Origin of the sequence: Paenibacillus sp. GYB003, assembly GCF_036577625.1 — a bacterium.
Taxonomy (GTDB): Bacteria; Bacillota; Bacilli; order Paenibacillales; family NBRC-103111; genus Paenibacillus_AB.
Map to the genome: position 1 here is coordinate 57672 of NZ_JARBDC010000044.1, position 115343 is coordinate 173014.

Below are 115343 nucleotides of genomic sequence, written 5' to 3' on the forward strand. Positions count from 1 at the left end.
CGGCTGGACGGCGCTGTTCTTTTTCTGGATGGTGCAGGGGATTCAAAACTATTCGGTCGGAGAAGCCGCCCTGAACATCGCCTTCTCGCTGCTCGCGTTCGCCGCGCTCGGCATACTGCTGTTCACGTTCGTCAGCCTGAGCGGCGAGCTGGCCGGCTTCGTCTATTCGCTGTACCAGGAGGTGGTGATCCGGTGACGAAACCGAAAGGGCCGCGGGCGCCGAAGCTGCGCAAGCCGACCGATTTCCGCCCGCCGCTCGCCTTGCTCGGCGCGGCCGCCGCGCTTGCCGCCGCCGTCTGGCTCGGCGCGCAAATATGGAGCTGGCAGCAGCCGCCCGCGCCGAAGAAGGAGGCGGGGCAGGCGGCGACGTTCGCCGCCCCGGCCGGCGCCGCGCTGCCGCCGGAGCTTCCGGCGGAGGAGCGGTTCGCGCCGGTCGCCGAAACGGCGTCGCTCCGTCTGCTCGCCGACAGCAAGACCGGGCATTTCCAGCTCGTCGACAAGACGACCGGGCACGTGACGCGATCGTATCCGGACCCGCGCTATTGGGCCGGCGAGACGCTCCCGGCCGGCTGGAAAAACAATTTGCTGTCCCCCGTCGTGATCGAGTACGCCAACATCGCCAATTACAAATCGGCGTCGAAAACGGTCGGCCTGATCGGCGAGGACGGCTACGTGGAATCGTTCCAACCGACGTCCGCCGGGTTCCGGGCGACGTTCGTATTCGGCAAAGGGCAGTTCAAAATACCGGTCGAGGTCGCGATCAAGGAACGTTACGTGGAAACGACGATCATGGACGACGGCATCGTCGAAGGCGGCGGCTTCAGCCTGCTGAACGCCAAGCTGTATCCGTTGTTCGGCAGCCAGCCGTCGTACGGCCAGGACGGCTACTTGCTCGTGCCGGACGGTCCCGGGGCGCTCATCCGCTTCCGCAGCGACCGGATGATGCCGCAGCTCGTCTACAACGAGAGCATCTACGGAAGCGACGCCTCCTTCTACAGCGAAAACGCGGCGCGCCAGCCGGCGTCGCTGCCGGTGTTCGGCCTGAAGTCCGGCGATCGAAGCTTTCTCGCCGTCGTGACCGAGGGGGCCGAAACGGCGAACGTGTACGCCGCGCCTTCGGGAGCGGTCGGCATCTCCAATTGGGTGACGGCCGAATGGCAGTACCGGAAACGGTATTTCCAAAGCGTCAGCAAAAGCACGAACGAAGGCTTTTTCACGTACGGCAAAGACATGCTCGCCGCGCCCCGCCGCACGATACGGTACTACATGCTCGACCCGGGGGCGGGCGATTACGTCGGAATGGCCGCCGCGTACCGGTCGCATTTGACCGGGGAGATGAAGCTGCGGCCGCTGAAGCCGTCCGAGAACGGCATTCCGCTCTACGTCGACATCGTCGGCGGCGATATCGAGAAAGGGCTGCTGCTGGATCGATACCGGGCGGCGACGCCGACGTCGGAAGCGATCCGGCTCGTCCGCGACCTGCGCGACGCCGGCGTCCGCAACATGACGGTCCATTATGCGGGCTGGCAGTCGGACGGCTACAGCGCGCACGGCCGTTACTTTCCGGTCGAGCCGAAGCTCGGCGGCGACGAAGGGATGAAAGCGTTCATCGACTTCGCCCATTCGCTGAACGTGCCGGTGTTTTTGACGGCGAACTACACGGTCCGTAACGACTCACGGGGCTTTTGGCGGCGTCGCGACGGCTTGCGGGACTTGGCCGGCAACGTGCTGGAGACGAGGCGCGGCGGCGGGCGGGAGCCGGATACGCTCGTCAGCGCGGGATTTTACCGCAAGGCGGTCGCGGCCGATTTGCCGAAATACCGCAGCCTCGGTGCCGACGGGATCTATTTCGAGGACGGCATCGGCCGGCAAGCCGCCACCGACTTCAACGGGCGCTATCCGGCAAGCCGCGGCGACGCGATCGCCATCCAGCGCCAGGTGCTGCTCGAAACGAAGGAAGCGCTCGGCGCGGTGACGGCGAACGGCGCGAGCGCGTTCGCGTTCGACCGGGTGAGCCATATTCCGCGGCTGGCCGACGACTATTCGCACGACATTTTTATCGACGAGGCGGTGCCCTTCGTCCAAATCGCCCTGCACGGGCTGATCGCGTATTCCGGGGAGCGGTCCAATTTGCGCGGAGACTCGCGCGCCGAATTTTTGCGCAGCATCGAGTACGGGGCGTATCCGGCGTACGTGTTCACGAGCGCGCCGTCCGATCTGCTGAAGCGCTCGTATTCCGTCTGGTATTACAGCCTGAACTACGCCGATTGGCTCGCCTCCTTGACGGAGGAATACCGGAGAAGCAACGAGGCGCTGGCGGCCGTGCAGGACAAGGCGATCACGGGCCATCGAAGCTTGGCGCCGAACGTGAAGGAAACGACGTACGAGGGCGGCTACCGGATCGTCGTCAACTACAACGAAACGGACTATGCCGCCGGCGGCCTCCGGGTGCCGGGCCAAAATTTCGCCATCGTCAAGGGAGAAGCCGCGCCATGAAACTTGCCGACAAAATAAGCACGTCGACGCTTCGCAAGCTGGAAGGCTCGATGTTCATCGCCCCGTGGATATTCGGCTTTTTCGCCTTCGTCGCCTATCCGCTCGGCTACTCGCTCTACATGAGCTTTTATCAGGTGCGAATTACGGTCAATTCGGTCGTGTACACGTACGTGGGGCTCCGAAACTACAAAGAAATCGTCGTCTCGAACGGCAGCCTGCTGTACAACGACCTGCTTCCGTTTTTGCGCGAAGCGGCGATGATGATTCCGATCATCCTCGTATTTTCGCTGCTCGTCGCGATTTTGCTGAACGTCCGGTTCCGCGGGCGGACGCTGTTCCGCATCCTGTTCTTTTTGCCGGTCATTTTCTCGTCCGGCCAAATCGTTCAGGAGTTCATCAATCAGGGCGAAGGATCGCTCATGGTCATGAAGGCGCTGAAAATCGACGACTATTTGCGCGACTACGTTCCCGGCGCGTGGGCGAAGCCGATTCAGACGGTGCTCGGCTCGTTCGTGCTCGTGCTCTGGTATTCGGGCGTGCAAATCCTGATCTTCCTAGCGGGCCGGCAAACGCTGCCGGCGGCGACGTACGAGGCGGCGCGCATCGACGGCTCGACGCCGTGGAACACGTTCTGGAAAATTACGCTGCCGGGTCTCGTGCCGTATATGTTTTTGAACTTGATGTACACCGTCGTCGATCTGTTTACGTTTCCGTCCAATCCGATCGTCAGCAAAGTGAACACGACGAATTACGGCAGCTCGAGCGCGCTCGCCTGGATTTATTTTACGATCGTCCTGCTGTTCGTCGGTCTGGCGATGCTGCTGTACGACCGGGTCGACAAGGCGCTGGCCGGAAGCCGGACGTAGGAAGGGAGGACGCAAGCGATGCAGCTGCAAAAGAGCGGCCGCGCGCGCCGGTTTGCCGGGGAAACGGCGCGGAGCCGGATCGAATGGATGAAATACCGGGTCGTCGGCGCGGAATTGGACAATGGCATTCTGTTCAAGGCGCTGCTGTACGTCATCTTGATCAATGTGGCGTTTATTTACGTCAAGCCGATTTTGTACATGGCGACGACGATGGTCAAAGACGCGAAAAACATTCTCGATCCGACCGTCATCTGGGTGCCGAAATCGCTTTACTTCGGCCATCTGGCGGAGGCGACGCGGCTGCTGAATTACGCGAAAAGCTTTGTCATCAGCGTTTCGCTGTCGGCGTCGGTCTCGGTGCTGCAGCTGTTCTCGTGCGCCGTCGCCGGATACGCGTTCGCCCGTCTCGACTTTCCGCTCAAGCCGCTGTGGACCGCGCTGCTGCTGTTCACGTTCATCATGCCGCCGCAGGTCGTCATTTTGCCGTCGATCATGCTGTTCAAAGGGTTCGGCTGGATGGACACGTTTTTGCCGATGGTCGTCCCGGCGCTGTTCGGGCACGGGCTGAAAGGGGCGATGTTCGTCATCATTTACCGCTCGTTTTACGCGAGCCTGCCGAAGGAGCTGGACGAGGCGGCGCGCATGGACGGCGCGAACGGCGTCAAGCTGTTTTTCCGCGTCATGTTTCCGCTGTCCAAGTCGGCGATCGTCGTCGTCGTGCTGTTCTCGTTCGTCTGGAACTGGAACGATTTTTATTTGCCGTCGATTTTCATGTTCACGGCCGAACACGTGCCGCTGTCGATCACGCTGGCGAGGCTGGCGGCGGAGCTGAAGCAGGCGGCCGGCGCGGGGGAAATGACCGTGTTCGCGGAGTCGATCAAGATGGCGGCGGCGTTTCTCATTATCGTCCCGCTGCTGCTCGTTTACTTTTTCGCCCAGCGCTGGTTCATCGAAGGGGTCGAGCGCACGGGGCTCGTGGAGTAACCATTTTCAACTATCCGGTACAGGAGTGTCGAACCAATGAAAAGAGCAACTCAAGCATGGAGCCTCGTGCTGCTGGCCGGCCTGCTCGCCTCGTGCGGCAAGGAGGCCGGCACGGCGGCGGTGGCGGAGGAAAGTCCGGCCGGGACGTCCGGCGACGCGAAAAGTTTCAAAAAGCTCGGCGACGAGCCGTTGAAGCTGACGTTTTACAGCACGAGCGGCACGTTTCCGGACGTCGAGTTCAACACGCTGATCGCGGCCCCGATTCGCGGCAAATATCCGAACGTGACGATCGAGCGGATTACGCCCGCCGCGCAGACGACGAACGAGGAGGTGCTGTCGACGTATACGCCGGACATCATCTACTCGTCGTCCTCGTCGCACCAGCGGATCGTCCGGACAGGCGCCTACGAAGATTTGCGGCCTTACATCAAGCGGTTCGGGTTCGACGAATCGCGTCTCAAGCCGATTTTGTACGACTATATCAAGGAAATGACGAAAGGGAAGGGCGACGCGATTTTGGCGATCCCGTTCAACGCGAACCAGCACGTGCTGTATTACAACAAAGACATTTTCGACAAGTTCGGCGTGGCGTATCCGACGGATAAACAACAGACGTGGGACGAGGTGCTGGATATGGCCCGCAAGCTGACGCGAACGGAAGGCGGCAAACGATACGTCGGGCTTTCCGTCGACAATTTGACCGGACTCGCGAAGGGGCTCGGCCTGACGTACGTCGACCGGACGACGGGCAAGGCGGCGCTCGACACGCCGGAGTGGCGGCGAATATTCGATCTGAACAAAAACATATTCGAAATTCCCGGCTATATCGGGCCGGACAAAAAATGGAACTACACGCGCGAGGACTTTTACAAAGAACAGACGGTCGGCATCCGGGTGACGTGGCTGGCGAACCATATCGGCCCGATGGAGGAGCTGCGCCGGCAGGGCGTCGAGTTCAACTGGGACATCGCGCCGGCTCCGAACTTCGCCGACCGGCTCGGCCAAACGCGGGAAGCGCAAATCCATTCGCTGTCCGTCAACAGCAAAAGCAAGCATAAGGAGGAGGCGTTCCAGGTGATCGCCGAAATTTTGTCGGACGACGGCCAGCGCATCCTGGCGCGGAACGGCCGCGTGCCGGCGATTATCAATCCGGAGCTTAGGCAGCAATTCGGACTCGACATTCCGGTGCTGAAAGGGAAAAAGGTGCAAAACGTATTCGTCGGCGAGCCGCTTCAGGAACATTTCGTCCATCCGTTCGAGCTGGAAATCGCGGCGCGGCTGACCGACGCGGCGGCCGATCTCGCCGTGGGCGGCCTCGACGTCAACTCGGCGATCCGCAAGGCGACGGAAGCGATCAACAAAGACGTCGAAACGCTGAAAACGACGATCGGCAATCCATAACGGGCGGGGCTGACCCGCCCGACCGAAAGGCGGTGCACGACGATGATCAAACGAATGGCGGCGGCCTGCGCGCTGCTGACGGCGCTGCTGCCGGCAGCCTGCTCTCCCCCCGATTCCTCCGGAAACGGAACGTCCGCGCGGGACAAGGAACCGGCCTCGGCCTTCTCCGGCAAAAAGCTCGGCGAGACGCCGCTCAAGCTGACGCTGTACAGCACGGGCGCCACGTTTACCGATACCGAATTCGCCACGCTGATCGCCGGTCCGATCCGTAAGAAATATCCGAACGTGACGATCGAGCGCATACAGCCGTCGACGACGGCCACTCCGGAGGAGGTGCTGTCGACGTATACGCCGGACCTCCTATTCGGCGTGCTGCAGCAGCGCGTCCTGCGCACCGGCGCTTACGAGGATTTGCGGGAGCTGATCAAGCTTCACCGGTTTGACGAAAACCGGTTGAAGCCGGTCGGCTACGAGTACGTGAAGGACATTACGAAGGATAAGGGCGGCGCGATTCTCGCCATTCCGTTCAACATCAACCAGCACGTCATGTATTACAACAAGGACATTTTCGACAAGTTCGGCGTTCCGTACCCGACCGACAAGCAGATGACGTGGGATGAGGCGGTCGAGCTCGGCGCGAAGCTGACGCGAACGGCAGGCGGCGTCCATTACGTCGGCCTCGTCCCCGACAATTTGGCCGGTATCGCCAAATCGTTCGAAAATCCGGTGCTCGACCGGAAAACGGGCAAGGCGGCCATCGACACGCCGGACTGGCGGCGCGTATTCGAGCTGCAAAAAAAGATTTTCGAGACGCCGGGCTACATTACCGCCGACAAAACGTGGAACTGGACGCGCGACCATTTCATGAAAGACCAGACGATCGGCATGCGCGTCGCGTGGCTGGCCAATATGGTCGGTCCGCTGGAGGAGCTGCGGCAGCAGGGCGTCGAGTTCAACTGGGACATCGCGCCGGCGCCGAACTTCGCCGACCGGCTCGGCACGACGCGCGGCGCGCAGGTGCACGCGCTGTCCGTCAACAGCCGGAGCAAGCATAAGGACGAGGCGTTCCAGGTGATCGCCGAAATATTGTCGGACGACGGACAGCGCGTCATCGCCCGCAACGGGCGGGTGCCGGCCGTCGTCAACCCGGAGCTGCAGAAGGAGTACGGGCTCGACATCCCGGTGCTGAAAGGGAAAAGCGTGCAAAACGTGTTTATCGGCAAGCCGCTGCAGGAGCATTATATTCATCCGTACGAATCGAACATTACGGTGCGGCTGACCGAGGCGACGGAAGATTTGGCGATCAAAGGGCTCGACGTCAATGCGGCGATCCGCAAAGCGACGGAGGCGATCAACAAGGACGTCGAGACGCTGCGGACGACGCTGGGCGAATTTTGAGCCGCACCCGATCGGAAAAGGAGCGAAGACGATGAGCAAAGCGGAACGCAAGCTGCATTTCAACGTGTTTTTGAGAGGAACCGGACATCATGCCGGCGCCTGGCGCCATCCCGACGCGCATCCCGAGTTGGAGCTCGATATCGATTACTTGGCCGGGCTCGCGCGGATCGGCGAACGCGGACTGCTCGACGCCGTCTTTCTCGCCGACGGTTATACGGGGGCGACGAACAAGCTGGAGCCGTTCACGCAGCTCGCCGCGCTGGCGGCCGTCACGGAGCGGATCGGGCTGATCGCCACCGTCGGCACCGTATACAACGAGCCGTTCCACGTCGCCCGGCAGTTCGCCTCGCTCGACCATATCAGCGGCGGGCGCGCCGGCTGGAACATCGTCACCGGGGCCGGCTCGGCCGCCCACAATTTCGGCAGGGAGGAGCATCCGCCGCTGGCGGAGCGGTACGAAAGCGGAGAGGAGTTCGTCGAAGTCGCGAAGCAGCTGTGGGACAGCTGGGAGGACGACGCGCTCGTGTTCGACAAGCAGGCCGGGGTGCAAGTTGCGCCGGGCAAAGTGCACGAGATCCGGTTCCGGGGGAAATCGTACTCCGTCCGCGGGCCGCTCAATATTCCGCGGCCGCCGCAAGGGTATCCGGTGCTCGTACAGGCCGGGTCGTCGGAGGCGGGCAAGGAGCTGGCGGCGAAAACGGCGGAGGTCGTTTTTACGGCGCAGCAGACGTTCGGAGCGGCGCGCGAGTTTTACGCCGACGTCAAGTCGCGGCTCGGCAAATACGGCCGTACCCGGGACGACCTGATTATCATGCCCGGCTTCGCGCCGATCATCGCCGATACGGAAGCGGAAGCGAAGGAGCTGGAGGAGGAATTGTTCGGGCTGCTCGACAAGGAGGCGGCGCTGCGGCATTTGTCCCACTACTTTACGGTCGACTTGTCCGGCTATCCGCTGGACGGTCCGGTGCCGCTCGACAAGGCGAAGCCGTACGGCTCGATCGCGACCGGCATTACGAGCCGGCATGAGGTCGTCGTCGACGCGGCGCGCCGGGACGGGATGACGCTGCGCCAGTTCGTCAACCGCAGCGCGGGCGGGCACGGCCATATTACGTTTACCGGCTCGGTGCTGCAGGCGGCCGATTTCATCGAACGATGGTTCCGCGGCGACGCGGCGGACGGCTTCAACCTGCTGCCGCAGCTGTTTCCGTCGGGGCTTGCGATTATCGCCGACAAGCTCATCCCGGAGCTGCAAAACCGCGGCTTGTTCCGTACCGCCTACGAGGGGCGCACGCTTCGCGAAAATCTCGGCCTCGCCCGGCCGGCCAATACGCGCCATCCCGCCGCGAGCGGGTGAAGGGACGCGGGAAAGCCTCCGGCCCGCCCGCGCCGCGCCGTCTGAAACGGCGAACGAGTAAGGATGTCAATTTCCGGATATATTACCAGTAGCCTTTATCCGCGCCAAAACGAAATCAGAGATGAGCTTCGGGCTCTGAAGGAGATACGATGGGCACGTTCCGGAAAACGATCCTACTTGCCGCCTGCTTGACAGCGACGGCGTTCGCCAGGGCCGATGCCGCCCCGGAAAAAAAAGGCCGCGACTATTACGAAACGCGCGGCGAAATCGTATGGGAGGTGCCGACCGAGCAGAAGGTGATCGCGCTGACGTTCGACGACGGCCCGGATCCGGTCGATACGCCGGCCATATTGGAGCTGCTGAGGCAGTACGGGGCGAAGGCGACGTTTTTCGTCGTCGGCCAGCGCGTCGACAAGTTTCCCGACATCGTCCGCAGGGAGATGGAGGAAGGGCACGAAATCGCCAACCATACGTTCACCCACAATTATATGAACGGGCGGAAGCATTCGGCCGACCGGATTGCGGACGAAATCATGAAAACCGAACAAAGCATCGTCCGCGTGACCGGCAAAAAGCCGCACTTGTTTCGTCCGCCGGGTGGATATTACAACGATCAGGTCGTCGGCGCGTCCAAAACGACCGGGTACAAGGTCGTCATGTGGTCGTGGCATCAGGATACGGAAGATTGGAGCACGCCGGGCGTCGGCAAAATCGTGAACAAAGTGCTGAAAAACGCCCGCAACGGCGATATCGTGCTGTTTCACGATTATGTGGAAGGGAAGACGCAGACGGTCGAGGCGCTGAGGCAAATTTTGCCGCAATTGAAGGAGCGCGGCTTCCGGTTCATCACGGTTTCCGAGCTGCTCACGCACCGGAAGGCGGCCGCGGTCGAAAATTAGACGACGGCTCGGGCGAAAATGCCGCAATCGCCCGGAATATATTCGCGTTTCCCGAATATACTGGATTTTGTGTTGAAAATATGGTTTGGAGCGAGGAGAAGTCCATGCAAATCGCAGTGAAAAGCAAGCCGATGCACGTAACGGAAAAGCAGCAGCGGATGATCCAGTTCGTCAAGCAAAACTACAAAGGACTTTATTCGATGAGCCAATGGGTCGCGAATAAAAACAGCAGTCGGACGGATCGGCCCCAAGCGGCCGCTCCTTTCTTTGCTGCGGCAGGGGGCTTGAAAGCGCAATGCGCATTCGATCTTTGGAACTCTCGCATACGGTAACGAACCTAGAAATCGTCATCGGGGCCAAATGCGATGATTTTGATTTGCAACGAACCTCTGTAACGGTATTTCCGGCAAATCGGCTCGTTTTCTTCCGCTTTCGGTCCGATAGCGATATCCGGATTCGTTAGCTTGGAAAAACGATCGTTTTTCCGCCCGTAAGCACTTTACGATTCGTCAGCGATCGTCCCGGATCCGCAAGGGGGAGGAACGGTCGCTCCAACCTCGTTTTTCTTTCTTCGAGTCATGCCGATCGATTGACGGACGGCGAAAAAGATGGTACATTTAATTCATAGTAATTGCATAGGTTAAATAAGTATTTTCTTCCGGAAAACCGGTGACTGACGTCCGCGTGAGTCGCCGGTTTTTTTCGTTTCCGGGAAAGGTACGCAGATCAATCACGAACGGGAGAGATGGTAATGGGACTGAACGGACGAGAGCGCAAGCTGCATCTGAACGCTTTTTTGGCCGCTTCCGGGCATCATGAAGCGGCATGGCGTCACCCGGACGCCCGCCCCGAACGGGGGCTCGACATCCATCATTACGCGCGGCTTGCCCGGACGGCGGAACGGGGGCTGCTCGACTCGCTGTTTCTCGCCGACGGCTACGCCGGACCGGGCGGCAAGCTGGAGCCGTTCACCCTGCTCGCCGCGCTGGCGACCGCGACCGAGCGCATCGGCCTGATCGCCACGGTCGGCACGACGTACAACGAGCCTTTCCACGTGGCGCGCAAGTTCGCTTCGCTGGACCATATCAGCCGCGGCCGGGCGGGCTGGAATATCGTCACCGGCGCGGGCTCCGCCGCGCATAACTTCGGGATGAAGGAGCATCCCGAGCACGCCGAGCGCTACGAAACCGCGGAGGAATTCGTCGAAGTCGTCAAGCGCTTGTGGGACAGCTGGGAGGACGATGCGCTCGTTCACGATAAAGCGGCCGGCATCGCGATCGATGCGGGCAAGGTGCACGAGATTCATTTTAAAGGAAGCCGCTATTCGGTCAAAGGTCCGCTCAACATTCCGCGTCCGCCGCAAGGATACCCGGTGCTCGTGCAAGCCGGCTCCTCGGAGCCCGGACGGGAGTTCGCCGCCAAGACGGCGGAAGTCGTCTTCACCGCCCAGCAGTCGCTCGGCGAGGCGCGGGCGTTTTACTCCGACGTCAAATCGCGGCTGGCGAAATACGGACGCCGTCCCGACCAGCTGAGCATCCTGCCCGGACTCAGCCCGATCGTGGCCGACACCGAAGCGGAAGCGCGCGACATCGAGCGGGAGCTGAACGCGCTGATCAACGTCGAGTCCGCGGTCAAAAGCTTATCCGCCCGGCTGAACCTGGATTTGAGCGAATATCCGCTCGACGGTCCGCTGCCGTTCGACAAGCTTCCCGGCGTGGAAACGATCAACGGCCATAAGGGACGGTACGAGCTGATCGTGGAAACGGCCCGACGCGAAAAGCTGACGATTCGCCGGCTGACCGAGCGGTTGGCCGGGGCGAGGGGACATCTCACGTTCGCCGGGACGGCGGTTCAGCTGGCCGATTTGATCGAGGACTGGTTTGCGGGAGGAGGCTCGGACGGCTTTAACGTCATGCCCCAGCTGTATCCGAACGGGATGGAGCAATTCGTCGACAAAGTCGTTCCGGAGCTGCAAAACCGCGGCTTGTTCCGGACGTCGTACGAGGGCGACACGCTGCGGGAGCAGCTCGGCCTGGAGCGTCCCGCGAACGCCCGCGTCTTTTCCGCCGCGGGACATGGAAACGGATGAAAGCTTACGGATCGGAGGAATACGTCCGCATGAACGAAATGATCGAACAGCTCAAACGGCACCGCTCGATCCGCAAATATAAGCCGGACCCGCTTGCCGAGGAGCAGCTGCGGTCGATCGTCGAATCGGCGCAGGCGGCATCGACGTCGAGCAATTTGCAGGCGTACAGCGTCGTCGCCGTGACCGACCGGGGGACGAAGGCGGCGCTTTCGCGTTTGGCGGCCGATCAGGCGTATATCGCGGAATGTCCGGTTTTTCTCGTATGGTGCGCCGATTTGAACCGGCTGCTTATCGCCGCTTCGGCGGCGTCCGAAGGCGAGGCGCGCATCCCGGCCACGACGGAAATGTTCATTCTCGCCACGGTCGACGCCGCCCTGGCCGCGCAAAACGCGGCGATCGCGGCCGAATCGCTCGGTCTCGGCATCGTTTTCATCGGCGGCATCCGCGACGACCCGGACGGCGTGTCGCGCCTGCTCGGCCTTCCGAAGTACGTGTATCCCGTCTTCGGCATGTGCGTCGGATACCCGGACCAGGAGCCGGACTTACGGCCGCGGCTGCCTCTGGAAACGGTGCTTCACAGGGAGCGGTATTCGTCCGATTCGTTCGCCGCCGGCATCGAGCGGTACGACGGGGAGCTGCGCCGGTTTATGCTGACGCGGGCGGGCGGCAAGCGGGACACGACTTGGTCGAAAGAAATGGCGCAGCGGCTCGCGATACGCAAAAGGGACCATATGCGAACCTTTTTGCGCGAGAAAGGCTTCGATCTGGAGTAGAGGGAGACAAGGCGACCGGTTCCCGAAGCTGGACGGCCATTTCGAAAGCAGCGAGCCGGGCTTGTTTTTCGCCGGCCCCTCGCTTCGTTCAGCCACGGCCCCGGCTTCCGGTTCATCGCCGGCCTGCACAAAGCGTGCGCGTCGATCCTCTCCCGCATCGGCGAGCGTTCGTCCGCCGCGAAACGGTAAACGCGCGGTCGTGCCGCGCCGCCCGCGAAATCGCCGCCGAGATTGCCGCCGGGACTTTGGAAGGCGAACGCATTATGCTACAATGGCTATAAAACGTCAGTTGGGAGCATAGACAGCCGATGAGCGAACCGTTGAACGAGCGGGAACTGGTGCAGTACATCGCGGACCGTACGAAAATCGCGTCCGAGTCGATCGCGACCGTGCTTCGGCACGAGCAGGCTTTTATGGATCAAGCGCACAAAGGAGCCGGGCGCGACGTGGAAATCGACAGCGACGAGCTGGTCGATTATATTATGAGCCGGCCCGACGTGAAGCTGACGGAGCCGGACGTCGATACGATTTTGGAGCTGGAAATGAGCTATTTGCTCGAGCGCGGCTTGGCCGGCTACGACGATTGAAGAAAGCGGGGACGATTCGGGATGGCAGACCGTTGGTACAATCCGTTTGAAGACAAGACGCTGCACGCTTCCGACGTTCGGGAGCGGACGGCGCTCGCCGAAGACCGCACGCCGTTCAACGATGCGCTCCGGCACGGCGATGCGGTGCAAGGGTACTCGTCGCCGAAGCGGCTCGACCAATTTCCGAAACGGTACCGAAACCCGCAGCGCGTCTATGCGACGATTTCGGTGCTCGTGTTCGCCGCTTTTATGGCGTATCAGGTCGTGCGCCTGGTGCTCGATACTTTGGCGGCGCGATGACCGCCTCATGGGCGTCGAACCGCGCATATGGCGATCCGGCTCGCGCCGGATGAAGCAAGCTTTCGGCTCCCGCGCCGGAAGCTTTTTTCCATAGGAAAGAATCGGTTCCTTTTTAGTAGCGAGCATGGAGCGGCAGCGGGACTGGCTCCGAAATTCCAAGTGTCTAACGGACATGTCGGCCGCTATCGAGCCTCATTTCGGCCGATTGGAAAACGGCCGATTTTCGCGAAATAAGCGCCGTGGCGTCCGTTACGTTTCTGTTGCCGACTGTTTTTCGCTCATCCCCGAAATACGTCGATGGACGGTTTTCTTATTCGCGGCCTCAAAGCCATCGAGTTTTATCGTTTCACGTCTCCTCCCGGAACTTGCTCGGCGACATGCCGAAGCGGTTGCGGAACGCTCTCGTAAACGAATACAGATCCGGATAGCCGACCGTCAGCGCGATTTCGGTAACGGATAGCGAGGTGCCGCGAAGCAGATCGGAGCCGCGGTCCATGCGCAGCTTTTGCAAATAAGCCATCGGCGGCATGCCGATCGCGCGGGTGAACGTTCTCGTAAAATGCGACCGGTCGATCCCGACATGCTTCGCCGCATCCCCGACCGTTATTTGCTCGGCATAATGGGCTCTCATGAACGATACGCTCTGCCGAACCCACCCCTCCGTCTCGTTCCGCACGGTCCGGGGTTCCGTTTCCGGGACGAGTCCGGCGAACAGCCGGTACATGTGCCCGTACAAAGCCAGCACGTATTTCGTTCCGCGTACGGATAAAATGTGCAGCATGTGCTCCAGCGTAATGTCCAAATCTTTGTTCACCGCTCCGCGCAAATACGGCTTCTGCTCGCTAAGCCCGGCCCAGCCGAGCATCGGCTCCGCCTGTTCGCCGTCGAAGGCGAGCCACATTAGCTCCAAAGCTTTGGACGACGGCACGACCCGATAGGCGTACGTGACGCCCGGAAACAGGCAGAACAGATCGCCCCTGCCCAAAATGACTTCCTGCTTGCCGAAGACGAACGCCGCGCGTCCTTCCCTCACAAAATGCAAACTGTAATAGCCGATTTGCCTGGGGCCCGACTGGTAGTTCGGCTTCGCCACGTTCCGGCCGACCCGCAGCGGCCATATCCCGCCCGCTTTGTCGAAAGCGTCCGGCGAATGGTACCACGTTTCCATAAATTCGCTGGCATATTCCCGCATGTCCCCGATTCCTCCTGTCGCCTTTCGTTTCCGCCGTTCAAGTCTACGTTACAACTTTCGCAACAAAATGACAATGAAAAGGAACCGAATGATATTTTGCCGGCGAACGATCCTTAGTAAGATGAATGTAACCGAGGAGGGGGATCGATTTGGCCGGACCTAACATACTGCTCATCACCAGCGACCAGCAGCATTGGAACACGATCGGGGCGTTCAACCCCGAAATCCGCACGCCGAATTTGGACAGGCTCGTCCGCGAAGGGACGACGTTCAGCCGGGCTTATTGCCCGAACCCGACGTGCACGCCGACCCGGGCGTCGATCGTCACCGGGATGTATCCGAGCCAGCACGGCGCATGGACGCTCGGCACGAAGCTGGCGGAAGACCGGATCACGGTCGGGGACCTGCTTCGGAAGGAGGGCTACCGGACGGCGCTGATCGGCAAGGCGCATTTTCAACCCGTCTTCTCGACCGCGGAATACCCGTCCCTCGAAGGGAAAGAGAAGCTGCACGATTTCGAGTTTTGGAAAACGTTCAGCGGTCCGTACTACGGGTTCGAGCGGGCCGAAATGGCGCGCAACCATACGAACGAATGGCTCGTCGGACAGCATTACGCGCTGTGGATGGAGAAGCGGGGCTGCGCCAACTGGCGGGACTATTTCATGCCGCCGATCGGCACGATGGACCCGAAGAGCAAGTACCGCTGGGCGATTCCGGAAAACTACCACTACAATACGTGGATCGCGGAAAGAAGCGGCGAGCTGCTGGACGATTACAAAGAAAGCGGAGAAAGCTTCTTTCTATGGGCCAGCTTCCCGGATCCGCACCCGCCGTATCTCGTCCCCGAGCCGTGGGATACGATGTACGACCCGGAATCGATAACCGTGCCGACCGTTACGCCGGGCGAGCATGACGCCAATCCGCCGCATTTCCGGATGACGCAGGAGCGCAATCCCGATTTTTCGTCCTATAGAGAAACCGGTTTCGGCATTCACGGCTATCATTCCCACGTCAACTTGACGGAGGAGGACCGGAAAAAGCAGGTTGCGGTATATTACGGCATGATCAGCTTTATGGATCGATGCATCGGGCGGATATTGGACAAGCTCGATGCGCTGGGGCTCGCCGACCATACGGTCGTCGTTTTTACGACCGATCACGGCCATTTTTTCGGGCAGCACGGGCTTCAGGCGAAAGGCGGCTTCCATTACGAAGACTTGATTCGCGTTCCGTTCGTCGTCAAATATCCGGGCCGCGTGCCGGCCGGCAAAAAGTCGGCTTCGCTGCAGTCGCTCGTCGATCTGGCCCCGACGTTCCTGTCGCTTGCGGGGGCGCGCATTCCAGGGGCAATGACGGGGATCGACCAATCGGCCGTCTGGTTCGACCCGGAATCGAAGGCGCGAGATCACGCCATCTGCGAATTTCGCCATGAACCGACCACGATCCATCAGAAGACGTATGTGGACGAACGGTACAAAATGACGGTGTACTACAACCGGACGTACGGCGAGCTGTTCGACTTGGCCGAAGACCCGGGGGAATTGCGGAATTTGTGGGACGACGAGCGATTCCGCGGCTTGAAGTCGGAGCTGCTCCTGAAATATATATGGGCGGAGCTGGGCAAGGAGCCGATGCCGATGCCGCGCATTTCCGGCGCTTGACGCGGGTCGGCGAACCCGCGTGCGAGGCGGCGGCGAGGACGGGACGACAACGATGATGCGGGCAGAAAAGATATCGCGGACATCTTCGATGGGAGTGATGCGAATTGAAAACATGGACTGCATTACGTCTGGCAGCCAGTCTCGGCGTCGCCGCGCTTCTAATCGCGGCATGCGGTTCCCGGGGGAAAGACGGAACCGAGCCGCTAGCCGAAGGAAAGCTTCCGGAAGCGTCCAAACAACCGGTTTCGATCAAATTTTTCATCGACCCGGCCTACTTGAACGACGATGAGGTGAGGATGGCTCTGACGGAGCCGCTTCGAACGAAATACCCGCACATCCGTCTGGACGTCGTACGACCTTCCAAAGATACGACGCTGGAGACGTTGATTGCGGCAAACGACATTCCCGATTTGCATATCAGCTGGAACGGGGCGCTGAACTATTTGACGGACTTGGGCATCGTGGACGACCTGGAGCCGATGATCCGGAACGAGCGGTTCGATTTGTCCCGATTCGAGCCCGCCGCGATCGCCGCCATGAAAAACGAAGCCGGCGACGGGCATTTATACGGCATTCCTTACGTCATGAACTTCCAGCTGATGTATTATAACAAAGACTTGTTCGACCAGGCGGGGGCGCCGTATCCGACCGACGGCATGACGTGGGAGGAGGTCATCGGGCTCGGCAAACAAGTAAGCGGCAAGCTCGGCGCTCCCTACAAAGGGCTGCTCGCCGGCTTCAACGAAATGAGGTTCCAGCTTTCGCTGCCTCTCGTCGATCCCGCAACCAAACAAGCGGCCGTTGCGAGCGAGCCGTGGAAAAAAGTGTTCGAAACCGCGTACAGAGCTTTGAAAGCGTCTCCAGAATCGGATCGGCCGGCTTCTTTCGGAACGGATCGCAATGTGGCGATGTGGGCGGCCAAAAACCGGAACAACACGCTAAAGGAGCCGTCCGAGGCCGGATTGCAATGGGACGTCGTCCAGTTTCCCGGCTTTGCCGAGAAGCCCGGAATCGGCTCGCAGGTCGATGCCCACGTCGTCTACATGAGCCCGACCTCGAAGCATAAGGAGGAGGCGTTTCGTGTGATCGAGACGCTTACGTCCGACGAGGCTCAGCGGAAATTGTCGCGGATCGGGAAATTGCCGGCCTTGAACGACAACCGAATCGTCGGTCAATTCGCCGAGGATGTTTCGTATTTGCGGGGTAAAAACTGGAAAGGCGTTTTTCAGGGCAAATTCGGTTTGCCTCCGAAGCGCGTGATGGACGAATCGCTGGTACTGAAGTTCGCGCTTCAGGCGTTCGATCAGTATGCGAGCGGGCAGGCGGACTTGAATACGGCGTTGCGAACGGCGGCGGAGCAAATCGATCAAGTGGCCGAACAAAAAATCGCGAACCGGCAAAGGAGGCTTGTCCCGTGAAAAAACCGAACGTACTGCTGATCATGACCGACCAGCAGCGCTGGGATACGATCGGCTGCTGCGGCAACAAGGCGATCGAAACGCCGAACCTGGATTGGCTCGCCTCCATGGGAACCGTCTTCACTTCGGCCTATACGCCGAGTCCGTCCTGCATACCGGCAAGAGCGTCGCTGCTTACCGGCATGGACCCGTGGAATACGGGCATTTTGGGCATGGGCAGAGGGCAAGGACAGATGGGAGTCGGGTTCCGGCACACGCTTCCCGGCGAGCTCGCGCAAGCGGGCTACCATACGCAGGGCGTCGGAAAAATGCATTTTTATCCGCAGCGGGCTTTAAACGGGTTTCATCGTACGGTGCTGGACGAGTCGGGCCGCGTACACGATCCGGGATTCGTTTCGGATTACAAGCAATGGTTCGACCGGAACAAGTCGGGGGATTACGGCATCGTCGACCACGGCATCGACTGGAACTCGTGGATGGCCCGGCCTTATCACGCTCCCGAGTTTTTGCACCCGACCGTCTGGACGGTGAACGAGTCGATCAAATGTTTGAAGGAACGGGACCCGACCAAGCCGTTTTTTCTGAAAACGTCGTTCGCCCGCCCGCATTCGCCGTACGATCCGCCCGCCTACTATTTCGATATGTACAGAAACAAAGCGCTGCCGGAGGCGAGCGTGGGCGATTGGGCGTCGGTCCACGACGTTCCCGAGGACGGGGCTTCGCCGACCGCATGGAGAGGCGTTCGCAGCCGCGAAGAAATAAGGCGCGCGCGAGCCGGCTATTACGGATCGATTACGTTTATCGACCATCAGATCGGCAGGCTGCTCATCCATTTGCAGCAGACCGGGCTGCTGCACGATACGGTCGTCATTTTTACGTCCGACCACGGCGACATGCTCGGGGACCATCATTTGTGGCGCAAAACGTACGCTTATGAAGGCTCCGCCCACGTTCCGATGATCGTGCGTCTGCCCGGGTCGTTCGGCAAGCAGGTTCGATACGCGGACCGGCCCGTGACGCTGCAGGATGTGATGCCGACGATTTTGGAAGCCGCCGGGGTGCCGATACCCGAAACGGTAGACGGCCGGAGCATGCTGCCGCTCACTCGCGGCGACGCCGGGGGCTGGCGCGAATACGTGCACGGGGAGCATTCGACCTGCTACTCGGAAGCGCAGGAGATGCAGTATTTGACCGACGGCAAGCATAAATACGTTTGGCTGCCGCGGATCGACGAGGAGCAATTGTTCGATTTGGCGGCGGATCCGTACGAATGCGCGAATTTGGCGGGCGTGCCGGAGCATCGGGAACGGCTGCTGCAATGGAGGTCCCGCATGGTCGCCGCGCTCGGGCCGCGCAATGCCGGACTGACCGAGGGCGATCGTTTGATCGGCCAGGCAGGCAAGCCGTTTCTGGTGTCGCCCAACTATAAAGAGCGAATGGACAAGGGGCAATAACCGAAATTTCAAGGGGGATTCGCATGTTGAAAAAGAAGGCGGCACTTTTATCGGCATTGACGGCGGTATTAGGGTTGACTCCGGGATGCGGCGGCCAGGAACGACCGGGGGACGCACCGACGGATCAAGATCCGATTACGCTGCACGTCTTTCAAGCGGGCGCGGGCATTACCGATACGGAATTCAAAGAACTGATCGCGGATCCGGTCAAGAAAAAATATCCCCATCTGACATTGGAGCTGCTTCGGGAAACGAAAGAGACGAACCGAAACGATCTCGTTGCGAGCGGCCGTTTTCCGGATTTGATCTTTACATCGTCGCTGGGCGTGCCGGGATTTCTGGATATCGGCCTGGCATCGGACTTAAACGAACTTATCGATAAGAGCAAAACGGACCTGAATGCATTCGAGAAAAGGGCGATCGACGAAATCAAAGCGTTCGGCAAAGACGGACAAGTGTATGCGCTTCCTTTTTCATTAAACGGCGGGGTGATGTTCTATAACAAAACGATATTCGACAGAGCCGGGCTTCCGTATCCGAAGGACGGAATGACGTGGGAGGAAACGATCGAATTGGCCAAGAAGCTGGCGCTCAAAGTGCCGGACGTCAGGGCGCTTTCGAATGAAGGAGGAATTCGCGTCGCCGAAGACATGCGGCTGCCTTATGCCGATCCCGATACGCAGAAAGCGGCAGTGAACAGCGACAAATGGAAATATTTGTTCCGGATCTTGAAGGACATCAACGACATTCCGGACAACAAAAACGCGAAGGGCGCGTTGGCGGGTTTTCAGAAAGACCAGACCGTGGCCATGTACACCAATTACTTGGGGCGCCTCGGCGAATTTGAAGAAATGAAAAAACAAGGAATCGCGATCGATTGGGACATGGTGTCCATGCCCGTTTTAAAGGACGATCCCCAAGGGATGCAGACCGAGGCGCACGTCTTGATGATCTCTTCGATGTCCAAGCAACGGGAAACGGCTTTTCAAGTCGTCCGATTTCTGTCCTCCGACGAAGAAGTTCAGACGCGGGTAGCGAAGAAAGCCAGAATTTCCTCCCTAAAGGACGACAAGTTCAAGCAAATGTTCGGCAGCGAATTGACGGCGCTGCAAGGAAAAAACGTGCAAAGCGTTTTCAAAACCAAATACGGGCCGAACGCCTATCCGTCCAACTACAATACTGCGATTCGAACGATCGGCGGCAAAAAGCTGGCCGAATATTACGAAGGCAAAGACGCCAACAGCGCTTTGCGGGAATGGGAGGAGGAAGCGAACAAGGCGATAGCGGAAGCGAAAGCGGCAGGGAAGTAGAGCGAAGCGGCCGCGCAGCGACTGACGCAGCATCGTCCGATGGCGAATCGGCCCAGTGCGCTTCAGTTACGATCCGATTTCCCCGTCGCATATAACGGGCCGTCGTTATCGGGATACGAAACAGATCGCGAATAAGGCCCCATCGATTCAGCTGTCGATCCGGGCCTTTTCCTTTTATACGCATCGTAATCTCCCGTTTTGGTAGCGCCGTATTCGGCACTCCCGCTTCGGCTGGTACCGGTATATGATTTTTGTTTTCTTTTGATTTTCATATATTCAAAAACAAACAAACATGATATAGTGAAAACAAACAAACATAAACAAAACATAACCGGAGGAGAGCACATGGTACGAAGCTTATGGGAGGAGACGAAAGCGGCCGGGTTGAAAGGAGGGCTCGACGAGCTCGTATACCGATCCAACCTGATCGGGGCGGACCGGACGGTTTGCAACTGGGGCGGCGGCAACACGTCGTGCAAGACGACGGTCCGGGATTTTCGCGGACGCGACGTCGAAGTGATGTACGTGAAGGGCAGCGGGTCGGACCTGGCCACGATGAAGGCGGGCAATTTCACCGGCCTGCGAATGGACGACATCCGTCCGCTGTTCGAGCGGGACGCGATGAGCGACGAGGAAATGGTCGCCTACCTCGCGCACTGCATGATCGACGCGAAGCATCCGCGCGCTTCGATCGAGACGCTGCTGCACGCGTTTTTGCCGTTCAAGCACGTCGACCATACGCATCCCGACGCGATTATCAGCCTATGCTGCGCGGATAACGGCAAAGAGGTCGCGCGCGACATTTTCGGCGACCGGTTCGTCTGGGTGCCTTACGTCCGCCCGGGCTTTACGCTGTCGAAAATGATCGCCGAAGGCGTGTTGGCGAATCCGCAAGCCGAGCTCGTGCTGATGGAAAAGCACGGACTCGTCACGTGGGGCGAAACGTCCGAAGCGTGCTACGCGAAAACGATCGCCATCATCGCCGAGGCGGAGCGCTACATCGAAGCGCGCATCGACGCGTCGAAGACGTTCGGCGGCGCGAAGTGCGAAGCGCTGCCGGCGGAAACGCGGCGCGACATTGCGGCGCGGATTATGCCGACCGTGCGCGGGGCGGTCAGCGACGGCAAGAAGATGATGCTGACGTTCGACGACGGCGACGACGTGCTGCAGTTCGTCTGCGGACGCGATTCCGCGAAGCTGTCCCAGGTCGGCGCCGCCTGTCCGGACCATCTCGTTCATACGAAGGTCGTCCCGCTGTTCGTCGATTGGACGCCGGACGCGGGCGACGTCGAAGGCTTGCTGGCGAAGCTGAAGGAAGGCGCGGCGGCTTACAAGGAGCAGTACAAGGCGTACTTCGAGCGGAACCGCGGCGAAGGGGACGTCATGTTCGAGGCGGCTCCCCGCGTCATCCTCATCCCGGGCGTCGGCATGATCAATACCGGCAAAAGCCGGGCGATGGCCGAAGTGAGCGGCGCGCTGTACCATCGGGCGATCGCGGTCATGCGCGGAGCGACGGCGCTCGGCCGGTTCGTGTCGCTGACGGAGAACGAGTCGTTCAACGTCGAGTATTGGCCGCTGGAGCTGTACAAACTGACGCTTGCGCCGCCGGAAGCGGAATTTTCCCGCCACATCGCCTTCATTACGGGCGGCGCCGGGGGCATCGGCAGCGAAACGGCCCGCAGGCTCGCCTCCGAAGGCGCGCATGTCGTGCTGGCCGACCTCAACCTGGAAGGCGCGCAAAAGGTCGCCGCGGACATCGACGCGAAATATGGCGCCGGGCGGGCGCTGGCGATTAAAATGGACGTAACGAAGGAAGAGGATATCGCCGCGGCGTATGCCGAAACGGCGCTCGCTTACGGCGGCGTCGACATCGTCGTGAACAACGCCGGCCTCGCCACGTCCAGCCCGTTCGACGAGACGTCGCTGAAGGAATGGAACTTGAACATCGGCGTGCTCGGCACCGGCTACTTCCTCGTCGCCCGCGAAGCGTTCAAGCTGATGAAGGCGCAGGGAATCGGCGGCTCGATGGTGTTCATCGGCTCCAAAAATTCGATCTACGCCGGCAAAAACGCGTCGGCCTACAGCGCCGTCAAAGCGCTCGAAGCGCACCTGGCCCGCTGCATCGCGACCGAAGGCGGCGAATACGGCATTCGCGTCAATACGATTTTGCCGGACGCGATCCTGCAGGGCTCCGCGATCTGGAACTCGAGCTGGCGCAACGAACGGGCCGCCGCATACGGGATCGAGCCCGACCAGCTGGAGGACTATTACCGGAAACGGACGACGCTGCTCGTCAACATTTATCCGAAGGACATCGCCGAAGGCATCGCTTTCTTCGCATCTTCCAAATCGGCCAAAACGACCGGCTGCATGCTGACGATCGACGGCGGCGTGCCGGCGGCGTTCACGAGATAAACGGGGAGGTTACGATCATTATGCATAAAGGCGCAGGCGCAACGCACTGGTTCATCCCGGACGGCTACATTCCGGAAAAAAGCTCGGGGAGCTTGACGAGCCACGAATCGGTATGCGTGCTCAACAGCTCGTCCGAAGACGCGCAGCTCGTCTTCACGATTTTCTTCGAAGACCGGGAGCCGATGGAGGACATTTTCGTCGTCGTGCCGGGCAGACGGACGAAGCATATCCGCACGAGCACGCTGACGAAGGACGGGGAGCCGATTCCGGTCGGCGTCCCTTACGCGATCGAGGTGCGCAGCGACGTGCCGGTCATCGTGCAGTACAGCCGGCTCGATGCGACGCAGGCGGAAAACGCGCTTATGTCGGTCGTCGGCTACGCGGTCCAATAAGGAGGAATCGGGGCATGCAACCGGATATCGAAAAAAGCTACGAAGCGGCCAAACGGCTGTACGCGGCGCACGGCATCGACGTCGACCGGGCGCTCGAGAAGCTCGCGCAAATCAAAATATCGATGCACTGCTGGCAAGGCGACGACGTTCGCGGCTTTTTGAACCGCGATCAAGATTTGACCGGGGGCATTTCGGTCACGGGCCATTACCCGGGCGCTGCCCGCACGCCCGCCGAGCTGCGCGCCGATCTCGAGAAAGCGTTTTCGCTCATCCCCGGCAAGCATAAAGTGAACCTGCACGCCATTTATGCGGACACGGAAGAGAAGGTCGAGCTGGACCGGATCGAGCCGAAGCATTACGAGCGCTGGGTCGAATGGGCGAAGGAGCACGGCCTCGGCCTCGATTTCAACCCGACCTGCTTCTCGCACGAAAAGTCGGCCGACGGCTTCACGCTCAGCCATCCGGACCCGGCGATCCGGCAATTTTGGATCGATCACTGCAAGGCGGCACGGAAAGTGGGCGCCTACTTCGGCGAGCGGCTCGGCCAAACGTGCGTGACGAACGTCTGGATTCCCGACGGCTTCAAGGATGCGCCCAGCGACCGGCTGACGCCGCGGAAGCGGCTGAAGGAAGCGCTCGACGAAGTGTTCGCGGAGCAGCTGGATCCGCGGCACCATCTGGACGCCGTCGAGAGCAAGCTGTTCGGCCTCGGCTCGGAGGCGTACGTCGTCGGCTCGCACGAGTTTTATATGGGCTACGGGCTGCAAAAAGGGAAGCTGATCTGTCTGGACGCCGGCCATTTCCATCCGACGGAAGTGATCTCGAACAAGCTTTCCGCGCTGTCGCTGTTCGCCGACGGCATCCTGCTGCACGTGAGCCGTCCGATGCGCTGGGACAGCGACCACGTCGTGACGCTCGACGACGAGCTGCTCGACATCGGCAAAGAGCTCGTGCACGGCGACCTGCTCGGCAAAACGCATATCGGGCTCGACTTTTTCGACGGCAGCATCAATCGCGTCGCGGCGTGGGTCGTCGGCACCCGCAATACGATCAAGGCGCTGCTCCGGGCGATGCTGATGCCGATCGAAGCGCTGCGCCAGGCGGAGCTGGAAGGCGACTACACGACGCGTCTCGCCTTGACGGAGGAGTTCAAAACGTACCCGTTCGGCGCCGTCTGGGACTATTATTGCGCCAAGTCGGGCGTACCGGTGCGGGAGGAATGGCTCGCGGAAGTGAAGGCGTACGAGCGGGACGTTTTGCTGAAGCGGGACGTCTAGCCGTCCGGAAGGATCCGAAGAAAAACGGTCTTCGATTCGGCTCGGCCGGACCTACTTCCAAATCCATATCGGGACAAGGTGATGCCAGTGGCGACAATACTCGCCTACGATCTCGGCGCGGGCAGCGGCAGGGCGCTGCTCGGCCGGTTGACGGACCGCGGAATGGAAACGGAGGAGCTGCACCGTTTCCCGAACGACCCGGTGCAGGTCGGCAGCCGGCTCCATTGGGACATTCTCCGTCTGCTGCACGAGATGAAGCAGGCGCTGCTCAAAGCGAAGCATCGCGGAGAATCGCCGGCAAGCGTCGCGATCGACTCGTGGGCGGTCGATTTCGGCTTGCTAGGGGCCAACGGCGAGCTGCTCGGCAATCCGTACCATTATCGCGACTCGCATACGGACGGCGTGATGGAACGGCTGCTTGCCGACACGCCGCGAAGCTACATTTTCGAGCGGACCGGCATTCAGTTTTTGCCGTTCAATACGATTTACCAGCTGGCCGCGATGCGGCAGGCGAACAGTCCGCTGCTGCGCGAGGCGAAGCGGTTTCTGATGATTCCGGACCTGCTCCGTTATTTCTTGACGGGCGAGACGGTCAACGAGTTTTCCAACGCGACGACGACGCAGCTGTACAACCCGCTCGCGGACGATTGGGACGCGGAGCTGCTGAACCGCATCGGGGTGTCGGCTTCGCTGTTCGGCCCCGTCGTCCGGCCGGGCGCGAGCGCCGGGCAGCTGCTGCCGTCCGTCGCCGCGGAGCTGGGCATCGGCGCGATCCCCGTCATCGCCGCGGCCGAGCACGATACGGGCTCGGCGGTCGCGGCCGTTCCGGCAACCGAGCGGCCGTTCGCCTATTTGAGCTGCGGCACGTGGTCGCTCATGGGCACGGAGGTCGAACGCCCGGTCATGAACGAACAGGCGCTCGCGCTCAACTTTACGAACGAAGGCGGCGTGGACGGAACGTTCCGGCTGCTGAAAAACATTATGGGCTTGTGGATTTTGCAGGAGACGAAACGGGAGTGGGAGCGGGCCGGCCGATCGTATTCGTATCCCGAGCTGATCACGCTGGCCGAGCAAGCGCCCGCCTTCGCGGCGTGGATCGATCCCGACGACGCCCGCTTTCTCGCCCCGGGAGGCATGACGGAGCGCATCGCGGCATATTGCCGGGAAACCGGCCAGCGTGCGCCGGAAGGGGCGGGCGCCGTCGTCCGTTGTATTTTGGAAAGCTTGGCGTTAAAATACCGCTATGTGCTCGATATGACCGAACGGCTGTCGGGCGGGCGGTTCGCCGGCCTTCATATGGTCGGCGGCGGCATCCAAAACGAGCTGCTGTGCCGCTGGACGGCCGGAGCGATCGGCAAGCCGGTATGGGCCGGGCCGGCGGAAGGCAGCGCGATCGGCAACTTGGCCGTGCAATGGATCGCCCGCGGCGATTTGAAGCATATTTGGGAGGCGCGGGCCGTCATCCGGGAATCGTTCCCGGTAACGGTTTACGAGCCCGGGGAGCGGGAAGCCTGGGAAGAGGCGTACGGTCGGTTTCGGGAAATGGCGGGACTGAAGTAGAAGCTACGGGCAGGACATGATAGGACCGGACCGGACCGAAGCGGGCTGCAGCGGAACGGCTTCGGGCCCCGGACGTGCGGCTGCGCCGCCGCAAGAAACGAACGACTATTTCGGAAAGAGGGAACGTCATGCTGGTCGCGGAACGGTACGAAAAAATAGTGCAGCTGGTCAACGAGCGGGGGAGCATCCGGGTAACCGAGCTGGCCGAACTGTGCGACGTGACCGAGGAAACGATCCGCCGCGACCTGGACCGGCTCGAGCAGGCCGGGCGGCTTCGCCGCTCCCACGGCGGGGCGGTCAGCGTGAAGGACCAGCAGCCGGAAATTCCGTATGCCGAGCGGGAGGTCACCCATGCGGAGGAGAAGCGGCGCATCGCCGAACAAGCGATCAAGCTCATATCGCCGAACGAGCGGATCATTCTCGACGCCAGCTCGACCGCCTGGTACATGGCCGCGAATTTGCCCGACATTCCGCTCACCGTGCTGACCAACTCGATCAAGGTGGCGACCGAGCTCGCGGCCAAAGAAAAGATCGAGGTCATCTCGACCGGCGGCATTCTCGCCTCCCGGTCGCTGTCCTACGTCGGCCCGCTCGCCGAACGGTCGCTCGAGGCGTATTACGTCGACAAAGCGTTTATATCGTGCAAAGGCGTCCATCTGGAGCGGGGAATCAGCGAATCGAACGAGCTGCAGGCGCGCGTGAAGCAGCAAATGATCGGCATCGCCGACCGCGTCGTGCTGCTGGCCGATTCGAGCAAGTTCGGGGTGCAGGCGTTCACCCACGTCGCCGCCTTGAGCGACGTTGCGGACATCGTCACCGACCGGCGGCTGGACGGCGATACGAAGCGGCAGCTCGAGGAGCGCGGCATCTCCGTCATCACGGCCTGAATCGATAGGGAAGTCTCCGGCACCGCCGACGCGGATGCGGCCGGGGACTTTTTTGATTAGTTAAGCATTTGGATCTTTTCGGGTTCCTTTTCAATGATCTCGTCGTTCGGGCGACCGAAAATGTACGCCAAAGGATGCAGCAAGGAGCGCCTTATGTTTCCGCGTCCGACGGATCCGAATCCTGCCGGGCCGTTGGAATGGAACGAACGGGAAAACCTCCGGTTAACCCGCTCTCGTATAGGCAACGTTTCGAAATACCGGGAGAAGCTCCCGATAAAATGGCGTCGAATCGGCGAAAAGCGCGGTATGGAGGAGTTTAACGGGATGTTTTCCCGTCGTTTTGCCCGGAAACGGGAAACTTCCGATAAATAGCGGGAGCATTTCCATCTCGTTCCCCTCTCCGCTGCCGGTTCGGCACAACCAATAAGGTTCGGTTTGCGCAGAAAAGACCGTCGGTCCCATTAAGCGCCGAAGCCGGAGCGGGTTTCCCGCTGCCGGCGGCGGGAAACGGCGATAGCGGCTCGGTTGACCTGCACCGGCGTCGTCGGGAGTTGGAGCGGGGGGCGAGCATGGGGCGGAGGCGAGTCTGGCCTCAAGTTCCAAGAGTCTAACGGACATGGCGGCCGCTAATGAGCCTCATTTCGGCTTATTTTTTTTTCTAACGGACACAGGCGCAGTTATTGGGCGAAAAAAACCTTTTGGACGGCGATTCGGAGCAAATAAGTGCAATGGTGTCCGTTACGATTGGAAAACGGCCGATTTTCGCGAAATAAGCGCCGTGGCGTCCGTTACGTTTCGGAAGGCTTCTGTTTGCGCTCAACCTCAAAAATACGTCGCTAGACGGTTTTTGGGCGTTCGGCCGTAGCCGGACAGGCAGGCGAAACGGGAGGTTTCGGGGATGGGCGCCCCGTCGGGCTTCCTTCCGACTGTAGCTTCGTCCGGGCGGCATGGTATAATGCAAAAGAGTGCGAAAGGCTAATCCAAGTTATGAAGAAGGGGAGTCCGAACAAAGTGCCGCGTATCGTCAAACCGTTGATCCTCGTTGTCCTGATCGCCGCCGTCCTCGTCATCGCGTTCCGGACGCACTGGGCGCTCGGCCTGGGAGCCGTCGTCGTCTTGGCGGCCGGTCTGGCGCTGGCGAACCGGCCGGCGATTTATGCGCAGCGGGGGAACGCCGCTTATGCGAAGGGAGACACGACCGAGGCGCTGGCCTGGCTGGAGAAAGCGTACCGGACAAAGCGCATGCATCCGCTGCAGCAGGTCGGCTACGGCTATTTGCTGCTGAAAACGGGCGAGCCGGAACGCGCCGAGGCGGTGCTGCAGCAGGTCGCTTCGACCGCGAAAAACCGCGAGGCGATAATGCAGGCCCGCATCAATCTGTCGACCGCGCTGTGGCTGCGGGGCAGGCGGGAGGAAGCGCTGGGGCTGCTGGAGGACGTGTTCGGGGAATTCAAGAACACGACCGTGTACGGGAATTTGGGGTATTTCAAACTGCTCGGTGGCGATCTGGAGGAGGCGCTTGCCTTCAACCTGGAGGCGTATGCTTACAATGACGACGATATGACGATCGCGGACAACCTGGCGCAGACGTATTACATGCTCGACCGGCTGGAGGAAGCGGAGGACATTTACGCGAAAGTGATCGTCAAGTCTCCGAAGCACGCCGATTCGTATTACTACTACGCCAGGACGCTGCAGCGGCTCGGCCGTACCGGGGAAGCGCGGGAGCAGGCGGAGCGGGCGCGGGACAAGGAATTGGCCCTTGTCACGACCTTGACGCGGGACGATGTCGAGCGGCTGGCCCGGGAGCTGGGGGCGTCGGAAGAAACGGCGACAAGCAAAGAGGCGTAGCGTGGCGGCAAACGGAGGCGGAAGAAAGACTGGTCAGGCGGAGGCGCGATCCATTGCACGATTCGCCTTTCGCTTTTTGAACAAAACAGCATGGAAACGACAGGAGGAGTATGAACGATGTCAACGGGGAGCATCCTGTTTTTCGATATAGACGGCACGCTGCTGGATCATGACAAGCGGCTTCCGCCCCGCACGAAGGAAGCGATCTTCGCCCTGAAGGAGCGCGGCCACGAGGTGGCGATCGCCACGGGCCGGGCTCCGTTCATGTTCGAAAAGCTGCGCGAGGAGCTGCGGATCGATACGTATGTGAGCTACAACGGCCAATATGTCGTGCTGCGGGGGGATGTGCTGTACACGAATCCGCTCAACCCGAACGCATTACAGGCTTTGACGGATACGGCGATCGGACGGGGCGATCCGATCGTTTACATGGACCACGAAGATATGCAATCGAACGTCCCGGAGCACGCCTACGTCGTAGAGAGCATCGAGTCGCTGAAAATTGACCGGTTCCCGTCGCTCGGCCCGGATTATTACAAGTCCCGGGACATTTATCAATGCTTGCTGTTTTGCGAGCGGGAAGAGAAGTACGAAGCGGAATTCCCGGCGTTCGACTTCATTCGTTGGCATCCTGTGTCGGTGGACGTCCTTCCCGCCGGAGGCTCGAAGGCGAAAGGGATCGAGCAGATCGTCCGCAATCTCGGCATTCCGAAGGATCGCCAGTACGCGTTCGGCGACGGGCTCAACGATATCGAGATGCTGAAGACGGTCGCGAACAGCGTGGCGATGGGCAACGCGCACCCCGAGGCGCTCAAGGCGGCGCGGTACCGGACGACCGCGGTGGACGAGGACGGCATTTGGCACGGTCTGAAGCAGCTGGGGCTGTTGGAATGAAGCTTTCGTAAACGTTGCTCCGGATGTAGTACAATGGATCGCGAACGTATCCCTATACAAGGCTCAACAACGGAGACAGGAGACCGATATGAACAACATTTGCGTATTTGCCGGTTCGAACCCGGGCGTCGCCCCCGACTATATGCAGGCGGCGGAAACGCTCGCGAAGCGGTTGGCGGGTCGCGGCGTCGGCCTCGTTTACGGCGGTTCGCGGTTCGGATTGATGGGGAAGCTGGCGGATACGATGCTTGCGGCGAACGGGGAAGTCGTAGGCGTCATGCCGAAAGGGCTCTTCCGGGGGGAAATGATCCATACCGGGCTGACGAAGTTTTGCGAAGTGAACAATATGCACGAGCGGAAAGCGAAAATGTACGAGCTGTCCGACGCGTTCATCGCGCTGCCGGGCGGATACGGCACGTTCGAGGAGCTGTTCGAGGTGCTCAGCTGGTCGCAGCTCGGCATACATCGGAAGCCGATCGGACTGCTGAATGTGAACGGATTTTATACGCCTCTCGTAGCGATGATCCGGCAAGCGATCGACAGCGGATTTGTTCGCGAGTCGCAAATCGGCCTGTTCGTCGTGGACGAGAACCCCGAGGCGCTGCTCGATAAGCTGGATCGTTTTGAACGACCGCCTTTTGAAAGCAAGTGGAACGAGCTGGATTGACGCGCGACTGCCGCCGCGCGACGGATGCCGCGGCCGGCTTGCGGCTTCGAGTCCGGAGCCGATTAACGCCGGCGTCGGCGCCTTGGGCGGCGATCGGGAACAGAAGGAGGGGGCGCAAGTGACGCTTGGTTTGTTCCGTGCACGAACGACGAGCATTACGCGCAGGCGAGCATGTTTTTCATCCGAAACCGGCACGATTTGCATCCGGACTTTTCGATTATCGATGCGGTAAGAGCAGGCTGAGCCCGCTCGTATCCTGCGAAACAAACGGGAAAACATCCAGTTCGCTCGCCCTCCTATAGGCATCGTTTCGAAATACCGGGAAAAGCTCGGCTAAAATGACGCCGAATCGGCGAAAAGCACGGCATGGGCGAATGTATCGGGACCGTTTCCCGTTGGTTTGCCCGGAAACGGGAAATGACCGCAAATAGCGGGAACATTTCCGGCCCGTTTCCCGTGCTGCCGCCGTTTCGGCGTGCAAAAAGGATCGGTTTGCCAAGAAGGACTTATGTGGTTCCGGCTGTCTTTTCTGAGGGATTGCTCGGCAACCGGGATCCGTGTCGGCCGATGGAACGAATCGTAGTATGCTTATCGGCGGAAAAACGATCGTTCTTCAAGGCTTACGAATCCGTATATCGTTATCGAGCCGAAATGGGAAGAAAATGATCCGATTCGCCGGTAATAACGTTATTAGAGTTCGTTACAATTTCAAACCCCGTATTTAGCCCCGATAACGATCGCTCGATTCGTTGGCCGTATGTCCGAAAACCGGAAGAAGCGAAGGGAAGTCGAAAGCGGCTCGCGGAAGCTTTGAGGGAATGGGGATTAAGGCGTAACGTGTGCGGGCCGCCTTTTGAAGTCGTACTGCGACCCGAATATCGAATAAGACAACGCGATTTCACCGGCGGCTGAGTCGATTCCCGTCTCTTCCCCATGATCAAGCGTATCGATTTGCACGACAAAGTGCCGTCCGGACGTTTTTCCCGGACAGTTTTTTTGCGTCTTCGCCAACTATTAACTATACATTTTTGTTTACGAAGTATATAATGTTGGAAAAGAACGTACAGACATTACAGACGAAAGAAGGGATTCGGATGGAGCATACGCCCGACACTCGCGAGCGGCAGGCGAACAGACTGCTGCGCGTCCTCGTATTCACCTTGATCATTTCCGTCATGAACGCCTCGATGTTCAATGTGGCGCTGCCGGTCATCCGGGAGGAATTCGGCCTCACCCCTTCGCAGGTCGGCTGGATGCTGACCGGTTATATGATCGTATATGCGATCGGCTCGGTCACGTTCGGAAAGCTGGCGGACAAATACCGGCTCAAAGATTTGCTGACGTACGGACTGATCGCCTTCGCGCTCGGCTCGATCATCGGGCTGTCCGCCTCGGAATATTGGATGGTCATCGCCGGACGGCTGTTCCAGGCGGCGGGAGCGTCGGTCATACCGGCCACGGCGATGATCGTGCCCGTCCGGTACTTTTCGCCGGAAAAGCGCGGGAGAGCTCTCGGGACGACTGCGGTCGGCCTGTCGCTCGGCGCGGCGCTCGGACCGATCGTATCCGGCGTCGTTTCGGGACTCGTCAGCTGGAGGTATTTGTTCGCGCTGTCGATCTTGGCCGTTCTCGTTCTGCCGTTTTTCCGCAAATATTTGGACGACGAGACGGGAACCGCCCGGACAATCGACTACGTCGGCGGCCTCACGCTGGCCGGGACGGTCGCTTCCCTGCTGCTGGCGATTACGCAGGGCAGCTGGCTGCTTTGCGGCGTCGGCGTATTGCTGCTCTCGCTCTTTTTGCTGCGCGTCCGGACGGCCGCCGAGCCGTTCGTGCAGCCCGCGATATTCCGCAACAAATCGTATACGCTCGGGCTCGTCGTCGCTTTCGTGCTGACCGGACTCAACTTCGGCCTGCCGTTCATGGCGCCGCAATTTTTGGCCGCGCTCAACCATTTGTCGCCGCTCGCCGTCGGCTTCGTCTTGTTCCCTTCGGCGATTTGCGCCGCCTTGCTCGGGCGCCGGGGCGGCAAGCTGGCCGACGACAAAGGGAACCGGTTTTTGTTCGCGATCGCGGCAAGCCTTATTTTGCTCAGCTTCGTCATGCTGTCGTCCGTCGTCGGCCTGTCGCCGGCATGGATCGGCTTCTTCATGATTTTCGGCACCGTCGGACAGTCGTTCATCCAAATCGCGATGTCGAACACGATATCGCGGACGCTCGCGAAGGAGCAAACCGGCGTCGGCATGGGGCTGTTCGCGATGCTGAACTTTATCGCCGGGGCGACGGCGACGACGCTGATCGGCAAGGCGCTGGACGCCGGCACGTCGACGCTCCGCCTCAATCCGTTTCCGCCGGGGGAAGCGCTGCTGTACAGCAACATTTTCGTCGTCCTCGGCGCGCTCATTATCGTCGTGTCGATCGTTTATTTCGCGCAGTTCCGTACCGCCGCCTCCGCATCCGTCACCGTTTCCCCCGGAACGGGGACGGGGGCGGGAGCGGGAGCCGCCGGCGGCAATCCGACCCGCTGACGCCTCCGCTTCCGGCCCCGGCCTGCCGGCCGACAAAGCCCGCCTGTAGCTTCCTTGAAGCTTCGGCGGGCTTTTTTTCGTTTGTGGGAGAAGGCCGCCGATTTATCCCCGATCGTCATCTGCGAGTCGAGCAGCAAGTTGCGGGCGGCGTTAATGCGGATTTGTTGAATGTATAAAAAATGGTCGAACCCTGTTGATCTATCGATCGATAGATGGTATTATCCTACTTAACTAGTCGGAAAACTTATAGATTCATAAACCCATCCTCGACCGGACAGCCGGAGAGACGCTTGCTTGCTTGCGAGCGCCTTTCCGACTGTCCGATTTTTTATTTGCAAGGGAGAGAGCGACCATGCTGTACCGGAAATTGGGTAGAACCGGGTTGAAGGTATCCGAAGTCAGCCTGGGCACGATGGCGTTCGGACGCTGGATCGACGAGAAAGCTTCCGAAGCGGTACTGAACGCCGCGCTGGAGGCGGGGATCAACCTCGTGGATACGGCGGATGTCTACGGCAAAGGGATGGATGCCGACGATCCGAATCAAAGCGGGGAATCGGAAGCGATCCTCGGCAAGCTGTTGAAGGGCAGGCGGGATCGGGTCGTGCTGGCGACCAAGGTCCACGGCCGCGTCGGCACCGGCGTCAACGATGCGGGCCAAAGCCGCTACCATATTTACCGCGCGTTGGAGAATAGCTTGAGAAGGCTGCAAACGGATTATATAGACTTGTACCAGATGCATCGCTTCGATCCGGAAACGCCGTTGGAAGAGACGCTGGGCGCGCTGGACGATCTTGTGAAGCAGGGGAAAATCCGATACATCGGCTGTTCCAATTACGCGGCATGGCAAATAGCCAAAGCTCACGGCATCAGCGCCGTCCGCGGCTGGAACCGGTTCGAGAGCGTTCAACCCGAATATAGCCTCATTACGAGAACTATCGAGCGGGAGCTCGTTCCGTTTGCGCAGTCCGAGCAGGTGGGCATTATTTCGTACAGTCCGCTCGGAAGAGGGATTCTCGCCGGCAAATACCGCCAGGGCGAAGCGCCTCCCGCCGATTCCCGGCTCGCCGCGGGCGAGAAGCGGCTTGAGCTGCTTCTGCAGGGCAATAACGCCCATGCTTTGGTAGACGGGATCCGGACGCTGGCGGAACGGCGCGGCTGGTCGCTTGCGCAATTTTCGCTGGTTTGGGTGTTGAGCCGCTCCTATGTATCTTCGGCTATTCTGGGCGCATCCAAACCGGAGCATATCCACGACTCGATCCGATATGCCGATCGGCGATTGACACCGGAAGAGCTGAGCGAAATCGACGATCTGTCGCGCAAGCTCGGCATTCTATTTTAAACAATGGGACTACCGACGAATGGAGGAACCGACAACATGAGCCAACGTCAATTGCACCTCGGTCTGTTTTTGTTCGCCACCGGCTACCATCCGGCGGGATGGCGGCTGCCCGAAGCGGTCGCCGACGGCGCCTTCGATCCCGAATTTTTGAGACGGGTGGCGCTGAAGCTGGAGCAGGCGAAATTCGATTTCTTCTTCCTGGGCGACCGGCTGGCGTCCGCCGCGGAAGAGCAATTTACGTTTCCTTCCCAAATGGTCCGGCTGGAGCCGTTCACGATGCTATCCTATCTCGCGGCGGCGACGGAGAAGATCGGGCTGATCGTAACGGTTAACACGACGTACGCGGAGCCGTACCACGTGGCGCGGATGACCGCATCGCTCGATTACTTGAGCCGCGGACGGCTCGCCTGGAACGTCGTGACGGGAGCGGATCCCCGCGCGGCGCTGAACTTCAGCCGCGAGAAGCATTGGGACAACGCCAAGCGCTACGACTACGCCGACGAGTTCGTGGACGTCGTCAAGCGGCTGTGGGACTCGTGGGAGGACGACGCGTTCATTCGCGACAAGTCGACCGGCGTGTTCGTGGACGAGAGCAAGGTGCACGCGATTCACCATCGCGGCAGCCACTTCTCGGTGCTCGGGCCGCTCAACGTCGCCCGGCCGCCGCAAGGGCAAATTCCGCTGCTGTCGGCCGGCACCTCGGAGCGGAGCCAGGAATTGGGGGCGCGGTTCTCCAGCGCGATCTTTACCGGGGAAATTCTGCTCGAGGAGGCGCGCCGCTTTTACGCGAGCATCAAGGGCAAGCTGGCCCGGTACGGCCGGACGCCGGACGAGCTGTTCATCATGCCGGGACTCGTTCCGCTCGTCGGCCGGACGCAGGAGGAGGCTCATGCCAAGTACCGGGAGCTGAGCTCCCTGCTCGTTACCGACTTCAATCTGGGACCGCTGTCGAACCGTCTGGGCATCGATCTGTCCGGATACCCGCTGGACGGACCGCTGCCGGATCTGTCGCTGTCGAATCATCCGGGCGACAAGGCGCGCAGGCTGGTCGAACTGGCGCGGCGGGCGACCGGCCATGAGGACATCACCATCCGCGAGCTGTTCCACTATTTCGCCGCGACGGCCCGGGGCCATCTGCTGATCGTGGGCGATCCCGAGCGGATCGCGGACCAGATGGAGGAATGGTTCGTCAACGAAGCGGCCGACGGCTTTAACATCTGCCCGCCGTACATGCCGGGCGGGCTCGACCTGTTCGTCGATCTGGTCGTCCCGGTGCTGCAGCGCCGCGGCTTGTTTCGGACGGAATACGAGGCGAGCACGTTCCGCGGACATTTCGGTCTGTCCCGACCCGAGAACCGGTACGCGAAGCGGACGGCGCTGCAGGGAGCGGCCGAATAACGAACGGCATAGGAAACGAGGGAATACGCATGGGCAACGGAAAAAATCCCCGGTACGGCGGCGGCATCCTGATCGGCCAGATCGCGCTGCTGCTGCTCGTGCTCGGATTCATAGAATATGCGGTACGGACGGGCATCGTCGGCAGCTTGTATTTGTCGGAGCCGACCAAGGTTGCAAAGGAAATCGTCAATCTGTTCGTCGACGGCGAAGTATATCGCCATCTGCTCGTGACGCTGCAGGAGTTTGCGGCCGGCTATGTGCTCTCGGCCGTTGCGGGGATCGGAACCGGCATGCTTCTCGTGCTCGTGCCGCGGGCGGAGCCGTTTTTCAAGCCGTTCCTCTCCGCCCTGCTCGCGGTGCCGAAGGTGACCATCATCCCGCTGCTCATGCTGTGGCTCGGCATCGGGCTATCCAACAAGATCGCGATCGTTTTCCTATTCTGCTTCTTCACGATCGCGTTCAACACGATTGCCGGCATCAAGCAGACGGCGGACAACCATCTGAAGGTGGCCCGCGTGTTCGAGGCGACGAGGCTTCAGACGATCGTCAAGGTGATTTTGCCGTCCGCAGCTCCCACCATCTTCGTATCGCTGCGACTGTCGGCAGCCACGGGGCTGGTCGGAGCGTTGTTCGGGGAGATGGTCGCTTCGAAGGAAGGGCTCGGCAACCTGCTCGTGCAGGCGACTTCGCTGTACGACACGGCCAAAGCGTTCGCGGTCATTACGATCGTAACGGTCGTCTCCGTCGGCATTATCGCCGCGATCGATCTGCTGGAGAAGAAAGTCGTTCTGAAATGGAAGTCGGCTTGAAGCCGCAAGACAAAGCCTCGAGCTTATCCGCAATAGCAAACAAAAGGGGAAGATCGCTATGATAAAAACGAAGAGCCGGCTCGGCGCAACGATCGCAAGCCTGATTGCCGTATTGCTCGTAGCGGGCTGCGCCGGCGGTCCAGGCGGCGCGGGCAAGGAAGCGGGCGCTTCCTCGCAGCCGTCCTCCCGGTCCGACGGGAGCGGACAGCCGCAGCTGCAGAAGATCCGGTATTCTCCGCTAAGCGGCGTCAGCGGCCTGGCGGTCCGCTTCGGCGCGGAGAAAGGGTTTTTCAAGGAAGAAGGCCTCGACGTCGAGTTCATCACGACGAAAAACGCGGTCGAAGGATTGGCGAGCAAGGACGTCGACGTGGCCGACGTCGCGACGACGACCGCGATCATCGCGGCGGGCAAGGGCGCCCCGATCAAGATCGTCTCCTCGATGTTTCGGGTCAAGGGGCCGTTTTATCTGATCGCGGCTCCGGGAATCAACAAGGTCGAGGACCTGAAAGGGAAAAAGGTCGGAGCGGCCGTTTTCGGCAGCGGGCTCGATGTGTACACCCAGGTCATCTTGAACAAGCACGGGCTGAAGAAGGACGACGTCACCTATCTGGCCAACGGCGCGCAAGAAGCGGCTTATGCCAGCCTGACCTCGGGCCAAGTGGACGCAACGATCATCCACGAACCGTTCGCCTCGCTGGCGGAAGTTTCCGGCACGGGCAAGCTGCTGGCCAAAGGGTGGGACTACCTGCCGAATTTCCATACGGGCGTGATCGCCGCACGCAACGATTTCATCGAGAAAAATCCGCAGCTGCTCGAAAAGCTGCTTCGCGCCTATTTCAAATCGCAGGAATACGCCAAAAGCCACCTCGACGAGTACAAAACGTACTTCAAGGCGAACGTCAAAGTCGACGAAAAGGCGATCGACCGCGCGTTCGAGCGCGAGGACGTGCTGTGGGAGAACAACCCGAACGTCGATCTGAAGGCTTTGCAGGAGACGCAGCAGCTTCAAGTCGACTTGGGCTTCCAGGACCGCGTGTACGACGTCGACAAAATCCTCGATCTCCGCTTCATTCCGAAGAAGTAACACTATCAAAGCGAGGTATGCCCTATGGCCGGATTCACAATCAACGGCGTGTCGAAGGTGTACGGAGGGGCGAATCCGACCGAGACGCTGTCGAATATCGATCTGAAGATCGAAGACGGGGAGTTTCTCAGCATCCTGGGCCCGAGCGGCTGCGGCAAGAGCACCTTGCTGGAACTATTGGCAGGCTTGCAGCTGCCGTCGTCGGGCGAGGTGTTGTTCGACGGCAAGCCGCTCCGGGGGCCGGGCATCGAGCGCGGCGTCGTCTTCCAGGATCCGTCGCTGTATCCTTGGCGCACCGTGTTCCGCAACGTCGAGCTCGGGCTGGAGCTGCGCCGCGCGACGAAGGCGGAGAGGCAGGAGCGGGTTCAGAAATATTTGGACATGGTCGGGCTGACCGGGTTCGAACACAAGTATCCCCACCATCTGTCCGGCGGCATGAAACAGCGGGCGGGCTTGGCGCGGGCGCTGGCCAACGGCCCGGAGGTGCTGCTGATGGACGAGCCGTTCGGGGCGGTCGACCACCTGACCCGTCTGCAGCTGCAGGACGATCTGCTGAACATCTGGGAGGCGGAGAGGAAGACGGTCGTCTTCGTCACGCACGACGTGTCCGAAGCGGTGTTCCTCGGCAACCGGGTCGTGCTGCTGTCGCCGCGGCCGGGTCGGATCAAGCAAATTTTCCACGTACCGAACAAGCGGCCGCGCAAGCGCGACGATATCGAATTGGTGAGCATCCAGAACGACATTTATGCGGCGATTCACGATGTGAAGACGCAGGAGCATCTCGAATATATCATTTGATGCGAGAGGAGCGGATGGAACGATGGCGGCATCGAACATCGTAAACGTACAATGGGTTCGGGAGCGTCTGGAGCGGGGGGAACGTCTCGTCCTGGCGGACGTCCGTTTTTCCCCGAAGGAGCCGCGGTACGGACGCGACGCTTACGACAAAGATCATCTGCCCGGCGCGGTGTTTGTCGATTTCAAGGCGGGTTTGACGGACCCCGCCCGCGAGCATGGCGGACGGAGTCCGCTTCCGACAGTGCAACGGCTGGCCGGCCTTTTCGGCGGTATCGGCATCGACCGTTCGACGACGGTCGTCGTCTATGAAGACGGCAACGGACCGGCCGCCGCACGATTGTGGTGGGTGTTGACCTATTTGGGCCATGACGACGTCCGTGTGCTGGATGGGGGCTACCGTGCATGGACGGCGGCGGGGCTGCCGGTAACGGGGGAGAAGCCGGAGCCGGAGCGGCGCGAATTCGTGCCCGCCGTCCGGCCGGAGCTGCTGGCCGACGTGGACGAAGTGCGGGCGGCACTCAGCCGGCCGGGCGAGGCGGCGCTTGTCGATGCCCGCGACAACAATCAGTACCTCGGCCTGGAGGCTCCGTTCGATCCGGTAGCCGGTCGCATTCCCGGGGCCGTTCATTATTTCTGGAAAGACGGACTGAACGAGGACGGCAGCTGGAAAACGGCGGAGCAGCTTCGCGAGCGGTTCGGCGCATTGTCCGCTTCGAAGGAGATCATCGTCTATTGCGGCTCGGGCATCTCGGCGACGCCGAACGTGCTCGCGCTGCGGGAGGCGGGCTTCCGCAACGTGAAGCTGTATGCGGGAAGCTGGAGCGATTGGATCAGCTATGAGGACAATCCGATCGCGACGGGGGAAGAGTAGGAGCGGGAGAGGCCGCGTGAGACGCGGATTCGGGGGCTGTGGCGGATTGCCGTTGGCGGGCGGCTGCAGCCCTTTTTGTGCTTTTCGTTCGACAGCCTGCAACCCATAAATCAAAGTTCATCCTTCTGTTTGAACCTCGACGATAAAGGAGTGATATACTATTTTTGGAAAATAAAACGATCAAGGACGGTGTTTTCGTGAAGCTGGAGATGGTAAAGCGATTTTTTGAGTTGTGCGAAACGTTCAGCACTTTGGAATCCGATTTCCAACCTTTGCTGCATTCGGAAATCGAACAAACCGAATTCCCGAATCTGATCACTTCCGGCGTGGTTGTGAGTAACTATGAGGCACTCATGCAGCGAATACCCAACGGAAAGAAGCTGTTAAAAGAACAGAAATACGATATTCAGCGGGTTTACGAGACGGGGGAGACGCTAATTGCGGAAGTGATTTGGACGGCCGAAGCAGGGGCCGCTATTGGCTCGTTCAAGGCCGGACAGCGTCTTAAAGCGTATTTTTGCTGCATCTTCGAATTCAAGGACGGCAAAATTTACAGGCAAAGGAATTACGATTGTTTCGAGCGGTTTTAGCGGGTGCCCGCATGACAATATCGCCAACGGTCAATCGGGAAAGGAAAGGGGTGGTGCGCGCTGCCGTCACCACCCGCAAACGTGTTTCGGGAAATGCGCCTTACAACTTCTCAAGCGATATTAGTTCTTCGACGATGGTTCCGCTTTGTATTCGATAACTTGTATTACTTTTGGCTCGATAGCTTTTAACAGTGGTTCGCGATCGCCGTTATTTGCACCTTGAACTTGCAAATCAACCTGAGTTTTTGCAATGACATCGATCACTTGTTGTTTCGATATATTTTGGGCTGCTGCAACCTCCGCAACAGATTTCCCTTTTGCCAATTGTTGCTTTAATTCGGTCGGGCTCATGTGCAGCAGGGAAAACAGGTTTTCATCGTTTAAAAAGGAATCGGCGAAATAATCCGGCGTCCCCTCGGCTGTGGAGAAGAAGCCTTCAACGTCGGAAGGTGCGGTCTCGCCTCCGATCAGAGAAACGCTGATCGTACGGTCTTGAACAAATGCTTGGTAGAACGGCGTTTTCGATCCTTTTTTGGTGTAATTCAACATAAACGTTTTTTGCTCCGAGTTTTCCATTTGCTCGATGGCAAACTCGTAATCTTCGATGTTGCCGTACAGTTTAGTAATGAGATAGTCCGCCTTCGACTTGATCTCCTCGTTGGATAAGGCGGAGAACGGCTTCTCCTCGGGCTCCCAATTCTCTAGGATGACGTGCTCAATCGCACCCGTCGTATTGTTCGTATGAAGGGTAATCTTTTTGCCGCTACCTCCTTTTTCCCGAAGTACGATGCTTGTTTGGACGCCCTGGACGTTGCTTGCCTCGACAATCTCAAACGATTTTGTTTCGGGAAATGCGCGGTACAGTTTCGCGAGCGTTGCTTTGCCGACCTCATCCACCTTGACTTGTTCGGCAGTCATTGGTGTTCTGGTCAGCATTTCAATCAGGGAAGGGGCCGCAAACGCTGCGGTTGGAATCAAAATCGCAGCGGCAACGATACCGCCGATGAATCGTTTTTTCATGGTTGTTTCGCTCCTTTTTCGTTTTCGCTGCAAATATTGAGCATAGGATAGTTCGATTCGTTTGGAAACGGCCGGAGGACACTCCATCGTTTCCGCCTCTTTGTGCAGATGTTCGCGGACTACGCGTTCAATAGGCATTGTTGTTTTCCATCCTTTCCGGCGGGAGATTCCACAAGTTTTTTCGAAGCGCCTGGAGGCCGGCATGATATCTGGACTTAACCGTACCCAGCGGTATATCGAGCAAAGTCGCAATTTCCTCAAGCGTATAGTCGTGAAAAAAGCGGAAAATAATCACGGTTCGCTGTTTGTCGGTCAGGTTTTGGATTGCCTCTGTTATCTCACGGTTCGTCCCCTCCATCATAACAGCGGGGCGATCCCAATGATGCTCTTCCCGAGAGAAGATGCGGATGCGCTCAAAAATCCGGAATCTCCGCCAGCTTTTGACCCGAAATCTCTGTATTTGTCGGATTATCAGGCCGTGCAGCCAGAAATGGAAAGGACGGTTCATATCGTAGTTGGCAAGGGAGGTCCACATTTGCATGTAGATCTCATTCATGACATCTTCCCGATCCTGCCGGTGATCCACCAGAAAGGCGACTGTCCGGTACACATCCTGATAAGTGGCATTATATAGCGCATGAAAGGCCTGTTTATCACCATCTTTCATTTTTGTGAGCAGTTGGTACATACATTCGCTACTTTGCATGCAGAGGGCCCTCCTGGGTAAGCGGCTTACACACTATATTGCTTCTCTATCCAAAAAAGGTTCGGTCCTCTTCCTATTTTTTTGCGAACGGCGATAGGAAATCCGTCACGGAAATCGACAAGTCGTTGCATCTATTGGACGACGCCAATACTTGTTATGTTTGCCGTTATTCGTGCGGATCGGTATGCTTCCAAACGTATACGGGGACATTCTGGCAGAGCGGCGAGCTGCGCTTATATGCGCTTATAAAAGAAAGACCTTGAGAGGATTTACTCCTCTCAAGGCCTTAGACTAAGGCTTTCTTAGCCGCTTCGCCTCTTCGATTTTTTGGAGTGCCTGCTCTTCCGCTTCGCGGAACGCCGTGTTCATATCTTTCGTTCCGTTCGCAATAGGCAGCGCCATCGAAGCGTAAACGTTGTTCACCGCATACGTATAATCGGCGGAAGGGGGGATCGGAGCATTCTTATATTTGAAAAGCGCTGCATAGTTTTTGTCCGGAAATGCGCTTTCTTTGCCGTATTCCTTCTTCGTCTGTTCCGTCGTTAACGTAGGGACGAAGCCGCGGCGCGAAACCCAGCTTTGGTATTCATCCGAAACCATATACTTCAGCACTTCTGCCGCCGCGTCTTTATGTTTCGTCATCTTCGTCAATCCGAAGTAAAACGGTGTCGTTTGAGAACCGACTCCCGGGGCTTCCGGGAATACCGGCACCGTAACCATATCCCAGTTGAAGCTTTGCATCGCCGGAATGAAACTGGGGCTAATATAGATCGCAATATTGTACGCATACATCGCCAAATCTTGCTTCGTTACAAACGCATCATTGCCCGGTATCGTCTTGATTTCCCCGAGCTTGGCGCGGAACCCCGCATCCTGCATCGGCTGCACGAACATCGTATCGAACAGCTTGCGCCAGGAAGCGTTCGTATTGATCGTCGGTTGGTCTTTTTCAATGTCAACCATCGGAACGGACAGCTGATTTTGCGCAATGAACTGACTCGGGGCCGTGCTCAAGCCGACATACTGTTTGCCGCCTTCCAGGCGTGTCAGCTTTTTGCCTAAATTCGTCGCCTCCTCCCACGTCATGCCGTCTTTCGGATAAGACACCCCAAATTTATCGAAAATATCTTTGTTGTAAAACAGAACAAATTTCATATCCGTAACGGGAACGCCGTACGTCTTCCCCGCCGAAAACTGCTTCATCGCTTTGATCGATTCCTGTTCGAGGCGGCTCAGATCGACGTTGTGCTTCTTGATCAGATCGGACATGTCGTATTGTAGATCGAGCGCAAACAGCGTATTCTCGAAAATGCCGATATTGTTATAAAAAATATCGATCCGTTGGCCTTCTGTAATTAATTTGGTCGTTGCATCCGCAATGGTAGGCGATCCGGAAGGCATTTGGATGTACTTGAACGTATATTGAGGAAATTTTTGATATAGCAGCTCCCCGTACTGTCTATCGAAAAAATCTTTGGGCTGGGCCGAGCCGCCGTAAAATACGATCTCCACAGGTTCTGCCGGCGTTGGCGGAGGAAGAGCGGTCCCGCCAATTTCTCCGGTCCCTCCATTCGAGCCGCCGCAAGCTGTCAAGGCAAACAAGGTTGAAAGCGCTGCCATCGATTTCCGAACCATCGTCACCCTTACCTCCCATTCGATCTTTTCCATGACCGTTATATGCGAACGCCCAGCATGTCGCCCGTTACAACGACTTCATAACGGCGCAGCCTCATGTCATTCCGGACGAGCGATTTTCCGGTCTTGATGTCGAATTCCCAGCCGTGCCACGGGCATCGAACGATTTCGCCCTCTTTTCCGAACGCGTACTCGTATACGCCGGAGGGCAAATTCGTTCCACACACCTCGCCTCTACAAATAGCAGCCCCTTGGTGAGGACAATAATTCAAAAACGCAAAATATTGCCCTTGGATATTGTAAATAACGACGGATTTGCCCAAAACGTCGAATACGCGATGCCGCCCCTCGGGAATTTGATCGGCTTTGCCTACAGGATGTACAGCCATTTTTGTCTTCCTCTCTACAATTTGTACAGCCGTTTGGCATTGTCATAAAAAATTCGCCGTCGCTCTTCCGGCTTCAGCCATCTTAAAATATGATCGGGAGAATCGAAATCCCAGTGCGGATAATCGCTGGAATAAAGTAAAATATGTTCGGCATCGATCATTTCGAAAATTTGCTTCAAATGGGCGGATTGTTTCGGCTCCTCGATCGGTTGCGTCGTAAAATAGCAATGGTCGCGAATGTAGTCGCTCGGCATTTTTTTCAACCAAGGCACTTGAGAGCGCAGCGCCGTATAATTTTTATCAAGCCTCCACATCAGATGCGGCAGCCATGATACCCCGCCTTCTATGAAGACGAATTTCAAACCCGGATACTTCTCGAAAACGCCTTCGCATATTAGGCTTGTAAGCTGCGCCATAAAATTCGTCGAAAGGCACGTATGCCATTCGATATACCACGTCGGATATCCGGCCGGCGTCGGTGGATTCGCCTGACCGGCGCCTTCCGCGCCGGGGTGGATCGCAACCGGCAGCCCGTTTCGTTCCGCCGCTTCGTAGATCGGATGAAAAAAACGTTGGCCTAGCGGCATGCGCGAAGCGCTGCTCGTGACGACTTGAACGAAGCCGGGATGGGAACCGAGCCGGTCGATTTCTTTGGCCGCCAACTGCGGATCTTGCTGCGCTACGAACAACGAGCCTTTGAAGCGGGGATCTTGATTAAGCCAATTATCGATCAGACAATCGTTATAGGCGCTAGCTATAGCCGCGGCAAAATCCGGCTCATGTCCTACCGATACGCTGAACAAATTGCCTGTCAATATAACCGCCTCCATATTGTGCGGCTCAATCAGCTGCTCGATTACGAATTGCGGATCCGAACCGGCGGCTCCTCCGCCGGGAGGAACGGCATCCCGCCTGCCGACGCCAACGGGTGAATGATAACCGGAATACATAAGGCCCAGACCCGACTTGGCTACGCGGTCTTTCCACGCGTCCGGCAAATAGGGCAGCAAATCTCTCTCGCTTCTTAACGAATTGTGTACATCGCAATCAATGATTTTACCGACTTCACTCCTCATGAAGCTTCTCCCTTCCTTCCAGCGCACCCCCGCGGTGCCGGCTTTGTCCGCAGCGGTCGAATGTTTAAGCTATCATTACTGTATTACAGACCCGTAATCATATCCATGAACGATTGAGTTTCTTTTTGAACGATTCAATCGCAGGCAGCCCAAGAGCGAAGCTTTCGAAATCTCGAATGTACGCGAAAGTTACTTATAAGGTAGAAGGGGATAGAAGGGAGATTGCTCCGGCTTGTAGAATGGAATACCGGTACGGCATAACGGGATCGGAACACTTTTCAGAGGAGGTCGGCCGCTTATGCTTGCTTTGAAAAGCGTTATTTACGACGACCGGATCGAGAGATGGCAGATACACGATTCGCAAGTCCCGCACCATATTCTCATCTTCGTATCGGGCGGGAAAGCCGTCTACTGCGTAAAAGGGGAAGTCATCGAAATCATCCAAGGGGATATTCTATTTATTTCTGCCGGCACCTACCGGTCATGCCACAACGACGCGAAAGGCCCTCATCAAAAATATTCCGCGCATTTTACGGCTTCCGACGAGACCGAGCTTGAACTGGCTGCATTGCAGGAGAACGGTTATTTCAAATGGCAGGCGCACAACGCCGATTATTTCCGGCAGCGCTTCTCCATGCTGCTGCTGCAATGGTTCGATCAAGCGCCGGGCGCGAATCTTATCTGTGGAGGCATTTTATTGGAGCTGGTCGGAAGAATTGTCCGCGATGCCCGGCAGCCGCACAGCGGTTCGGCTGTCAAGCAAGCATTAATCCAGCGGCTGCAAAACTACATCGTGCACAATCACTGCAAGTCGATCCGGTTGTCCGATCTGGCGGAACACGTCGAACGGTCCCCGAACCATGTTACGAAAATATTTAAAGAAGTTTTGGGGCAAACCCCCATCGACTATATCCATCAAGTGAAAATAAGCGTCGCTTGCGAGCTGCTGAAGAGCGGCATTATGACGATTGCGGAAATTGCCGATCATCTCGGTTACTGCGAACAGTCTTACTTTCACCGCATGTTCAAAAAATTTACGGGAGTCGCCCCTTCCGCCGTATTGAAAGGCCATCGGGTCGATTTCGTTCCGCTTCCCAGGGGGAGCGGGACGGACCCCAATCGCTCGGGCTATCACTAGTTAGTTATGGTTTAGATATAGACTTGAGGAAGTTAGTTTCGACCGTCTCCGGACAGATTGCCCAAGTAATAATCCGTCAGCAATGTAATCTCGGCGTCAAACGTTCCCCAACGTAAAGCATAAACGTTCCGTTTTCCGCGATAGTTAAAAGGACGGTTAATTCCGTTTTGATTGCGTCTTTCATCGTACACGACAATTCCGCGTTTCCGGAGGATTTTACCCAACCGCTCCATATCAGCTTGAATACGTGTTATGGCGCGTTGTGCGACCGTTACGTACTGAGTCATCGGGCTCCGGTTACTTTCGAAAAATATGATATCGGACTCGAACGCGGACAAAACAACGGGAAGTATGACAAGATTACGGATCAAATGCATATCCTCCGCGGTCACTTCTACACTTTCAGCGAATTGAACGGACATATGGGAACACCTCCATTATATGCGAACTTATGTTCTTATTATAGACTTATTTATGCGAACGCGCAACAGAACAAACATTCCGCACCGGCATGACGAACCGGAGCATTGCTGCTGCTTCGGAGTATGAGATGCGGCCGGGCGACGCCGTTTCTTGTTAGTTCAGTTCCGGATACATCTCGGGCGACCAGCGCAGCGCGCGGGCGTTAACACTGCGGGCATACTCGGTCGGCGTCAGACCTGTTTCCTTTTTGAACGAGCGGGAAAAATGGTGCACGCTGGCGAAGCCGACCTCTTCGGCGACTTCGGTCATCCGCAGCGTTCGGTGACGAATAATCGTTTTGGCATGCTCGATCTTCAGCTTTTGGAAATACGCGATGGTGCCCAATCCTGTCGCGGTTTTGAACAAGGTGACCATCCGTGTCCGCCCCATGCCAAAGGCGGAGCAAAGCTGCTCGATGGTTAAGTTTTCCCGAATGTTTGCTCTCATGTAATCGATCATTTGACCGACAAGCGTATCGTTGTAGTTCGCCATCGCGATGGAGTCGGATTGATTGGTTGAACTGCGGTCTCCTCTGCGAATCAACTGGATGAGCAAAATCTCCAGATGGTTTTTGATCATCTGCTCGCTGCCGAACGCGGCTTTCAACCGCTGCCGCGGCCGATGCATGCGCGGCGAATCAACGGGAGGATCGAACGCTTCCCGCCCTTCCCGGATGATTGTGGAGAGCAGCTTCTTCTCTTCTTCCTCCAGATGAACAATCTTGCCTGCACATGCATGCATCGCTTCCGAATCGCACTCAAACGACAAAATAATAAGCGTCGGCGCCGACTCGTTCAGCGCGCGTCCGGCATGAAATTCATTGGGGGCATAGAAGATCAGGTCGCCTGGGCCAAGCGCATGCCGCTGTGTTCCGCGAATGATTTCCAGATACCCGTTGTCGACATACGCCATTTCCCAGAAGTCGTGACTTTCTCCCGGTGTCCAGAACCGTTTCGGAAGCTCCATATAGAAGAAGGTGATGATTTGACGAATGGACAGCTCGACACGCAGATCATACCTTGGAAACTGCATGCATATTCAACTCCTTCGTGAACGATTGCGCAAAAAATGTGTTCGCACAGGCAAAGAAATGAACCGAATTTAAGTTTATTATAGGGAAGAAGAGATGAATTGAACATCTTTTCGGGGTGCAGGAAGCGCTTTCTTTCAACTCGGATAAAGAGCAGACGGAGCCGCCAAAAGATGCGGCGGGAGACGACGGCAGCAACACTCGCCTTGTATGTGCAAGCCGCGTACCGGGTGCAAGCTATTATTGTGAATATTTTCACAAAAAAGGGGAGAAGGGGTTCAAGATGAAACAAAAAACAGCGTTGTCGATGGCATGCTTGCTCGTTGGGTTATTGGCAAGCGGATGTTCGGACAAATCAGACGGTCAGCCAACTGCGGGGACCGGCTCTGAAGTGAAACAGATCGGCACGGAGCCTGTTACACTGCGCATCAATAACTGGAATACGGTGCTGCAGCAAGAGGAGTTTGACAAGTTCATCGCAGAGCCGGTCCGGAAAAAGTATCCCTTTATCACATTGGAATATGTGGACTTTACGAAGGGAAGCGGCAATGTGCTGGAAAACTTGATGGCAGCCGGCAGCACGCCGGACATTGTGTTCACGGATCATCCGAACCTTGCCGGTCTGCTCGAGTATGATTTTCCGCTGGACTTGAACGGCTATGTCCGGGACTATGCGGTCGATATGAAGCAAGTAGATCCGCAGCTGGTCAAGGGGGCGACATCGATCTCGGCAAAAGGGGAACTGCTGGCGCTTCCGGTATACTCGGACCGGATGATGTGGTTTTACAACAAAGACGCGTTTGACCGGTTCGGGGTCGCCTACCCGACAGACGATATGACGTGGGACGATGCAATGGCGATGTTCAAACGGCTGTCGCGTGTCGACGGCGGCGTCCAGTATGCGGCGTTTCGTACGATCAATTTGTTGATGACGGGCAGCCAGTGGGGCTTGTCGCTGTTCGATCCGCAAACAGGCCGGGCGTCGTTTCAGACCGAGGAGTGGAAACGGGCGCTGGGACTGCTGCAAGAGATCAATGCGATCCCGGGCAATACGAAATTGACCAACGAAGATTTTTACCAAAAGCAGACGCTCGCCTCCTTGATGCAAAGCTTCAACATTATGGTCAATTTGCTGGCAACGGCGGAACAGAAAGGGCATGTCATCAAGTGGGATGTGGCATCGATGCCGCAGCTCAAGGAGAAGCCGGGAATTTCCGGCTCCAACAAACCGCTCTACTTTATGGTTTCGAAGAGCAGCAAACATAAGGAGCAGGCGTTCGCAGCCGTCTCCTACTTGATGTCGTCCAAGGAGGCGCAGATGACGCTGTCCGAGAACGGGAAGATGTCCGTGCTGGTGGATCCGGACATTCGGAAGGCGTTTGGAACGAAGCCGGATATTTTGAAAGGACGCAATGTCGCTGCCGTCTACAAGCATAAAATGGCGGACTTGCCGTATACGAATATGTACAACCGGTCCGCGCTTCTGGATCTGATCGGCGCGGGGACGAGCGTGTTGGAAGGGAAAGAGGACATCAACACGGCGCTTCGCCATGCGGAGGAAAAAGCGAACAAAACGATCGAGAGCAAGAAAAAATGACAGTGGGGACGAAAAGAGATCGCCCTGCCCGCCGACCAGACGGGCAGCCGGCGATCTTTTCGACGTTTGCGGATTGGATAAAAAAGAATATCGGAGGGAAGCTTATACAAACGCTCCACATACTGACGATTTATGGGTGGCACGGATGAGCAGGTTTTCCCGTCATGAAAAACCACATAGCCCGATCCCCGTACACTTGGATTTCTCCATTTTCCGGCTCAAAAAGGAATTCGGGAACAGTCCGGATTTGATCGTACGCGAATTCGACTCGGGCGCGCATCCGAAAATCAGAATGGCCGCGGTTTATATCGACGGCTTGATCGATAAAGAGCTGGCAAACGATTTCGTTACGCGTTCTTTTCAAACCTTATCCCATGATCCGATCTTGAGCCGTTCCGATTCGCCCGAGCGGACGTTTCAGCTTTTAAAAGATCATGCCCTGACAGTGGGCGACATTTCGGTTTTTCAGGATTGGAACGAGTTGAGCCGTTCCGTCTTGTCCGGAAACACGGCCTTGTTCATCGACGGCTGCGACCGGGTCATCAGTTGCAAAACCGGCGGCGGGGAAGCCAGATCGGTCGGCGAACCCAGCACGGAGGTGTCGATCCGCGGACCGAAGGAAGCTTTTACGGAACGGCTGGATACGAATATTTCGCTGATCCGCAAACGGATCAAAAGCCCGGAGCTCAGGCTGGAAATCAAAGAAATCGGCCGCGTTACGCGCACTTCGGTAGCCATGCTGTATATCGAGGGGATCGCCGACGACCAAATCGTGACGGAAGTCCGGAGCAGGCTGGACCATATTAACCAGAATGCGATTTTGGAATCGGGCTATATCGAACAGCTCATTCAGGATAAAGCGATCACGCCGTTTCCGACCGTTTACAACACCGAACGTCCCGACGTTATCGCCGGCAATATGCTGGACGGCCGCATTGCCATCATTGTCGACGGAACGCCGTTCGCGCTTCTCGTCCCGACCGTCGTGGCGCAGTTTTTCCAATCGGCCGAAGACTACTACCAGCGCGCCGACATCAGCACCTTTATCCGATTGATCCGGTATGCCAGCTTCGTCATATCGTTGTTCGTCCCTTCCTTCTATGTGGCGATATCGACCTATCATCAAGAAATGATCCCGACCTCCTTGCTGTACACGCTCGCGGCAACTCGGGAGGGCGTTCCTTTTCCTGCGGTCGTCGAAGCGTTTTTAATGGAGCTGGCGTTCGAAATATTGCGGGAAGCCGGGATCCGCATGCCGAGAGCCGTCGGTCAAGCGGTATCCATCGTCGGAGCGTTGATATTGGGGCAAGCCGCGGTACAGGCGGGCATATTCTCCCCGGCCATGGTGATCGTGGTGTCGATTACGGGCATCGCCAGCTTTGCCACCCCCGCATACAACCTGGCGATCGCGGCGCGGATGATCCGCTTCTTGTTCATCATCGTGGCCGCCACGTTCGGCTTTTACGGGTTGACGTTGTGCGCGATTATGCTGGTCGCCCATCTGAGCGGACTCCGTTCGTTCGGAGTGCCCTATTTGGCGCCGTTCGCTCCGTTCCGCCCGAAATCTCAGAAGGACGCCATGCTGCGCGCTCCGTATGCGAACAAAGGGGCCGACCCTCAAGGAGGCCGGCATGATAGCTAAATTTGCAATGGCCGTCTTGATGTGCGCGAGCGCGCTGCTGACGACGGGATGCTGGAATAAGCTGGAGATTTCCGATTTGGCGATCGTCTCGGCCATCGGCGTGGACAAAGCGCAGGATATCGGCGAATACCGGGTCTTTTTCCAGGTCGCCAATCCGAGCGCCGTAGCTTCCGGAGCGGCGGCCGGCGGGGGCGGAGGCGCCGGGGCGGGCGGAAAAGCCCAAACGATCACGGTATATCGAGGGGTGGGCGCCTCGCTGTTCGACGCGGTTCGCAACGCTTCCAAAATGTCGTCGCGAAGAATGTACCTTTCGCACGTAAGATTGGTCGTATTCGGCGAAAGGCTGGCGAAAGACGGGATCGAGGAATTGCTCGATTACTTAAAAAGGTCGAACGAAATCCGGCTGACGACCAATGTCGTGATCGCCAAAGGAATGACGGCGGAAGCTTTAATGAGCGTAGCGACCCGCTTCGAAAAAATTCCGGCCGACGCGATTCGGGGGAAAATGAAATTTACGTCCAACCTGTTTTCCGAAAATATCGAAATTCAACTCGATGATATTCTTAAGGCGGTAATGGGCGAAGGGACGGAAGCCGTCATTAACGGCGTGGAGCTGGTGAAGAGAGGCGATAAAGAGGCGGAAAGCGACGCCCCTAAAGAGAAAGAGCGATATTCTCCGCCGAGCACCAAGATCGGACCGATCGGCGTATTCAAGGGAGGAAAATTAAAGCTCTGGTTGGATGACGGGGCTTCGCGCGGACTCGCATGGATGTTGAACAAAATGAAAGGGACGGTCGTCACCGTCGATTTTCGCGAACAGAAAGAGTCCGTTTCGCTCGACGTGCTTCGTTCCAAAACGAAGGTGAAAGTCGACGTCGCAAACGACAAGCCGCTGATCGATATTGTGATTCGTCAAGAAGCCGCTTTGATCAACGTAAAGAGCGGTCTCGATTTAAGAAACCCCGGGCTGATCAAAGAGATCGAGGCGTCGATGAATCGAAAGACGCGGGAAGAAATCATGAAGACCGTCCAAATCGTAAAAAAAGAAAAAATCGATTTTGCCGGATTTGCCGGAAAGCTCCATCGAAGCAACCGGACGGCTTGGGAAAAGCTGAAAGATCGCTGGAACGAAAAACTGTCCGAAGCGGACGTTCGCGTAACGGTCCAATCGCATGTTCGCCATCCGGGCATGAATTTGGAGCCGGTCTTATCGAAAGCGACGGGAGAACAATGAAGGCGGAGGCCCGAGAAGGATGGACAACATCAAAATCAGTCCATGGCAGTTGTTTACGCTCATTACCTTATTCGGCTGGGGGACGAGCCTGGTCGTTCCGTACGGCATGAACGCCGGGCAGGACGCATGGATCGCCGCCCTGCTCGGTTTATCGGCCGGGCTGGTCGTCCTCCAGGTCTACCTGTACTTGTATGTTCGCTATCCCGGTTTGTCGTTGATCGGATACACGAAAAAAATTATGGGGAAATACGCGGGATGGACGATCGGACTGCTTTACGTGCTTGTTTTTATTTATGAGTGCTCGACGGTCCTGAGACGCTGCGGCGACCTGCTGCTGAATGCGGTTTACGACGAAACGCCGTTATTCGTTCTGAACGCGTTGATGGTCGTTTCCGTAGCCTATGTCGCCTATAAAGGCATCGAGGTTTTGGCGAGAACGGCGGGGATCTATCTCATCTTTCTAATCTTTTTGGGGATTTTGGGGGTATTGTTGATTGTAAGCGGCGGTATCCTCGAAGGCATCCATTTGCTTCCCGTCATGGAAAAAGGGGTGAAACCGATCGTTTCCACCGTTTTTTTGGAAACGTACGGATTTCCTTTCGGTCAAATGATCGTCATTACGATGCTACTGCCTTATGTAAACAAACGTCGATCGGTAAAAAAAGTCGCGCACGGCGCGATGGCCGCGACCGGTTTCGTTTTATCGATAACGATCGCGATTGAAATTTCGGTTCTCGGCGTCCAATTGACCCAACAATCGACCTTTCCGCTGCTGGTTACGATCAGCATGGTCGATGTCGCGGATTTTCTTCAGAGGCTGGACGCGATCGTCGTATTTACGCTGATCATTACCGTATTTTTCAAAATCGCGGTTTTTTACTACGTCGCCGTTATGGGGGCTTCGGAACTGTTCGACCTTCCAAAGCCCCGGCAGCTCATTTTGCCGGTCGGCTTCATCATCCTCGTCACTTCGATGACGATCGCGGACAATTATTCGGAATATTTAATGGAAACTACCCTATATAACAGCCGGATCGGCATTTTCTTTTACGCGGTCATACCGCTGCTCTTGTCGGGCATCGATCTGATTCGAAGGCGGGTCCATGGAAAAAAGGGGGCTGAACGATCGGGGGCGGCCTAATTGCGTTTGCCGTTGTTCGGTTTCTTCCGACTTGAGTTTTTAGTAAGAGAAGGGAGGAACGGAGCGGCCGATATGGCGATAAGAAATAAACAAACGATGAGGCGCTCCTGGGCAGACATGACCTCGAAAGGATTTTTCAAATTGCTCAACGAATCGCGCAGCGAAAAGCCCGTCATGAGATCGATCGCCATACCGAATCCGAGCGTCAAGACGTGAAGCGCTAAAAAGATGAAAATGACTTTCATGATGGCCTCCCGTTCCGTCGGTAGCGTTCGGTATAGTTTGGAACAGTTATCGCCGGCGTATTCGGAAGCGACGCGGGGCTTTTTTGCGTTTTCGCCGTCCGGCATTTTGCTGGCACCTTTAACCTGCTATAATGAGAGCGATACGGCAATACGTCCCATCATAAGAGAGGCGGTTGGTACATGGTGCCTCAGTCGAAATTTTTTCGGATCGGGTACGGCATTCTTCTCGTCTTCCTCATTATCTGGGTCGGCGTGAAAATCGGCTTCGTGTTTTACCCGCTCAAGGTGCTCGTGCAGACGCTGTTTTCCCCGATCCTCGTCTCCGGCATTTTATTTTACTTGTTCCGCCCGCTCGTCAATTTGCTGACCGAGAAAAGGCTTCCGCGATCGCTCGCCATCCTGGTCGTCTATTTGTTTTTCGCGCTGCTGGTGACGATCATCATCATCTTCGTCGCGCCGGTGCTGAAGCGGCAATTTACGGAGCTGGTAGGCAGCTTGCCGGCGCTGATCCAAACGGCGGTCAGCAAAGGGCAGGAACTTGCGGAAAGCGAATGGTTCACCCGATTCATCGAAAGCTTCAACGTCGACTTCAACCAAATATCCGAGAAGGCGTCCGACTATTTGGTCGTCGGGCTCAACCTGCTCAGCTCCAATTTCAAAACGGTGATCGGCTTCGTCGCCAACGTGTTCTTTTTGGTGGTCACCGTTCCGTTCATCTTGTTTTATTTGCTGCGGGACGGGGAAAAAATTCGCGACGGGCTGCTGAAGCTGATGCCGAAAACGCAAAAAAGCAGCGTGAAGGCGATATTGTCGAAAATGGACGAGACGGTCAGCCTGTACATACGCGGCCAATTTATCGTCGCGTTCATCGTCGGCGTCCTGTGCCTCGTCGGATATTTGATCATCGGCATCGATTACGCGTTTTTGCTCGCGCTGGCGGCGATGATTACGAACGTCATTCCGTACGTGGGCGCTTTTTTGGCCGCCGTACCGGCGATTATCGTCGCGATGGTCGATTCCCCGTTCATGGTGCTGAAGGTCGTCATCGTCTGCGTCATCGCCCAGCAAATCGAAGGCAACCTGGTATCGCCGCAAATTATGGGCAAGCAGCTGGAAATTCATCCGCTGACGATTTTGCTGCTGCTGCTCGTCGTCGGCAGTCTCGTCGGCCCGCTCGGCATGCTGCTGGCCGTTCCCGTCTATGCGGTCGCCAAAATCGTCGTCGTGCACGTGTATCATTTGCTGCAGCTGCGCTTCAACCCCCCGGAAGGCGACTGATGCGGGCCGTTTCGGCCTGCCGCTCGCAGCCGGACTTTCATCCGATCGTTTCTAAGGAGCTTCGTCCGCATGGTAACGACTCAACATTTGTATTCGCTGCTTTTTTTGTTCAATCTGCTTTTCGCCGCAACGGTCATTTTTCTCGAACGACGCAATGTGGGAGCGACCTGGGCTTGGCTGATGGTGCTGTTCTTTTTGCCGGGCGTCGGGTTTATTTTATATTTGTTTTTGGGGCAAAACCTGAGCCGGCGCAAAATTTACAAAATCAAGGAAGAGCAGCGCGAGTTCGTGGAGCATCTGGTGGAGCGGCAAAAGCGGGAAATCCGGCAAATCCATTTCCACGATCCGGCGATGATCCATTACCAGGACATGATTTACATGAACTTGAGCAGCGGCCGGTCGCTGTATACGCAGGACAACCGCGTCGACATTTTTACCGAAGGCAGCGCCAAGTTCGAATCGCTGTTCGCGGCGATCCGCGAAGCGAAGCATCATATTCATCTGATGTATTACATCGTGAAGGACGACGGGCTCGGCCGCAGGCTGATCCGCGAGCTGGAGGCGAAGGCGCGCGAAGGCGTGCGCGTCCGCTTCCTGTACGATCCGATCGGCAGCTCGGGGCTGCCCAGACGGTATTTTCGGCCACTGCTAGAAGCGGGCGGGAAGGTGGCGGCGTTTTTTCCTTCGAAAATTCCGTACATCAATTTACGGCTGAATTACCGGAACCACCGCAAGCTGGCGATCGTCGACGGCAGCTGCGGCTATATCGGCGGCCTGAACGTCGGCGACGAATATTTGGGTCTCGACAAACGGTTCGGCCATTGGCGCGATACGCACCTGAAAGTATGCGGCGGCGGCGTGTTCCAGATGCAGATGCAGTTCGTGCTCGACTGGAACTTGTCGTCGGCGGACCACATTTCCGACCTGACCGCCTATTTTCCGGCCGCGGGCCATCCGGGCCAAGTCGGCATGCAAATCGTCGCGAGCGGGCCGAACAACGAGAAGGAGCAAATCAAAAAAGCTTATATTAAAATGATTCACGCCGCAAGGCAGAGCGTCTGGATTCAAACGCCCTATTTCGTTCCCGACGAAAGCTTGATGACCGCGCTCAAAATGGCGGCGCTCTCCGGCGTCGACGTCCGGCTCATGCTGCCGGGCACGCCGGACCATCCGCTCGTCTACTGGGCGTCCACCTCGTATTTGGGCGAGCTGCTGTCGGTCGGGGTGAAATGCTATTTGTACCGCAACGGCTTTTTGCACGCGAAAACGATCGTCGTCGACGGCCGCATCGCCTCGGTCGGCACGGCGAACATCGATTTGCGCAGCTTCAAGCTCAACTTCGAAGTGAACGCGGTGCTGTACGATACGGACACCGCCGTCAAGCTGCAGCGCATTTTTGCGGACGACCAGAACGACAGCGAGCTGCTTACGATGGAGCAGTACAAAAACCGTCCGCTGTACAAACGGTTTCTCGAGTCGTGCGCGCGCTTGCTTTCGCCGATTTTATGACGGAACGCCGCGATCCGTCGGGCGTCGATACGACAGGAAGGGGCGCAGACGATGCTGCATAAGTGGAGTTTCCCGACTCGCCTGTTCGCGATTTATTCGCTGATCATTTTTATGGTCATCCCGCTTTCGTACGTAGTTCTGTACCGTTATTATACCGCTATCGCCTACCAGACGCTGTCCCGGTCGTTCCATCTGGAAGTGACGGCGCTCGCCGAGCAGCTGGACAACGTCATCGCCGCGGCGGACGGGCTGGCCGTCAACACGCTCGCCAATCCTTCGATCGAGAATTGGATGAAGGAGACGCCGGACGCGAACTCGAACAGCAAAGTGATCAACGTGTTCAACAAAATGCGGCTCGATCTGGACATCAACCCGGACAGCTTCAACCGCATCTCGATCGTGAAGGATACCGGCACGCTGCTGACGTTCGGGGCCGCCTCCTCCTACAACAAAGACCAGACGAAGAAAAAAATAACGGGGCTTTCCTGGTTCGGCGACGTGGACCGAAGGCCGCTCCTCGTATTGCCTCCGCATCGGGACGATTGGGATTCGAAAGGCAAAATGATCGTGTCCGTCATCCGCGGCGGCGTCCCCGGCACCGTCATCGAGGTGCAAATTCCGTTCTCCTACCTGGAAGCGATGCTGTTCAAGGGCAATTTCGCGTCGAGCGGCAAGCATGTGATCGTGTACGACGATGCCGACCGGATCATTTATCCGTCCGAGCCTCCTCCGACGCCGCCCGGCCCGCACGTCACGGCGGAAAGCCGGATCGCCCATGCGGGATGGCGGCTCGCCGTATCCCAGCCGATGGATTTGCTGCTCAGGCCCGTGCGGGAAACCGGCTATTGGATGGCGGCGATCGCGGGCGGGCTGTCGCTCGTGTCGCTGGCGATGATTTATTTGTTTACGGCGCGAACGACGAAGCCGTTGGTCCGGCTCAGCCAGGCGATGGCGCAAATGCCCGGCGACGCGAAGACGGACGCCGCGCTCGCCAAGCTGTTTGCGAAGATCGACGGCAAGCGGTCGAACGACGAGATCGTCCGGCTGTACCATGCGTTCCAAAGCATGCTGGTGCGGATGGAGGAGTCCAAGCAGCTGGCCGTGGAAGCCCGCTCCCGGGAGCTTCAGGCGCAGTTTCTCGCGCTGCAGGCCCAGATGAATCCCCATTTCCTGTACAATACGCTCACTTTGGTCGGCATGCTCGGGATGGAGGACGGCAACGAAGAAATTCCGAAAATTACGGGAGAGCTCGTTCAGATGCTGCGGTACATTACGTACGACAGCCGGGAGCTCGTCACGCTGAAGGAAGAAGCGGACCACGCGCTTTGCTATTTGGACATCATGAAGACGCGTTACCGGGACCATCTGGTCGTCGACGTCAGTTTGACGGGAGATTTGACCGCGGTGCGCGTACCGAAGCTGTCGGTGCAGCCGTTCGTGGAAAACTGCGTCAAGCACGGCTTCGCCGGCAAAAAATATCCGTGGCGCATCGAGCTCGCCGTTTCGGCGGACGCCAACGGATGGATCGTCCGCATCCGCGACGACGGAAGCGGATTCGGCGAAGACTATTTGCGGCGGTTCGCGGAGAGCCGCGACCAGCTGGGAAGGCTCGAGCTGTACGCGGAGAGCGGCGGCTTGGGCATGATGAACACGTACGCCAGGCTGGTTCATACGTTCGGGAGCAAGCTGCGGTTCGAGCTGTCGAACGGGGAGGCGGGAGGCGCCTGCGTAACGTTCGGAATCGAGACGGAGGACAATGCCGATGCTGAAAATATTGCTGGTTGACGACGAGGTGGCGATTTGCCGCGGCATGAAAAGCCTCATCCTGAAGGCGGATGCCGCCGGCGTGCTCGTCCAGGAAGCTTACGACGGAGTCGAAGCGTTGGACGCGATGGATGAATTCGATCCCGACGTGCTGCTGACCGACATGCGGATGCCGAGAATGGACGGGCTCGAGCTGATCCGCGAGGCGAAGCGGCGGAAGCCCGAGCTGCTTACGGCCATCGTCAGCGCCTATTCCGATTACGAATACGTGCGCGAGGCGATGCTGATGAACGCCACCGACTACTTGCTGAAGCCCGCCGCCCCCGACGCCGTTCACGAGCTGCTCGGGCGGCTTCGCTCGCGCGCGGAGCAGCAGTCGGCGCGGAAGGAGCGGGAGGCGGTCGAATCGATGCTGCAGGGCGTCCATGCCGACGTCTGCCCTCCGTCGCTTCGCGCCTCCCGCTTCGCGCTGCTGCTGTTCTGCGCCGGCCCTTACGCGGGCGGGGCGACCGACGCGTATCCCGGCGACGGTCAGCGTCTGGCTTCGCTGCTGGACGAAAGCGCCGGGCTGTGCGCAAAGCTTGGCATGCGAAGCTGGGCCGTCCGGGGCGAAAGGCCGAACGAACGGTTCGTCGCCCTTGCGGCCGACGGGAGCGATGCGGATGCGCGCATGCGCCGTTTTTTGGACGGCTTGAAGGAAGCGATCCACGGCCGGAAAAAGCCGGTCACGGTCATGGCGGCGACGGGCCTGACGCCCGAGCAGCTGTACGGAGCGGGCAGACGGCTGCGGAGAGAGCTGATCCACGCGCTCGTCTTCGGGAAATCGACGATCGTGCACGTGGGAGACGGCGCTTCCCGGAAGACGGACCTCGCCGGCAAATTCGCGAAGGAAACGGCAAGAGTGATGGACGTCGCCATGCAGGGGAAATACGACCTGTTCGCCGAGGAGCTGAGCGCCCTCATGACGAGCTGGGAAAACGGCGACGCGACCCAATTCGTCATTCAGCAGACGCTGTTTCGCCTGCTCGCGGAGCTCGGCGACCGCGGACTGGAGAAGCAGATCGATCTGGAAATGCTCGTTTCCCATTCGCTCGGCTATGCGGAGCTGAGGCATCACGTGTCGCTGCTGTTTCACGATTTGTTCGATTCGCCGGAGCCCGCGGGAAAGACGGAACAGGTCGGCACGATCGTCGGACAAGTCGAGCAATATTTGAAAAAAAATTTCCGGCAGTCGATTACGCTGCAAAGCTTGTCGCAGGAGTTCGGTCTCGTCCCCAACTACTTGAGCGTATTGTTCAAGCGCGAAACGGGCATGACGCCTGCCGAATATTTGACGGCCTACCGGATCGGCGCCGCCAAACGGCTGATGGACGAACGGCCGGACATGCTGCTGAAGCAGGTGGCGAGCGAGGTCGGCTACTCCGACCAGCTGTACTTCAGCCGCGTCTTCCGCAAGCAGACCGGCAAATCGCCGTCCGAATACGTCCAATCCCGGCAGCGGTAGCGCTTTAACATGGAATCGTCCATATACAACTTCGATTTGTGTATACTCCCCATCCGGTTCGCCGGATATAATGACTGCAAGCGCTGCCACTTGGCGCTCGATCATCATCGCGATGGGGTGTATTTCGCATGTACCGATTTTACGAGTCGTACAAAGGCCCGACGCTTCGGCTGCTGGGGAAAATCGTGCGCAGCGATTGGATATTCCTGATCCCTTTCCTTTTGATTTCGCTGAAGGTGAGAATGGGGTACGTGCTGTTTTTGGCGTCGGGACGCGGCTTTCCGCAATCCGACGACTCCAAATGGTATCTCCAGTACGCTTATTCCTTGATCGAAGGCAAGCCGATCGGGCTGCATATGAACGATATCATGTACATGGGCTACAACTTGCTGCTCACCCTGCTGCTCGCCGTCTTCAAAAGCACGACGACGGTCATTTTCATCCAGGCGGCCGTCGCGGGCCTGTCCGTCTTTTTCGTATACCGGATCGCGGCGATGCTGTTCAACAAAACGACCGCCGTCATCGCATCCTATTTGTACTGCTACCATTCGTGGGGCATTACGCTCTGGTCGTCTTACATTTTGGCGGACAGCTTCTTTATAAGCCTGCTGCTGCTGTGCGTATATTTGCTGCTCAAAAGCAGGGAAACCGGGAAAACGTCGCATAGGATCGCGTTCGCCGCTTCGGCGTTCTATTTGGCTTTATTCAAGCCGACGGGACTCGTCGCGGTCGCATTTATCGCGCTCTGCATCGCGATCGGCTTGCGCGGGGCGACGATCGCGCAGTTTGTCCGAAAACGGTGGCTGCCGCTTTCCGTCGGCGCGGCCGCGGCCGCTTCGTTATGCGCGTACGTTCTGCTCAGCGGCAAGCTGGAGCCGCTTTTCGCCTCGCTGCAGTTTAACGCCAAAATGGTTTTGTACAATATATACGCCAAAGGCTGGATCTACGACAGTCCATCGCCGTTCGACCATCCGTTCAAGCCGAATTACGATATCGACGTCATGAACAGCCTGATCGCCAGCTTTATGATCAACAACTGGGACCATATCTCCGTCCTTTATATGAAGCGGGCCGCCGCCTTCCTCGGAAGATGGGTGATGCAGACCGATTTGTCGACCGTCCAGGGAGTGGCGAAGTTCGGCGAAAACATGCTGCCGACCGCGCTGTTCGTTCTCGGCTTCGTCGCCGCGATGTGGAACGGGCTGCTTCGAAAGACGGCCGTCGTATGGCTGCTCGTGCTCGCCGTCCTGCTGTTTTGCGTCGTGTTTTTCATCGACGGCATGTACAGGTACAAAGCTCCCGCCGTCCCGTTCATTATTATCGGAGTGGCGTACGGCGCGGAGCGGGTCGTTCGCTGCGTCCTGCTCGCGGCGAAATACGCCGCGATCCAGCTGCGAATGCTGCGCCGGGGAAGCGAGCCGTCATACCGCGCGGTCGAAGAACGGTAACCCCGCATCGGTCGATGCGTACGGGACCGGCTCGCCGGCCGATTGCAAAAAAAACCGCCTGCGGGCGGTTTTTTGTATGCTTACGGCTTTCGCATTTCGAAAAACTCGCATTCGTTCCGCGAATGGTAGGCGAGCTCGCTTACGCCGGATTGGACGACGACAAGGTCGGCGTCGAACCGGATAATGATGCCGCCGGAATCGATCATATGATCGTCCTTGAACACCCGGATGCGGATTTCGTCGTCCATCGCTTCCTGCAAGTCTCGGTCGGTCGACAGTCGGCGGTTGCGGGCCATGCGCGATTCTCCTTCGTTCCGTTATAGTTTGCGATTGGTTCCCGATCCATTGTATCAAACCGGCGCACGGTTTCCTACCGTTTTCCGGTTTCGCCGCCGCCCGGCTCCCGTTTTACTACAGCCGCCGCGATAGTGTACAATGAAACGGATTGCGATGCGCGATGCTCACGCGCGCCGCCGTTCGGTCGGAACCGTTCGGGCGCGCGACGATTCGAAAGCGGGGGAAACGAAGCTTATGTTATGGCACGAAATTACGATACATACGCGCGAGGAAGTGGCCGAGCTGATCTCGACCGCGTTCCATGAAATGGGAGCGGGGGGCGTGACGATCGAGGAATCCGGGACGCTGAACAAAATGCGGGATACGTCGCTCGGCCAGCTATACGACACGCCGCTGAACGACATTCCGGAGGGCGAAGCGGTCGTACAGGCGTACTTCGCCGATCCGGAGGACGTCGGCGATTTGATCCGGCGGCTCGAGGAGCACGTCCGGTTCGTGCGGGACGAGCTCGGCTACGACGTCGGCCAAGCCGACATCCGGTCGCGCGTCGTCGACGAGGAAGATTGGGCGCATTCGTGGAAGCAATATTACAAGCCGATTCGAATCTCCGAAAGGCTGACGATCAAGCCGACGTGGGAAACGTACGAGCCGGAAAGCGCGGACGAAATCGTGCTCGAGCTCGATCCCGGCATGGCGTTCGGAACGGGAACCCACCCGACCACGACGCTATGCTTGCGGGCGCTGGAGCGGGAGGTCGTGCCGGGCGACGACGTCATCGACGTCGGAACGGGCTCGGGCGTGCTGGCGATCGCCGCCGCCAAGCTCGGAGCCCGCCGCGTGCTGGCGCTCGATCTCGATCCCGTAGCCGTCGCGAGCGCGGAGCAAAACGCCCGCTTGAACGGCGTCGACGGCGAAGTCGCGGTGACGGAAAGCGACCTGCTCGGCGTTTTGCGCGGTGCGGAGGCGGCGGGCGGGGAGACGAAGCCGGCTGCCGCGGATATCGGCGTCGCCCTCCCGGTTCGGCTCGTCGTGGCGAACATTTTGGCCGAAGTGATCGTGCTGTTCGTGGACGACGTGTTTCAGGTTTTGAAGCCGGGCGGCATTTACATTACGTCGGGCATCTATAAGGACAAAGAAGCGTTCGTCGAACAGGCGCTGCGTCAGGCCGGATTCGAGATCGAGCGCGTCGAGCGCGAGCAGGATTGGGTCGCGATCGTCGCCGTCAAGCGGTAAGGGGGGAACCGGATGGAAGGGTTGAACAGCTTTTTGCGGTACCCGCTCGAGGAGCTGCCGTTCATTCTGCTCGTGCTCGTGCTCGCTTTTACGGTGCACGAGTTCGCGCATGCGTACGCCGCTTACAAATTCGGCGATCCGACGGCGAAGCAGCTCGGGCGCGTCACGCTCAATCCGCGCGTTCATCTGGACGTGCTCGGCACGATTCTCATTCTGATCGCCGGCTTCGGCTGGGCGAAGCCGGTGCCCGTCAATCGAGGACGGTTCAAGCATCCGCGGCTGATGGGGATCGTCGTATCGGCGGTCGGGCCGCTGAGCAACTTCGTGTTGGCGTTCGTCGGCATCGTGATTTACCATATTTTCGCGACGTCCGGCATTTTGAACGGGGCGTCGACGGGCGTCGTGGCGGCGATCGATCTGTTTTTGCGGCGGCTCGTCGAGCTGAACATCGTATTGTTCATTTTTAACTTGATTCCGCTGCCGCCGCTCGACGGGTACCGGATTATCGAAGATTTGGCGCCGTCGCATATTCGGATGAAAATGGCCCAAAATGAACAATGGGGCATATTCGTCTTTTTGCTGATCGTCTTCATCCCGAAGCTGTCCGAATATACGATCCAGCCGCTATTTTTGTTCGGACGGGATTTGATTTACGAGATGAGCCGGTTCGTCGCCATTTTTATTTGATCGTTCCATACGGCGCAGCTTTTCCCGTATAATCGAGCCTGCCGATAGCGCCTGCCGCGCTTCCGGCCGCAGGGAGTAGAATTTCGGGCGAAAACGGTGTATGATGAAAGTTGGCTTAACGATATCGCAGGTCAAGAAGGGGTATCATGCAAAAATATTTCGTTCCGCCCGAGCAGCTGACGGAGGCGGAAGCGGTCATAACCGGCGAAGACGCGCATCATTTGGCGAACGTGATGCGGGCGCGCGTCGGCGATTCGATCAAGGTGAGCGACGGCGCCACGCGCGAGGCGACGGCGACCGTCGCCGAAATCGCCAAAAACCGCATCGTCGCCCGCGTCGACGAGCTTCATCCGCCGACGGCGGAGCCGGCGATCCGGGTGACGATCGCCCAAAGCTTGCCGAAGGGCGACAAAATGGAGACGGTCATCCAGAAAGGGACCGAAATCGGAGCCGTCCGGTTCGTTCCGTTCGTCTCGGAGCGCACGGTCGTCGCCTACGACGCGAAAAAAGAGACGAAGCGGCTCGAGCGCTGGCAAAAAATCGCCAAGGAAGCGGCGGAGCAGGCGCATCGGGGCCGCGTCCCCGAGGTGGAGGCTCCCCTCGCATGGAAGCAATTGCTGCAGGCGGCCGGCGAGGCCGATGCGGCGTTCTTTTGTTACGAGAAAGAAGCGGGCTCGATGCTCAGAACCGCGCTGCGGAGCGCCATCGCGTCCCGAGGCGGTACGGACGGCATGCGCGTTCTGCTGATCGTCGGGCCGGAAGGCGGCTTTACCGAGCGCGAGGCGCAGGAGGCGGAACAAGCCGGCTGCGTGCCGGTGAAGCTCGGGGCGCGCATTTTGCGCACGGAGACGGCCGGAATGGTCGGACTTGCCTGCGTGTTGTACGAAGCCGGAGAGATGGGAGGTTGACGCGCACATGTCTACAGTCGCGTTTCATACGCTTGGCTGCAAAGTAAACTTCTACGATACGGAAGCGATTTGGCAGCTGTTCAAAAACGAAGGGTACGAGCAGGTCGATTTCGAGCAAACGGCCGACGTCTATGTCATCAATACGTGCACCGTCACGAATACGGGGGATAAAAAAAGCCGGCAAATCATTCGCCGCGCCATCCGCCGCAATCCGGACGCGATCGTGGCCGTAACGGGATGCTACGCGCAAACGTCGCCTGCCGAAATTATGGCGATTCCCGGGGTCGATCTGGTTATCGGCACGCAAAACCGCGACCAAATCATCCCGCTCGTGAACGAATATATGGCGAGCCGCAAGCCGATCAACGCGGTGCGGAACATTATGAAAACGCGCGAATTCGAGGAGCTCGACGTGCCCGATTTCGCCGACCGGACGCGCGCCTTTTTGAAAATTCAGGAAGGGTGCAACAATTTTTGCACGTTTTGCATCATTCCGTGGTCGCGCGGCCTTATGCGGAGCCGCAAGCCGGAAAGCGTCATCAGGCAGGCGCATATGCTCGTCGAGGCCGGGTACAAGGAAATCGTGCTGACCGGCATTCATACCGGCGGATACGGCGAAGATTTGCAAGGCTACGGGCTGGCCGAGCTGCTGTCGGATTTGGACAAGGTCGACGGGCTGAAACGGATCCGCATCAGCTCGATCGAAGCGAGTCAAATTACCGACAAGGTGGTCGACGTGCTGAACAGGTCGGACAAAATGTGCCGCCACCTGCACGTTCCGCTGCAGGCGGGCGACGATGCGGTGCTGGCGCGCATGCGCCGCAAATATACGACGGCCGAATTCGGCGCCAAAATCGAGAAGCTGCATCGCGCGCTTCCGGACGTGGCGATCACGACCGACGTCATCGTCGGTTTTCCGGGCGAGACGGAGGACATGTTCCGCGCGGGCTACGCGTTTATGGAACGGATGCAGTTTGCGGAAATGCACGTGTTTCCGTACTCGAAACGGACCGGCACGCCGGCGGCCCGGATGGACGATCAGATCGACGAAGAAGTGAAAAACGAACGCGTGCACGAGCTGATCGATTTGTCCGAGCGGATGCAGCTCGCCTACGCGCGCAAATTCGTCGGGCAAACGCTCGAGGTCATTCCGGAGCGGACGTACAAAGGGGCCCCGGACAGCGGACTGCTGATGGGCTACTCCGACAATTACGTCAACCTTGTGTTCCCGGGCTCGGAGCATTTGATCGGCGAGCTTTGCTCGGTCAAGCTGACCGAAGCGGGCGTCAACGAGAGCAAGGGCGTTTTGGTCGGCGCGGACGGGCGCATGCCGCATAAAACGGCCGTCGGCGGCTGATTCGCGGGCCGCGGCGGATATGGGAAGGATTTCGTAATCCGGTGCTTGAACGGAATGCGGAATCCTTCTTCGATATCGGCCGAAGACCATATCGGGGAAAACGGGGAGGAAGCGCGCATGAAAGAAATTTCGGCCGGCGGCGTCGTGTACCGCCATCGGGAGGGCGTTACGGAAATCCAGCTCATCCAGGACCGCTACGGCAAAATGACGCTGCCGAAAGGCAAAATGGAGCCCGGGGAGACGATTCCCGAAACGGCGCTGCGGGAAATACGCGAGGAGACGGGCATCGACGGACGGATCGTCGCCGAGCTGGAGCGGATCGAATACCAATATTCGCATGAAAAGCGCGGAACGATCGACAAGGAAGTGCACTATTTCTTGGTCGAGGCGACGGGCGGCAGCCTGCAGGCGCAAATCGAGGAAATTCGCGGCGTCGCATGGTTCGAACCGCTCGAAGCGTGGAAGCGGCAAAAGCAGTCCGGGTACGCGAACAACGATTCCGTGCTCGCCAAAGCGCTCCAAGCTTTGCGAATCGAGGTGGACTGATATGAACCGCATGCCGGAAACGTTCGACAGGAGCAGGCTGCCGTCCTATATCGATCATACGCTGCTGAAGGCGGACGCCACGCCGGAAGCGATCGTCAAGCTGTGCGACGAGGCGCGGCAGTACGGGTTTTACAGCGTTTGCGTGAACGGCGGCTACGTGCCGCTCTGCTCCGAGGCGCTCGAAGGAAGCGGCGTCCGCGTCTGCGCCGTCGTCGGATTTCCGCTCGGAGCGGGCGCCACCCGGTCGAAGGCGTTCGAGGCGGCCGAAGCGGCCGAGCGCGGCGCCGACGAAATCGATATGGTCATGGCGGTCGGGAAGCTGATCGCCGGCGACGAAGCGTACGTCCGAAGCGATATCCGGGCGGTCGCGGACGCGGTGGCGGGCAAGGCGATCGTCAAAGTGATACTCGAAACCGGCCTTTTGAACGAGGAGCAAAAACGGACCGCGTGCCGGCTCGCCGAAGAGGCGGGAGCGCATTTCGTCAAAACGTCGACCGGCTTCGGGCCGGGAGGAGCGACGGCGGAAGACGTGCGGCTGATGCGCGCGGCCGTTTCGCCGAACGTCCGGGTGAAAGCGTCCGGCGGCATACGCGACCTGACGGCCGCCCTGGCGATGATCGAGGCGGGCGCCGCGAGGCTCGGCACGAGCTCGGGCGTGGCGATCGTAACCGGCACCGGCGGTTCCGCCGCTTATTGACGATTACCGTTTCGCCGCGCTTCGGTTCAATACGGGCAAATAACAGAGCGGCAGCGCAACCAGCGAGCTGACGACGTTAAAAATCGTTTGCGCGTGGGCGATCTGACCGGACGGCGATGCGGTCAAAAGCGCGGACGCCTGGTGCAGCAGCGGCAGTACCGGCAAAAACAGCAGCGCCCCGCCGGCGTTTAACGCGATATGCGACCAGGCGACGAACTGCCCGCTGCGCGTCCCGCCGATCGCGGCCAACAGCGCCGTCGCGCATGTGCCGACGTTCGCGCCGAGCACGATCGCGATGCCGAGCGGGACCGGAATGGCGTCGACGGAGGCGAGGCCCATCGTCATGGCGATCGTCGCGGCGCTGCTGTGAATGACGGCGGTCAATATCGCGCCGGCGATGACGCCCCACATGACGCTGCGCTGGGCTTGCTCGACGAACCAGCCGAACAGGCCGCGGCTTTGGAGATACGGAACGATCGTCTGCATCACCTCGACGCCGAGCAGGACGGAGGCGAAGCCGCAGACGGCGAGCGACAGCGAGCGGATATGGTGCAGCGCGCGCAGCAAGCGGTTAAACCGCAGGGCGGCGGGGACGACGGGCAGCAGCAGCGATCCGAGCCATACCGAAGCCGAGACGAGCAGCGTCGGAAAGGCGAGCTTGGTCAAGTTGAGGCCGATCAGCTCGGTCGTCAGGCATGTGCCGATATTCGCGCCGAGAATAATGCCGAGCGTTTTCGGAAACGTCATAATGCCGGCGTTGACGAGGCCGATCGCGATGACCGTAATCGCGCTGCTGCTCTGCAGGGCGGCGGTGACGCCGGTTCCGATCAGCATGCCGCGCAGCGGCGTCCGCGTGAACGTTTCGACGAGTCCGGTCAAGTACGAGCCGGCCCACGAATGCAGCGCCAGCTCCATCACCTTCATGCCGGTCAAAAAGACGCCCAATCCGACGAGCAGCGGTAAGACGAGATGCGTTATCATGCGGGTCTCCTTTATTCGTATTCGAGGGCTGCAACTTCCGCTTCTACATGATATGAGGGCGAAAAGACGAGCATGACAAGCTGTGGCGCATCCGCCGCGATCGACCGCGGACGGCGCGCCCGTTTTAAACGACCGACAAATGGAGGAAACATCGTGGCAACCGTCATATTGGACCGCAAGCGAAAAAAACGGCTGGAGCAAGGGCATCCGTGGATATACGCGAATGAAATCGCAAAAATCGAAGGGGAGTGCGAGCCCGGCGATCTCGTGTCGGTCGTCGGCCATACGGGGCATTATTTGGCGACGGGCTATTGGAACCCGAAGTCGCAAATCGCCGTCCGGATCGTCTCGTACGCGCCGATCGACGACATGGACCGCGACTTTTTCATGCGCCGGTTTCGGCAATGCGCCGATTACCGCGATCGCTTTCCGCCGGACGCGACCGGCTACCGTCTCGTTTACGGGGAAGCGGACTTCCTGCCGGGTCTCGTCGTGGACCGGTACGGAGACGTTCTCGTCATTCAGGTGCTGTCGCTCGGCATGGAGCGGCGCAAGCGTCTCATCGTCGAGACGCTCGCCGAGCTGTTCGCTCCGCGAGGCATCTACGAGCGCAGCGACGTGCCCGTCCGGGAGCTGGAAGGACTCGAGCAAACGAAAGGCGCGCTGTACGGCGACTGCCCCCGCTATGTGGAAATCACGGAAAACGGTTTGCGCATCGAAGTCGATATCGAGCAGGGGCAAAAAACGGGATACTTTTTCGATCAGCGGGAAAACCGCGCTTCGATCGGCAAGCTGATGACCGGCTGGGGCGCGCGCAGCGGCATTCGGCTGGCGAAGGACGAAGCGTCGGGCCGGTCGGTTCCGGTCAACGCGAACGGCAAAGTCGTCACCTTTCCTTATTGGGACGGCGCGGCCGTACTGGAATGCTTTTCGCATACCGGCAGCTTCACGCTGAACGCGTGCCGGGGCGGCGCGAAAAAGGTGACGTGCCTCGATATTTCCGAGCATGCGATCGAGACGGCGAGACGGAACGCGGAGCGCAACGGGTTTGCCGACCGGGTCGAATTCGTCGTCGCCGACGCGTTCGATTATTTACGCTCGCACGTGCGCGGGCTGGAGGAGCGGAAGGCGAGAGCCGGCGCGGGATCGGCCGGAGGCAAAGTCGACACGTCGAAGCCGATCGGCGCGGAGGGGCGCACCTGGGACGTCGTCATCCTCGATCCGCCCGCATTCGCCAAAACGCGGGGGGCGGTCGAAGGTGCGCTAAGAGGCTATAAAGACATTAATCTGCACGCGATGAAGCTGATCAACGAAGGCGGCTTTCTCGTCACGTCGAGCTGCTCGTACCATGTGCGGCCGGATTCGTTTTTGGAGACGATTTCGTCGGCGGCGGCCGACGCGCGCAAGCTGCTCCGGCTCGTCGAGTACGGCGGGGCGGGCAAGGATCACCCGCATCTGCTCGGCGTCGACGAAGGCGATTATTTGAAATTCGCCATATTCGAAGTGCGCTCCCGGTAAGACGAACCGGGGGCGACGGCGATCGGCCGGCCTTTATCGGCGAACGAACACGTTTGATTTCGGAAAAGGGAGGGATACGGCATGAAGCCGATCGACCCGAAGCATGTGCAGCATTTGCTGGATCAATGGAACGGCGAAACGCTCTATTTGCAAATGGAAATGACGACGGGGGCTTACGCGGCGCATAACGACAGCTCCAAATTTACGGCGTCCACGTTCGTCAAAAACGGTACCGTCCGCTACGGCAGGGGGTCCATCGCCGGCGCCGGCCCGTATCGGGTAGGGCTCAAAACCGAGACCGGCTGGGTTTATTCCGAAGGGCTTACCCATTACGATAGCGACGGCGCGGATTTGCTGCTGCTCGCCGGCTACGACGCCGAAGGCAAGCTCGTCGTCGGCCTGCAGCTCGGCCGCAATCCGCTGTAAGACTCGAATCCGAAACGAAAGAAGGGGATGTCCATGGATCGTCAGCGACGCCTGCTCGTCGTGCTTCCGCATCCGGACGACGAAACCGGCAGCTCCGGAACGATCGCGAAGTTTATTCGCGAAGGGGCGCCGGTCACGTATTTGTGCCTCACGCTCGGGGAAATGGGCCGCAATATGGGAGTGCCGCCGTTCGCGAACCGGATGACGCTTCCTTCGGTCCGCAAGCGGGAGCTGGAGGAATCGTGCCGCGCCATCGGCATTACGGATTTGCGGCTCGGAGGCTACCACGACAAAACGATCGAATTCGAAGACCGGGAGGCGCTCATTCGCCGCTTATCCGACTTGATCGACGAGGTGCGGCCGTCGCATCTGCTTACGTTTTATCCGGGCTACAGCGTGCATCCGGATCATGACGCCTGCGGAGCGGCGGTCATCGGAGCCGTGAAGCGGATTCCCGATAGCGAGAGGCCGGTCGTCTACTGCATCGCGTTCGCCAAAGGCTGCGAGGAAGCGCTCGGGGCGCCGGACGTCGTGAACGACGTCGGGGAGTTTCTCGACGTCAAGCTTCGCTCGCTGCAGGCGCATCGTTCCCAGTTTCACTATATGTCGGGCGTATTGTCCGCCCAGGACGAAAAGCTGAGAAGCCGGTTCAGTACGGAGCGGTTTTGGACGTACCGGTTTTAGGTTGGACTCCGCGCTTAGGACGACTAGGTTTGCTCGTCAAAGGACCGTTCGGAAAAGTTTCCGGACGGTTTTCGTATTTCGCAAGTCGTTCGCGCTGCGCCGATAAACCCTGATCGGTGACGATTTTATCTTCATGTTAGATTTTATTCAAAAAAGTGTCCAATAAATTCGAAATCAATGTTATAATGGAGTTAAAAAACCTGACAAATCATCGGCTGGGAGCGAACGGGGTATGAAAACAACCATTTATGACATTGCCAAAGCGGCCGGCGTTTCGATCGCCACGGTTTCGAAGGTCATTAACGGCACCGGGAGAATCAGTACCGATACGAGAGAACGCATCAACGAAATCATGCAGGAGCTCGATTATCAGCCGAGCGTCGTCGCGTCGGCGCTGACCGGCAAAAGCACGTTTACGATCGGTCTGCTCATTCCCGATCTGGCGAACCCGCTTTACGCGGAAATCGCCCGCAGCGTGGAGGATCGCGGGCGCGAGCTCGGCTTCAACCTCGTCATGTGCTCGACCGACAACAACCCGCGGCGGGAAGGCGACTATATTACGTTTCTGAAGCAGAAAAAGGTCGACGGCATCATCATTTCGACGGGCATCAGCAACGAAGCCGGCTTGAAAAGCTTGAATCTGCAGCGCATTCCGGTAGCTTTTGTAACACGGGATATTCCGACGCTCGAGGCGGACAGCGTGCGGGTCGACGATTTCGCGGGAGGGTACCGGGCCGCATCCCATCTGATCGGTCTCGGCCACCGCCATATCGCCGTCGTGACCGAGGATATGAACCTGCAAGCGAGCCGGGAGCGCGTTCGCGGCTGCCGGTTCGCGCTCGAAGAAGCGGGAATCGAAGGCGGGGGCAACACCGTCATCGAAAGCGTCTCCTCGGTCGAGGAAGGCAAACGGCATGCGCTGGAGCTGCTGACGTCGGAGCATTCCCCGACCGCCATTTTCGCCTGCAACGATCTGCTGGCGATCGGCGCCGTACAGGCGGCGAAAGAGCTGCGGCTGACGATCCCGTGGGATTTGTCGATCGTCGGCTTCGACAACACGCTTTTGGCCGGCATCGTCGATCCGCCGCTGACGACGGTTTCCCAGCCGATCGCGCAGATGGGCCGGCAAGTGATGGATTTGATCATTCAGGAAGTGCGCGGCCAGAAGCACGGCAAGCAGCGCATCGTGCTGACGCCCGAGCTGATCGTTCGCCAATCGACCACGTTTCCTCGCAAAGTGTAGGGCAGTCGGCGCCGGTTCGGTCCGATCCGGTCCGCTCGCGCAGCCGAACGTTCGCGCTTGCGACCGGGTACATACGAAAATGGAAGTACGGGTAAAATAATGGCATCATTACCAAGCTCATTTTAACGAAATGAGCTTATTTTGCCTTTATCGATCCGGTTTGCGGTATTGACGATACCAAGGCCGATGCGATAAGCTAGCAGTTGTTTATTCCTAAAACGTTTAGCGCTAAACTATTCAGCGCTAAAGTAAGGAGATGTACAGTGCCCGAAACGAACAGCCAACTTCTTGAACTGAGCAATATGTTCAAAAGCTTGCTGAAAAAAATGTCCCACGAATGGAATAAACGGATGTCCGACAGCTTTTCGCTGACGATGACGCAATTCCGCACCCTGTATATTTTGAATACGCGGGGGCCGCAAAAGGCGGCCGAGCTGGCCGACGTATTGCTGGTCACTTCCGGGGCGATTACGGGGCTGGCCGACAAGCTGATCGCCAAGGGGTTCATTCAAAGGCAGAGGAGCGACGAAGACCGCAGAGTCGTTTATTTGAGCATTACGGACGAAGGGAAAGCGATGATCGACGTCGTGCTGGAGAAGCAAAAAGAAATCATTTCGATGTATTTCAGCGGATTGCCGGAAGAAGACGTCGCGCATCTGAAGCGGATTTTCACCGTCATGCTGGAAAGAATCGAACAATTGGAGAAGGAGTAGAGTATATTGGAGCATTTATCGCATAAGCGCAAAATGACGATCATGGTCGCCATTATCGCCGCGATGTTTTTCGCCGCGATCAACCAGACGATCGTCAGCACGGCGATGCCGCGCATCATCGCCATTTTGGGCGGAATGGATTATTACACCTGGGTCATTACGATTTACATGCTGACTTCGACCATATCGACCGTGCTCGTCGGGAAGCTGTCCGATATTTACGGACGGAAGCCGTTCATCTTGGCGGGCATCGTCTTTTTCATTATCGGCGCTTTTCTGACCGGGCTGTCCGCCGATATTTTCCAGCTCATTACGTACCGGGGCATTCAGGGGATCGGCGCGGGCATTATTATGGCGTCCGCGTTTACGGCCGTCGGCGACTTGTTCTCTCCTCGCGAGCGCGGCAAATGGACCGGCGTCATGATGGCCGTATTCGGCTTTTCCAGCGTTATCGGCCCTACGCTCGGCGGCTGGATCGTCGACCATATGGATTGGGAATGGGTGTTTTGGATTTTCCTGCCGATCGGGGTCGTCGCGTTCGTTCTGATCATGATGCTGTTTCCGAAAGTGGACAAAAAGCAGTCGGAAGCGATCGACTACTGGGGCTCGCTGTTCCTGACGCTGACGATCGTTCCGCTGCTGCTCGGATTTTCCTGGGCGGGGACGAAATACGCCTGGGGCTCCCTGCAGGTGCTCGGCTTGTTCGGGTCGGCGCTGGTCGCCCTTCTCATCTTCCTTTTCATCGAGACGAGGGTGAAAAGCCCGGTGCTGCCGCTGTCGCTGTTCCGCAACAGCATCGTTACGCTGTCGAACTCGATCGGGTTTTTGATGAACGCCGGGATGATGGGCGCGCTCATCTATTTGCCGTTTTTCGTGCAAGGGGTCGAAGGCATTTCGCCGACGTATTCCGGCTACGTGACGATGCCGATGTCGATCAGCATGGTCGTCGTCAGCGCGTTCACCGGCCGGCTGATCACGAAGACGGGCAAATACAAACGTTTCGCGCTGCTCGGCATGCCGATCATGATCGTCGGCATGGTCATGATGGCTTACATGAACAGCATATGGCTTGCCGTGCTCAGCATGATCGTATTCGGCTTCGGCCTCGGTCTCGGCATGCCGATCTTTTCCCTCACGGTGCAAAACGCCGTCAGGCCGGATGAGCTCGGCGTCGCCACCGCGTCGTCGCAGCTGTTCCGCAACTTGGGCGGAACGATCGGGATCGCGGTCATGGGGACGATTATGGCATCCAGCCTGAAGCGCAATTTGTCGTCGGTCGCCGCATCGGGCGGCGGACTCGATTTCTCGAAGCTCGATCCGAAGGTGGCCGAACAGCTCGCCGCCTTCCAAAACCCGGAAATGCTGCTCGACCAGCCGAAGCTCGAGCATTTGAAGCAGACGCTGCCGGAGCAAATCCAGCCGATTTTGACGAAAATGATCGAAGTGCTCCGCGACGCGCTCGCCTCCTCGCTGACGACCGTGTTTTTGTCCGGAGCGGCGCTGCTCGTAGTCGCGCTCGTGCTCGTGCTGTTCCTGAAAGAAATTCCGCTCCGCACGTCCAACCGGATGCCGGACCAAGCCGGCGGCCAGGCGGAAAAGAAAGAAAACGAAGCCGACCTTCCGGGAAGCGTCGCGAAACAAGTGTAATATTAGCAAACGAAAAGCCGTCCTTGCCGGGCGGCTTTTTTTATTTTTTGATGATCTCGTCGTTCGGACGACTGGAAATGTGCGCAAAAGGATGCGGCAAGGAGCGCCTTATGATGCCGCGTTCGACGGATCCTTGTCCTGCCGGGCCGCGGAACGGAACGAACGGGAAAACCTCCGGTTATCTCGCTCTCCCAGCGGCAACGTTTCGAAATATCGGGAGAAGCTCCCGATAAAATGGCGTCGAATCGGTGAAAAGCGCGGTTTGGACGAATATAGCAGGACGTTTTCCCGTTGTTCTGCCCGGAAACGGGAAACGACCGAAAATAGCGGGAGCATTTCCATCTCGTTCCCCGCTCCGCTACCGTTTCGGCGTGCAATCAAGTCGGTTTGCGCAGAAAAAACCGTCCGTCCCGACCTTCGCTTAAGCGCCGCCAAAGCCGGAGCGGGTTTACCGCAGACGGCGGGAAACGGCGATACCGGCTCGGTTGACCTGCGGAGGCGTCGTCGGGAGTTGGAGAGGAGGGGGGCGAGCATGGGACGGAGGGACGGGCCTACAGTTCCAAATGTCTAACGGACATGGCGACCGCTATTGAGCCTCCTTTCGGCTTATTTTGATTCTAACTGACACAGGCGCAGCTATTTGGCGAAAAACCCCCTTTTGGACGGCGGTCCGGAGCCAATAAGCGCAGGTGGTGTCCGTTACGATTGGAAAAGCGCCGTGGCGTCCGTTACGTTTCGGAAGCCGACGGTTTGCGCTCATTCCTCGGAATACGTCGATGGACGTATTCCGCTGTGCGAACGGATGGGGGACAAACGGCGGCGGCTGTGCTACAATGAAATAAGAACATTTGTTTTCGTACAGGAGGCCGGTATGGCTGTTCGATACATCATCGGAAGGTCGGGAAGCGGCAAGACGGAGCGCTGTCTCGACGAAATCAGAACTTTGCTGCGGCAGGAGCCGGAAGGGGCTCCGCTCGTATGGCTCGTCCCCGAGCAGGCGACGTTTCAGGCCGAGCACGCCCTCGTGTCGACGCCGGGGCTCGGCGGCACGATTCGCGCCCAGGCGCTCAGCTTCCGGCGGCTCGCCTACCGCGTGATGCAGGAGGCGGGCGGGGCGGCGCGCGTACATATCGACGACAGCGGCAAAAACATGCTGCTGTACGAGCTGCTGCAAAAGCACGGCGGCGAGCTGAAGCAGTTTCACGCGTCCGCCGACCAGTCGGGGTTCATCGAGCGGTTGAACCGGATTTACGGCGAGTTTCGCCGATATTTGATTACGCCGGACAAGCTGGAGCGGTTCGTGACCGACGCGCGGCGAAGACAGGAGCCCGGCGGCGCGTTCGGCTTGCCGATGGACAAGCTGGACGATCTGCTGTACGTCTATAAGCGGTTCGAGGAGCGTTTGGCCGACCGCTATACCGATTCCGAGCATTTGCTGACGAGGCTTGCCGAGCTGATCCCGGAATCGGGTTACATACGCGATGCGCAAATATGGATCGACGGTTTTTTCGGCTTTACCCCTCAAGAAATGCAGGTGATCGGCGAGCTGATGCGGTTCGCCGGGCAGACGACGATCAGTCTGTGCGTCGAACGGGACTACGGCTCGTCCGACGAGCCGGACGAGCTCGGCCTGTTTTACCCGACGGCGCGGACGCTCGTCCGGTTGAAGCGGCTGGCGGAGGAGCGGCAGGTCGAGCAGCTTCCCGCGATCGTGCTGGCGGGCGACCCGCCGCGCCGCTACGGGCGCTCGGCGATGCTTGCCCACCTGGAGCGCAGCTTCGAATATCGAACCGGCAAACCGTTTCCGGGCGGTGCGCCGGAGGGCGAGCGAGGCGTCGTATTGGCGGCGGCCGTCAGCCGGAGAGCCGAGGCCGAAGGGGCGGCCCGCGAAATGGTGCGCCTCGTCCGGGACGAAGGATGCCGGTGGCGGGATATGGCGGTGATGGTCCGCGATCTCGAGCCGTACGCCGACCTGCTGTCCGTGACGTTCGCCGACTACGGCATTCCGTTTTTTCTCGACCGGAAACGGTCCGTGCTGCATCATCCGCTCGTCGAGCTGATCCGTTCCTCGCTCGAAGTCGTTACGAGCCGCTGGCGAACCGACGCGGTGTTTCGCTGCGTCAAAACGGAGCTGCTGTTTCCGCGGGAGGCGGCGGACAGCCGCGAGCGGTCGTCGCAGCTGCGCGACGCGATGTGCCGGCTGGAAAACTACGCGCTCGCCGCGGGCATCGGAGGCTCGCGCTGGACGGAGGCGCGGCCGTGGGCGTACAAAATCGGCTCGACGCTGGACGACGTGCAGGAGGGCGGCGCTGCCGCCGGTCCGGGCGAGTCGTTTTACGCGGAAATGGACGGGCTGCGCCGCCTCGTCGCCGGTCCGCTCGCGGCGCTCGAAGCCGGGCTGCGCAAGGCGGATACGGTGCGCGATATGGCCGAGGCATTATTCCGCTTTCTCGAACGGATCGACGCGGCGGGGCGTCTCGAATCGTGGAGCCGGGGTTGCCTGGACGCCGGCGAGGTCGAGAAGGCGCGCGAGCATACGCAAGTTTGGGGCAGCGTCGTCGATCTGCTCGATCAGATCGTCGAAATGCTCGGCGACGAGAAGATGGCGGTCGACCGTTTCGCGGGAATCGTGGACCGCGGTCTCGAGAGCGTCAAGCTCGGCCTCGTGCCGCCGTCGCTCGACCAGGTGCTGGTCGGAACGATGGACCGGACCCGTTCCGGCGCGGTGCGCCATTGCTTCGTGCTCGGGGCGAACGACGGCGTCATCCCGGCGAAGCCGCAGGAGGACGGCGTGCTGTCGGAGCCGGAGCGCGAGCTGCTGCTGGAGGCGGGCCTTACGCTGGCGGACGGAAGCCGGCGAAAGCTGCTGGACGAATCGTTTCTTCTGTACATGGCGCTCGCGACGCCGGCCGAATCGTTATGGGTCAGCTACCCGCTCGCCGACGAGGAAGGCAGGTCGCTGCTCCCGTCGGAAATCGTCAAGCGGCTGAAAACGATGTTTCCGGCCGTCCGGGAGCGGCTGCTGTTCGTCGATCCGCCGACCGGCGAGACGGCGGGCGAAGGCGAACGGTACGAATATGCGGCCAATCCGGACAAAGCGTTGTCCCATCTCGCGGTGCAGCTGCGCGAATGGATGAAGGGCGCCGCCATCGACGATGGCTGGTGGGACGTCTACAACTGGCTTTGCTCCCGGCCCGTTTGGCGGGATAAAATGCGCCGGACACTGCGGTCGCTTTTGCATACGAACCGGGAGGCGCCGCTGCCGGACCGGATCAGCCGCGAGCTTTACGGGGAGCAGCTGAAGGCGAGCGTGTCGCGGATGGAACGGTTCGTTTCCTGTCCGTTTTCGCAGTTCGCCTCCCACGGACTGAGGCTGGCCGAGCGCCGCGTGTACCGGCTCGACGCTCCGGATATCGGCCAGCTGTTTCACGCCGCGCTCAGCAAAATCGCCTTCGAGCTGCGGCGCGAAGGCGTCGATTGGGGGGCGCTGACCGCCGAGCAGTGCGACGAACGGGCGGCCGCGGCGGTCGACGAGCTGATGCCGAGGCTGCAGGGCGAAATATTGCTCAGCTCCAAGCGGTACGGGTACATCGCGCGGAAGCTGAAGCGGATCGTCAGCCGCACGTCGGTCGTGCTCGGCGTTCATGCCCGGCGCGGCGAATTCGTGCCGGTCGGACTGGAAGTCGGCTTCGGTCCCGGACAGCCGCTTCCGCCGCTCGAGTTCGAGCTGCCGAACGGCCGGCGCATGCAGATCGTCGGGCGGATCGACCGCGTCGACCGGGCGGACAGCGACAAGGGCGTCATGCTGCGCGTCATCGACTATAAATCGAGCGAAACGTCGCTAAAGCTGTCCGACGTCTATTACGGCTTGTCGCTGCAAATGCTCACCTATCTCGACGTCGTCATTACGCATGCCGAACGCTGGCTCGGAACGCCGTCGCTGCCGGCCGGGGTGCTGTACTTCCATGTGCACAACCCGCTGCTTCGCCGCAAAAACCGGCTGTCGCCGGAAGAAGCGGAGTCGGAAGCGCTGAAGCGGTTCAAAATGAAAGGGCTCGTGCTCGGCGATCCGGATACGGTGCGTTTGATGGACAACTCGCTGAACGACAGGAGCGGCCATTCGCAGCTCATTCCGGTCGCGCTGAAGGCGGACGGCAGCTTTTACCAAAGCTCGTCCGTCGTCTCGCAGCGGCAGTGGGAGCAGCTTAGACGGCACGTCCGGTCGACGATCGCCGCAATCGGCGAACGGATCACGGACGGAGACGTCGGCATTCGGCCGGTGCGGTCCGGACCGAAGCTGGCTTGCGCCTATTGTCCGTACAAGCCGGTATGCGCGTTCGAGCCGATCGCCTCCGGCGGCGCCTACAACCGGCTGCAGCGGCTGGAGAAGGAATCGGTATGGCAGGCGATCGAGGAGACGGACGGAGAAAGCCGGTCGCCGCAGCCGCCGGCATAAAGGCGGCGCGGCCGCGACCGGTGCCGGATATTCCGGCCGACCATTTTGCAGGAGCAGCTAGGAGGAAACCGAAATGACGAATGCAGCAAACGAAGCCGGAACGGCCCGGGCAAGGCCGCCCAAGCCGGCGGGCAGCGCGTGGACGGACGAGCAGTGGGAAGCGGTCCGGCTGCGCGGGTCGGACATACTCGTCGCCGCCGCCGCCGGCTCCGGCAAAACGGCGGTGCTTGTGGAGCGGATCATTCGCCGCATCTCCGACGAGAGCGACCCGGTCGACGTCGACCGGCTGCTCGTCGCGACGTTCACGAACGCCGCCGCCGGCGAGATGCGCCAGCGCATCCGCGAGGCGATCGAGAAGCGTCTGGCGGAGCAGCCGCATTCCGACCATTTGCGCAAGCAGATCGCGCTCATCCACCGCGCTTCGATTACGACGCTCCATTCGTTTTGCCTCGACGTCATCCGCCGCCATCACCAGCGCATTCGGCTCGACCCGGCGTTCCGCATCGCGAGCGAAGTCGAAGCGGAGCTGATGCGGCAGGACATATTGGGCGACCTGCTGGAGGAGCAGTACGGGGAGAGCGGGGAGGACGGCCCGTTTTGGCGGCTGGCGGACGCCTATGGCGGAGAGCGCGGAGACGACCGGCTGTTCAAGCTGATCGGCAGGCTGTACGATTACTCGCGCAGCCATCCGTGGCCGGAACGCTGGCTTCTCGACATGGCGTCCCGATTCGAGCTCGCCTCGTCCGGTTCGGACGGCGATACCGACGGGGACGATCCTTGGAAGCGGGTGCTCCTCGCGGACGTGAAGCTGGAGCTGCAGGGCGCGGAAGCGATGCTGGAGGAAGCGCTGCGCTTGTGCGGAAGGCCGGGCGGCCCGCAGCCGTATGCGGCCAATATCGAGGACGATTTGGCGCAAATTCGCGCGGCGCTCGCCGCGGCGGACCGGTCGTGGAACGCGCTGTTCGCGGCGTTCCGCGACGCCGCCTTCGGCAAGCTGAACGCCTGCCGCGGCGCGGACGTGGACAAGACGCTGCAGGAGGCGGTCAAGCAGCTGCGCGACAAAGCCAAAAAGCAGTTCGGCGCCACACAGGAGGAGCTGTTCGCGCGAACGCCGGAGCAGTTCGCCTCGGAGATGGTCGAGACGGCGCCGCTCGTGCGCAAGCTGGCGGAAATCGTCATCGCGTTCGGCGAGCGGTACCGGCAGGCGAAGGCGGCGAAAGGGCTCGTCGACTTTTCCGATCTCGAGCATTATTGCCTGGACATTTTGCGGGATCCGGATGCGCCGCCCGGGGAGCTTGTGCCGTCGGAAGCGGCGGAGCAGTACCGCGAGCAGTTCGCGGAAATATTGCTCGACGAATATCAGGACACGAATACGGTGCAGGAAGCGATCGTGTCGCTTATTTCCCGGCCCGCTCCCGGCAACCGGTTCATGGTCGGGGACGTCAAGCAGAGCATTTACCGGTTTCGGCTCGCCGAGCCCGGACTGTTCATGAACAAATACAAATCGTTCGAACCGGCGGAAGAGGACATGCCCTCGGGCGGGCGCAAGATCGATCTCGCCCGCAATTTCCGCAGCCGGCAGCAGATCGTCGACGCCGTCAACTTCGTGTTCAAGCAGCTGATGACCGAACAGGTCGGCGAGATGGAATACGACGAGGCGGCCCGGCTCGTCTGCGGCGCGTCATATCCGGACAGTCCGAGCGATACGTCCGTCGAGTTCGCGCTAATCGATCGGGGCGGCGCGCCGGTTGGAGAAGACGATTCGGACGACGGCGAAGCCGGCGACGACGAGGCGGACGGGCAGGCCGAAGCGGCGGACCGTTTCGCGGCGGGCGTGGAGCGGGAGGAGCGGCAGGCGGAAACGGCGCAGCTCGAAGCCCGTTTTATCGCCTCGCGCATCCGCCGTTTGACCGGCATGGACGGCCATCCGCCGTTCCAGGTGTACGACCGCGGCGCGGGGGGATTCCGGCCGGCCGTTTTCCGCGACATCGTCATCCTGCTTCGCGCCACGTCCGCATGGGCGCCCGTATTCATGGACGAGCTGCGGGCGGCCGGCATACCGGGCTATGCCGATTTGAACGCCGGCTATTTTACCGCTACCGAAGTGGAAGCAATGCTTTCCTTGCTGCAAATTATCGATAACCCGTATCAGGATATTCCGCTCGCCGCCGTTTTGCGGTCGCCGATGTTCGGCTTGACGGCCGCGGAGCTCGCCGCCGTTCGCATCCGGGCGATGAACAAGCCGTTTTACGAGGCGGTGCTGGCGGCTGCGGAAGCGGATTCGGAAGCGGTCGGTCCGGCCGCGGACGACACGCCCGATTTTGCGGAGAGGGCGACGGGCGAAGAGACGCTGCGCTCCAAGCTGAACCGGTTTTTATCGTCGCTCGGCCGCTGGCGCGACGAGGCGAAGGAAGGCTCGTTGTCGCAGCTCATCTGGAGCATTTATCGCGAAACCGGCTACTACGACTATGTCGGCGGCATGTCCGGCGGCATGCAGCGGCAGGCGAATTTGCGCGCGCTGTACGACCGGGCGCGGCAGTACGAGGCGACGTCGCTGCGCGGCCTGTTCCGGTTTTTGCGGTTCGTCGAACGGATGCGGGACAGCGGCGCCGATTTGGGCGCCGCCCGGGCGCTCGGCGAGCAGGAAGACGTCGTGCGCGTCATGTCGATTCATAAAAGCAAAGGGCTCGAGTTTCCCGTCGTGTTCGTGGCCGGGCTCGGCAAAACGTTCAACGAGACCGATTTGAACGATACGTTTTTGCTGCACAAAGATCTCGGCTTCGGCCCGGTTTTCGTCGATCCGCAGCTTCGCGCCTCCTGTCCGACGCTGCCGATGCTTGCGATACGCCGGCGGATGAAAATGGAAATGATCGCCGAGGAGCTGCGCGTTCTCTACGTCGCGCTGACCCGGCCGAAAGAAAAAATGGTGCTCGTCGGTACGGTCAAATCGATCGAGGCATCGATCCGCAAATGGAGCCGGATGCTCGAGGAAAAGCGTTGGCAGCTGCCGGCCCACGAGATGGCCCGGGCGCGCTCGTACGTCGACTGGCTGGGGCCCGCGCTCGTTCGACATCCCGACGCGGAGGCGCTCCGGACGGAGGATGGCGCCGACGGGGGCTCCCGCATCCCGCCGATCATGGCGGACGAGCCGTCGCGATGGAGCGTCGGCGTCGTATCCTCGCTCGGGTTCGCGCAAGCCGCGGCGGCGGTCGAGGTGCGCTTCGCGGACGAGAGGATGGAGGCGGTCGCGCAGCTGGCGCCCGTCGAAGGACGGCCGACCGGCGAGCTTGACCGGCGATTCGGCTGGTCGTACGAATACGGCGAAGCATCCGGCTTGTTTTCCAAAACGTCGGTCTCCGAGCTGAAACGGATTTCGGAGCAGGCGGCGGCGAAAGGCGAACGCGAAGACGCGGAATGGCCGGAGCTGCGGACGCTGCGGGACGAATCGCCGGAAGCGAAGGACGTCGGCGGCCGCGTATCGCTCCGTTCGCTCGCCAGACGGCCGGGCTTCCTCGGCAAACGGGAGATGACGGCGGCGGAGCGCGGCACGATTTACCATGCCGTCATGCAGCATTTGCCCCTCGACGGGGACGTGACGGAGGCGGTCGTACGGACGACGCTGGACCGGATGGTGGCCAAGGAGCTGCTGCTGGAGGAGCATCGGGAAGCGATAGACGCGGCGCTGATCGAATCGTTTTTTCGCGAGCCGATCGGCAAACGGCTGCTGGCCGCCGAACGCGTGCACAGGGAGGTGCCGTTCAGCTACGGCATACCGGCGGAGGAAGCGTATCCGGAGGCGGGGGAGGCGGTCCGCGGCGAAACGGTGCTCGTTCAAGGGGTGATCGACTGTCTGTTCGAAGAGAACGGACAGCTCGTGCTGCTCGACTACAAGACGGACGCCGTTTCCGGCGGGCGGCTGGACGAACTGAAGCGGCGTTACGCCGTCCAGCTCGCCTTGTACGCGAGGGCGATCGAGCATATATGGCGGCGCCCGGTGAAAGAGAAGGTGCTGTTTTTCTTCGACGGGTCGCATCTCGTTACGCTTTAATTCGCTAGTCAAAAACGGAAAGCCCCGGGCCGGTTCCGTCGAACCGTCCCGGGGCTTTCCGGCCGCCGATTTCCTTTCGCGCTCTAAAGCGTAGAAGCTAATAGTCCGGCGAAAGCACCAAATCTTTTTCCGTCGTGTTCAGCCTGTACCATTGCTCGAACATGTCCGGAGGCATCGGCTTGCCGAACAAGTAGCCTTGCGCCTCGTCGCAATGGTGCTGCTGCAAATAGATGTACTGCTCTTCGGTTTCCACGCCCTCGGCCGTCACTTTCAGCTTGAGCGTCTTGGCGAGCACGATGATCGCGTTGACGATCGCCGCATCGTCGGGATCCTCGTGAATGCCGCTGATGAACGAGCGATCGACCTTCAGCGCGTCGATCGGAAACTTTTTCAAATAGCTGAGCGACGAGTAGCCGGTGCCGAAATCGTCGATCGAAATTTTGACGCCCATCTCTTTCAACTCTCGCAGCATCAAAATGTTGCGGCCGACGTTTTGCATCGCCGCGCTTTCGGTAATTTCCAGCTCCAAATATTCCGGCCTCAGACCGGCCCCTCGCAAAATGCGTCCGATGACGGCGGGCAAATGCTGCTGCCTGAACTGGAGCGGCGACAAGTTGACGCTGACGGACAGCTCTCGCATCCCTTCGTCCTGCCATTTCTTGACCTGCGTGCACGCTTTGCGCAGCACCTGCTCGCCGAGCTGCACGATCAGGCCGGTTTCCTCCGCGAGCGGGATGAATTCGCCGGGCGGAACGATGCCGAGACTCGGATGCTGCCAGCGGACGAGCGCCTCGACGCAAACGACTTGCTCCGATTTCGTATGGATGCGCGGCTGGTAGTAGACGAGCAGCTCGTCTTTTTCAAGCGCCTTGCGCAGCATCGCTTCCATCGCGAACCGTTCGAGCTGCGCCTCGGTTTTCTCCGGAGGCAAATAATATTGGTAATTGTTGCGGCCCTGCTGCTTGGCGATATACATGGCCGCTTCGGCGTTTTTCATCAGCAGCTCCGGAGTCGTGCCGTGGGTCGGATACAGGGCGATGCCGATGCTCGTCGTCGTGTATATTTCATGAGGCCCCAGCAATATCGCTTCGCGCAGCGATTCGATGATCGAGCCGCAAACTTGCGTGGCTTGGTCCGCGTTTGCGACGTGCGGCACGAGCAGGGCGAATTCGTCCCCGCCCATCCGCGCCAGCAAAATATCTTTGTCGATGCAGGAACGAATCCGTTCCGCGACCGTTTTGAGCAGGGCGTCGCCGGTTTCGTGTCCCATCGTATCGTTCACGTGCTTGAATTGGTCCAGATCGAGAAACAAAATCGCCTGGCCTTTGTTGCGGGAGCTTCGCTGCGTGAGCAGCGCCGTCAGCCGGTCCTTGAACATTTCCCGGTTCGGCAGCTTCGTCAGCGGGTCGTAGTACGCCATTCGCACGAGATTGTCCGAGGAGCGGCCGACGATGACGATCATGACGACGATGCCGAGCACGTTCATCACCGTGTCCAGCGAAAAAAAAGATTCCCCCCGAATGAGCGCGAGCAGCGCGATATCTCCGATCGCGAAGGCGCTTATGACGAGCGTCGTCCGGATGCCCAGCTCGGATGCGTATAGCGGCAGCAAAAACAGGAGGAGCCACGTCGGACTTACGCCGGGCTGCCATTTCGGAAGAACGTACACCAGGGTGACGATGACCATGTCGACGAACACGATGGCGGCCAAGGTCGGCATCCGCAGCATTTGATTCAGATCGCCTACCATAAAGGCGCGTTGCACCAGAAAAACGGTGAAAAGCAGCGAAGCGGCGGCAAGCGCAAGCAGCACGAACTGGTTTTGGGCGAAGAACAGTGCGAGCAATACCGCCGGGAAGATGAAATGTCCGAGAGCAAACACTTTTGCGTTTTTCTGGTTCATGCGACTTGCCAGCACCCCTCGCAATAAATGAAATAAGTACTCCGCCATACAAGTCGAATATGGCGATGCGTTTGGTGTCGAATCTTCATCCAGTATACATTATTTTCATGTTGGATTCTATGAAAATCGTCAAATTTTGTCGAAAATGCTGGAAATATCGTACAAACTTTCGCGCGATCGGAAAAAAAGCGGGCCCGGCATCGATAGCCAAGGCCCGCATATTCGGTTGTAAACCTTTCTCTTACACCATCGCCGGCTGGCGAAGCTCTTTCAAAATCGACTTCGCCACGTTCCGCGCGCTGGAGAACGCCCGCTCGGCCAGCTCGCCCTTGCCGACGCAGCCGTCTCCGCAAAAGTAAAACGGAACGTTTTCGAGCCGGTTCGGCAGCAGCGTGTTGGTGGCGATATTTTTGACGCTCGCGACCATCGCCTTTTTCGACACGCGCTTGACCGCGATCGCGTCCCGCCAGCCCGGGTAATGCCGGTCGAACAGACGCTCCATCTGCACGGTCCGCTCGTCCAAATACGTCTTGCGCTGTTCGTCGCTCTCGAACTCGTCGTGCAGGTAGGCGATGCCCTGCAGCAGCTGGCCGCCTTCCGGGACGAGCGTATGGTCGGTCGCCGACACGTCGCTGATGAACAGCTTGTTGTTCATGTCGCTGATGTACGAGAACGGGCGGGCGACGACGCGGCTCAATCCGACGTCGTACACCATCACCTCCGTAGGGGTGTTTCCTTCGTATCCGGCGAGGAACGGCTCCCAAGCCGTCCCTTTCAGCAGCTTGACGACCTGCTGCACCGGCATGGCGAATACGACCCGGTCGAACGCCAGCTCCCGGTTTTTCGATTTGAGGACATATTTGCGATCCTCGTAGCGGATGGTCTCGATCCCTTCCTGCAAGCAAATGTCCCAACGGCCGGACAGCTCGATCTTTTCCTTCAGCTGATTCGTGATGACGGCCCAGCTCCCGAGCACGTAGTTGACCGGACGCGAGGACAGGAACAAGTTATGGTAGTAATCGGCGATGACGGCGCCGGATACTTTGCGCGCGTCTTCCGGCGTGATGAAGAAGTTGGAGCAAACCAAATGCTCCCACAGCTCCTTCAAATCTTCGTCCGCGTTCGATTCGGCCAAAAAATCGCCGAGCGTGCGGTAGTTTTTCATTTGGTGAATGTTCGCCATAATGGCCGTAATTTCGCCGACGAAGCGGACCTTCTGCATCGTGCTCAGCAGCTCCGTCTTCATCAGGTTCACGAAATCGAGCGGCGCGGGCGTAATTTGGTCGTGCTTTTCGTACATGACCTTCCGCTTGTCGACCTGCTTGCTGCTGAACGACAGCCCGAGCTCCTTCTCCAGTGTCGTCAGCTTGTGGCGGTCGATGCCGTACACGGCGTGCGCTCCGTAGTTCAAGGTGAAGCCCGCTTTCTCGTATGTAAAAGCGCGGCCTCCGAGCTGCGGGCTTCTTTCGAACAAAACGCCTTCGACGCCCGCTTGTTCCGACAAATAGGCGGCCGCGGTCAAGCCGGCCAGTCCGCCTCCGATAATGGCGATTTTCATGGGGGTTGCCTCCTTGATGTTCGGGGTGACGTCGAGCGGCCCCGCCGGTTCGTTCGTCCGCAGGCCGGCCCACAGCAGGGAAAACTCGGTGCGAATCATCCGTTCGAGATCGGCGCCGTCGGTTACGCACCATTTTGCAACGATGCCGGTAAACGCGCTGAGCAGCAGCTCCGCCTTGTTCGGGTCGGGCAGCCAGCGCTGCAGCGCCCGCAGCAGCCGCTCGGACTGCTCCTTCTGCTTCCGGTTCAAGTTCTCGTTTTGCATGGAAAGCGCCGTCAAGCTGCGGACGAGCCGCGGATAGGCGGCCAAATTAGACGCCAAGTCCAAAAACAGCCGGTTGATGTGGCTTTCGAGCGATTGCACCTGCGACGGCGTGCGCGCGAGCCATTGCTCGACGATGGCTTGCTGCCGTTCGCCGATTTCCGCGACGATATCGTCCTTGCTTTTGAAATAATGGTAAAAGGTACCCTTCGACGTATGAGTGGCCGCGATAATATCGTCGACGGACACGTTTTCGTACCCTTTGCTCATAAACAGGCCGAGCGCGGTTTCGATGACGTGATCGCGCTTTTTGCGGGTAGAGGGTCGCATCAGGTTCATGGACATCTTCCTTCGGGGCAGCCGACTGTACCCCCATTGTAACGCAAATTAGACCGGCAGTCTATCGGATAATAGACTATCGGTCTAATGATTCGCCGGACGTTCCGGGCGTCTGCCCGCTTTTCGGTCTGTACCGGTTCGGAGACATGCCGGTCCAGCGCCGAAACTGTCGGGAGAAATGGCTGAGCGATCGAAAACCGAGCTCGTGCGATATTTGCTCGACCGACATGCTCGTCGTGACGAGCAGATGCTTCGCCCGGCTTGCGACCAGCTCGCTCACATACCGGCGCGGCGAGATGCCGTACACCTTCGCGAACGTCTTCGTCAGCTGGCTGCGGCTTATATGCAGCTGCTGGGCGATGCGCGCGATCGAATCGTCCGCCTGTGCGAGCGCCATACGCTGCAGCCGCTCCTGGGCGGCATGGGCGATGTCGGTTTCGAGCGTCGACGCGGCGGTGCGAGGCGAACCGTCCGGGGCCGCGGCCGCCTGCGCCAAACGGTCGGCGATCTGTTTGACGATCAGCAGAATATATGCCTGCAGTTCGATTTTCGAAACGGGACCGAGCTCGAGCGGCGGCCGATCGTCCGACCCGGCGGGCTTCCGTTCCGTCGCGCAGCCCGTCATCAAGCTTTCGATCCGCTTCATCCATTCGGGGAGGGCGGTACGCTCGGCCTCGCTTCGCTTGAGCGTTCCGAATTCGGCGACGCTCAGCCGTCTGCGCAGCTCCGGGTCGTCGATGTCGAAATGTACGTTGAAAAACGTATAGGGCGTTTCCGAACGGTTTTCCGTCCGGTGCCTGACGCCCGATTTGATCCAAATCCAGTCCCCTTCGCGAAACGGCTCCGGAACGCCGTTCGTGTAGTGGGTCGCTTCGCCCGCGAAGCAGTACAGCAGCTCGAACAAATGATGATGATGGTCCGGATACGACCAGCCGGGCGGCTTGACGCCGAATCCGCAGCCGGTAATTTGCAGCGTGCTCGTCATATTCGGAAAGTACAGCTCCATATCCACGGGTTCGTTCACCTTCCGGCGGAATGACGGCCGTTGCCGTCAAGCGGCCAAAGCTTAGTGGTCATGCTTTGCTCTTATTATAAGCCGGCCTCGAACGAATGCACAAATGGTCAAAAAAACGGACGAAATGCGCATGGCGTCAAATCGGTCCGCTGTTTAAGATGAAGCTAGGCGTCTGTGCGGTATGAGGTATATGCGGACAGACCTACCTGGAACGCAAAAGATAACAATAGTTAAAGAAAGGTCGGGACTTGCAGATGGCGCAATTGGAAGTGCAGGGCGGTCGGTTCGTATGGAACGGCAAGCCGATCCGGATCGTTTCGGGCGCGATCCACTATTTCAGAACGGTGCCGGACTATTGGCGCGACCGGCTGCTGAAGCTGAAAGCGTGCGGCTTCAATACGGTAGAGACGTACGTCGCCTGGAATATTCACGAGCCGAAGCCGGGCGTCTTTCATTTCGAGGGGCTCGCGGATATCGAGCGCTTCATCCGGACGGCGGGCGAGCTCGGGCTGTTCGTCATCGTGCGGCCGAGCCCGTACATTTGCGCGGAATGGGAGTTCGGCGGTTTGCCGGCCTGGCTGCTGGCCGACTCCGACATGCGGCTGCGCTGCAGCCATAAGCCGTTTCTGGACCGCGTCGACGCCTATTACGACGTGCTCCTGCCGAAGCTGAAGCCGCTGCTCTCCACGAACGGCGGGCCGATTATCGCGGTTCAGATCGAAAACGAATACGGCAGCTACGGCAACGATTCGACTTATTTGGAGCATTTGCGGCAAAGCATGGCGAGCCGGGGCATCGACGTGCTCATGTTCACGTCGGACGGACCGACCGATTCGATGCTGCAGGGCGGCACGCTGCCCGGCGTACTGGCCACGGTCAATTTCGGTTCGCGCGTCGGCGAGGCGTTCGCGAAGCTGCGCGAGTATCAGGCGGACGGCCCCGTCATGTGCATGGAGTTTTGGAACGGCTGGTTCGATCATTGGGGCGAGCATCACCATACCCGCGATGCGGAGGACGTGGCGCGCGTACTGGAGCAAATGCTGGACGAGGGCGGCTCCGTCAACTTTTACATGTTCCACGGCGGCACGAACTTCGGCTTTTACAGCGGCGCGAACTGTCCGTCGCCGGATGTGTATCAGCCGACGATTACGAGCTACGATTACGACGTGCTGCTGACGGAGGCCGGCGACCCGACCGACAAGTTTTACGCGGTGCGGAACGTTCTGTCCCGCTATGCGGACGTCCCCGAGCTCGCTTTGCCGGAACCGGCGCCCAAACGCGCCTACGGACGCGTGCGCATGTCGTCCCGGGCGGATCTGCTTGCGAACCTGGACGCGTTGTCGCAGCCGGTCGCTTCCGTCTATCCGGTGCCGATGGAGAAGCTGGGACAAAACGACGGCTTCATTTTGTACGAGACGACCATTTCGGGACCGCGGGCGGCTCACGAGCTGAATATTCAGGACGTGCGCGACAGGGCGCTCGTTTTCGTCGACGGGAAATATCGGGGAGTCGTCGAGCGCTGGAACAAGGAAACGAAGGTCAGCTTCGACGTGCCGAAGGAAGGGGTCAAGCTTTCGATCCTCGTGGAAAATATGGGCCGGATCAACTACGGCGCCTATATGAAAGACCATAAAGGGATTACCGAAGGCGTGCGCTTCGGCTATCAGTTTTTGTTCGGTTGGACGATTCGCCCGCTGCCGCTCGACGATTTGTCGGCGCTCGTGTACGGCGAACCCGGGTCCGCCGAAACGCCGGGCTTTTACAAGGCGACGCTTAGGATCGACGAGCCTGCGGACACTTTCGTCTATTTGGACGGGTGGACGAAGGGCGTCATCTGGGTAAACGGCTTCAACCTCGGCCGCTATTGGAACAAAGGGCCGCAAAAAAGCTTGTACGTGCCCGCCCCGCTGCTTCGCCAGGGCGATAACGACATCGTCGTGCTCGAGCTGCACGGGACGGAGTCGCCGGAGATCGAATTCAAAGCCGAGCCGGATCTCGGCGGCACGGTACCTCCGCAGCCGCAATGACGCGGTTGGTTGGATGAAAAGGGACAAAAGGGATAAGAGGAAGGACAGCTCTCGACGGCTGTCCTTTTTGAATAGTAATGAAAGTTGCCTTTCCTAGAAGAAGCCCGGTATGCTAGCTTCATGGCGGCAGAAAGCTAACGAATTCTCAAACCGTTATTTGCGGCAAAATGAACCGTTCCTCCGCGTAACGAATCGAGCTGCTCTTATTTCGCGAAAACGGGAGCCGTTCTGCTTGCGAAGGGCCGAATAGCGTTACCTCGATTCGTTCGTCCGGCCGAATCGCGGAAAACGATCAGGATAAGGTTATCTCGGTTCGTTACGAAACGCGGTCCTCCATTTACAGCGCGGCTTTGGTAACGTATACTGAATACGAAATTCACTAAACGGAACTTGGTTTCATATAATGAAACAGTAAGCGCGGGAGGGCTCGAAATGCCGATCGACTTTCACGATGCGCACAACCGCGGCAGTTACACGTCGCGAACCGCCGACGACAGCTGGCGCGGCCTGATGAAACGCCGCGCTCCGGTTCGGGGAAAACGGGTCGCCGATATCGGCTGCGGCGGAGGCATTTACACGAAAACGATGATGGAGCTCGGCGCGTCCGAAGCGGTCGGCGTCGATTTTTCGGAGGTTATGCTGGACGCCGCCCGGCAATCGTGCGCCGAACTTGGCGGCGTCCGATTCGCGCGAGGCGACGCGCTTGCGACCGGCTTGCCGGACGGCACCGTCGACATCGTTCTCGAGCGTGCGCTCATTCATCACTTGACCGATTTGACCGCTTGCTTCCGCGAAGCGGGAAGGCTGCTCGCCGCCGGAGGGACGCTCGTCGTCCAGGACCGGACGCCGGAGGATTGTTTGCTGCCGGGCAGCGCAACCCATATACGCGGCGCGCTGTTCGAGCTGTTTCCCCGGCTGGCCTCCGTGGAAACGTCCCGACGGCATACCGCGGTTTCGGTCGCCTCGGCGTTGAAAGCGGCCGGCTTCGCGCATATTATGGAAGAGAAGCTTTGGGAAACCCGCAGACGATATGCCGCCTTCGGCGAATTGGCGGAAGATTTGGCGCAGCGGCGCGGACGCTCGATTTTGCACGAGCTGTCGGACGGCGAAATCGGGATGCTGATCGACCGCATCCGCACAATGCTGCCGGAAGGCGAGCCGATTGTCGAGCAGGACCGCTGGACCGTCTGGATCGCTCGCAAATAAGCGGACTTCGGGCGATTGCATACAACGTCGGCGTAAAGGATTCTCGGACCGATCCGCCGAATCGATTACGAAGCGGGACGGATATGAAGCACGGTCTGGCAGGGTTATCCCTATAAGGAAAGGAATGATCCGATGAAAACGTCACTTTACGAAGAGCGGATCGGCAAGCTGCAAAGCTTGCTCGGGCAAGGCGGTTACGAAGCGATTATCGTGGCGTCCCCGGCCAATCTGTTTTATTTCACCGGCGTTTGGATCGAAGCGCACGAGCGTTTGCTCGCTTTGGCCGTCCGGCGCGGCGAACGGCCCGTCCTGGTCGCCCCCGACCTGCACCGCGGCGAGCTGGATCGTCTCGGAATCGAGACCGTCTATTGGCGCGACGGTGCAGACGCGGCGGCGCTGCTCGCCGGCACGCTTCGCGCGGACGGCGTCGTCGCCGTCGACGACGGATGGCCGAGCGGCCATTTGATCGCCTTGATGCGGCATCGTCCTTCGCTGCGATGGACAGGCGGCGGTTCGCTGCTCGGAGCGCTGCGTCAGGTGAAAGACCGGCACGAGCTGGACCGGATTCGCGAGTCGGCGTCGGCGCTGAACCGGGTGATGGAAGCGTTCGTCCCGCAGATCCGCGTCGGCCGGAGCGAAGCGGAGCTTCTGGAGCTTTTGCTCGAGCTGTGGAAACGGGAAGGCATTCGCGAGCTGTCGTTCGATCCTACGGTCGCGACGGGGGCGAACGGAGCGAATCCGCATCATGCTCCGGGAGACAGCGTCGTTCGCGAAGGCGATTTTTTGATCGTCGATACGGGCGGCATCTTGAACCGCTACTGCTCCGACATGACCCGTACGTTCAGCGTAGGGGAGCCGTCCGAGGAGCAGCGGAACGTATACGAGCTCGTCAAGCAGGCGCATTTGGCCGGCGTTCGCGCCGTTCGTCCGGGGGCGACGCTGGCCGAGGTCGATCGCGCCGCGCGCGGCGTCATCGAAGCCGGCGGCTACGGTCCGTATTTTGTCCACCGGACCGGGCACGGGCTCGGAATCGACGTTCACGAGCTGCCGGCCGTGCAGGACGGCAACGATACGGTCATCGTGCCGGGAATGGTGTTTAGCATCGAACCGGGCGTTTACTTGCCCGGCAAATTCGGCGTCCGCATCGAGGATATCGTGATCGTGACGGAAACCGGCTGCGAATCGGTCAATGCCGCGGTTAGCAAGGAATTGACCGTTCTGGGGTAATCATTTCTCGGACGACTCCCTTCATGCCGGGACCGACGGTTCGGAGCAATGGTCGCATGCAGACCGATTTTCTGGTATCATGTAGAAAGTCGTTTAAACTACCTGGAGGGAGTCTCCGCTTTTCATGGCTAATATTACGTATACCGGCTTACAGGACATCGGCCCGGTGGTCCAGTTTTTTCTGAACAATGACGAGCATTTGGTGAATAACCCGCTCTTTGCCGACATCGCGAACGTTGACATTTTGAACCATAGTTTGTTTCGGTTGATGAGCCAAATCAATACCGAAAAAGATTTTCACGACATGCTCAACTACAAAAACTTGCTGTATAAACAGCTTGTCCACTACTCCGATTCGATCGAATCGGTCGCCGAGCTGAAGGACGACTACCACGAGCTGGTCGTGCACCGGATTTATATCGGAACGGAAATCAAAATACTCAGCTGGATTTACAAAGAAATGTACGGCGCCGAGCCGGATTTGAGCAACCCGGAAAACAATTCGCCGCAAGGCTTTTTGCGCTATTTGAAAATGAACTGCAAGCCGGACGTGACCGCGCACTTTATCGGTCTCGCGCTGCAGCAGTACGTGCAAACGCATTATCCCGAAGAAGCGTTTTACAAAGACGAGGCGCTGTTCGGCGGCAGCTACAACTTTTTGGCCGAGTTCGTGCTGGAAACGGACGAGATCGACAAAGTCGTGAAAACGGTGGCGGAGCAGCAGCAGGAGCTCGTTTGGCTGCGCGACCAGCTGATCGCCTCGGAGGAAAAGCTGCAGGAGACGCCGGACGACGCCGAAACGCAAAACGAGCAGCAGAAGCTGATCGTCAACTTCATGACGGAGCGGCTCGAAATGGAGTTTTTGTCGCAAGTCGTCATGCGGTTATTTTAAAAAGGAAAGAAGGGAACGAGGATGGACTGCATTTTTTGCAAAATCGTAAAAGGCGAAATTCCTTCCCGCAAAGTGTTCGAAAACGATCGCGTGCTGGCGTTTCACGACATTCAGCCTGCGGCGCCGACGCATGCGCTCGTTATCCCGAAAAAGCATATCGCTTCGATGAACGAAGCGGAGGAGGAAGACCGCGAGCTGCTCGGCGAGCTGCTGCTGACGGCGAAAAAGGTCGCCGAAGAGCTCGGCGTCGCGGAGAGCGGATACCGGCTCGTCAACAACGTCGGCTCCGACGGCGGACAAGTCGTCTATCACATCCACGTTCACGTGCTCGGCGGCGAGAAGCTCGGCGGACTGAACGTCAAACGGTAAAAAAACGGGGCGGCGCTTGAACGGCGCCGCCTCGTCCTTGCCATGGCGGGCAGGTTGACACCCCCTTTCCGAATCACTTATAATGTAGTTTGATAAACCGTGTTTTCGTCTTGGACGGTCTGTTCGGAGGGAGGGAAAACTAGTGTCCGAAACTCGAGTTCGCAAAAATGAAACCATCGATGCTGCACTTCGTCGCTTTAAACGTTCCATTGCCAAAGACGGCGTCTTGGCTGAGGTGAAGAAGCGCAAACACTATGAGAAGCCTAGCGTCAAACGCAAGAAGAAGTCGGAGGCTGCTCGGAAGAGAAAGTTCTAGGAGGATTTTGCTTTCATGAGCCTAAGCGAACGCTTGAATGAAGATATGAAGCAAGCGATGAAGAATCAGGACAAATTCAAACTCTCCGTCATCCGAATGATTCGATCGGCGATTAAAAACGTTGAGATAGATCAAAAGAAGACATTGGGCGATGAAGAAGTTCTGGATATTTTGAATCGCGAAATCAAACAACGCAAAGACTCCCTCCATGAATTTGAAAAAGCGGGCCGCGACGATCTCGCCGAAGCCGTCAAGAAAGAAATAGAAGTCATTGCCGTATACATGCCGCAGCAATTAACCGAGGAAGAAATTCAAGCTATCGTACAGCAGACCATCCAAGAAACCGGTGCATCTTCCAAAGCGGACATGGGCAAATTGATGGGCGCATTGATGCCGAAGGTGAAAGGTCGTGCCGACGGCAAGCTGGTCAACCAGCTCGTGCAAAAGCTTCTTTCTTGAGAAATCGGACGAGCAAGTCCGTTTTCCGTCATTAAAACGCAAAAACAACACTCCTGACGGGGTGTTTTTTTGTTTGTTGAAACATTCTTCCTCCACTTACGTAGAACAATAGGAATACAGGTTCGAGAGTCGATCGAAAACCCGAAAACAAGGAGGAGCTATGCGTAACGCCACTCAACGTTTCGCGCTGAGACATGCGCTGCGATACGCGCTGACGTTCGGGCTTGTCGCGCTTGTGCTCGGCTGCGGCGTTTTGCTCGGCATCGGCGTGCAAACCGCTTCCTCGGAAAGCGTTCCGACGGCCCGGGAATCGCCCGCGGCCTCGGGCAAGCTCGTCTATGTCGTCCCGGTCCGCCAGACGGTCGAGAGCGGCTTGTACAGCTTTCTCGAACGGGCGTTTGCCGATGCGGAGCGCTCCCGCGCGGCGGCGATCGTGCTCGATATCGATACGCTCGGCGGCAGGCTGGATTCCGCCGAAGAGATCGGGAAGCTCGTTCGCGGCAGTCCGATACCGACGGCCGCCTTCGTGCGCGGCCGCGCCGTTTCGGCCGGCAGCTACATCGCCTTGAATGCCGGGACGATCGTGATGGAGCCCGGCAGCACGATCGGAGCGGCCGCCGTCGTGGACGGCAGCGGCAACGAAATCGATAAGGCGAAGATCGTCTCCCACTGGTCCGGCGAAATGAAAGCGGCGGCGGAGCTTCGCGGCCGGAATCCCGCCATAGCCGAAGGCATGGTGGACAAAAGCGTCGTCGTCGACATGCCGCAAATCGGCCGGAAGGTCGGACCCGGCGAGATCGTAACGCTCACCGCGGAAGAAGCGGTCAAGGTCGGTTACGCCGAAAAAACGGCCGCCACGCTCGACGAAACGATCGCTTATATGGGGCTGGACGGAGCGACCGTCATTCATGTCGAGCCGACGTTCGCGGAGAAGCTCGCCCGCTTTCTCGTCCATCCGGCGACGATGACCGTGCTGCTGATCGTCGGCATCGCCGGCGTCGCCATCGAGCTGCTCGTTCCCGGCTTCGGCTTGCCCGGCGTACTCGGCATCGCCGGCTTCGCGCTTTATTTTTTCGGCCATTACGTGGCCGGCTTCGCCGGAATCGAGCATATCGCGCTGTTCGTCGGCGGCATCGTGCTGCTGGCGCTCGAGCTGTTCGTGCCCAGCTTCGGCATCCTGGGCATGCTTGGAATCGCGGCGATACTGGCCGGCGTCGTCCTGGCCGCGTTCGATACGAAAAACGCGCTGCTCTCGCTCGGCGTCTCCGTCGTGCTGTCCGCGATCGTCGTCGTCATCGTCGCCAGACAGTTCAAAAGTCGCGGCGTATGGAACAAATTCATTTTGCGGGATGCGCTTCTAACGGAGGAAGGCTATGTGTCGCACGAGTCGAAGGACCATCTGTACGGGGCTCTCGGCATGGCGATCACGCCGCTCCGGCCGGCCGGAACGGTCGAAATATGGGACGAAAAAGTCGACGTCGTCACCGAAGGCGAATTTATCGAAGCGAACAGCATGGTGAAGGTGATCAAAATCGAAGGGGGCCGAATCGTCGTCAAGCAGGCGGAGTGAGGATGCCCGCACCGTCTTAAAAACGTTTTGGGAGGATACGAACGAATGGCAGATTATTCGATGATATTTATGTTGACGATCGTGGCGCTGGCGGTGATCGTGCTGTCCGTCTTTTTCAGCTTCGTCCCGGTCATGCTTTGGATATCCGCGCTCGCCTCCGGCGTCCGCGTCGGCATTTTCACGCTCGTGGCCATGCGGCTGCGCCGCGTCATCCCGAGCCGCATCGTCAACCCGATGATCAAGGCGCATAAAGCGGGGTTGCCGATATCCGTCAATCAGCTGGAAAGCCATTACCTCGCGGGGGGCAACGTGGACCGCGTCGTGAACGCGCTGATCGCCGCGCAGCGGGCGCAAATTCCGCTTCCGTTCGAACGGGCGGCGGCGATCGATTTGGCCGGCAGGGACGTGCTGCAGGCGGTACAGATGAGCGTAAACCCGAAGGTGATCGAGACGCCGATGGTATCGGCGGTGGCGAAGGACGGCATCGAGGTGAAAGTGCGCGCCCGGGTTACGGTTCGGGCGGATATCGACCGGCTCGTCGGTGGCGCCGGCGAAGAGACCGTTATCGCCCGGATCGGCGAAGGCATCGTCACGTCCGTAGGCTCGAGCGACACGCACAAGCAGGTGCTGGAAAATCCGGACATGATCTCGCGCACCGTACTCGGCAAAGGGCTCGACGCCGGCACGGCGTTCCAAATTTTATCGATCGACATCGCCGACGTCGATATCGGCAAAAACATCGGCGCCCACCTGCAAACCGAGCAAGCCGAGGCGGACAAGCGGATCGCCCAGGCGAAAGCGGAGGAACGGCGCGCAATGGCCGTCGCGCAGGAGCAGGAAATGAAAGCGCGCGTCGTCGAAATGCGGGCCCGGGTCGTCGAGTCGGAGTCGCAGGTGCCGCTCGCGATGTCCGAGGCGCTGCGCGAAGGCAAGCTCGGCGTCATGGATTACATGAATTTGCGCAATATCGATGCGGACACGGAAATGCGCTCCTCGTTCGGCAAAATGAATGCTCCCGACAAAACCGATAAGGATCCGATTTAAACGATGCCGCATCGAACGATCGAGCGGAAGGAGGAGCGCGAATGAGAGACGTTATCGACTTTTTGCTCCGCAACCTCGGGATGGTTATCGTCGTTGCCGGCTTCATCCTCACCTTGTTGGCCAAACGAAACGGACGGGAAAACCGGCGCCCCGGAACCGGACGGGCCGGGGGCGGCAAGCCGAATCCGATGATGCCTCCGTTCGGCGGAGGACCGCAGGGCATACCGCATCGACGGCCGCAGCCGTCTCCCCCTTCCGATCGCTCCGGCCCGGATCAAAGCCGTCCCGCCCCGGAGCAAACCCGGGACGAGCCGGCGCGGCGAATCGACGGCGAAGGCTCGCATCGTTATCTGGAACAGGACGGTCCGAGCGGTCGAACCGAATCTCCGGCGGCGGATAACCGCTCCGATGCCGGCACGGCCGTTATCGAAGCCGATCGCGCGGGGCGGGACGAGAGACGTTTGGCCGAAGACGCGATACGCGGTATGCTATGGGCGGAAATCATGGGGCCGCCCCGGTCGAAAAAGCCGTACAGGCCGAAAAATCGGTAGAGAGGAATGAACACGATGAAACGGTTCGCTTTCTTGTCAGGCAGCATCGCGATGGCGGCGATGCTCTTTTTTTTCACCGGATGCGGACGGAGCGATGCGCCCGCGGATACCAGGCAGCCCGCGCCCGGCGCTCCGGCGGCTTCCGAACCGGAGTCGTCCGATTCCATGCCGTATCGCGAGGCGGAAACGGTGGCCGATAAGCTGAACGTGCCGTGGGACCTTGCTTTCGCCCCGGACGGCAGACTGCTGTTTACGGAGCGCCCCGGGGCGATCCGCGTCATCGAAGGCGGCAAGCTGCTCGAGGAGCCGATGTTCGCCTTCGGTCCGCCGTTCGTCAGCCGCGGCGAGAGCGGGCTGCTCGGATTGGCGCTGGACCCCGAGTTCGCCAAGAACGGTTATGTGTACACGTACCATACGTACGAGTCGAACGGTACGATGAAAAACCGCGTGCTGCGTCTGCGCGCGGAAGGCAACAAAGCGAAGCTGGACCGCGTGCTGCTCGCCGACTTGCCGGGCCAGCAAACGCACGACGGCGGCCGGTTGCGCTTCGGCCCCGACGGGCTGCTGTACGTGACCGTAGGAGACGCTCAGCAGCGGGAGGAGTCGCAGAGCAGGAGCAGCCTGGCCGGCAAAATATTGCGGATTCGGCCGGACGGCTCGATTCCGGGGGACAATCCGGACCCGAAATCGCCGATTTACAGTTTAGGCCACCGGAATCCGCAGGGGCTTGCCTGGCAGCCGGGAACCGGCAAGCTGTTCAGCTCCGAGCACGGGCAAACGTCCAAAGACGAAATCAACGTCATCGAGAAAGGCGCCAACTACGGCTGGCCGCTCATCGAGGGCGATCAATCCGAGCCGGCGCAGCCGCCATCGTCCGGCACCGCGCTGAGGAAGCCGCTCGTCCATTCCGGCGCGAACGTCACCTGGGCTCCGTCGGGCATGACGTTTATTTCGCAAGGTCCGTGGAAGGGGCAGCTGCTGGTCGCGGGCCTGCGCGGCATGCAGGTGCTTAAGCTGACGCTCGCGGCCGGGCCGGAAGCGCGCGTGGATAAAATCGACGCGCTGTGGAAAGACCGGTACGGCCGAATCCGCCATGTCGCGGAAGGGCCGGACGGTTCGTTGTACGTGCTGACGAACAACCGGGACGGCCGCGGCAGTCCGAAACAAAACGACGACGTTATTTTGCGTTTTAAGCCGAAATGACCGAGCCGTTCGCCAACCGAGCGACAGCGGCCCCACAAGCTCCCGCCAGCGCCGACACCCGCGCAGGCGGGTCTTTTTTTGCCCGCCTGCGCATATGGTGGTAAAAGCTACGGTTATTCGGCAAGGAGGATCGCGATACATGCGGCAATGGAACCGGCGCTTGAGCAAATTAACGGCCAAACTTCTCGATCTCCCCCAGGACGTCGTGCTCGATCTTCCGCGCTTCACGATGATCGGCAACCGCCAGCTCTATATCGAAAACCATCGCGGCGTGCTCCATTTTTCAAGCGATACGCTGAAGCTCGGACTGTCGCAAGGTAAGCTGGAAATCGTCGGCAAGGAGCTCGTCATCCGCGCCATATTGCCGGAAGAAGTCTTTATCGAAGGAATCATATCGGATATCCGTTACTCGGATTAATCGACGAAGGAGGAGCCGCCGTGAAATCGACGTTATTCAACCGGCTGCGCGGATACGTGCGCATCGAGCTGCGCGGCAGCAAACTGGAGCAGCTGCTGAACGAGCTGATCGATAAAAAGTTCGCCGTATGGGACATTCGCCGCATCGGACAAGATGCGGTCGAGCTTCATATCGTCATCCGCGATTTTTTCAAGCTGCGTCCGTTTCTGAAACGAACGGCGACGAAGCTGCGCGTAAAGGAGCGGTTCGGGTTTCCGTTTACGCTGGACAAGCTCGGGCGGCGGAAGGCGTTTCTCGGCGGCATCGTGCTCTTTTTCGCGGCGATCTACATATTGTCCATGCTCGTCTGGCGCATCGACGTCGAAGGCAACGAGAAAATCGCCCGCAGCGATATTATTCAAGCCGCCAAACAGCAGGGCTTGTACCGGTTCCAATGGAAGTTCCGGCTCGGCGAGCCGGACAAGCTGTCGCGCGAGCTGCTGCAGAAGCTGCCGGGAACGGCATGGGTCGGCGTCGAGGTGCAGGGAACGCGGATCCGGATCAAAGTCGTCGAATCGGCAAGGCCGGAAGAGCGGCCGCTCATGAGCCCGCGCCATCTCGTCGCCTCGAAAAACGCCCTCGTCACGCAAATTTTGGCGGAAAAGGGCAAGCCTCTCGTCAAAGTGAACAGCAACGTCAGCAAAGGCGATATATTGATTTCCGGCTATATCGGCGACGAAGCGAACCGGCAGACGGTCGTGGCGCAAGGAACGGTACGCGGCATCGTTTGGGAGGAAGCGAACGTGGAAATTCCTTTGAAGCTGACCCGCAAAGTGTACACGGGCGAAACGAAAACGCGCTCCTACGTCGTCGTCGGCGGCAAAGGGCTGCAGGTGAGCGGCTTCGGCGATACGCCGTTCGCCCAATACGAAACGATTCCGCTGCTCAAAACGGTGCATTGGCGCAAATGGTCGCTTCCGTTCGGCTGGCTGACCGAAAAGGTGCTCGAATCCCGGCTCGAGGAAATTCCGCTGGATCCGGAGGAAGCGAAAAAGATCGCCCTGGAGCAGGCGCGCGCGGAGCTCGTGGCGGCCGCCGGAGAAGGCGGCGTATGGCGGGGCGAAAAGATTATTTTGCATGAAAAGTCGGACAATGGTAAAGTTTATATGAAAGTGCTTTTCGAAATCGAGCAACCGATCGCCGTCGAGCAGCCGATTGTCCCTTAAATCGCGCGCTTCGGCGATGCGAACTACTTTCGACAAAGGGACTGAGGCTTTTTTGAATGATGCGAACGTGTTGAAAATCAGTTTGAACAACGTGTCGGAAGGACTTTCGCTGTTCGGACCGCAGGACAAATTCATGCATTTGATCGAGAGCGCGACGCCCGCGAAAATGTATACGCGCGAAGCGGAGCTGACGGTTCAAGGTCCGCCCGCGGAGCTGCGGTGGCTGGAGCAATTGTTCGACGTGCTGCTGCAGCTCGTGCGGGCGCAATATCCGCTGTCGGAACGGGACGTTCTGTTCGCGATCGAGCTGGCCAAGGAAGGGAAGGCCGACCAACTGCTCGATCTGTTCAAGGGCGAAATCGCCTCGACGTACCGCGGCAAACCGATTCGCGTCAAAACGATCGGACAGCGGCATTACGTATCGACGATCCGCAAAAAAGACATCGTATTCGGCATCGGCCCCGCCGGTACGGGCAAAACGTATTTGGCAGTCGTGCTGGCCGTGACGGCGCTGAAGGAAGGCAAAGTGAAGCGAATCGTATTGACGCGGCCGGCGGTGGAGGCGGGAGAAAGCCTCGGCTTCCTGCCCGGCGACCTCCAGGAAAAAGTTGACCCTTATTTGCGGCCGTTGTATGATGCACTTAACGACGTGCTGGGGCCGGAGCAGGTCGCCAAGTCGCTCGAGCGCGGCTTGATCGAGATCGCTCCGCTCGCGTATATGCGCGGCCGGACGCTCGACGATTCGTTCATCATATTGGACGAAGCGCAAAACACGACGCCGGAGCAGATGAAAATGTTTTTGACCCGTCTCGGCTTCGGCTCGAAAATGGTCATCACGGGGGACAAAACGCAAATCGACCTTCCGCGGGGCACCCGTTCGGGGCTCGTCGAGGCGGAGCGCATCGTGGGGGGAATTCCCGAGATCGGCATCGTCCATTTCGCCGAACAGGATGTCGTCAGGCATTCGCTCGTACAGAAGATCATCGTGGCGTACGAGCAAGATTATGAAACCAAGGGCTGATCGACGTATCGTCCGGAGGAAAGTGAGGACTGAACGTGGCTCAAAACCAGCGGATTTCCAACGACGGAAAACATTCGAACCGGCTGGGCGGCTGGAAAACCAGCCTTGGGATCCGTCTCTTGTTGTTCGCGTTGCTCGGAATCGTATTTTATTTCGCCATGGCGGGACGGCTGATCCCGCAAACGTACGATATTGTGGTCGGGGCGCCCAGCGAGAAGACGATTTACGCCACGAAGCAGATCGAGAACGCGATCGGCACGCAAAAAGCGAAGGAAGAAGCGGCTAGGCGGGTAGAGCCCGTCTATTCCATTTTGTCGATGAAAAACGAAGCGCTGGTACAGGCGATCTTCGAGAAGCTGAGGCAGATCAACGCCGACGACCAGCTCGGCACGAACGATAAAGTCAACGTGTTCCGAAACGTATTTCCGACGATGTTCAGCGATCACGCCCAAATGCTGTACAATACGATCCGCTCCGACGATCCCGGCAACGACGGGCTGCTGAACGAAGTGAAGACCGCCCTGGCCGAGCAGCAGTACCGTATTCCGGAAGAGGTATATTTCAAATTTCCGCGGCTGACGAAGGAAGACCTGGACGCGATGGAGCCGGTCGCCATCGAGATCGTCGGCCGGTTGATGAACGACCAGCTGCTCAGCGCGCAGTCGGCCCGGACAAGGGTCGCCGAGCTCGTCAACACGTCGCCGCTCACGAAAACATTGTCGCGCGAAACGGTTCAGGAAATTGCCAGATACGTCATTACGCCGAACAAGTTTTTGAACCAGAAGGCGACGGACGAAGAGCGGGCGGAAGCGAGAGACAACACGAAGCCCGTCTACATCAACAAAGGCGACGTGCTCGTCTACAAGGGCGAGACGGTGACCGAGGAAACGTACGAACGGCTGAAGGCGATGGATTTGCTGAAGGAGAAGACGAACTATTGGCCGCAGCTCGGCCTGACGCTTCTCAGCGGCTTGCTCGTGCTCGGCTTGTTCATGTTCGTGCGTCAAAGCGAGCTGCCGATCCGTTCCCACAACGTACAGCTGCTCATGCTCGCCCTTATTTACGTGCTGAACGTGTTCGCGATGAAAATCGTCGCCCTCGGGCAAAATTTGGCGTATTCGACGATCGGGTACTTGGCCCCCGTCGCCATGGGGACGATGCTGATCGCCATTTTGATCGGCATTCCGCTCGCCTTCGTATCGTCGATCGTATTCGCGCTTTTATCCAGCGTCATCTTCAACGCGAACAGCGAAGCGTTGTTCGATTTCCGATTCGGGTTTCTTGCCCTCGTCGTCTGCATCACCTCGGTGTTCGCGGTGCAGAGGGCGAATCAGCGATCGTCGATTTTGAAATCGGGCATTATGGTGTCGCTTTCGGGAGCCGTCGCCATATTAAGCTTGACGTTTCTCGACAACATCTATGCGCGCGACGAATTATTGCTTTCGTTCGGCTTCGCGGTCGCCTCCGGGCTGCTTACCGCAGTGCTCGTCATCGGTCTCATGCCGTTTTTCGAAGTGTCGTTCGGCATATTGTCGCCGCTCAAGCTCGTCGAGCTGTCGAATCCGAACCATCCGCTGCTGCGCAAGCTGCTGACGGAAACGCCGGGGACATACCATCACAGCGTCATGGTCGGCAATTTGTCGGAGGCCGCCGCCGAATCGGTCGGCGCGAACGGGCTGCTGTGCCGCGTCGGCTCGTACTATCACGATATCGGCAAAACGAAGCGGCCGAGCTACTTTATCGAAAACCAGATGAACATGGGCAATCCGCACGATCATATCGATCCGGATTTGAGCAAGTCGATCATCGTCGCCCACGCCCGCGACGGCGTCGAAATGTTGAAGGAATACAACATTCCGAAGCCGATTCGCGACATCGCCGAGCAGCACCACGGGACGACGCTGCTGAAGTTTTTTTACTTGAAGGCGAAAAAGCTGCAGGCGGAAGGGGAAGAGCCGGTCCGCGAGGAGGACTTCCGGTACCCGGGGCCGAAGGCGCAGTCGAAGGAAGCGGCCATCGTCGGCATCGCCGACAGCGTCGAGGCCGCGGTGCGGTCGCTGCGCAACCCGTCGATCGAGCAAATCGACACGATGGTGCGCAAAATCATTAAAGACCGGCTCGACGACGGCCAGCTCGGCGAATGCGACCTGACGCTGAAGGAGCTGGAGACGATCGCCAAGACGCTCAACGAGACGCTGCTCGGCATTTTTCATTCGCGCATCGAATATCCGGCCGAAACTCCGGCGAAGAGCGAAAGCAAGGAAGTTAAACAAGCGTAAGGGGACGGTTGCTGGATGGCGGTTAGTCTGGAATGGGTGAACGAACAACACGATATGGAGATCGGCGAGCCGTTGATCGCCATGCTGGAAAAGCTGCTGGCGATCGCCGCCGAAGCGGAAGGGGTCGAAAACGGCGAAGTCGCGCTAAGCTTCGTGGACGACGAAGCGATCCGGGCGCTGAACCGCGACTATCGCAATATCGACAAGGCGACGGACGTGCTGTCGTTTTCGATGGTCGAAACCGTCCCGGGCGAGCCGGATATCCGGTTCGACGACGACGCCGACGAGGAAGGGGAAGGCGATGAGGCGGACGAGCTTGCGGAAGACGGCGACGACGGGGAGACGTTTCCCGAGCCGCTCGGCGACATCGTCATTTCCGTCCGCCGGGCGATCGAGCAAGCAAGCGAGTACGGCCATTCGATCGAACGGGAGCTCGGCTTCCTGTTCGTGCACGGCTTCCTGCATCTGATCGGCTACGACCATCAGGACGAGGAAGCGGAGCGCGTCATGTTCGGCAAGCAGGAAGCGGTGCTCGCCAAGGCGGGACTGTCCCGGTGAGAGACGTCAAAAAATTTCGCCGCAGCTTCCGGTACGCTTACGAAGGGCTGAAGCATTCGCTGTCGACGCAGCAAAACATGCAGTTTCACTTTTTGGTCGCGTTCATCGTGCTCATAGCGGCGATCGTGTTCGAGCTGCCGAAGGCGGAAATTTTGTTCGTTTTGCTCTCGGTTACGCTCGTCATCGTCTGCGAGCTGATCAATACCGCCGTCGAAAAAGCGGTCGATCTGGCGATGCCGGAGCGGCATCCGCTGGCCAAAATCGCCAAAGACGTAGCAGCGGCCGCCGTTCTCGTATCGGCGGTTTTTGCCGCTATTGTCGGCATGGTCGTCTTCTACGAGCCGATCGACCGGCTTGTCCGGCAAGCCGGCACCGCGGAAAGCATGCTGACGCCGGGGCTTATCTGGACGCTCGTGGCGCTCGTGGCGCTCACCGTCGTCGTCGTGCAGACGCGCTTTTCCGAGCGGCGCATTCCGCTGCGGCCGAGCCTGCTGACCGCCGTGTCGTTCGCGATCTCGACGTGGATCGCGCTGCTGACCGGCAAGACGCTGATCGCGCTGCTCGGCTACAGCTTGTCGATCCAGCTGACGTTCGTCCTGTACGACAAGCGGAGCAGGCAGCTACCGGCTCTAGCCGCCGGAGCGATCATCGGATCGATCATGACGCTGTTAGCTTATTATTTAATTGAAATACTATGAAGGGGGCGACAAGGGTGAGCGCAAACGACCGTCAAGCGGCCGATTTGATCCGCCATGCGCTGGCGGCGAGGGAAAAAGCCTACGCTCCGTATTCGCGCTTCCGCGTAGGCAGCGCCCTGCTGGACGCGCAAGGAAACGTGCATCTCGGCTGCAATGTGGAAAATGCGGCGTACGGTCCGACCAACTGCGCCGAACGGACGGCGCTGTTTCGCGCCATCGCGGACGGCGTGCCGCCGGGAAGCTTCGCGGCGATCGCCGTCGTCGGCGACACGGATAGCCCGATCACGCCGTGCGGCGTTTGCCGGCAAGTGCTGCTCGAGCTATGCCCGCCCGACATGCCCGTCTATATGGCGAATATGAAAGGGGACGTCGCGATCGCGACCGTTTCCGAGCTGCTGCCCGGCGGGTTCGGCCCGGACCAGCTGACGCAGCCTCACCCGGCCCACGATCAGAACTAACGGAGGATGTCATGACCAACCATAAATCGGGCTTCGTCGCCATCGTCGGGCGTCCGAACGTCGGAAAATCGACGCTGCTCAACCACGTCATCGGCCAAAAGATCGCCATCATGTCGGACAAGCCGCAGACGACGCGCAACAAAATACACGGCGTCTATACGACGGAGCACATGCAAATCGTCTTTCTCGACACGCCGGGCATTCATAAGCCGAAGTCGAAGCTCGGAAGCTACATGATGAAGGTGGCCGAAAACACGTTTCACGAGGTCGAAGCGATCTTGTTTCTCGTGGACGTCGCCCAAGGGATCGGCGGAGGCGACCGCTACATTATCGAACGGCTCAAAGACGTGAAGACCCCGGTCCTGCTCGTGCTCAACAAAATCGATCAGGTGCATCCGGAGGCGCTGCTTCCGGTCATCGTCGCCTACAAGGATTTGTACGACTTCGCCGAAATCGTGCCGATTTCCGCGCTGCACGGCAGCAACGTCGGCACGCTGCTCGAGCAAATCGGCAAATATTTGCCGGAGGGCCCGCAATATTATCCGGCCGATCAAGTGACGGACCATCCGGAGCAGTTTATTTGCGCCGAGCTGATCCGCGAAAAAATATTGCACATGACGCGCGAAGAAATTCCGCATTCGATCGCGGTCGCCATCGAGCAGATGAAAGCCGAAGAGAACGGAGTCGTCACGATCGGCGCCGTCATTTACGTCGAACGCGATTCGCAGAAAGGCATCGTCATCGGCAAGCACGGGGCGATGCTGAAAGAAATCGGCCGGCTGGCGCGGCGCGACATCGAAGCGCTGCTCGGCTCGAAAATTTTTTTGGAGCTATGGGTGAAGGTAAACAAAGATTGGCGCAACCGCGAGCATGTGCTCAAAGACCTCGGCTTCCGCCACGACTGACGCCATTTTTTACATGGGATAGCCCGCGCCGCCTTCGCTCATCCTAGGGAATATCAATCGATAATCGTTCCTCAGGCGAAAGGATGATCCGCATGCGCGACTTTTCTTGGAAGGTTTTTACGATGACCGGAGACGTGGAATCGTACCTGCTTTATAAAGAAATGGATCATCAGGCGGGCGCGGAACCCGAGGAGGAAGAACAGCCGGCGGCGGACGACGCGGACATAACGATTTGAGCGGACCGCATTCCGCCTTGCGGGCGGACGGTGCGTCACGGGAAGAAGGCGTTTCGAATGATCGTTCGGGTCGAAGGCATCGTATTGCGCACGATCGATTACGGGGAAGGCAACAAAATTTTGACCGTGTTTTCCAAGGAAGCCGGCAAACTAAGCATCATGGCCCGCGGCGCGAAGAAGCTCAAAAGCCGCCATTCGGCGATTGCCCAGCCGTTCACGTACGGCGAATTTATTTGCTACAAGACGGGATCGATGGGCACGCTGAACAACGGGGACATTTGGAACGCGTACAACCGTCTGAAGGAAGACATCCACAAGACGGCGTACGCTTCCTACTTGATGGAAATGACGGACCGGATGCTCGGGGAAAACGAACGCAACGCTCCGCTCTTCGACCAGCTGAAGGCGGCGCTCGACGCGCTCGACGAAGACAAGGATCCGCAAATCGTCACGAACATCTATGAAATGAAAATGCTTCGGATCGCGGGCTATATGCCCGAGCTGGACAGCTGCGTCTCGTGCGGCGCGACGGACGGCGCCATGTCGCTCAGCGTGTCGATGGGTGGAACCGTTTGCGCCCGGTGCCGGACGCAGGATCCGGGAGCGATCGCAATTTCGGACGGGACGCTCAAGCTGCTCCGTCTGTTTTTGCATATGGACATACGGCGGCTCGGCAAGACGGAAGTGAAGGATGCGACGAAAAAACAGTTGAAGCTGTGCATCCGCCAGTTTTTGGACGCGCACGTCGACGTCAAATGGAAGTCGCGAAATTTCATCGACCAGATGGACAAATACGGCATATAATCCGCGGATGGAGGGCGCCTATGAGCAAAATGATTCCGAAGCCGATCGTCTACGTCGTTTCGGACTCGGCCGGCGATACGGCGGAGTCCGTCTTGAAGGCGGCGGCGATTCAATTTCATCCCAATATCGTCGACATACGCCGCGCCCCGTACGTCAGCGGAACGGAAGGCATCGACCGGATCGTCGGCGAGGCGGCGGGAGCGCAGGCGATCGTCCTGTTTACGCTTGTCGTGCCCGAGCTGCGCGATTATTTGATCGCCCAGACGCGCAAGCGAAAAGTCATTTCGATCGATTTGCTCGGACCGATCATTTCGACGCTGGAAAAAGCGTTCAATCGCGAGCCGCTGCACCAGCCCGGACTTATTCATCAATTGGACGAACAATATTTCAAAAAAGTCGAAGCCGTCGAATTCGCCGTCAAATACGACGACGGGCGGGACCCGACGGGCGTACTGCTGGCCGACATCGTGCTCGTCGGGGTGTCGCGCACGTCGAAGACGCCGCTGTCGATGTATTTGGCGCATCGCATGTTCAAAGTCGCCAACGTTCCGCTCGTGCCGGAGCTGCAGCCGCCGGATCAGCTGTTCACCGTGTCGCCGGACAAGGTGATCGGGCTCGTCATCGATCCCGAGAAGCTGAACATGATCCGGAAGGAGCGGCTCAAAAATTTGGGGCTCGCGGACAGCGCCCTGTACGCGCAAATGGAGCGAATCCACAAGGAGCTGGACCACGCCCGCGCCGTCATGGCCCGCGTCGGCTGCAAGGTGATCAACGTATCCAACAAAGCGGTCGAAGAAACGGCCGGCATCATCATGGGCTTGTTCCGGCGGTAATCGCTTGCTTTTGCAAATTGAAACCGGAAAGCAGGATTTTTTGTTTTTTCATCGTATATAATATAACGGTAACAAATGACAGGAAATTGGTGGTAATCATCGGGTTCAAAATTATCGTCGACGCGGACGCCTGTCCGGTCAAAGCGGAAATTGCGGATGCCGCGGCACGATTCGGCGTCCCCGTTGTCATGGTCGCGTCCTTCGACCACCGGCTGGACATGAAAGGCGACGGAATCACGGTCGTCCAGGTGGACCGGTCGGATCAAGCGGTCGACTTGTACATCGCCAACCGCCTTGCGGCAGGGGACGTGCTCGTGACGCAAGATTTCGGATTGGCGACGATCGGCTTGGCGAAGAAAGCGATCGCGATTTCGAACCGCGGGCAGCTGTACACCGACCGGACGATCGATTTTTTGCTCGAAAACAGGCACGAGCGCGCCAAACAGCGCAGGGGAGGCAAGCATAGCAAAGGGCCGAAGCCGTTTACCGATTCGGATCGTCGGTCGTTTCTACAATGTTTGACAAAAGTTTTAACCGGTTTGCAGGAAAATGGGCCGAATTAGCGAATAGTATTACTGTACTTGACAAAGGGTGATTAGGATGAGTAGCGGACCGATTCCGGAGCACGTCATCGAGGCAGTCCTAAAGCACCACGACATCGTGGAAGTGATCGGCAAATACGTCCATTTGTCCAAAGCCGGCCGCAACTGGAAAGGGCTCTGCCCGTTCCATTCGGAGAAATCGCCTTCGTTCAACGTCAATCCCGAGAAGCAAATATTCAAATGCTTCGGCTGCGGCGTAGGCGGGCACGTCATCCGGTTCATTCAGGAGATCGAAGGGTATTCGTTCGCCGAGGCGGTGCGTCATTTGGCCGAAGAAGCGAACGTGCCGTACGTCTGGGAGCGGCAAACGCCCGAGCAGGCGGAACGGCAGCTGGAGAAGGAACAGATCGTCAAAGGGCACGAGTTCGCCTCCAAGCTGTATCACCACATTTTGCGGAATTCGGCGGAAGGAAAGCCGGCGCTCGACTATTTGCGCGACAGAGGGTTCACCAACTCGCTGATCGAAACGTTCCGGATCGGCTTCGCTCCGAACCGGTGGGACGTTCTCGTCCAGTATTTGGAGCAGCGCGGGTTCCCGATGCCTCTTATGGAGAAAGGGGCGCTCATCGGTGCCAAATCGGGAGGAGGCTACGTCGACAAGTTCCGCAACCGGATCATGTTTCCGATCTCGGACAGCCGGGGGAACGTCATCGCGTTCGCCGGGCGTACGTTGGGGGGCGAGCAGCCGAAATATTTGAACAGCCCGGAAACCGGGTTGTTTCGCAAAAGCAGGCTGCTGTACAACTATCACGCGGCCCGGGCCGAAATCAAGCGTCTCAATCAAGCCGTCGTGTTCGAAGGCTACGCGGACGTCATCAAAGCGTGGTCGGCGGGCGTCCATAACGGGGTGGCGACGATGGGAACGGCGCTGACCGAGGAGCACGCCCTGCTGCTGAGAAGATCGGCGGAGCGTGTCGTCGTTTGCTACGACGGCGACGACGCGGGACAGTCGGCCGCGTACAAAAGTTTGCAGGTGCTCGAGAAGGCGGGTCTCGACATTAAAATCGCGGTGCTGCCGAACCGGCTCGATCCGGACGAATATATCGATTCGTTCGGTCCGGAGCGGTTTCGTACAGACATAATCGAAGGGGCGGTGCCGCCCGAGAAGTTCAAGCTGCTGCATTTAAGACGCAATTTCAACATGCAGGACAACGAAGCGAAGCTGCGCTACGTGCGAACCGCGATCCGCGAAGTGATCGCGAACATCGATTCCCCGACCGGACGGGAGCATTATTTGAAGGAGCTCGCCTCCGAATTCAGCGCCATCTCGTCGTTCGAATCGATGAAACAGGAAACGAACGAGATTCGCCTGCAGCTTCAAAAAAAGCGCTCCAATGGGGATAATAACGATTTTTCGTGGAATACTGTAAGGAATGACGGAGCCGAATACGCTCCGCTGCCGAAGCTGAAACCGGCCTACGACAAGGCCGAACGCCATTTGCTCTATATTATGATGCATGACCGGGACATATCGGCCCTCGTCCAGGAACGGCTGGGGGACGCTTTTAACGATGAAGCTCACGCAGCGTTGGCTGCTTATTTATATGCCTACTACGCGCAAGGAAGCGAGCCGGATGCGAGCAAATATATGGCCTCGCTTCAAGATGACGCGCTGGAACGTCTCGCCAGCTCGATTTTGATGACGGAGTCGGAGCAAGGCGTGAACGAGCAGGTCATCGAAGACTACTTGAGGCAAATCGAGAAGCATCGGCAGCAGCAGGCGATCGAGCGGTTGGTGGAAGAACGGATCGAGAAGGAAAAAGCCGGCGATTTCATCGGCGCCGCGCGCATCGAGCTGGAAATACTCGCCCTAAACGGCAAGTTGCAAAAGAGATAATAGCCCTAAACATGAGCGGGAAGCGGTGCAATCGTTCGCTGGAAACAGACGGAGCCGCCTGATTATTTTTAGGGAGGAGGGAGCTTGGATATGGCGAACGATCAACATACCGAATTGGAGACGGAACTGACGCTGGAGCAGGTCAAAGACCAATTGATCGAGCTTGGGAAAAAGCGGTCTTCTTTGACGTATAAAGACATTATGGAGAAACTGGCTCCGTTCGATCAAGATCCCGAGCAGATGGACGAATTTTTCGAGCAGCTGTCCGAACTCGGCATCGATGTGGGCAATTCTTCGGAAGAAGACGATATGACGATGGGCCAGGACGACGAGCACGACGAGTTTCACCTGGACGACGATTTGTCGCTGCCGCCCGGCATCAAAATTAACGACCCGGTTCGGATGTATTTGAAGGAAATCGGCCGCGTTCCGCTGCTGTCGGCCGACGACGAAATCGATTTGGCCAAACGGATCGAGAAAGGCGACGAGGAAGCGAAACGGCGCCTCGCCGAAGCGAACCTCCGCCTTGTCGTCAGCATCGCCAAACGGTACGTCGGACGCGGCATGCTCTTTCTCGATTTGATTCAGGAAGGCAACATGGGGCTTATCAAGGCTGTCGAAAAGTTCGACTTTACGAAAGGGTTCAAATTCAGCACGTACGCCACTTGGTGGATTCGCCAGGCAATTACGCGCGCGATCGCCGATCAGGCGCGCACGATCCGGATTCCCGTTCATATGGTCGAAACGATCAACAAGCTGATCCGCGTCTCGCGTCAGCTGCTGCAGGAGCTCGGACGCGAGCCGATGCCGGAAGAAATCGCCAAAGAGATGGATTTGAGCACGGAAAAAGTGCGGGAAATTATGAAAATCGCTCAGGAGCCGGTATCGCTCGAAACGCCGATCGGGGAAGAGGACGATTCGCATCTCGGCGATTTCATCGAGGATCAGGAAGCGCTCGCCCCGGCCGACGCGGCCGCCTACGAGCTCCTGAAGGAACAGCTCGAGGACGTGCTCGATACGCTGACGGAGCGGGAAGAAAACGTGCTCCGTCTCCGGTTCGGACTAGACGACGGACGGACGAGGACGCTGGAGGAAGTGGGCAAAGTGTTCGGCGTCACGCGCGAACGCATCCGCCAAATCGAGGCGAAGGCGCTCCGCAAGCTGCGGCATCCGAGCCGAAGCAAGCGGCTCAAAGATTTTCTCGAATAATCGTCACAACCCGCGGAGACCTTTCTGTATCGAAAGCTACAGCAAGGTCTTCCTGAATTTATCCCCGTTAAGCGGAGCCGGCAGACCGACGGCTTGTCCGTTTTCGTTGGAGGTCATTTTCCTGAATGGAACAGGAGAAACGCAAGATCATTATATACGAAATCGAGCATTGGCGCAGAAGCAAGCTGCTTCCCGAGCATTACTGCGACTTTTTGCTGAATTTGTACGACGCGGCTTCGACCGAGCGGGACGGCCGCGTTTCGGGATTATCCAAGAGCGCGATCGCGGGCAGCGATTGGAAATCGTGGCTGATCGGCTGCGTCTTTGCCGCCGTCATCGCGTTTGTCGTTTTTCATTTTAACTCTTTTCGATTGCCATTGCAAATTATGTCAGTGGTGGCTATTGTTGGGCTTTGCTACGGCGTCGGGTTTTGGTATTCGCGCAGGACGCCTTTTATCGGCTACGGTCTCGTCGGAGCGGGATCGGTCGCGCTTCTCGGCGCCGGGTTTTATTTGCTGCGGGCGAACGGCCTGGACGAACCGCCGCTTTTGCTCGCGTACGTCGCCTTCTGCAGCTTCGTCTGGATCTTCGTCGGGCTTGCGGCGCGCATGGGTTTGTTTCATTATTGCGGCTGGTGCGGCCTCATGCTCGTCTATGCGTATTTGCTGCACGAGCGGACTCGGCTCGACTGGATCGGCGCGGAGCTGAGCTGGCTGCCGCTGTGCGTCATCTTCGCATGGCTCGGCTGGCTGCTGCATCGGGCCAGCAAGCAGGTCGGCGCGGTGCTGCTGCTCGTCGGCTTTACGCTGTGGTGGATGCCCGAGCTGTACGGAATGTATGCGGGCGTAACGGACGGCTTGCTGCTGCAGCTGCTTTTTTTGGGCAAGCTTGCGGTAGCCGGTTCCGTCTTGTTCGGGCTGCGAAAAAAATGGAGCGAGTGGGTTTTCTAATATGATCAAATTGTCGAAACGATTGCTTGCGATCGCCGATTGCGTTCCCGACGGGGCGCGGCTGGCGGATATCGGATCGGATCACGCGCTGCTGCCGGCGTACCTTGCCGAGCGGGGGCGCGTTTCGTTCGCGGTCGCCGGGGAAATCAACGCGGGTCCGCTCGAAGCGGCGAGCAAGCAGGTAAAAGAAGCGGGGCTCGGCCGCATCGTGGCCGTCCGGCAGGGCGACGGGCTCGCCGTCGTTTCCGCGGGAGAGGTCGACGTCGTCGCGATAGCCGGCATGGGCGGCGCGCTGATCGCCTCCATCCTGGAGGAAGGAAAGGCAAAGCTGGCTTCGGCGCGCAAGCTCGTCCTGCAGCCGAACGTGGCCGAGGATCAGGTGAGACGCTGGCTGGCCGCGAACGATTGGGTGCTCGAGAACGAGACGATCGTCGAAGAGGACGGGAAATTTTACGAGGTGCTGTGCGCGGGCCGCCAGGCGGACCCGTATGCCGCCAATCGGGAGCTGTACCGGCCGAAGCGGGTCGGCGATTGCGCGCTGCTCGAATCGGAGGAGCTGATCCGGTTCGGTCCGATTTTGCTGGAGCGGGCGGAAGACGCGTTTCGCCGCAAATGGGAGTCGGAAATCGCCAAATTGGACAAAATCGTCCGGGGCATGTCGCGCGGCGGCACGGAAGCCGCCGAAAAACGGCGGCAGGAGCTTCTGGCGGAACGGAATCGGATCGAGGAGGTATTGGGATGTTTGCAAAAGGGGAAGCCGTCATCCAATTGATAGAACAATTGGCGCCGAAGCATATGGCCGTCGAAGGCGATAAAATCGGCCTGCAGCTCGGCTCGCTGCGCAAAGAAATCCGTACGGCGCTCGTCGCGCTGGACGTTACGGAGGAGGTCGTGCAGGAAGCGGTCACGCTGGGGGCGGAGCTGATTATCGCGCATCATGCGATCATTTATCGGCCGCTCGCGCATCTGCAAACCGATTCGCCGGCCGGGCGGCTTTACGAGAAGCTGATCAAAAACGACATCGCCGTCTATATTTCCCATACGAATCTGGATGTCGCGGAAGGCGGCGTGAACGACATGATGGCCGAGGCGCTCGGGCTTGCGGTGACGGGCCACCTGGAAGACATTCATACCGACCGGCTGAAAAAGCTCGTCGTATTCGTGCCCGATACGCACGCGCAGCAGGTGCGCGACGCGATGTTCGCCGCCGGCGCCGGCTCGATCGGCAATTACGGCAGCTGCAGCTTCAACATACCGGGAACCGGCACGTTTTTGCCGCGGGAAGGAACCGATCCGTTTATCGGCAAGCCGGGCAGGCTGGAGCACGTTTCGGAGGTGCGCATCGAAACGGTCGTTCCGCAAAGCGCGGAGAAAAAAGTCGTTCAGGCGATGCTGAAGGCGCATCCGTACGAGGAAGTCGCATACGATTTGTATCCGATGGAATTGAAAGGCCGGACGTTCGGTCTGGGCCGGGTCGGGAAGCTGCCGAGCCCGCTGCGGTTGAACGAATTCGCGGAGCATGTCAAACGCTCGCTTGACGTGCCGTTCGTGCGGGTCGTCGGCGATCCGGCCAAGCCGATCGGTAAAGTGGCCGTGCTCGGAGGCTCGGGAAGCCGCTACGTGCGGCATGCGTTATTCGCGGGAGCGGATGCGCTCGTCACCGGGGATATCGACTATCATACGGCGCACGACGCGCTGGCGGCCGGCCTTTCGATCGTCGATCCGGGCCACAACGCGGAAAAAATAATGAAGGCCGGAGTGGCCCGGTGGCTTCAGCAGCGGCTTGTCGAGCAAAAAAGCGATACGCGCGTCGTCGCCTCCGCGGTCGATACCGAGACGTTCAGAATCGTTTGAGCGCGGGAACGGCCGTTTTGTTCGCAAATTTCTCCACCGCTGACAAACATCGATGGTTGCGGCGATCGGCCGAGTCCGTTATACTAGATAACAGTTTCGGAAAGTTTGACAGACAATCGCCGGTGCGCATGCGCACGGGAGGAAAGTCCGGGCTCCGCAGGGCAGGGTGCTGGATAACGTCCAGTCAGCGCAAGTTGAAGGATAGTGCCACAGAAACGGACCGCCGATGGCGCCGCAAGGCGAACAGGCAAGGGTGGAACCGTGGTGTAAGAGACCACGAGGGGATAGGGTGACTTATTCCCTGGTAAACCCCACTCGGAGCAAGACCGAAGAGAACGCGGCGGACGGCTATGCCGATTCCGCAGCCCTTGCCCGGGGTGCGTTCGGGTTGGTCGCTAAAGTCCGGCAGCAATGTCGGACGTAGATAGATGATTGTCGCTTCAATGGTGGGAGGGTTGTGGTGCCCGTTACGACCACCGGAAGTACAGAACCCGGCTTACGGCAAGCTTTCCGGTATGCCACATTTTCATAAGCAATAATCGATCTAACGGACGAGGCGGCCCTGATGGGCCGCCTTTTCGGTTTGCCGTTTGTTTGTTTGCGAGCAATCCAGCCCGGTTATCGGCCCTTGTACTTAAGCGCCAGCCGGTCGACTTCCCGCTCGAACCATTGCGGCCACAGCGTAAGCGACTCGCGCGATTGCGCGGCTTGGGACAGCGCGCTGACGACATCGATTTGGCCGTAGCCGAAATATTTGTCTTTGCCCTTATCGCCCAAGTCGACGGCGGTTTTTCGCATGATGTCCATCACTTCCGTATTTTTCAGCAGCGGGTTGACCGAGCGGATGAGCGCCGCCAGCGCCGTCACATGCGGGCTCGCCATCGACGTGCCGGACAGCGCCGCGTAGTGGTTGTCCGGATACGTGCTTGCGATGTTGACGCCCGGCGCGGCGACATCGATATAATCGCCGTAGTTCGAGAACGACGCTTTTTCTTTGTTCGAATCGGTCGCGGCGACCGCAAACACTTCGGGATAGGCGGCCGGGTAGCCGGGACGCTCCGTATTGTCGTTGCCGCTCGCCGCGATCAGCACGACGTCGCGCTCGTAAGCGTAGCGGATCGCATCGTGCAAAAATTGCGATTCCGCATAGTTGCCCAGACTCATATTGATGACCTTCGCGCCGTTGTCCGTCGCCCATATAATGCCCTGCGCGACCGAATACGTGCTGCCCGCGCCGGTTTCGTCCAGCACCTTGACCGGCATGATTTTGTTGTACCACGAAATGCCGGCAACGCCTTCCCCGTTATTGACGAGCGCGGAGATGACGCCGGCGACGTGGGTGCCGTGCCCGACGTCGTCGAGCGGTCCCGCGTCTTTGTTGACGATGTTGGCGCCGGCCGTCGTCTTTCCTCTCAGATCGGGGTGGCCCGTATCGACGCCGGTGTCGACGACGGCGACGACGACGTCCTCGCTGCCCCGGTTGACGTCCCAACCCGGTATCGTTTCGATGGCCGGCAAATTCCATTGATATTTCGCGTAAAGCCTGTCGTTCGGCTCGGCCGCCTCGTTCGTCATATACAAAAAGTGCGGTTCGGCGTATTCGACGTCCAGCTGTTTGAAATAGGTCATCAGCTGCTTCGCTTCGAGCTTCGTCGATTCGAATACGTACGTTTGCCCGGACCGCTCCGCCTTCGTCGCTTCGATGTCGGAGCGAATGCGAGCCAGCTCGCTTTCG

The 115343-nt window shown here is 59.0% G+C and carries 100 protein-coding genes and 1 other RNA gene (2 of these 101 cut by a window edge); 86 read left to right on the top strand and 15 right to left on the bottom strand.

The features are described from left to right. The 13 genes from PV407_RS15445 to PV407_RS15505 form a co-directional block, all read left to right on the top strand. Nucleotides 1-196, top strand: the 3' portion of a protein-coding gene (locus PV407_RS15445) for an SMP-30/gluconolactonase/LRE family protein (RefSeq protein ID WP_332090823.1). 1973 nt of this gene lie to the left of the window's left edge; the window shows 196 of its 2169 coding nt (coding positions 1974-2169); its start codon lies beyond the left edge, outside the window; the stop codon is at nucleotides 194-196. Next, a complete protein-coding gene (locus PV407_RS15450) occupies nucleotides 193-2496 on the top strand; it encodes a DUF5696 domain-containing protein (protein ID WP_332090824.1) in 2304 nt (767 codons plus the stop codon). Before PV407_RS15445 ends, PV407_RS15450 begins: the two co-directional genes overlap by 4 nt. Next, nucleotides 2493-3362, top strand: a complete 870-nt coding sequence (locus PV407_RS15455; protein WP_332090825.1) for a carbohydrate ABC transporter permease — start codon at nucleotides 2493-2495, stop codon at nucleotides 3360-3362. The genes PV407_RS15450 and PV407_RS15455 overlap by 4 nt, the downstream gene beginning before the upstream one ends. Nucleotides 3363-3380: 18 nt before the next feature. Then, the gene (locus tag PV407_RS15460) at nucleotides 3381-4346 is read left to right on the top strand and encodes a carbohydrate ABC transporter permease (protein WP_332090826.1); all 966 of its coding nucleotides are present in this window, start codon (nucleotides 3381-3383) and stop codon (nucleotides 4344-4346) included. 36 nt (nucleotides 4347-4382) lie between these two features. Then, complete coding sequence (locus PV407_RS15465; RefSeq protein WP_332090827.1) at nucleotides 4383-5747, top strand: ABC transporter substrate-binding protein; 1365 nt, start codon at nucleotides 4383-4385, stop codon at nucleotides 5745-5747. Nucleotides 5748-5789: 42 nt separating this feature from the next. Continuing rightward, complete coding sequence (locus PV407_RS15470) at nucleotides 5790-7145, top strand: ABC transporter substrate-binding protein (RefSeq protein WP_332090828.1); 1356 nt, start codon at nucleotides 5790-5792, stop codon at nucleotides 7143-7145. Nucleotides 7146-7176: 31 nt separating this feature from the next. Next, nucleotides 7177-8499, top strand: a complete 1323-nt coding sequence (locus PV407_RS15475) for an LLM class flavin-dependent oxidoreductase (protein WP_332090829.1) — start codon at nucleotides 7177-7179, stop codon at nucleotides 8497-8499. Between the two features lie 149 nt (nucleotides 8500-8648). Beyond that, on the top strand, nucleotides 8649-9398 hold the full coding sequence (locus PV407_RS15480) for a polysaccharide deacetylase family protein (RefSeq protein WP_332090830.1): 750 nt from the start codon (nucleotides 8649-8651) through the stop codon (nucleotides 9396-9398). A 104-nt stretch (nucleotides 9399-9502) separates the two neighbouring features. Continuing rightward, nucleotides 9503-9730 (top strand): hypothetical protein, encoded by a 228-nt coding sequence (locus tag PV407_RS15485; protein WP_332090831.1) that lies wholly within the window; start codon nucleotides 9503-9505, stop codon nucleotides 9728-9730. 419 nt (nucleotides 9731-10149) lie between these two features. Next, nucleotides 10150-11487: an LLM class flavin-dependent oxidoreductase gene (locus PV407_RS15490; protein ID WP_332090832.1), complete on the top strand. Its 1338-nt coding sequence runs from the start codon at nucleotides 10150-10152 to the stop codon at nucleotides 11485-11487. 29 nt (nucleotides 11488-11516) lie between these two features. Further along, the gene (gene nfsA, locus PV407_RS15495) at nucleotides 11517-12260 is read left to right on the top strand and encodes an oxygen-insensitive NADPH nitroreductase (protein WP_332090833.1); all 744 of its coding nucleotides are present in this window, start codon (nucleotides 11517-11519) and stop codon (nucleotides 12258-12260) included. Nucleotides 12261-12568: 308 nt separating this feature from the next. Then, nucleotides 12569-12847, top strand: a complete 279-nt coding sequence (locus tag PV407_RS15500; RefSeq protein ID WP_332090834.1) for a hypothetical protein — start codon at nucleotides 12569-12571, stop codon at nucleotides 12845-12847. 21 nt (nucleotides 12848-12868) lie between these two features. After that, on the top strand, nucleotides 12869-13147 hold the full coding sequence (locus PV407_RS15505) for a hypothetical protein (RefSeq protein WP_332090835.1): 279 nt from the start codon (nucleotides 12869-12871) through the stop codon (nucleotides 13145-13147). A gap of 346 nt (nucleotides 13148-13493) precedes the next feature. Here the strand turns inward: PV407_RS15505 and PV407_RS15510 are convergent, their stop codons facing one another. Beyond that, nucleotides 13494-14339 carry an AraC family transcriptional regulator gene (locus tag PV407_RS15510; RefSeq protein WP_332090836.1) on the bottom strand — a complete coding sequence of 282 codons (846 nt, stop codon included), beginning with the start codon at nucleotides 14337-14339 and terminating at the stop codon, nucleotides 13494-13496. Nucleotides 14340-14488: 149 nt separating this feature from the next. Here PV407_RS15510 and PV407_RS15515 point away from each other — a divergent pair, with 149 nt between their 5' ends. The 20 genes from PV407_RS15515 to PV407_RS15610 all read left to right on the top strand — a co-directional run bounded on the left by PV407_RS15515 (nucleotide 14489) and on the right by PV407_RS15610 (nucleotide 39542). Continuing rightward, complete coding sequence (locus PV407_RS15515) at nucleotides 14489-16000, top strand: sulfatase family protein (protein ID WP_332090837.1); 1512 nt, start codon at nucleotides 14489-14491, stop codon at nucleotides 15998-16000. Nucleotides 16001-16104: 104 nt separating this feature from the next. Beyond that, nucleotides 16105-17418 carry an ABC transporter substrate-binding protein gene (locus PV407_RS15520; protein ID WP_332090838.1) on the top strand — a complete coding sequence of 438 codons (1314 nt, stop codon included), beginning with the start codon at nucleotides 16105-16107 and terminating at the stop codon, nucleotides 17416-17418. Beyond that, nucleotides 17415-18872 carry an arylsulfatase gene (locus PV407_RS15525; RefSeq protein ID WP_332090839.1) on the top strand — a complete coding sequence of 486 codons (1458 nt, stop codon included), beginning with the start codon at nucleotides 17415-17417 and terminating at the stop codon, nucleotides 18870-18872. Before PV407_RS15520 ends, PV407_RS15525 begins: the two co-directional genes overlap by 4 nt. A 23-nt stretch (nucleotides 18873-18895) precedes the next feature. Beyond that, nucleotides 18896-20182 (top strand): ABC transporter substrate-binding protein, encoded by a 1287-nt coding sequence (locus PV407_RS15530; RefSeq protein WP_332090840.1) that lies wholly within the window; start codon nucleotides 18896-18898, stop codon nucleotides 20180-20182. A gap of 345 nt (nucleotides 20183-20527) precedes the next feature. Then, complete coding sequence (locus PV407_RS15535; RefSeq protein WP_332090841.1) at nucleotides 20528-22597, top strand: bifunctional aldolase/short-chain dehydrogenase; 2070 nt, start codon at nucleotides 20528-20530, stop codon at nucleotides 22595-22597. Nucleotides 22598-22617: 20 nt separating this feature from the next. Beyond that, nucleotides 22618-22989, top strand: coding sequence for a sensory rhodopsin transducer (locus tag PV407_RS15540; protein ID WP_332090842.1), 372 nt, complete (start codon nucleotides 22618-22620; stop codon nucleotides 22987-22989). A gap of 14 nt (nucleotides 22990-23003) precedes the next feature. Then, a complete protein-coding gene (gene rhaA, locus PV407_RS15545) occupies nucleotides 23004-24266 on the top strand; it encodes an L-rhamnose isomerase (RefSeq protein ID WP_332090844.1) in 1263 nt (420 codons plus the stop codon). Nucleotides 24267-24347: 81 nt separating this feature from the next. Then, entirely contained in the window at nucleotides 24348-25826 is a 1479-nt protein-coding gene (locus PV407_RS15550) for a rhamnulokinase (protein ID WP_332090845.1), read from the top strand. 128 nt (nucleotides 25827-25954) lie between these two features. Next, nucleotides 25955-26713 (top strand): DeoR/GlpR family DNA-binding transcription regulator, encoded by a 759-nt coding sequence (locus PV407_RS15555; RefSeq protein ID WP_332090846.1) that lies wholly within the window; start codon nucleotides 25955-25957, stop codon nucleotides 26711-26713. Nucleotides 26714-27700: 987 nt separating this feature from the next. After that, complete coding sequence (locus PV407_RS15560) at nucleotides 27701-28564, top strand: tetratricopeptide repeat protein (RefSeq protein WP_332090847.1); 864 nt, start codon at nucleotides 27701-27703, stop codon at nucleotides 28562-28564. Nucleotides 28565-28681: 117 nt separating this feature from the next. Then, complete coding sequence (locus PV407_RS15565) at nucleotides 28682-29458, top strand: Cof-type HAD-IIB family hydrolase (protein WP_332090848.1); 777 nt, start codon at nucleotides 28682-28684, stop codon at nucleotides 29456-29458. Nucleotides 29459-29546: 88 nt separating this feature from the next. Next, nucleotides 29547-30125 carry a TIGR00730 family Rossman fold protein gene (locus PV407_RS15570; RefSeq protein WP_332090849.1) on the top strand — a complete coding sequence of 193 codons (579 nt, stop codon included), beginning with the start codon at nucleotides 29547-29549 and terminating at the stop codon, nucleotides 30123-30125. A 1094-nt stretch (nucleotides 30126-31219) separates the two neighbouring features. Continuing rightward, the gene (locus PV407_RS15575; protein WP_332090850.1) at nucleotides 31220-32653 is read left to right on the top strand and encodes an MFS transporter; all 1434 of its coding nucleotides are present in this window, start codon (nucleotides 31220-31222) and stop codon (nucleotides 32651-32653) included. 352 nt (nucleotides 32654-33005) lie between these two features. Continuing rightward, a complete protein-coding gene (locus PV407_RS15580) occupies nucleotides 33006-33992 on the top strand; it encodes an aldo/keto reductase (protein WP_332090851.1) in 987 nt (328 codons plus the stop codon). A 36-nt stretch (nucleotides 33993-34028) separates the two neighbouring features. Beyond that, nucleotides 34029-35390 (top strand): LLM class flavin-dependent oxidoreductase, encoded by a 1362-nt coding sequence (locus PV407_RS15585; protein WP_332090852.1) that lies wholly within the window; start codon nucleotides 34029-34031, stop codon nucleotides 35388-35390. A gap of 29 nt (nucleotides 35391-35419) precedes the next feature. After that, nucleotides 35420-36199, top strand: coding sequence for an ABC transporter permease (locus tag PV407_RS15590; protein ID WP_332090853.1), 780 nt, complete (start codon nucleotides 35420-35422; stop codon nucleotides 36197-36199). Between the two features lie 58 nt (nucleotides 36200-36257). Beyond that, nucleotides 36258-37283: an ABC transporter substrate-binding protein gene (locus PV407_RS15595; RefSeq protein ID WP_332090854.1), complete on the top strand. Its 1026-nt coding sequence runs from the start codon at nucleotides 36258-36260 to the stop codon at nucleotides 37281-37283. 24 nt (nucleotides 37284-37307) lie between these two features. After that, nucleotides 37308-38081: an ABC transporter ATP-binding protein gene (locus tag PV407_RS15600; protein ID WP_332090855.1), complete on the top strand. Its 774-nt coding sequence runs from the start codon at nucleotides 37308-37310 to the stop codon at nucleotides 38079-38081. A 22-nt stretch (nucleotides 38082-38103) separates the two neighbouring features. After that, nucleotides 38104-38952, top strand: coding sequence for a sulfurtransferase (locus PV407_RS15605; protein WP_332090856.1), 849 nt, complete (start codon nucleotides 38104-38106; stop codon nucleotides 38950-38952). 164 nt (nucleotides 38953-39116) lie between these two features. Beyond that, on the top strand, nucleotides 39117-39542 hold the full coding sequence (locus PV407_RS15610; RefSeq protein WP_332090857.1) for a nuclear transport factor 2 family protein: 426 nt from the start codon (nucleotides 39117-39119) through the stop codon (nucleotides 39540-39542). 120 nt (nucleotides 39543-39662) lie between these two features. Here PV407_RS15610 and PV407_RS15615 read toward each other — a convergent pair whose 3' ends face one another. The 5 genes from PV407_RS15615 to PV407_RS15635 all read right to left on the bottom strand — a co-directional run bounded on the left by PV407_RS15615 (nucleotide 39663) and on the right by PV407_RS15635 (nucleotide 44368). Continuing rightward, on the bottom strand, nucleotides 39663-40700 hold the full coding sequence (locus tag PV407_RS15615; protein ID WP_332090858.1) for a hypothetical protein: 1038 nt from the start codon (nucleotides 40698-40700) through the stop codon (nucleotides 39663-39665). Then, the gene (locus PV407_RS15620; RefSeq protein WP_332090859.1) at nucleotides 40690-41268 is read right to left on the bottom strand and encodes a sigma-70 family RNA polymerase sigma factor; all 579 of its coding nucleotides are present in this window, start codon (nucleotides 41266-41268) and stop codon (nucleotides 40690-40692) included. Before PV407_RS15620 ends, PV407_RS15615 begins: the two co-directional genes overlap by 11 nt. Nucleotides 41269-41559: 291 nt before the next feature. Beyond that, the gene (locus PV407_RS15625; RefSeq protein WP_332090860.1) at nucleotides 41560-42780 is read right to left on the bottom strand and encodes an ABC transporter substrate-binding protein; all 1221 of its coding nucleotides are present in this window, start codon (nucleotides 42778-42780) and stop codon (nucleotides 41560-41562) included. Nucleotides 42781-42941: 161 nt separating this feature from the next. Then, entirely contained in the window at nucleotides 42942-43292 is a 351-nt protein-coding gene (locus PV407_RS15630; RefSeq protein WP_332090861.1) for a Rieske (2Fe-2S) protein, read from the bottom strand. A gap of 14 nt (nucleotides 43293-43306) precedes the next feature. Beyond that, nucleotides 43307-44368: an amidohydrolase family protein gene (locus PV407_RS15635; protein ID WP_332090862.1), complete on the bottom strand. Its 1062-nt coding sequence runs from the start codon at nucleotides 44366-44368 to the stop codon at nucleotides 43307-43309. 298 nt (nucleotides 44369-44666) lie between these two features. Here PV407_RS15635 and PV407_RS15640 point away from each other — a divergent pair, with 298 nt between their 5' ends. After that, a complete protein-coding gene (locus PV407_RS15640; protein ID WP_332090863.1) occupies nucleotides 44667-45506 on the top strand; it encodes a helix-turn-helix domain-containing protein in 840 nt (279 codons plus the stop codon). 32 nt (nucleotides 45507-45538) lie between these two features. Here the strand turns inward: PV407_RS15640 and PV407_RS15645 are convergent, their stop codons facing one another. After that, nucleotides 45539-45928 (bottom strand): hypothetical protein, encoded by a 390-nt coding sequence (locus PV407_RS15645; RefSeq protein WP_332090864.1) that lies wholly within the window; start codon nucleotides 45926-45928, stop codon nucleotides 45539-45541. 154 nt (nucleotides 45929-46082) lie between these two features. Then, nucleotides 46083-47000: an AraC family transcriptional regulator gene (locus tag PV407_RS15650; protein WP_332090865.1), complete on the bottom strand. Its 918-nt coding sequence runs from the start codon at nucleotides 46998-47000 to the stop codon at nucleotides 46083-46085. A 389-nt stretch (nucleotides 47001-47389) separates the two neighbouring features. On the opposite strand from PV407_RS15650, the gene PV407_RS15655 reads away from it, so the two are divergent. The 4 genes from PV407_RS15655 to PV407_RS15670 all read left to right on the top strand — a co-directional run bounded on the left by PV407_RS15655 (nucleotide 47390) and on the right by PV407_RS15670 (nucleotide 52612). After that, nucleotides 47390-48595: an ABC transporter substrate-binding protein gene (locus PV407_RS15655; protein ID WP_332090866.1), complete on the top strand. Its 1206-nt coding sequence runs from the start codon at nucleotides 47390-47392 to the stop codon at nucleotides 48593-48595. 145 nt (nucleotides 48596-48740) lie between these two features. Beyond that, the gene (locus tag PV407_RS15660; protein WP_332090867.1) at nucleotides 48741-50237 is read left to right on the top strand and encodes a spore germination protein; all 1497 of its coding nucleotides are present in this window, start codon (nucleotides 48741-48743) and stop codon (nucleotides 50235-50237) included. Beyond that, the gene (locus tag PV407_RS15665) at nucleotides 50227-51471 is read left to right on the top strand and encodes a Ger(x)C family spore germination protein (RefSeq protein WP_332090868.1); all 1245 of its coding nucleotides are present in this window, start codon (nucleotides 50227-50229) and stop codon (nucleotides 51469-51471) included. Before PV407_RS15660 ends, PV407_RS15665 begins: the two co-directional genes overlap by 11 nt. 19 nt (nucleotides 51472-51490) lie before the next feature. After that, on the top strand, nucleotides 51491-52612 hold the full coding sequence (locus PV407_RS15670) for a GerAB/ArcD/ProY family transporter (protein ID WP_332090869.1): 1122 nt from the start codon (nucleotides 51491-51493) through the stop codon (nucleotides 52610-52612). Here the strand turns inward: PV407_RS15670 and PV407_RS15675 are convergent. Further along, the gene (locus tag PV407_RS15675) at nucleotides 52609-52962 is read right to left on the bottom strand and encodes a hypothetical protein (RefSeq protein ID WP_332090870.1); all 354 of its coding nucleotides are present in this window, start codon (nucleotides 52960-52962) and stop codon (nucleotides 52609-52611) included. The two genes, PV407_RS15670 and PV407_RS15675, sit on opposite strands and share 4 nt — an antisense overlap. Nucleotides 52963-53037: 75 nt before the next feature. Between PV407_RS15675 and PV407_RS15680 the strand changes: the two genes are divergently transcribed. The 5 genes from PV407_RS15680 to PV407_RS15700 all read left to right on the top strand — a co-directional run bounded on the left by PV407_RS15680 (nucleotide 53038) and on the right by PV407_RS15700 (nucleotide 60360). After that, nucleotides 53038-54135: an AI-2E family transporter gene (locus PV407_RS15680; protein WP_332090871.1), complete on the top strand. Its 1098-nt coding sequence runs from the start codon at nucleotides 53038-53040 to the stop codon at nucleotides 54133-54135. A gap of 69 nt (nucleotides 54136-54204) precedes the next feature. Further along, nucleotides 54205-55644, top strand: coding sequence for a cardiolipin synthase (gene cls, locus PV407_RS15685; RefSeq protein ID WP_332090872.1), 1440 nt, complete (start codon nucleotides 54205-54207; stop codon nucleotides 55642-55644). Between the two features lie 51 nt (nucleotides 55645-55695). Then, nucleotides 55696-57429 (top strand): sensor histidine kinase, encoded by a 1734-nt coding sequence (locus PV407_RS15690; RefSeq protein ID WP_332090873.1) that lies wholly within the window; start codon nucleotides 55696-55698, stop codon nucleotides 57427-57429. Beyond that, nucleotides 57407-58912 (top strand): response regulator transcription factor, encoded by a 1506-nt coding sequence (locus PV407_RS15695; RefSeq protein ID WP_332090874.1) that lies wholly within the window; start codon nucleotides 57407-57409, stop codon nucleotides 58910-58912. Before PV407_RS15690 ends, PV407_RS15695 begins: the two co-directional genes overlap by 23 nt. Nucleotides 58913-59040: 128 nt before the next feature. Next, the gene (locus PV407_RS15700; protein WP_332090875.1) at nucleotides 59041-60360 is read left to right on the top strand and encodes a glycosyltransferase family 39 protein; all 1320 of its coding nucleotides are present in this window, start codon (nucleotides 59041-59043) and stop codon (nucleotides 60358-60360) included. Between the two features lie 80 nt (nucleotides 60361-60440). On the opposite strand, the gene PV407_RS15705 is transcribed toward PV407_RS15700, so the two are convergent. Then, nucleotides 60441-60656: a hypothetical protein gene (locus tag PV407_RS15705; RefSeq protein ID WP_332090876.1), complete on the bottom strand. Its 216-nt coding sequence runs from the start codon at nucleotides 60654-60656 to the stop codon at nucleotides 60441-60443. A gap of 235 nt (nucleotides 60657-60891) precedes the next feature. Here PV407_RS15705 and prmA point away from each other — a divergent pair, with 235 nt between their 5' ends. From prmA to deoC, 6 genes are all read left to right on the top strand, one after another. Beyond that, nucleotides 60892-61890 carry a 50S ribosomal protein L11 methyltransferase gene (gene prmA / locus PV407_RS15710; RefSeq protein WP_332090936.1) on the top strand — a complete coding sequence of 333 codons (999 nt, stop codon included), beginning with the start codon at nucleotides 60892-60894 and terminating at the stop codon, nucleotides 61888-61890. A 12-nt stretch (nucleotides 61891-61902) separates the two neighbouring features. Next, the gene (locus PV407_RS15715) at nucleotides 61903-62577 is read left to right on the top strand and encodes a site-2 protease family protein (RefSeq protein ID WP_332090877.1); all 675 of its coding nucleotides are present in this window, start codon (nucleotides 61903-61905) and stop codon (nucleotides 62575-62577) included. A gap of 146 nt (nucleotides 62578-62723) precedes the next feature. Then, nucleotides 62724-63485: a 16S rRNA (uracil(1498)-N(3))-methyltransferase gene (locus PV407_RS15720; protein ID WP_332090878.1), complete on the top strand. Its 762-nt coding sequence runs from the start codon at nucleotides 62724-62726 to the stop codon at nucleotides 63483-63485. A 7-nt stretch (nucleotides 63486-63492) separates the two neighbouring features. Further along, complete coding sequence (gene mtaB, locus PV407_RS15725) at nucleotides 63493-64842, top strand: tRNA (N(6)-L-threonylcarbamoyladenosine(37)-C(2))-methylthiotransferase MtaB (protein ID WP_332090879.1); 1350 nt, start codon at nucleotides 63493-63495, stop codon at nucleotides 64840-64842. A 117-nt stretch (nucleotides 64843-64959) separates the two neighbouring features. Further along, the gene (locus PV407_RS15730; protein WP_332090880.1) at nucleotides 64960-65388 is read left to right on the top strand and encodes an NUDIX hydrolase; all 429 of its coding nucleotides are present in this window, start codon (nucleotides 64960-64962) and stop codon (nucleotides 65386-65388) included. Nucleotide 65389: 1 nt separating this feature from the next. Next, nucleotides 65390-66085, top strand: coding sequence for a deoxyribose-phosphate aldolase (gene deoC / locus PV407_RS15735; protein ID WP_332090881.1), 696 nt, complete (start codon nucleotides 65390-65392; stop codon nucleotides 66083-66085). Nucleotides 66086-66088: 3 nt separating this feature from the next. Here the strand turns inward: deoC and PV407_RS15740 are convergent, their stop codons facing one another. Then, nucleotides 66089-67066 (bottom strand): Na/Pi cotransporter family protein, encoded by a 978-nt coding sequence (locus tag PV407_RS15740; protein ID WP_332090882.1) that lies wholly within the window; start codon nucleotides 67064-67066, stop codon nucleotides 66089-66091. Between the two features lie 153 nt (nucleotides 67067-67219). Here PV407_RS15740 and PV407_RS15745 point away from each other — a divergent pair, with 153 nt between their 5' ends. From PV407_RS15745 to addA, 8 genes are all read left to right on the top strand, one after another. Then, nucleotides 67220-68584, top strand: coding sequence for a class I SAM-dependent rRNA methyltransferase (locus PV407_RS15745; RefSeq protein WP_332090883.1), 1365 nt, complete (start codon nucleotides 67220-67222; stop codon nucleotides 68582-68584). Nucleotides 68585-68665: 81 nt separating this feature from the next. Further along, complete coding sequence (locus PV407_RS15750) at nucleotides 68666-69010, top strand: DUF1806 family protein (protein WP_332090884.1); 345 nt, start codon at nucleotides 68666-68668, stop codon at nucleotides 69008-69010. A gap of 33 nt (nucleotides 69011-69043) precedes the next feature. Further along, nucleotides 69044-69694 carry a bacillithiol biosynthesis deacetylase BshB2 gene (gene bshB2 / locus PV407_RS15755; protein ID WP_332090885.1) on the top strand — a complete coding sequence of 217 codons (651 nt, stop codon included), beginning with the start codon at nucleotides 69044-69046 and terminating at the stop codon, nucleotides 69692-69694. 232 nt (nucleotides 69695-69926) lie between these two features. Continuing rightward, complete coding sequence (locus PV407_RS15760; protein WP_332090886.1) at nucleotides 69927-70937, top strand: LacI family DNA-binding transcriptional regulator; 1011 nt, start codon at nucleotides 69927-69929, stop codon at nucleotides 70935-70937. A 263-nt stretch (nucleotides 70938-71200) separates the two neighbouring features. After that, nucleotides 71201-71650: a MarR family winged helix-turn-helix transcriptional regulator gene (locus PV407_RS15765; RefSeq protein ID WP_332090887.1), complete on the top strand. Its 450-nt coding sequence runs from the start codon at nucleotides 71201-71203 to the stop codon at nucleotides 71648-71650. 6 nt (nucleotides 71651-71656) lie between these two features. Next, entirely contained in the window at nucleotides 71657-73297 is a 1641-nt protein-coding gene (locus tag PV407_RS15770) for an MDR family MFS transporter (protein ID WP_332090888.1), read from the top strand. 871 nt (nucleotides 73298-74168) lie between these two features. Next, complete coding sequence (addB, locus tag PV407_RS15775) at nucleotides 74169-77753, top strand: helicase-exonuclease AddAB subunit AddB (protein WP_332090889.1); 3585 nt, start codon at nucleotides 74169-74171, stop codon at nucleotides 77751-77753. 73 nt (nucleotides 77754-77826) lie between these two features. Beyond that, complete coding sequence (addA, locus tag PV407_RS15780; protein ID WP_332090890.1) at nucleotides 77827-81801, top strand: helicase-exonuclease AddAB subunit AddA; 3975 nt, start codon at nucleotides 77827-77829, stop codon at nucleotides 81799-81801. 97 nt (nucleotides 81802-81898) lie between these two features. Here the strand turns inward: addA and PV407_RS15785 are convergent, their stop codons facing one another. From PV407_RS15785 to PV407_RS15795, 3 genes are all read right to left on the bottom strand, one after another. Continuing rightward, nucleotides 81899-83704, bottom strand: a complete 1806-nt coding sequence (locus PV407_RS15785) for a putative bifunctional diguanylate cyclase/phosphodiesterase (RefSeq protein WP_332090891.1) — start codon at nucleotides 83702-83704, stop codon at nucleotides 81899-81901. Between the two features lie 241 nt (nucleotides 83705-83945). Next, nucleotides 83946-85862 carry an FAD-dependent oxidoreductase gene (locus PV407_RS15790; RefSeq protein ID WP_332090892.1) on the bottom strand — a complete coding sequence of 639 codons (1917 nt, stop codon included), beginning with the start codon at nucleotides 85860-85862 and terminating at the stop codon, nucleotides 83946-83948. A 76-nt stretch (nucleotides 85863-85938) separates the two neighbouring features. Then, complete coding sequence (locus PV407_RS15795; protein WP_332090937.1) at nucleotides 85939-86868, bottom strand: helix-turn-helix domain-containing protein; 930 nt, start codon at nucleotides 86866-86868, stop codon at nucleotides 85939-85941. A gap of 263 nt (nucleotides 86869-87131) precedes the next feature. On the opposite strand from PV407_RS15795, the gene PV407_RS15800 reads away from it, so the two are divergent. The 29 genes from PV407_RS15800 to rnpB all read left to right on the top strand — a co-directional run bounded on the left by PV407_RS15800 (nucleotide 87132) and on the right by rnpB (nucleotide 114122). Beyond that, on the top strand, nucleotides 87132-88904 hold the full coding sequence (locus PV407_RS15800; protein WP_332090893.1) for a glycoside hydrolase family 35 protein: 1773 nt from the start codon (nucleotides 87132-87134) through the stop codon (nucleotides 88902-88904). Between the two features lie 432 nt (nucleotides 88905-89336). Continuing rightward, nucleotides 89337-90110 carry a class I SAM-dependent methyltransferase gene (locus PV407_RS15805; protein ID WP_332090894.1) on the top strand — a complete coding sequence of 258 codons (774 nt, stop codon included), beginning with the start codon at nucleotides 89337-89339 and terminating at the stop codon, nucleotides 90108-90110. 132 nt (nucleotides 90111-90242) lie between these two features. Beyond that, a complete protein-coding gene (locus PV407_RS15810) occupies nucleotides 90243-91337 on the top strand; it encodes a M24 family metallopeptidase (RefSeq protein WP_332090895.1) in 1095 nt (364 codons plus the stop codon). A gap of 124 nt (nucleotides 91338-91461) precedes the next feature. Continuing rightward, a complete protein-coding gene (locus PV407_RS15815) occupies nucleotides 91462-92229 on the top strand; it encodes a hypothetical protein (protein WP_332090896.1) in 768 nt (255 codons plus the stop codon). 21 nt (nucleotides 92230-92250) lie between these two features. After that, on the top strand, nucleotides 92251-92598 hold the full coding sequence (locus tag PV407_RS15820) for a histidine triad nucleotide-binding protein (RefSeq protein ID WP_332090897.1): 348 nt from the start codon (nucleotides 92251-92253) through the stop codon (nucleotides 92596-92598). Between the two features lie 142 nt (nucleotides 92599-92740). Further along, nucleotides 92741-92914, top strand: coding sequence for a 30S ribosomal protein S21 (gene rpsU, locus PV407_RS15825; protein ID WP_010491812.1), 174 nt, complete (start codon nucleotides 92741-92743; stop codon nucleotides 92912-92914). Between the two features lie 15 nt (nucleotides 92915-92929). Continuing rightward, on the top strand, nucleotides 92930-93373 hold the full coding sequence (locus PV407_RS15830; RefSeq protein ID WP_332090898.1) for a GatB/YqeY domain-containing protein: 444 nt from the start codon (nucleotides 92930-92932) through the stop codon (nucleotides 93371-93373). 160 nt (nucleotides 93374-93533) lie between these two features. Further along, entirely contained in the window at nucleotides 93534-94943 is a 1410-nt protein-coding gene (locus tag PV407_RS15835) for an NfeD family protein (protein WP_332090899.1), read from the top strand. A 45-nt stretch (nucleotides 94944-94988) separates the two neighbouring features. After that, the gene (floA, locus tag PV407_RS15840; protein ID WP_332090900.1) at nucleotides 94989-95987 is read left to right on the top strand and encodes a flotillin-like protein FloA; all 999 of its coding nucleotides are present in this window, start codon (nucleotides 94989-94991) and stop codon (nucleotides 95985-95987) included. Between the two features lie 41 nt (nucleotides 95988-96028). Further along, complete coding sequence (locus tag PV407_RS15845) at nucleotides 96029-96538, top strand: hypothetical protein (RefSeq protein ID WP_332090901.1); 510 nt, start codon at nucleotides 96029-96031, stop codon at nucleotides 96536-96538. Nucleotides 96539-96544: 6 nt separating this feature from the next. Then, nucleotides 96545-97741, top strand: coding sequence for a PQQ-dependent sugar dehydrogenase (locus PV407_RS15850; protein WP_332090902.1), 1197 nt, complete (start codon nucleotides 96545-96547; stop codon nucleotides 97739-97741). Between the two features lie 139 nt (nucleotides 97742-97880). Next, nucleotides 97881-98159, top strand: a complete 279-nt coding sequence (gene yqfC, locus PV407_RS15855) for a sporulation protein YqfC (protein ID WP_332090903.1) — start codon at nucleotides 97881-97883, stop codon at nucleotides 98157-98159. A gap of 20 nt (nucleotides 98160-98179) precedes the next feature. After that, nucleotides 98180-99364, top strand: a complete 1185-nt coding sequence (gene yqfD, locus PV407_RS15860) for a sporulation protein YqfD (RefSeq protein WP_332090904.1) — start codon at nucleotides 98180-98182, stop codon at nucleotides 99362-99364. Nucleotides 99365-99416: 52 nt separating this feature from the next. Next, nucleotides 99417-100385 (top strand): PhoH family protein, encoded by a 969-nt coding sequence (locus tag PV407_RS15865; RefSeq protein ID WP_332090905.1) that lies wholly within the window; start codon nucleotides 99417-99419, stop codon nucleotides 100383-100385. Between the two features lie 122 nt (nucleotides 100386-100507). Continuing rightward, nucleotides 100508-102664 (top strand): HD family phosphohydrolase, encoded by a 2157-nt coding sequence (locus PV407_RS15870; protein WP_332090906.1) that lies wholly within the window; start codon nucleotides 100508-100510, stop codon nucleotides 102662-102664. 15 nt (nucleotides 102665-102679) lie between these two features. Further along, nucleotides 102680-103222 carry an rRNA maturation RNase YbeY gene (ybeY, locus tag PV407_RS15875; protein WP_332090907.1) on the top strand — a complete coding sequence of 181 codons (543 nt, stop codon included), beginning with the start codon at nucleotides 102680-102682 and terminating at the stop codon, nucleotides 103220-103222. After that, on the top strand, nucleotides 103219-103920 hold the full coding sequence (locus PV407_RS15880; RefSeq protein WP_332090908.1) for a diacylglycerol kinase family protein: 702 nt from the start codon (nucleotides 103219-103221) through the stop codon (nucleotides 103918-103920). The genes ybeY and PV407_RS15880 overlap by 4 nt, the downstream gene beginning before the upstream one ends. A gap of 14 nt (nucleotides 103921-103934) precedes the next feature. Further along, nucleotides 103935-104378, top strand: a complete 444-nt coding sequence (gene cdd, locus PV407_RS15885; RefSeq protein ID WP_332090909.1) for a cytidine deaminase — start codon at nucleotides 103935-103937, stop codon at nucleotides 104376-104378. A gap of 11 nt (nucleotides 104379-104389) precedes the next feature. Further along, a complete protein-coding gene (era, locus tag PV407_RS15890; protein ID WP_332090910.1) occupies nucleotides 104390-105283 on the top strand; it encodes a GTPase Era in 894 nt (297 codons plus the stop codon). A gap of 92 nt (nucleotides 105284-105375) precedes the next feature. After that, nucleotides 105376-105519: a YqzL family protein gene (locus PV407_RS15895; protein ID WP_332090911.1), complete on the top strand. Its 144-nt coding sequence runs from the start codon at nucleotides 105376-105378 to the stop codon at nucleotides 105517-105519. 57 nt (nucleotides 105520-105576) lie between these two features. Beyond that, a complete protein-coding gene (recO, locus tag PV407_RS15900; protein ID WP_332090912.1) occupies nucleotides 105577-106323 on the top strand; it encodes a DNA repair protein RecO in 747 nt (248 codons plus the stop codon). A gap of 20 nt (nucleotides 106324-106343) precedes the next feature. Further along, on the top strand, nucleotides 106344-107156 hold the full coding sequence (locus PV407_RS15905; protein WP_332090913.1) for a pyruvate, water dikinase regulatory protein: 813 nt from the start codon (nucleotides 106344-106346) through the stop codon (nucleotides 107154-107156). A 98-nt stretch (nucleotides 107157-107254) separates the two neighbouring features. Continuing rightward, nucleotides 107255-107719, top strand: coding sequence for a YaiI/YqxD family protein (locus PV407_RS15910; RefSeq protein ID WP_332090938.1), 465 nt, complete (start codon nucleotides 107255-107257; stop codon nucleotides 107717-107719). A gap of 37 nt (nucleotides 107720-107756) precedes the next feature. Next, a complete protein-coding gene (dnaG, locus tag PV407_RS15915) occupies nucleotides 107757-109595 on the top strand; it encodes a DNA primase (RefSeq protein ID WP_332090914.1) in 1839 nt (612 codons plus the stop codon). A gap of 90 nt (nucleotides 109596-109685) precedes the next feature. Continuing rightward, entirely contained in the window at nucleotides 109686-110804 is a 1119-nt protein-coding gene (gene rpoD / locus PV407_RS15920) for an RNA polymerase sigma factor RpoD (RefSeq protein WP_332090915.1), read from the top strand. Nucleotides 110805-110929: 125 nt separating this feature from the next. Next, nucleotides 110930-111754 (top strand): hypothetical protein, encoded by an 825-nt coding sequence (locus PV407_RS15925; RefSeq protein ID WP_332090916.1) that lies wholly within the window; start codon nucleotides 110930-110932, stop codon nucleotides 111752-111754. A gap of 1 nt (nucleotide 111755) precedes the next feature. Then, entirely contained in the window at nucleotides 111756-112526 is a 771-nt protein-coding gene (locus PV407_RS15930; protein WP_332090917.1) for a tRNA (adenine(22)-N(1))-methyltransferase, read from the top strand. Then, nucleotides 112493-113608 (top strand): Nif3-like dinuclear metal center hexameric protein, encoded by a 1116-nt coding sequence (locus PV407_RS15935; RefSeq protein WP_332090918.1) that lies wholly within the window; start codon nucleotides 112493-112495, stop codon nucleotides 113606-113608. The genes PV407_RS15930 and PV407_RS15935 overlap by 34 nt, the downstream gene beginning before the upstream one ends. Before the next feature lie 100 nt (nucleotides 113609-113708). Further along, an RNA gene (gene rnpB, locus PV407_RS15940) (RNase P RNA component class A) lies at nucleotides 113709-114122 on the top strand. Nucleotides 114123-114226: 104 nt separating this feature from the next. Here rnpB and PV407_RS15945 read toward each other — a convergent pair. After that, nucleotides 114227-115343, bottom strand: partial view of a S8 family peptidase gene (locus PV407_RS15945; protein ID WP_332090919.1) — the 3' portion only. It continues 719 nt past the right edge of the window; only the last 1117 of its 1836 coding nucleotides appear in the window; the start codon falls outside the window, past its right edge; its stop codon occupies nucleotides 114227-114229.

Coding starts and splice junctions, on each gene's coding strand:
- PV407_RS15455 (WP_332090825.1), top strand. CDS start 2,493: ATGAAACTTGCCGACAAAATAAGCACGTCGACGCTTCGCAAGCTGGAA.
- PV407_RS15460 (WP_332090826.1), top strand. CDS start 3,381: ATGCAGCTGCAAAAGAGCGGCCGCGCGCGCCGGTTTGCCGGGGAAACG.
- PV407_RS15465 (WP_332090827.1), top strand. CDS start 4,383: ATGAAAAGAGCAACTCAAGCATGGAGCCTCGTGCTGCTGGCCGGCCTG.
- PV407_RS15470 (WP_332090828.1), top strand. CDS start 5,790: ATGATCAAACGAATGGCGGCGGCCTGCGCGCTGCTGACGGCGCTGCTG.
- PV407_RS15475 (WP_332090829.1), top strand. CDS start 7,177: ATGAGCAAAGCGGAACGCAAGCTGCATTTCAACGTGTTTTTGAGAGGA.
- PV407_RS15480 (WP_332090830.1), top strand. CDS start 8,649: ATGGGCACGTTCCGGAAAACGATCCTACTTGCCGCCTGCTTGACAGCG.
- PV407_RS15485 (WP_332090831.1), top strand. CDS start 9,503: ATGCAAATCGCAGTGAAAAGCAAGCCGATGCACGTAACGGAAAAGCAG.
- PV407_RS15490 (WP_332090832.1), top strand. CDS start 10,150: ATGGGACTGAACGGACGAGAGCGCAAGCTGCATCTGAACGCTTTTTTG.
- nfsA (WP_332090833.1), top strand. CDS start 11,517: ATGAACGAAATGATCGAACAGCTCAAACGGCACCGCTCGATCCGCAAA.
- PV407_RS15500 (WP_332090834.1), top strand. CDS start 12,569: ATGAGCGAACCGTTGAACGAGCGGGAACTGGTGCAGTACATCGCGGAC.
- PV407_RS15505 (WP_332090835.1), top strand. CDS start 12,869: ATGGCAGACCGTTGGTACAATCCGTTTGAAGACAAGACGCTGCACGCT.
- PV407_RS15510 (WP_332090836.1), bottom strand. CDS start 14,339: ATGCGGGAATATGCCAGCGAATTTATGGAAACGTGGTACCATTCGCCG.
- PV407_RS15530 (WP_332090840.1), top strand. CDS start 18,896: ATGTTGAAAAAGAAGGCGGCACTTTTATCGGCATTGACGGCGGTATTA.
- PV407_RS15535 (WP_332090841.1), top strand. CDS start 20,528: ATGGTACGAAGCTTATGGGAGGAGACGAAAGCGGCCGGGTTGAAAGGA.
- PV407_RS15540 (WP_332090842.1), top strand. CDS start 22,618: ATGCATAAAGGCGCAGGCGCAACGCACTGGTTCATCCCGGACGGCTAC.
- rhaA (WP_332090844.1), top strand. CDS start 23,004: ATGCAACCGGATATCGAAAAAAGCTACGAAGCGGCCAAACGGCTGTAC.
- PV407_RS15550 (WP_332090845.1), top strand. CDS start 24,348: ATGCCAGTGGCGACAATACTCGCCTACGATCTCGGCGCGGGCAGCGGC.
- PV407_RS15555 (WP_332090846.1), top strand. CDS start 25,955: ATGCTGGTCGCGGAACGGTACGAAAAAATAGTGCAGCTGGTCAACGAG.
- PV407_RS15560 (WP_332090847.1), top strand. CDS start 27,701: ATGAAGAAGGGGAGTCCGAACAAAGTGCCGCGTATCGTCAAACCGTTG.
- PV407_RS15565 (WP_332090848.1), top strand. CDS start 28,682: ATGTCAACGGGGAGCATCCTGTTTTTCGATATAGACGGCACGCTGCTG.
- PV407_RS15570 (WP_332090849.1), top strand. CDS start 29,547: ATGAACAACATTTGCGTATTTGCCGGTTCGAACCCGGGCGTCGCCCCC.
- PV407_RS15575 (WP_332090850.1), top strand. CDS start 31,220: ATGGAGCATACGCCCGACACTCGCGAGCGGCAGGCGAACAGACTGCTG.
- PV407_RS15580 (WP_332090851.1), top strand. CDS start 33,006: ATGCTGTACCGGAAATTGGGTAGAACCGGGTTGAAGGTATCCGAAGTC.
- PV407_RS15585 (WP_332090852.1), top strand. CDS start 34,029: ATGAGCCAACGTCAATTGCACCTCGGTCTGTTTTTGTTCGCCACCGGC.
- PV407_RS15590 (WP_332090853.1), top strand. CDS start 35,420: ATGGGCAACGGAAAAAATCCCCGGTACGGCGGCGGCATCCTGATCGGC.
- PV407_RS15595 (WP_332090854.1), top strand. CDS start 36,258: ATGATAAAAACGAAGAGCCGGCTCGGCGCAACGATCGCAAGCCTGATT.
- PV407_RS15600 (WP_332090855.1), top strand. CDS start 37,308: ATGGCCGGATTCACAATCAACGGCGTGTCGAAGGTGTACGGAGGGGCG.
- PV407_RS15605 (WP_332090856.1), top strand. CDS start 38,104: ATGGCGGCATCGAACATCGTAAACGTACAATGGGTTCGGGAGCGTCTG.
- PV407_RS15615 (WP_332090858.1), bottom strand. CDS start 40,700: ATGCCTATTGAACGCGTAGTCCGCGAACATCTGCACAAAGAGGCGGAA.
- PV407_RS15620 (WP_332090859.1), bottom strand. CDS start 41,268: ATGCAAAGTAGCGAATGTATGTACCAACTGCTCACAAAAATGAAAGAT.
- PV407_RS15630 (WP_332090861.1), bottom strand. CDS start 43,292: ATGGCTGTACATCCTGTAGGCAAAGCCGATCAAATTCCCGAGGGGCGG.
- PV407_RS15635 (WP_332090862.1), bottom strand. CDS start 44,368: ATGAGGAGTGAAGTCGGTAAAATCATTGATTGCGATGTACACAATTCG.
- PV407_RS15640 (WP_332090863.1), top strand. CDS start 44,667: ATGCTTGCTTTGAAAAGCGTTATTTACGACGACCGGATCGAGAGATGG.
- PV407_RS15645 (WP_332090864.1), bottom strand. CDS start 45,928: ATGTCCGTTCAATTCGCTGAAAGTGTAGAAGTGACCGCGGAGGATATG.
- PV407_RS15650 (WP_332090865.1), bottom strand. CDS start 47,000: ATGCAGTTTCCAAGGTATGATCTGCGTGTCGAGCTGTCCATTCGTCAA.
- PV407_RS15660 (WP_332090867.1), top strand. CDS start 48,741: ATGAGCAGGTTTTCCCGTCATGAAAAACCACATAGCCCGATCCCCGTA.
- PV407_RS15665 (WP_332090868.1), top strand. CDS start 50,227: ATGATAGCTAAATTTGCAATGGCCGTCTTGATGTGCGCGAGCGCGCTG.
- PV407_RS15670 (WP_332090869.1), top strand. CDS start 51,491: ATGGACAACATCAAAATCAGTCCATGGCAGTTGTTTACGCTCATTACC.
- PV407_RS15675 (WP_332090870.1), bottom strand. CDS start 52,962: ATGCCGGACGGCGAAAACGCAAAAAAGCCCCGCGTCGCTTCCGAATAC.
- PV407_RS15680 (WP_332090871.1), top strand. CDS start 53,038: ATGGTGCCTCAGTCGAAATTTTTTCGGATCGGGTACGGCATTCTTCTC.
- cls (WP_332090872.1), top strand. CDS start 54,205: ATGGTAACGACTCAACATTTGTATTCGCTGCTTTTTTTGTTCAATCTG.
- PV407_RS15690 (WP_332090873.1), top strand. CDS start 55,696: ATGCTGCATAAGTGGAGTTTCCCGACTCGCCTGTTCGCGATTTATTCG.
- PV407_RS15695 (WP_332090874.1), top strand. CDS start 57,407: ATGCTGAAAATATTGCTGGTTGACGACGAGGTGGCGATTTGCCGCGGC.
- PV407_RS15700 (WP_332090875.1), top strand. CDS start 59,041: ATGTACCGATTTTACGAGTCGTACAAAGGCCCGACGCTTCGGCTGCTG.
- PV407_RS15705 (WP_332090876.1), bottom strand. CDS start 60,656: ATGGCCCGCAACCGCCGACTGTCGACCGACCGAGACTTGCAGGAAGCG.
- prmA (WP_332090936.1), top strand. CDS start 60,892: ATGTTATGGCACGAAATTACGATACATACGCGCGAGGAAGTGGCCGAG.
- PV407_RS15715 (WP_332090877.1), top strand. CDS start 61,903: ATGGAAGGGTTGAACAGCTTTTTGCGGTACCCGCTCGAGGAGCTGCCG.
- PV407_RS15720 (WP_332090878.1), top strand. CDS start 62,724: ATGCAAAAATATTTCGTTCCGCCCGAGCAGCTGACGGAGGCGGAAGCG.
- mtaB (WP_332090879.1), top strand. CDS start 63,493: ATGTCTACAGTCGCGTTTCATACGCTTGGCTGCAAAGTAAACTTCTAC.
- PV407_RS15730 (WP_332090880.1), top strand. CDS start 64,960: ATGAAAGAAATTTCGGCCGGCGGCGTCGTGTACCGCCATCGGGAGGGC.
- deoC (WP_332090881.1), top strand. CDS start 65,390: ATGAACCGCATGCCGGAAACGTTCGACAGGAGCAGGCTGCCGTCCTAT.
- PV407_RS15740 (WP_332090882.1), bottom strand. CDS start 67,066: ATGATAACGCATCTCGTCTTACCGCTGCTCGTCGGATTGGGCGTCTTT.
- PV407_RS15750 (WP_332090884.1), top strand. CDS start 68,666: ATGAAGCCGATCGACCCGAAGCATGTGCAGCATTTGCTGGATCAATGG.
- bshB2 (WP_332090885.1), top strand. CDS start 69,044: ATGGATCGTCAGCGACGCCTGCTCGTCGTGCTTCCGCATCCGGACGAC.
- PV407_RS15760 (WP_332090886.1), top strand. CDS start 69,927: ATGAAAACAACCATTTATGACATTGCCAAAGCGGCCGGCGTTTCGATC.
- addB (WP_332090889.1), top strand. CDS start 74,169: ATGGCTGTTCGATACATCATCGGAAGGTCGGGAAGCGGCAAGACGGAG.
- addA (WP_332090890.1), top strand. CDS start 77,827: ATGACGAATGCAGCAAACGAAGCCGGAACGGCCCGGGCAAGGCCGCCC.
- PV407_RS15785 (WP_332090891.1), bottom strand. CDS start 83,704: ATGAACCAGAAAAACGCAAAAGTGTTTGCTCTCGGACATTTCATCTTC.
- PV407_RS15790 (WP_332090892.1), bottom strand. CDS start 85,862: ATGAACCTGATGCGACCCTCTACCCGCAAAAAGCGCGATCACGTCATC.
- PV407_RS15795 (WP_332090937.1), bottom strand. CDS start 86,868: ATGGAGCTGTACTTTCCGAATATGACGAGCACGCTGCAAATTACCGGC.
- PV407_RS15800 (WP_332090893.1), top strand. CDS start 87,132: ATGGCGCAATTGGAAGTGCAGGGCGGTCGGTTCGTATGGAACGGCAAG.
- PV407_RS15805 (WP_332090894.1), top strand. CDS start 89,337: ATGCCGATCGACTTTCACGATGCGCACAACCGCGGCAGTTACACGTCG.
- PV407_RS15810 (WP_332090895.1), top strand. CDS start 90,243: ATGAAAACGTCACTTTACGAAGAGCGGATCGGCAAGCTGCAAAGCTTG.
- PV407_RS15815 (WP_332090896.1), top strand. CDS start 91,462: ATGGCTAATATTACGTATACCGGCTTACAGGACATCGGCCCGGTGGTC.
- PV407_RS15820 (WP_332090897.1), top strand. CDS start 92,251: ATGGACTGCATTTTTTGCAAAATCGTAAAAGGCGAAATTCCTTCCCGC.
- PV407_RS15830 (WP_332090898.1), top strand. CDS start 92,930: ATGAGCCTAAGCGAACGCTTGAATGAAGATATGAAGCAAGCGATGAAG.
- PV407_RS15835 (WP_332090899.1), top strand. CDS start 93,534: ATGCGTAACGCCACTCAACGTTTCGCGCTGAGACATGCGCTGCGATAC.
- floA (WP_332090900.1), top strand. CDS start 94,989: ATGGCAGATTATTCGATGATATTTATGTTGACGATCGTGGCGCTGGCG.
- PV407_RS15845 (WP_332090901.1), top strand. CDS start 96,029: ATGAGAGACGTTATCGACTTTTTGCTCCGCAACCTCGGGATGGTTATC.
- PV407_RS15850 (WP_332090902.1), top strand. CDS start 96,545: ATGAACACGATGAAACGGTTCGCTTTCTTGTCAGGCAGCATCGCGATG.
- yqfC (WP_332090903.1), top strand. CDS start 97,881: ATGCGGCAATGGAACCGGCGCTTGAGCAAATTAACGGCCAAACTTCTC.
- ybeY (WP_332090907.1), top strand. CDS start 102,680: ATGGCGGTTAGTCTGGAATGGGTGAACGAACAACACGATATGGAGATC.
- era (WP_332090910.1), top strand. CDS start 104,390: ATGACCAACCATAAATCGGGCTTCGTCGCCATCGTCGGGCGTCCGAAC.
- PV407_RS15895 (WP_332090911.1), top strand. CDS start 105,376: ATGCGCGACTTTTCTTGGAAGGTTTTTACGATGACCGGAGACGTGGAA.
- recO (WP_332090912.1), top strand. CDS start 105,577: ATGATCGTTCGGGTCGAAGGCATCGTATTGCGCACGATCGATTACGGG.
- PV407_RS15905 (WP_332090913.1), top strand. CDS start 106,344: ATGAGCAAAATGATTCCGAAGCCGATCGTCTACGTCGTTTCGGACTCG.
- dnaG (WP_332090914.1), top strand. CDS start 107,757: ATGAGTAGCGGACCGATTCCGGAGCACGTCATCGAGGCAGTCCTAAAG.
- rpoD (WP_332090915.1), top strand. CDS start 109,686: ATGGCGAACGATCAACATACCGAATTGGAGACGGAACTGACGCTGGAG.
- PV407_RS15925 (WP_332090916.1), top strand. CDS start 110,930: ATGGAACAGGAGAAACGCAAGATCATTATATACGAAATCGAGCATTGG.
- PV407_RS15930 (WP_332090917.1), top strand. CDS start 111,756: ATGATCAAATTGTCGAAACGATTGCTTGCGATCGCCGATTGCGTTCCC.
- PV407_RS15935 (WP_332090918.1), top strand. CDS start 112,493: ATGTTTGCAAAAGGGGAAGCCGTCATCCAATTGATAGAACAATTGGCG.